99 protein-coding genes and 1 pseudogene (1 of these 100 running past the window's edge) are annotated in these 115,343 nt (G+C 67.6%); 58 read left to right on the forward strand and 42 right to left on the reverse strand.

Features of this window, described 5'->3' with window-relative positions:
* The 6 genes from HAV22_RS04645 to HAV22_RS04670 all read right to left on the reverse strand — a co-directional run.
* Window positions 1–416: the 5' end (the start) of a UxaA family hydrolase gene (locus tag HAV22_RS04645; protein ID WP_166856973.1), read on the reverse strand. It extends 814 nt beyond the left edge of the window; the window shows 416 of its 1,230 coding nt (coding positions 1–416); the start codon lies at window positions 414–416; the stop codon falls past the left edge of the window.
* The gene (locus tag HAV22_RS04650; RefSeq protein ID WP_166856975.1) at window positions 413–757 is read right to left on the reverse strand and encodes a UxaA family hydrolase; all 345 of its coding nucleotides are present in this window, start codon (window positions 755–757) and stop codon (window positions 413–415) included. Before HAV22_RS04650 ends, HAV22_RS04645 begins: the two co-directional genes overlap by 4 nt.
* Window positions 758–868: 111 nt before the next feature.
* Complete coding sequence (locus HAV22_RS04655; protein ID WP_166856978.1) at window positions 869–1,315, reverse strand: VOC family protein; 447 nt, start codon at window positions 1,313–1,315, stop codon at window positions 869–871.
* A 37-nt stretch (window positions 1,316–1,352) separates the two neighbouring features.
* The gene (locus HAV22_RS04660; protein WP_166856980.1) at window positions 1,353–2,069 is read right to left on the reverse strand and encodes a tetratricopeptide repeat protein; all 717 of its coding nucleotides are present in this window, start codon (window positions 2,067–2,069) and stop codon (window positions 1,353–1,355) included.
* 181 nt (window positions 2,070–2,250) lie between these two features.
* A complete protein-coding gene (locus tag HAV22_RS04665; protein WP_166856982.1) occupies window positions 2,251–2,856 on the reverse strand; it encodes a G protein-coupled receptor family protein in 606 nt (201 codons plus the stop codon).
* 844 nt (window positions 2,857–3,700) lie between these two features.
* Window positions 3,701–4,597, reverse strand: a complete 897-nt coding sequence (locus HAV22_RS04670; RefSeq protein ID WP_166856984.1) for a LysR substrate-binding domain-containing protein — start codon at window positions 4,595–4,597, stop codon at window positions 3,701–3,703.
* Between the two features lie 101 nt (window positions 4,598–4,698).
* Here HAV22_RS04670 and HAV22_RS04675 point away from each other — a divergent pair, with 101 nt between their 5' ends.
* Complete coding sequence (locus HAV22_RS04675; protein WP_166856987.1) at window positions 4,699–5,904, forward strand: MFS transporter; 1,206 nt, start codon at window positions 4,699–4,701, stop codon at window positions 5,902–5,904.
* Here the strand turns inward: HAV22_RS04675 and ilvB are convergent.
* Window positions 5,883–7,631: a biosynthetic-type acetolactate synthase large subunit gene (gene ilvB, locus HAV22_RS04680; protein ID WP_166856988.1), complete on the reverse strand. Its 1,749-nt coding sequence runs from the start codon at window positions 7,629–7,631 to the stop codon at window positions 5,883–5,885. The genes HAV22_RS04675 and ilvB overlap by 22 nt on opposite strands.
* 86 nt (window positions 7,632–7,717) lie before the next feature.
* Here ilvB and HAV22_RS04685 point away from each other — a divergent pair, with 86 nt between their 5' ends.
* On the forward strand, window positions 7,718–8,191 hold the full coding sequence (locus tag HAV22_RS04685) for an Lrp/AsnC family transcriptional regulator (protein ID WP_166856990.1): 474 nt from the start codon (window positions 7,718–7,720) through the stop codon (window positions 8,189–8,191).
* Between the two features lie 15 nt (window positions 8,192–8,206).
* Window positions 8,207–8,347, forward strand: a complete 141-nt coding sequence (locus HAV22_RS04690) for a lysozyme inhibitor LprI family protein (RefSeq protein ID WP_166856992.1) — start codon at window positions 8,207–8,209, stop codon at window positions 8,345–8,347.
* A gap of 107 nt (window positions 8,348–8,454) precedes the next feature.
* On the opposite strand, the gene HAV22_RS04695 is transcribed toward HAV22_RS04690, so the two are convergent.
* A complete protein-coding gene (locus tag HAV22_RS04695) occupies window positions 8,455–9,459 on the reverse strand; it encodes a sulfate ABC transporter substrate-binding protein (RefSeq protein WP_166856994.1) in 1,005 nt (334 codons plus the stop codon).
* A gap of 274 nt (window positions 9,460–9,733) precedes the next feature.
* On the opposite strand from HAV22_RS04695, the gene HAV22_RS04700 reads away from it, so the two are divergent.
* A complete protein-coding gene (locus HAV22_RS04700) occupies window positions 9,734–12,004 on the forward strand; it encodes a beta propeller repeat protein (RefSeq protein WP_166856996.1) in 2,271 nt (756 codons plus the stop codon).
* A gap of 49 nt (window positions 12,005–12,053) precedes the next feature.
* On the opposite strand, the gene hemN is transcribed toward HAV22_RS04700, so the two are convergent.
* Both hemN and HAV22_RS04710 read right to left on the reverse strand, forming a co-directional pair.
* Window positions 12,054–13,439, reverse strand: a complete 1,386-nt coding sequence (hemN, locus tag HAV22_RS04705; RefSeq protein WP_166856998.1) for an oxygen-independent coproporphyrinogen III oxidase — start codon at window positions 13,437–13,439, stop codon at window positions 12,054–12,056.
* 17 nt (window positions 13,440–13,456) lie between these two features.
* The gene (locus HAV22_RS04710; RefSeq protein WP_166857000.1) at window positions 13,457–14,644 is read right to left on the reverse strand and encodes an NnrS family protein; all 1,188 of its coding nucleotides are present in this window, start codon (window positions 14,642–14,644) and stop codon (window positions 13,457–13,459) included.
* A 242-nt stretch (window positions 14,645–14,886) separates the two neighbouring features.
* Here HAV22_RS04710 and HAV22_RS04715 point away from each other — a divergent pair, with 242 nt between their 5' ends.
* The 9 genes and pseudogenes from HAV22_RS04715 (at window position 14,887) to HAV22_RS04755 (ending at window position 25,282) form a co-directional block, all read left to right on the forward strand.
* A complete protein-coding gene (locus HAV22_RS04715) occupies window positions 14,887–17,190 on the forward strand; it encodes a nitric-oxide reductase large subunit (RefSeq protein ID WP_166857002.1) in 2,304 nt (767 codons plus the stop codon).
* Between the two features lie 58 nt (window positions 17,191–17,248).
* Window positions 17,249–17,443: pseudogene (locus HAV22_RS31480) on the forward strand (Rrf2 family transcriptional regulator); the annotation flags it as partial.
* A gap of 79 nt (window positions 17,444–17,522) precedes the next feature.
* Window positions 17,523–17,744 (forward strand): DUF2249 domain-containing protein, encoded by a 222-nt coding sequence (locus tag HAV22_RS04725; RefSeq protein ID WP_166857004.1) that lies wholly within the window; start codon window positions 17,523–17,525, stop codon window positions 17,742–17,744.
* 103 nt (window positions 17,745–17,847) lie between these two features.
* Entirely contained in the window at window positions 17,848–18,381 is a 534-nt protein-coding gene (locus tag HAV22_RS04730) for a hypothetical protein (protein ID WP_166857006.1), read from the forward strand.
* Window positions 18,382–18,390: 9 nt separating this feature from the next.
* Window positions 18,391–19,986 (forward strand): L,D-transpeptidase family protein, encoded by a 1,596-nt coding sequence (locus HAV22_RS04735; protein WP_166857008.1) that lies wholly within the window; start codon window positions 18,391–18,393, stop codon window positions 19,984–19,986.
* Between the two features lie 98 nt (window positions 19,987–20,084).
* The gene (locus HAV22_RS04740; protein ID WP_371869536.1) at window positions 20,085–21,890 is read left to right on the forward strand and encodes a PHA/PHB synthase family protein; all 1,806 of its coding nucleotides are present in this window, start codon (window positions 20,085–20,087) and stop codon (window positions 21,888–21,890) included.
* 42 nt (window positions 21,891–21,932) lie between these two features.
* Window positions 21,933–22,694: an enoyl-ACP reductase FabI gene (fabI, locus tag HAV22_RS04745; RefSeq protein WP_166857276.1), complete on the forward strand. Its 762-nt coding sequence runs from the start codon at window positions 21,933–21,935 to the stop codon at window positions 22,692–22,694.
* A gap of 3 nt (window positions 22,695–22,697) precedes the next feature.
* A complete protein-coding gene (locus HAV22_RS04750) occupies window positions 22,698–24,104 on the forward strand; it encodes a bifunctional enoyl-CoA hydratase/phosphate acetyltransferase (protein WP_166857010.1) in 1,407 nt (468 codons plus the stop codon).
* A complete protein-coding gene (locus HAV22_RS04755) occupies window positions 24,101–25,282 on the forward strand; it encodes an acetate/propionate family kinase (protein ID WP_166857012.1) in 1,182 nt (393 codons plus the stop codon). The genes HAV22_RS04750 and HAV22_RS04755 overlap by 4 nt, the downstream gene beginning before the upstream one ends.
* Here HAV22_RS04755 and HAV22_RS04760 read toward each other — a convergent pair.
* A complete protein-coding gene (locus HAV22_RS04760) occupies window positions 25,270–25,941 on the reverse strand; it encodes a Crp/Fnr family transcriptional regulator (protein ID WP_371869537.1) in 672 nt (223 codons plus the stop codon). The two genes, HAV22_RS04755 and HAV22_RS04760, sit on opposite strands and share 13 nt — an antisense overlap.
* 161 nt (window positions 25,942–26,102) lie before the next feature.
* On the opposite strand from HAV22_RS04760, the gene HAV22_RS04765 reads away from it, so the two are divergent.
* The 11 genes from HAV22_RS04765 (at window position 26,103) to HAV22_RS04815 (ending at window position 36,167) form a co-directional block, all read left to right on the forward strand.
* Entirely contained in the window at window positions 26,103–26,507 is a 405-nt protein-coding gene (locus tag HAV22_RS04765; RefSeq protein WP_166857016.1) for a ribonucleotide reductase subunit alpha, read from the forward strand.
* A gap of 65 nt (window positions 26,508–26,572) precedes the next feature.
* The gene (gene ubiU, locus HAV22_RS04770) at window positions 26,573–27,601 is read left to right on the forward strand and encodes a ubiquinone anaerobic biosynthesis protein UbiU (protein ID WP_166857018.1); all 1,029 of its coding nucleotides are present in this window, start codon (window positions 26,573–26,575) and stop codon (window positions 27,599–27,601) included.
* Between the two features lie 20 nt (window positions 27,602–27,621).
* Entirely contained in the window at window positions 27,622–28,512 is an 891-nt protein-coding gene (gene ubiV, locus HAV22_RS04775; protein WP_166857019.1) for a ubiquinone anaerobic biosynthesis protein UbiV, read from the forward strand.
* Window positions 28,513–28,525: 13 nt separating this feature from the next.
* Entirely contained in the window at window positions 28,526–28,969 is a 444-nt protein-coding gene (gene ubiT / locus HAV22_RS04780) for a ubiquinone anaerobic biosynthesis accessory factor UbiT (protein ID WP_371869538.1), read from the forward strand.
* A gap of 13 nt (window positions 28,970–28,982) precedes the next feature.
* Entirely contained in the window at window positions 28,983–29,381 is a 399-nt protein-coding gene (locus tag HAV22_RS04785) for a putative zinc-binding protein (protein WP_166857022.1), read from the forward strand.
* Window positions 29,382–29,408: 27 nt separating this feature from the next.
* Window positions 29,409–31,871: an adenosylcobalamin-dependent ribonucleoside-diphosphate reductase gene (locus tag HAV22_RS04790; RefSeq protein ID WP_166857024.1), complete on the forward strand. Its 2,463-nt coding sequence runs from the start codon at window positions 29,409–29,411 to the stop codon at window positions 31,869–31,871.
* A gap of 93 nt (window positions 31,872–31,964) precedes the next feature.
* A complete protein-coding gene (locus HAV22_RS04795) occupies window positions 31,965–32,222 on the forward strand; it encodes a hypothetical protein (protein ID WP_166857026.1) in 258 nt (85 codons plus the stop codon).
* Window positions 32,215–32,433, forward strand: coding sequence for a hypothetical protein (locus HAV22_RS04800; protein ID WP_166857028.1), 219 nt, complete (start codon window positions 32,215–32,217; stop codon window positions 32,431–32,433). The genes HAV22_RS04795 and HAV22_RS04800 overlap by 8 nt, the downstream gene beginning before the upstream one ends.
* Window positions 32,434–32,527: 94 nt before the next feature.
* Window positions 32,528–33,502 carry a GTP 3',8-cyclase MoaA gene (gene moaA / locus HAV22_RS04805; protein ID WP_166857030.1) on the forward strand — a complete coding sequence of 325 codons (975 nt, stop codon included), beginning with the start codon at window positions 32,528–32,530 and terminating at the stop codon, window positions 33,500–33,502.
* A gap of 1 nt (window position 33,503) precedes the next feature.
* Window positions 33,504–35,462 carry a type IV pili methyl-accepting chemotaxis transducer N-terminal domain-containing protein gene (locus HAV22_RS04810; protein WP_371869539.1) on the forward strand — a complete coding sequence of 653 codons (1,959 nt, stop codon included), beginning with the start codon at window positions 33,504–33,506 and terminating at the stop codon, window positions 35,460–35,462.
* Between the two features lie 18 nt (window positions 35,463–35,480).
* A complete protein-coding gene (locus tag HAV22_RS04815) occupies window positions 35,481–36,167 on the forward strand; it encodes a response regulator (RefSeq protein ID WP_166857032.1) in 687 nt (228 codons plus the stop codon).
* An 89-nt stretch (window positions 36,168–36,256) separates the two neighbouring features.
* On the opposite strand, the gene HAV22_RS04820 is transcribed toward HAV22_RS04815, so the two are convergent.
* Window positions 36,257–38,584, reverse strand: coding sequence for a response regulator (locus tag HAV22_RS04820; protein WP_166857034.1), 2,328 nt, complete (start codon window positions 38,582–38,584; stop codon window positions 36,257–36,259).
* A gap of 193 nt (window positions 38,585–38,777) precedes the next feature.
* Here HAV22_RS04820 and HAV22_RS04825 point away from each other — a divergent pair, with 193 nt between their 5' ends.
* The 9 genes from HAV22_RS04825 (at window position 38,778) to HAV22_RS04865 (ending at window position 50,839) form a co-directional block, all read left to right on the forward strand.
* Window positions 38,778–40,046 (forward strand): MFS transporter, encoded by a 1,269-nt coding sequence (locus tag HAV22_RS04825; RefSeq protein WP_166857036.1) that lies wholly within the window; start codon window positions 38,778–38,780, stop codon window positions 40,044–40,046.
* A 28-nt stretch (window positions 40,047–40,074) separates the two neighbouring features.
* The gene (locus tag HAV22_RS04830; protein WP_166857038.1) at window positions 40,075–41,439 is read left to right on the forward strand and encodes a NarK family nitrate/nitrite MFS transporter; all 1,365 of its coding nucleotides are present in this window, start codon (window positions 40,075–40,077) and stop codon (window positions 41,437–41,439) included.
* A gap of 147 nt (window positions 41,440–41,586) precedes the next feature.
* The gene (locus tag HAV22_RS04835) at window positions 41,587–45,396 is read left to right on the forward strand and encodes a nitrate reductase subunit alpha (RefSeq protein WP_166857040.1); all 3,810 of its coding nucleotides are present in this window, start codon (window positions 41,587–41,589) and stop codon (window positions 45,394–45,396) included.
* Window positions 45,397–45,415: 19 nt separating this feature from the next.
* Entirely contained in the window at window positions 45,416–46,972 is a 1,557-nt protein-coding gene (gene narH, locus HAV22_RS04840) for a nitrate reductase subunit beta (protein WP_166857042.1), read from the forward strand.
* 1 nt (window position 46,973) lies between these two features.
* On the forward strand, window positions 46,974–47,630 hold the full coding sequence (gene narJ / locus HAV22_RS04845; RefSeq protein ID WP_166857044.1) for a nitrate reductase molybdenum cofactor assembly chaperone: 657 nt from the start codon (window positions 46,974–46,976) through the stop codon (window positions 47,628–47,630).
* Window positions 47,631–47,640: 10 nt separating this feature from the next.
* Window positions 47,641–48,324, forward strand: a complete 684-nt coding sequence (gene narI / locus HAV22_RS04850; RefSeq protein WP_166857046.1) for a respiratory nitrate reductase subunit gamma — start codon at window positions 47,641–47,643, stop codon at window positions 48,322–48,324.
* Between the two features lie 9 nt (window positions 48,325–48,333).
* Window positions 48,334–49,080 (forward strand): peptidylprolyl isomerase, encoded by a 747-nt coding sequence (locus tag HAV22_RS04855; RefSeq protein ID WP_166857048.1) that lies wholly within the window; start codon window positions 48,334–48,336, stop codon window positions 49,078–49,080.
* Between the two features lie 329 nt (window positions 49,081–49,409).
* Window positions 49,410–50,246 (forward strand): universal stress protein, encoded by an 837-nt coding sequence (locus HAV22_RS04860; protein ID WP_166857051.1) that lies wholly within the window; start codon window positions 49,410–49,412, stop codon window positions 50,244–50,246.
* Between the two features lie 23 nt (window positions 50,247–50,269).
* The gene (locus tag HAV22_RS04865; RefSeq protein WP_166857053.1) at window positions 50,270–50,839 is read left to right on the forward strand and encodes a hypothetical protein; all 570 of its coding nucleotides are present in this window, start codon (window positions 50,270–50,272) and stop codon (window positions 50,837–50,839) included.
* A gap of 15 nt (window positions 50,840–50,854) precedes the next feature.
* Here HAV22_RS04865 and HAV22_RS04870 read toward each other — a convergent pair whose 3' ends face one another.
* Window positions 50,855–51,619: an anti-sigma factor family protein gene (locus tag HAV22_RS04870; RefSeq protein WP_308789193.1), complete on the reverse strand. Its 765-nt coding sequence runs from the start codon at window positions 51,617–51,619 to the stop codon at window positions 50,855–50,857.
* The gene (locus HAV22_RS04875) at window positions 51,616–52,152 is read right to left on the reverse strand and encodes a sigma-70 family RNA polymerase sigma factor (protein ID WP_166857055.1); all 537 of its coding nucleotides are present in this window, start codon (window positions 52,150–52,152) and stop codon (window positions 51,616–51,618) included. The genes HAV22_RS04870 and HAV22_RS04875 overlap by 4 nt, the downstream gene beginning before the upstream one ends.
* A 152-nt stretch (window positions 52,153–52,304) precedes the next feature.
* Here HAV22_RS04875 and HAV22_RS04880 point away from each other — a divergent pair, with 152 nt between their 5' ends.
* Together HAV22_RS04880 and HAV22_RS04885 are read left to right on the forward strand one after the other, a co-directional pair.
* On the forward strand, window positions 52,305–53,198 hold the full coding sequence (locus HAV22_RS04880; protein ID WP_166857057.1) for a metallophosphoesterase family protein: 894 nt from the start codon (window positions 52,305–52,307) through the stop codon (window positions 53,196–53,198).
* Window positions 53,195–53,554 (forward strand): cupredoxin domain-containing protein, encoded by a 360-nt coding sequence (locus tag HAV22_RS04885; protein ID WP_166857059.1) that lies wholly within the window; start codon window positions 53,195–53,197, stop codon window positions 53,552–53,554. Before HAV22_RS04880 ends, HAV22_RS04885 begins: the two co-directional genes overlap by 4 nt.
* 25 nt (window positions 53,555–53,579) lie before the next feature.
* On the opposite strand, the gene HAV22_RS04890 is transcribed toward HAV22_RS04885, so the two are convergent.
* The gene (locus HAV22_RS04890; protein WP_208296057.1) at window positions 53,580–54,980 is read right to left on the reverse strand and encodes an aminotransferase-like domain-containing protein; all 1,401 of its coding nucleotides are present in this window, start codon (window positions 54,978–54,980) and stop codon (window positions 53,580–53,582) included.
* 134 nt (window positions 54,981–55,114) lie between these two features.
* Here HAV22_RS04890 and HAV22_RS04895 point away from each other — a divergent pair, with 134 nt between their 5' ends.
* Window positions 55,115–55,351, forward strand: coding sequence for a hypothetical protein (locus HAV22_RS04895; protein ID WP_166857061.1), 237 nt, complete (start codon window positions 55,115–55,117; stop codon window positions 55,349–55,351).
* A 32-nt stretch (window positions 55,352–55,383) separates the two neighbouring features.
* Here HAV22_RS04895 and HAV22_RS04900 read toward each other — a convergent pair whose 3' ends face one another.
* The 11 genes from HAV22_RS04900 to HAV22_RS04950 form a co-directional block, all read right to left on the reverse strand.
* Window positions 55,384–56,703, reverse strand: a complete 1,320-nt coding sequence (locus HAV22_RS04900) for a sugar porter family MFS transporter (RefSeq protein WP_166857063.1) — start codon at window positions 56,701–56,703, stop codon at window positions 55,384–55,386.
* Window positions 56,700–58,334, reverse strand: coding sequence for a glycoside hydrolase family 32 protein (locus HAV22_RS04905; protein WP_166857065.1), 1,635 nt, complete (start codon window positions 58,332–58,334; stop codon window positions 56,700–56,702). Before HAV22_RS04905 ends, HAV22_RS04900 begins: the two co-directional genes overlap by 4 nt.
* An 89-nt stretch (window positions 58,335–58,423) precedes the next feature.
* Window positions 58,424–61,276, reverse strand: a complete 2,853-nt coding sequence (locus HAV22_RS04910; protein ID WP_166857067.1) for a TonB-dependent receptor — start codon at window positions 61,274–61,276, stop codon at window positions 58,424–58,426.
* Window positions 61,277–61,382: 106 nt separating this feature from the next.
* On the reverse strand, window positions 61,383–62,342 hold the full coding sequence (locus tag HAV22_RS04915) for a carbohydrate kinase family protein (RefSeq protein ID WP_166857069.1): 960 nt from the start codon (window positions 62,340–62,342) through the stop codon (window positions 61,383–61,385).
* Window positions 62,339–63,430, reverse strand: a complete 1,092-nt coding sequence (locus HAV22_RS04920; protein ID WP_166857071.1) for an ABC transporter ATP-binding protein — start codon at window positions 63,428–63,430, stop codon at window positions 62,339–62,341. The genes HAV22_RS04915 and HAV22_RS04920 overlap by 4 nt, the downstream gene beginning before the upstream one ends.
* Before the next feature lie 15 nt (window positions 63,431–63,445).
* Complete coding sequence (locus HAV22_RS04925) at window positions 63,446–65,797, reverse strand: GH32 C-terminal domain-containing protein (protein WP_166857073.1); 2,352 nt, start codon at window positions 65,795–65,797, stop codon at window positions 63,446–63,448.
* Window positions 65,798–65,859: 62 nt separating this feature from the next.
* On the reverse strand, window positions 65,860–66,837 hold the full coding sequence (locus tag HAV22_RS04930) for a family 43 glycosylhydrolase (protein ID WP_166857076.1): 978 nt from the start codon (window positions 66,835–66,837) through the stop codon (window positions 65,860–65,862).
* Between the two features lie 14 nt (window positions 66,838–66,851).
* Window positions 66,852–67,724, reverse strand: coding sequence for a carbohydrate ABC transporter permease (locus HAV22_RS04935; RefSeq protein WP_166857078.1), 873 nt, complete (start codon window positions 67,722–67,724; stop codon window positions 66,852–66,854).
* Complete coding sequence (locus tag HAV22_RS04940; RefSeq protein ID WP_166857080.1) at window positions 67,721–68,791, reverse strand: carbohydrate ABC transporter permease; 1,071 nt, start codon at window positions 68,789–68,791, stop codon at window positions 67,721–67,723. The genes HAV22_RS04935 and HAV22_RS04940 overlap by 4 nt, the downstream gene beginning before the upstream one ends.
* Window positions 68,788–70,056, reverse strand: a complete 1,269-nt coding sequence (locus HAV22_RS04945) for an extracellular solute-binding protein (RefSeq protein ID WP_166857082.1) — start codon at window positions 70,054–70,056, stop codon at window positions 68,788–68,790. The genes HAV22_RS04940 and HAV22_RS04945 overlap by 4 nt, the downstream gene beginning before the upstream one ends.
* Window positions 70,056–71,072 (reverse strand): LacI family DNA-binding transcriptional regulator, encoded by a 1,017-nt coding sequence (locus tag HAV22_RS04950; protein WP_166857084.1) that lies wholly within the window; start codon window positions 71,070–71,072, stop codon window positions 70,056–70,058. The genes HAV22_RS04945 and HAV22_RS04950 overlap by 1 nt, the downstream gene beginning before the upstream one ends.
* A 301-nt stretch (window positions 71,073–71,373) precedes the next feature.
* On the opposite strand from HAV22_RS04950, the gene HAV22_RS04955 reads away from it, so the two are divergent.
* Together HAV22_RS04955 and HAV22_RS04960 are read left to right on the forward strand one after the other, a co-directional pair.
* Entirely contained in the window at window positions 71,374–71,979 is a 606-nt protein-coding gene (locus HAV22_RS04955; RefSeq protein ID WP_166857086.1) for a cytochrome b, read from the forward strand.
* Between the two features lie 110 nt (window positions 71,980–72,089).
* Window positions 72,090–74,624, forward strand: a complete 2,535-nt coding sequence (locus tag HAV22_RS04960; RefSeq protein WP_166857088.1) for a cation-translocating P-type ATPase — start codon at window positions 72,090–72,092, stop codon at window positions 74,622–74,624.
* On the opposite strand, the gene HAV22_RS04965 is transcribed toward HAV22_RS04960, so the two are convergent.
* The 8 genes from HAV22_RS04965 to HAV22_RS05000 all read right to left on the reverse strand — a co-directional run bounded on the left by HAV22_RS04965 (window position 74,621) and on the right by HAV22_RS05000 (window position 83,826).
* Window positions 74,621–77,296, reverse strand: coding sequence for a bifunctional acetate--CoA ligase family protein/GNAT family N-acetyltransferase (locus HAV22_RS04965; RefSeq protein WP_166857091.1), 2,676 nt, complete (start codon window positions 77,294–77,296; stop codon window positions 74,621–74,623). The genes HAV22_RS04960 and HAV22_RS04965 overlap by 4 nt on opposite strands.
* A 31-nt stretch (window positions 77,297–77,327) precedes the next feature.
* Window positions 77,328–78,365, reverse strand: a complete 1,038-nt coding sequence (locus HAV22_RS04970) for a zinc-dependent alcohol dehydrogenase family protein (RefSeq protein WP_166857093.1) — start codon at window positions 78,363–78,365, stop codon at window positions 77,328–77,330.
* 11 nt (window positions 78,366–78,376) lie between these two features.
* A complete protein-coding gene (locus tag HAV22_RS04975; protein WP_166857095.1) occupies window positions 78,377–78,817 on the reverse strand; it encodes an Hsp20/alpha crystallin family protein in 441 nt (146 codons plus the stop codon).
* Window positions 78,818–78,897: 80 nt separating this feature from the next.
* Window positions 78,898–79,674, reverse strand: a complete 777-nt coding sequence (locus HAV22_RS04980; RefSeq protein WP_166857098.1) for a helix-turn-helix domain-containing protein — start codon at window positions 79,672–79,674, stop codon at window positions 78,898–78,900.
* A gap of 143 nt (window positions 79,675–79,817) precedes the next feature.
* Window positions 79,818–80,459: a response regulator gene (locus HAV22_RS04985; protein ID WP_166857100.1), complete on the reverse strand. Its 642-nt coding sequence runs from the start codon at window positions 80,457–80,459 to the stop codon at window positions 79,818–79,820.
* A complete protein-coding gene (locus tag HAV22_RS04990) occupies window positions 80,449–81,933 on the reverse strand; it encodes a response regulator (protein ID WP_166857102.1) in 1,485 nt (494 codons plus the stop codon). Before HAV22_RS04990 ends, HAV22_RS04985 begins: the two co-directional genes overlap by 11 nt.
* A 1-nt stretch (window position 81,934) precedes the next feature.
* Entirely contained in the window at window positions 81,935–82,345 is a 411-nt protein-coding gene (locus HAV22_RS04995) for a response regulator (protein WP_166857104.1), read from the reverse strand.
* Window positions 82,342–83,826, reverse strand: a complete 1,485-nt coding sequence (locus HAV22_RS05000) for a sensor histidine kinase (protein WP_166857106.1) — start codon at window positions 83,824–83,826, stop codon at window positions 82,342–82,344. The genes HAV22_RS04995 and HAV22_RS05000 overlap by 4 nt, the downstream gene beginning before the upstream one ends.
* A 140-nt stretch (window positions 83,827–83,966) precedes the next feature.
* On the opposite strand from HAV22_RS05000, the gene HAV22_RS05005 reads away from it, so the two are divergent.
* Window positions 83,967–84,875 (forward strand): universal stress protein, encoded by a 909-nt coding sequence (locus HAV22_RS05005; protein ID WP_371869542.1) that lies wholly within the window; start codon window positions 83,967–83,969, stop codon window positions 84,873–84,875.
* A gap of 50 nt (window positions 84,876–84,925) precedes the next feature.
* Here HAV22_RS05005 and HAV22_RS05010 read toward each other — a convergent pair whose 3' ends face one another.
* Genes HAV22_RS05010 through HAV22_RS05020 form a run of 3 tightly spaced genes read right to left on the reverse strand, consistent with a single transcriptional unit; the run spans window position 84,926 to window position 89,821 of the window.
* Window positions 84,926–86,050, reverse strand: a complete 1,125-nt coding sequence (locus HAV22_RS05010) for an ABC transporter permease (protein WP_166857108.1) — start codon at window positions 86,048–86,050, stop codon at window positions 84,926–84,928.
* Between the two features lies 1 nt (window position 86,051).
* Window positions 86,052–88,766: a ribosome-associated ATPase/putative transporter RbbA gene (gene rbbA, locus HAV22_RS05015; protein WP_166857110.1), complete on the reverse strand. Its 2,715-nt coding sequence runs from the start codon at window positions 88,764–88,766 to the stop codon at window positions 86,052–86,054.
* Window positions 88,763–89,821 carry an HlyD family secretion protein gene (locus HAV22_RS05020; RefSeq protein ID WP_166857288.1) on the reverse strand — a complete coding sequence of 353 codons (1,059 nt, stop codon included), beginning with the start codon at window positions 89,819–89,821 and terminating at the stop codon, window positions 88,763–88,765. The genes rbbA and HAV22_RS05020 overlap by 4 nt, the downstream gene beginning before the upstream one ends.
* A 255-nt stretch (window positions 89,822–90,076) precedes the next feature.
* Between HAV22_RS05020 and HAV22_RS05025 the strand changes: the two genes are divergently transcribed.
* The 7 genes from HAV22_RS05025 (at window position 90,077) to HAV22_RS05055 (ending at window position 97,162) form a co-directional block, all read left to right on the forward strand.
* Window positions 90,077–90,799: a lipid-binding SYLF domain-containing protein gene (locus HAV22_RS05025; RefSeq protein WP_166857112.1), complete on the forward strand. Its 723-nt coding sequence runs from the start codon at window positions 90,077–90,079 to the stop codon at window positions 90,797–90,799.
* Window positions 90,800–90,828: 29 nt separating this feature from the next.
* The gene (locus HAV22_RS05030) at window positions 90,829–91,665 is read left to right on the forward strand and encodes a universal stress protein (RefSeq protein ID WP_166857113.1); all 837 of its coding nucleotides are present in this window, start codon (window positions 90,829–90,831) and stop codon (window positions 91,663–91,665) included.
* Window positions 91,666–91,698: 33 nt separating this feature from the next.
* Window positions 91,699–92,532 carry a universal stress protein gene (locus tag HAV22_RS05035; RefSeq protein ID WP_166857115.1) on the forward strand — a complete coding sequence of 278 codons (834 nt, stop codon included), beginning with the start codon at window positions 91,699–91,701 and terminating at the stop codon, window positions 92,530–92,532.
* A 103-nt stretch (window positions 92,533–92,635) separates the two neighbouring features.
* Entirely contained in the window at window positions 92,636–95,095 is a 2,460-nt protein-coding gene (gene ppsA / locus HAV22_RS05040) for a phosphoenolpyruvate synthase (protein WP_229421070.1), read from the forward strand.
* Window positions 95,096–95,106: 11 nt separating this feature from the next.
* Complete coding sequence (locus HAV22_RS05045) at window positions 95,107–96,240, forward strand: 6-phosphofructokinase (protein WP_166857117.1); 1,134 nt, start codon at window positions 95,107–95,109, stop codon at window positions 96,238–96,240.
* A 33-nt stretch (window positions 96,241–96,273) separates the two neighbouring features.
* Window positions 96,274–96,426 carry a hypothetical protein gene (locus HAV22_RS05050; RefSeq protein ID WP_166857119.1) on the forward strand — a complete coding sequence of 51 codons (153 nt, stop codon included), beginning with the start codon at window positions 96,274–96,276 and terminating at the stop codon, window positions 96,424–96,426.
* A gap of 46 nt (window positions 96,427–96,472) precedes the next feature.
* Window positions 96,473–97,162 (forward strand): VIT1/CCC1 transporter family protein, encoded by a 690-nt coding sequence (locus HAV22_RS05055; protein ID WP_166857121.1) that lies wholly within the window; start codon window positions 96,473–96,475, stop codon window positions 97,160–97,162.
* A 75-nt stretch (window positions 97,163–97,237) separates the two neighbouring features.
* Here the strand turns inward: HAV22_RS05055 and HAV22_RS05060 are convergent, their stop codons facing one another.
* On the reverse strand, window positions 97,238–97,789 hold the full coding sequence (locus HAV22_RS05060; protein WP_166857123.1) for a cytochrome b: 552 nt from the start codon (window positions 97,787–97,789) through the stop codon (window positions 97,238–97,240).
* Between the two features lie 576 nt (window positions 97,790–98,365).
* Between HAV22_RS05060 and HAV22_RS05065 the strand changes: the two genes are divergently transcribed.
* Both HAV22_RS05065 and HAV22_RS05070 read left to right on the forward strand, forming a co-directional pair.
* Window positions 98,366–98,569 (forward strand): tetratricopeptide repeat protein, encoded by a 204-nt coding sequence (locus HAV22_RS05065; RefSeq protein ID WP_166857125.1) that lies wholly within the window; start codon window positions 98,366–98,368, stop codon window positions 98,567–98,569.
* Window positions 98,570–98,778: 209 nt separating this feature from the next.
* The gene (locus HAV22_RS05070; RefSeq protein WP_166857127.1) at window positions 98,779–99,075 is read left to right on the forward strand and encodes an acid-shock protein; all 297 of its coding nucleotides are present in this window, start codon (window positions 98,779–98,781) and stop codon (window positions 99,073–99,075) included.
* A gap of 3 nt (window positions 99,076–99,078) precedes the next feature.
* On the opposite strand, the gene HAV22_RS05075 is transcribed toward HAV22_RS05070, so the two are convergent.
* The gene (locus tag HAV22_RS05075) at window positions 99,079–99,864 is read right to left on the reverse strand and encodes a hypothetical protein (RefSeq protein WP_166857129.1); all 786 of its coding nucleotides are present in this window, start codon (window positions 99,862–99,864) and stop codon (window positions 99,079–99,081) included.
* A gap of 286 nt (window positions 99,865–100,150) precedes the next feature.
* On the opposite strand from HAV22_RS05075, the gene HAV22_RS05080 reads away from it, so the two are divergent.
* The 6 genes from HAV22_RS05080 (at window position 100,151) to HAV22_RS05105 (ending at window position 107,804) form a co-directional block, all read left to right on the forward strand.
* Entirely contained in the window at window positions 100,151–100,981 is an 831-nt protein-coding gene (locus HAV22_RS05080; RefSeq protein WP_166857131.1) for an alpha/beta hydrolase, read from the forward strand.
* Between the two features lie 29 nt (window positions 100,982–101,010).
* On the forward strand, window positions 101,011–101,250 hold the full coding sequence (locus HAV22_RS05085; RefSeq protein WP_166857133.1) for an acyl carrier protein: 240 nt from the start codon (window positions 101,011–101,013) through the stop codon (window positions 101,248–101,250).
* Complete coding sequence (locus HAV22_RS05090; protein WP_166857134.1) at window positions 101,247–102,455, forward strand: beta-ketoacyl-[acyl-carrier-protein] synthase family protein; 1,209 nt, start codon at window positions 101,247–101,249, stop codon at window positions 102,453–102,455. Before HAV22_RS05085 ends, HAV22_RS05090 begins: the two co-directional genes overlap by 4 nt.
* A 184-nt stretch (window positions 102,456–102,639) precedes the next feature.
* Window positions 102,640–103,959, forward strand: a complete 1,320-nt coding sequence (locus HAV22_RS05095) for a GNAT family N-acetyltransferase (protein ID WP_166857136.1) — start codon at window positions 102,640–102,642, stop codon at window positions 103,957–103,959.
* Window positions 103,960–104,232: 273 nt separating this feature from the next.
* Entirely contained in the window at window positions 104,233–107,082 is a 2,850-nt protein-coding gene (locus HAV22_RS05100) for a YjbH domain-containing protein (protein ID WP_166857138.1), read from the forward strand.
* Between the two features lie 152 nt (window positions 107,083–107,234).
* Window positions 107,235–107,804, forward strand: coding sequence for a DUF4337 domain-containing protein (locus HAV22_RS05105; protein ID WP_166857140.1), 570 nt, complete (start codon window positions 107,235–107,237; stop codon window positions 107,802–107,804).
* Window positions 107,805–107,882: 78 nt separating this feature from the next.
* On the opposite strand, the gene HAV22_RS05110 is transcribed toward HAV22_RS05105, so the two are convergent.
* From HAV22_RS05110 to HAV22_RS05120, 3 genes are all read right to left on the reverse strand, one after another.
* A complete protein-coding gene (locus tag HAV22_RS05110) occupies window positions 107,883–108,590 on the reverse strand; it encodes a hypothetical protein (RefSeq protein ID WP_166857142.1) in 708 nt (235 codons plus the stop codon).
* A 119-nt stretch (window positions 108,591–108,709) separates the two neighbouring features.
* Window positions 108,710–110,143, reverse strand: coding sequence for a sensor histidine kinase (locus HAV22_RS05115; RefSeq protein ID WP_166857145.1), 1,434 nt, complete (start codon window positions 110,141–110,143; stop codon window positions 108,710–108,712).
* Between the two features lies 1 nt (window position 110,144).
* Window positions 110,145–110,816: a response regulator gene (locus tag HAV22_RS05120; RefSeq protein WP_166857147.1), complete on the reverse strand. Its 672-nt coding sequence runs from the start codon at window positions 110,814–110,816 to the stop codon at window positions 110,145–110,147.
* A 168-nt stretch (window positions 110,817–110,984) separates the two neighbouring features.
* Here HAV22_RS05120 and HAV22_RS05125 point away from each other — a divergent pair, with 168 nt between their 5' ends.
* The 4 genes from HAV22_RS05125 (at window position 110,985) to HAV22_RS05140 (ending at window position 115,100) form a co-directional block, all read left to right on the forward strand.
* On the forward strand, window positions 110,985–112,373 hold the full coding sequence (locus tag HAV22_RS05125; protein WP_229421071.1) for a porin: 1,389 nt from the start codon (window positions 110,985–110,987) through the stop codon (window positions 112,371–112,373).
* An 82-nt stretch (window positions 112,374–112,455) separates the two neighbouring features.
* Window positions 112,456–113,451, forward strand: a complete 996-nt coding sequence (locus tag HAV22_RS05130) for an ABC transporter substrate-binding protein (protein ID WP_166857149.1) — start codon at window positions 112,456–112,458, stop codon at window positions 113,449–113,451.
* Window positions 113,451–114,224: an ABC transporter ATP-binding protein gene (locus tag HAV22_RS05135; RefSeq protein ID WP_166857151.1), complete on the forward strand. Its 774-nt coding sequence runs from the start codon at window positions 113,451–113,453 to the stop codon at window positions 114,222–114,224. The genes HAV22_RS05130 and HAV22_RS05135 overlap by 1 nt, the downstream gene beginning before the upstream one ends.
* A gap of 12 nt (window positions 114,225–114,236) precedes the next feature.
* Window positions 114,237–115,100 carry an ABC transporter permease gene (locus HAV22_RS05140; protein ID WP_166857154.1) on the forward strand — a complete coding sequence of 288 codons (864 nt, stop codon included), beginning with the start codon at window positions 114,237–114,239 and terminating at the stop codon, window positions 115,098–115,100.
* Window positions 115,101–115,343: the final 243 nt, after the last annotated feature.

Below are 115,343 nucleotides of genomic sequence, written 5' to 3' on the forward strand. Positions count from 1 at the left end.
GCCAGGTCTTCCACGGCCCACCGCACCCACTCGACGCCGCTGTTGACGCCGGAGCGCGTGCCGCCGACGTCCTGGATCGTGACCGTGTGGACGGGCCGGCCGCTGTCCGCGACGGCTTGCGCGAGGCCGCCCTTGTCGAAGCTCTCGCAGCCGAGCGACACGAGCAGTGCCGCGCCCACGTTCGGATGGGTCAGCACGCTGCGCATGATCTTGTCGGCGTATTCGTTCGGATAGCAGCCGGGGAAGCCGATCAGGTGCACTTCCTGGCCGGGAAACGCATTGACGATCAGGCGCGCGACGTGGTGTGCGCACTCGACGAGGTAGGCGACGACGACGACGTTGCGGATGCCCTTGCGTCCGTCCGCGCGCGGAAAGCCGGTCAGGGCGATGTTGGCGAGATCGGTGGAGGTGGTCATGGTGCTTTGCTTCCGATGAAGTGGTGGCCGTCCTGGTCGAGCGTATAGGTCGGGATGTAGTCGCTTTCCAGGTTGTGCGTGTGGATGTGCGCGCCGATGGCGATGGGCGCCGTCGCGGTGCCGATGATGGCGCCGTAGCGCAGGATTTTCTCGCCGGGCGCCAGGTCGCGGCGCGCGACCTTGTGGCCCATCCGGACGTCGCCCGGCAGGCTCACGGGGCGGTCGTCGATCGTGACGACGTCGCCGGCCTTGAGGTCGACACGCGCGATGAGGCAGTTATCCTCGCGCGACATGAGCAGCAGGTGGCCCACGTGGGCCTGCTCTGGGGTGGTGCTGGACATGACGATCCTTTGTTGATGACTTCAGTTCGCCATGAATTGTATTCTATAAATTCAAAACATACGACCATTTGCTTCGCTGCGGTGCAGCAAATCGCCGCTGCCTGCAACAGCTCAGGCGCCGTCCCCGAGCTCCTGGGCGAGCCCGAGCAGGATGCCTTCCGGGCCGCGGATATAGCAGAGCCGATACACGTTCGCATAGTCGACCACGCTGCCGACGAGTTCCATGCCGTGCGGGCGGAGGCGCCCGAGCGTGGCGTCGAGGTCGTCCACGGCGAACATCACGCGCAGGTAGCCGAGCGCGTTCACGGGCGCGCGGCGGTGGTCCGCAGCCACGGCCGGCGCGAGGAAGCGGGACAACTCGAGCCGGCCGTGGCCGTCCGGCGTGCGCATCACGGCGATCTCGACGCGCTGGCCCGGCAAACCGGTGATGCGGCCCGCCCACTCGCCCTCGATCGGCGCGCGGCCTTCCAGCGCGAGGCCGAGTTCCTTGAAAAACGCGATGGCGGCGTCGAGATCCTGGACGACGATGCCGACGTTGTCCAACCGTGTCACTGCCATGATGTCTCCTGTGTGTCGTGCCCGCCGCGTGGCGGAATCAAGGCTGCTTTTGCTGGCGCGACTGCACGTAACGCAACTCGTTCATCGCCTTCTTGTCGGCCGGGTCGAGCGCCAGGCACCGACGGTACATGGCCTCGGCCTCGTCCAGCTTGCCCAGTTCGACGAGCACGAATCCCTTGCCGCGCAGCGCCCTGCCCAGCTCCGCATTCTTGCGTTCCTTGTCCACGGACTCCTCTGCCACTGTAGCGGACGCGTCGAACGCTGCGAGGGCTTCGTTCCAATTCTTTTGGCGCGCATACAGCTCGGCAAGTTCGGAACGGTAATGCGCTTCCCGCGGCGCCAGGTGGACAGCGCGTTCCAGTGCCGCGCGTGCCTCGCCGGCGCGGCCCAGCTCGATGAGGGCGTAGCCGCGCAGGAAGTACGCATCGCACCATGCTGAACCATACACGCTTGTCGCGGTATTGTTCTTGGCCGCCTCGGCAAGATAGACGAGGGATTCGGCCGGGCTGCGGGCGCAGTAGGCGACGTCGGTCTTGTCCTTGCGCACCGCCTCGAAGTGCGCGATGACCTTGTCGATACCGTCGAGCGCTTCGGCCGGTTTGCCCTGCTGCAGCAGCTTGGCCGCGGCGTCCACGTGTTGCTGTTGTTCCGCTTCGTCGGCGCGAGTGGTCGTCACAGGTTGGGTGCCCGTGTCAGCAACGGACGGTATTGCCTGGCAGAGCAGCAGGCAGATGGCGAGCAGATGGTAGCGCAAATGGGTGTCCTCAGTTGTCGTGGTCGGCTGAAGCAGGCGTTCGGGATGATCGCGCAAGCCTACCGCAAATCAGGGTTCAAAAACATATCGAAATACCACATTACGGGATCGCCGCAAACCGTTCGGAAATACAGCCGGCTGTGCACCATCCGAGGTGAGCAGCGCCGAGCCGATGCGCCTTCTATGTCAACTCAGCCTTTTGGACAGTCGCGAAATATAGATAGGCGGCATAAGCGCCAACGAAATAGTAGCAAACGGCGTCCAGCATGCAATAAATCCACGAAAACAGTGCAATTGAAAAACCTGAGCCATCGATCGGTCTAAACAGGTGACTATGATAAACGAGACCTCCGCTCATGTTCATCGAATAGGGGCCCGGGCCACGAACGGCACCGATGTCGGACAGCACGACGTAAAGACAAAACATCGCCACGAAAAACATTGTCCTTCCAACTGCTGCCTGAGGTTTTTGACGCCGTAGGCTGCGGACCAGAACTTTAATGCTGTTTAATTGCCAAACCGGCCGCGCCACGCAAATACCTGCCAAATAAACAGGAACAAACAACCAATTGATGGCGTACAAGACTGCAAAAGTATGCGGCCGTGTGGAAATCTGATTGAAGAATCTTACTGCGGGCACCAACGCGCCCATCAGGCGCGCGATCAGGCCAAGCTCGCGACTGTCGGCTATCGACGATTCATCGAAAACGGTCGAAATTGCAAGCGAGAGTATAAGCGCTGCCAATGCACCGCACTTGAACGCGGCGCTTCCGGTTCTGAAGTTCATAATTTTTCTATTCGCGGAAGCACATTTTTCCACACATTGCTCGCTTAAATCATTACCATAACGTAACTTGTGCAATATCACTCGCAGGCCGATCCGCATGACGATAGTTATTGTTGACCATGCGTGCCCGCATAATCACCGATGACGATTTCATTAACTCGAAATCTCGCCGAAACTAACGCCCAACCATTATTCCATTATCCCGATCCACAATCTCCACTCAGCTTTGTCTGAGCACTGCATCTCTATCGGCGATTGTTTCGGATCCCGGTGAAGATCATGACACTCACTTCGCGCCGACTTTGGTAACACGGCACTCTCCGCCAACCTCATCCAGGTAAGACACGTTGCCGGCCGCCGCCAAGTTGGCGTTGATCGGGTCGCGACCCCGATGCAATATGCCGTCACGTCGGCGAGGTACGGAACATGGCTTTGTGTGATCTGATAGCGGACGAGCGCCTCCTGCACGCACACGGCGTCGTCGCCAGCGCCGTCGGCCGAGGCGGCCCCATCTTCAACAGGCACGGCAACGCCAGTGTCGTAACACGCCATGGAACGGGCCGACACGGTCTATGCATCACGCCACCCGGCGATCCGTGCGCATGTACCGTTGTCGAGCGTAAAACAGGTAAGTGAGGCCGCCGATTCCGATCGCCAGGTAGTAAGTGGCGGGATCGCCGCCACGCACGGCTTCGCACACCATTCGTGCCGACAGCAGTGCCCACGGCAGCGGCATGATGAACCGTGCGTTTCGTTCAAAAAATCCATAGTCAGCATTTCAGGAAAACGAGGCGCCACCATGGCATTCCGGCCGGCCGCAAATACTCACGCATTTCGACAATGACTACCGTTCCGCCGCCGCAGCTTCCGCCAGCGCGACGAACGCATCCACGAGCGGGCCGCCCCCTTCCGCGTGGCGCGCGAGCAGCATCGCCGTCGTCGCCTCCGGGTCGGCCAGCGGACGGTAGACGACGCCGTCCATGTGGATGCCTTCGAACGAGCTCGGCAGCAGCGAGATGCCGCAGCCGGCGGCGACGAGGCCGATGATCGTGGACGGCTCGCCCGCCTCCATCGCGATATCGGGCGTGAAGCCGGCGGCGCGGCACAGGTCGAAGATCTGGTGGTAGATGCCCGTGCCCGCATCCTTCGGGAACACGACGAACGCGTGGCCGGCCAGGTCTTTCACGGCGATCGACTTCTTGCGCGCCAGCGGCGACCCCGCCGGCAGCACGAGCCGCAGCGGGTCGCGGCGCAGCATCGTCAACGCCACCGAGCGCGGCAGCGGCATGGAGGCGGGGCGCACGAAGCCGACGTCCAGCTCGCGCGCCTCGATGCGCGTCAGCTGCGGCTGCGTGGCGATCTCGTGGAAGGTCAGCAGCACGTCGGGGTAGCGCTGGCGGTAGCGCCGCACGACTTTCGCGAACAGCGGCGTGAACGGCGTCGAGAACGTGAACCCCACGCGCAGCTCGCCCGCCTCGCCCAGGTGCGCGCGCCGGGCCGTTTCCTTCGCCTGGTCGGACAGCGCCAGCACGCGCCGCGCGTCCGCGAGGAACAGCCGGCCCGCTTCCGTCAGCAGCACCCGCCGCTTGTTGCGCTCGAACAGCCGGGCGCCGATCTCGTGTTCCAGCGCCCGGATCTGCTGGCTCAGCGGCGGCTGGCCGATGTGCAGCCGTTCCGCCGCGCGCGTAAAACTCAGTTCTTCCGCGACGGCCACGAAGTAACGCAAGTGTCTGAGTTCCATGTTATCTGTTTAAGCGATAAGTAACGCCACAAATATATATTGGACACATAGTTCGTGCAATCCTACGATGGGATCTCGCATGCTTCCACGGTCCCGCCGCCATGTCCCGCCTTCCCGCTGCCCCGCCCTCGTATCGCTGTACCAACCGCGCCCTGTTCTTCGGCGGTTTTTCCTGCTTCGCCCTGCTGTACAGCGTGCAGCCGCTGCTGCCGTTGCTGGCGCAGGAATTCGCGCTGACACCCGCGCAAAGCAGCCTGTCGCTGTCGCTGTCGACCGCGGCACTGGCCGTCTCGCTGCTGTTCTCGTCGGTGCTGTCCGACCGCCTCGGGCGCAAGAACATGATGGTCGCCGCGCTCGTCGTGTCCGGCCTGATGAGCGTGCTGTCGGCGTTCGCGCAGGACTACACGCAGCTGCTCGTCGCACGCACCTTGCTGGGCCTTGCCATGGGCGGCATGCCCGCCGTCGCGATGGCCTATTTGAGCGAGGAGATCGAGCCGGCCGCGCTCGGGGCGTCGATGGGGCTGTACATCAGCGGCAACGCGTTCGGCGGGATGGCCGGCCGGATGCTGGCGGCCGTCCTGTCCGATTTCTTCTCGTGGCGCGTCGCCGTGGGCGTGCTCGGCGTCATGGGCCTGCTGGGCGCCGCGGAATTCTGGCGCAGCCTGCCTGCGTCGCGGCGCTTCCGTCCGTCGTCCGGCGGTGTCGCGGCGATGCTGCACGGCCTGCGCCGCCACCTCGGCGACGACGGCCTGCCGTGGCTGTTCGCGCTGTCGTTCCTGTTGATGGGATGTTTCGTCAGCGCCTACAACTTCATCGGCTTCCGCCTGCTCGGCGCGCCGTTCGGGCTGCGCCAGAGCGTCGTCGGCGGTATCTCCGTGTTGTACCTGCTGGGCATCTTCAGCGCCGCATGGGCCGGCCGCCGCGCCGACCGCCTGGGCCGGCGCCACGTGTTGTGGACCGTGATGATGACCATGGTCGCGGGCCTGTTGCTGACGCTGTCCCACAACGTCGTCCTCATCGTCGCGGGCATGGCCGTCTACACGTTCGGCTTTTTCGCCTCGCACTCGATCGCCAGCAGCTGGGTGGGCCGGCGCGCCCGCACGCAGCAGGCGCTCGCGTCCGCGCTGTACCTGTGCTGCTACTACCTCGGCTCCAGCGTCGTCGGCTGGGCCAGCGGCATCCTGTGGGCGCACGGCGGCTGGGGCGGCGTCGTGGCGCTGCTGGGTGTCCTGCTCGGCGCCGCGATGCTGATCTCGCTGCGCCTGCGCACGTTGGCGCCCGTCCCTCAGGCGTGGTCGCCCGCCTGACGCGCGAACCAGCGGTCCTTCGCCAGCATGATCTCGTGGTGGCCGCGGCCCGCAGGAATCATCGGAAAACAGTTCTCGGCCTGCGCCACGACGACGTCGAGCAGGTACGGCCCCGGCGCCGCGAGGCACTCGTCCAGCGCCGCGTCCAGTTCCGCGGCGTGTGACACGCGCCGCCCCTGCCAGCCGAACGCGCGCGCCAGCGCGACGAAGTCCGGCAGCGCTTCCGGATAACTGTGGCTGTAGCGGCCGCCGTGGTGCAGCTCCTGCCACTGGCGCACCATGCCCATGCAGCCGTTGTTCGACAGGACGAGCTTGACGGGACAGCGGTGCTGCACCGCCGTCGACATCTCCTGGATGTTCATCATGACGGACGCGTCCCCCGACACGCACACGACCAGCGCCTCCGGATGCGCGACCTGCGCGCCGATCGCGGCCGGCAGGCCATAGCCCATCGTCCCCGCGCCGCCCGACGTCAGCCACCTGCGCGGACGCTCGAACGGCAGGTACTGCGCCGCCCACATCTGGTGCTGGCCGACGTCCGTCGCGACGATGGCATCGCGCCCGCGCACGCGCACGGCGAGCGCGCGCATCAGGTGTTGCGGCAGGATCGCGGGCGCCGCGTCCGGGACGTCGAGGCAGCGCACGGCGCGCCATGCGGCGATCCTGCGCCACCAGTCATCCGTCAGCGCCGGGTCGGCCGGCGTGGCGGCGACCGCGCGCAGCAGCTCCGCGAGGACGGTGCCGGCATCGCCGACGAGCGCAACGTCCGTCCGCACCACCTTGCCGATCGAGGCGGGATCGACGTCGACGTGCACGATGCGTGCTTGCGGACAGAAATGCGCGAGCTTGCCCGTCACGCGGTCGTCGAACCGGGCGCCCGCGCAGACGACGAGGTCCGCCTCGTGCATCGCGAGATTCGCTTCCAGCGTGCCGTGCATGCCCAGCATGCCGAGCCAGCGCGGGTCGGACGCGGGGAATGCGCCCAGGCCCATCAACGTGAGCGTGCACGGTGCGTCCTTCCAGCGGACGAGCGCCGTGAACGCGGCACAGGCGCCCTCGCCCGCGTTGACGAGACCTCCGCCGCCGTAGAACACGGGCCGGCGCGCCTGGCGGATCAGGTGCGCCGCCGCGTCGAGGGCGTCGGCCCGCACGCGCGGGCGCGCGGGCGTGGGCGGGAGCGGCGCGTGCGGCACCAGGTCGACCTCCTGCGCCTGGACGTCCTTCGGCACGTCGACGAGCACGGGCCCCGGGCGGCCGTCCAGCGCCGTGTGCACGGCGTGCCGGATCGTGTCGGCGATGGCGTCCGCGCTGCGGACCTGCGCGTTCCACTTCGTCACGGTGCGCGAGATCCCGAGCGCGTCGCATTCCTGAAATGCGTTCGTGCCGATGGCGCTCGTCGCGACCTGCCCACTGACGCACAGCACGGGAATCGAGTCGCTCAGCGCATCGAGCAGGCCGGACGTCGTGTTGGCGATGCCGGGCCCGGACGTGACGAACACGACGCCCAGCCGCCCCGTCGAACGGGCATAGCCCTGGGCGGCGTGGACGGCGGCCTGCTCGTGCCGGACGAGGATGTGGCGGATGCGGCCGTCCAGCGCCAGCGCGTCGTACAGCGGCAGGACGGCGCCGCCCGGATAGCCGAAGACGGTGTCCACGCCGCAGCGCACGAGGGTATCGAGCAGCAGGCGGGCGCCGGTCATCCGCTGGTCGTTCGGGTATGTTTTCATGCCCGAAATGTTATCGGGTAAGGACGTGAAAGTGCTTCCTGTTTTCCGCTAGAATGGCCCGATCACCTGAAAATTTTTAGCTCACGATGGAAGAATCAAGAAAATCTTTCGATGCAGTCGATTTGCGCATCCTGTCCATCCTGCTGAAGGACTCGCGCACGCCGCTGCACGACATCAGCCGCGCGATCAATCTGTCGACGACGTCGTGCTGGAACCGGATCAAGCGGATGACCGACTGCGGCGTGCTGGAGAGCTACACCGTGAAGCTCGACCTCGCGCAGCTGGGCTACAACGACACGGTGATCGTCCAGGTCACGCTCGACAGCCACAGCGAGCAGACGTTGTACGAATTCGGCCGCGCGCTCGAATCCATCCCCGAAGTGCTGGAAGCCCTCCTCATTTCGGGCGACTACGATTACTTCCTGCGGCTCGCCGTGAAGGACACGCGCGACTACGAGCGGCTGCTCAGGGAACGGCTGTACACGATCCCGGGCATCCGCCACAGCAAATCCAGCTTCGTGCTGCGCACGCTGAAGAAGGTCGACACGCCGCTGACATAAGGCGCGCAGCGATCGATGACCCGGTGTGCCGAATACCATTTCATCGAACGGGACCTGGACAAGCTCGTCGCCGCGCAGCGAGCCTGGATCGCTTTTCGCGATCGCGACTGCGACTTCGCGGCGTCCGACGTCGAGGGCGGCAGCATGCACCGATGATGGTATCGATCTGCAAGCAGGAGATGACGGAGGACCGCATCGGCGAGTTGAAGCATTACGCACGAGCGTGCGCGGGACCTGTCCTCCGTGCCACGCCCGCTGACGGCTTATTTGCCCGGCTGGTACAGCTGGTCGAACGTGCCGCCATCGGCGAAGTGCGTCTTCTGCGCCTTCGTCCAGCCGCCGAACACGTCGTTGATCGTGAACAGGCTCACTTTCGGGAACTGCGCCGCGTATTTTTGTGCGACCTGCGCATTGATCGGGCGGTAGAAGTTCTTGGCGATGATGTCCTGGCCTTCGTCCGTGTACAGGAGCTGCAGGTAGGCTTCCGCCACCTTGCGCGTGCCGCGCTTGTCGACCACCTTGTCGACAATGGCCACGGGCGGCTCGGCCAGGATGCTCTGCCTCGGCGCGACGATCTCGAATTTATTAGGCCCCAGTTCCTTGATGGCGAGGATCGCTTCGTTTTCCCATGCGATCAGCACGTCGCCGATGCCGCGCTCGACGAAGGTCGTCGTTGCGCCGCGGGCGCCGGAATCGAGGACGGGCACGTTCTTGAATAACTTCGCCACGTAGTCGCGCGCCTTCGCTTCGCTGCCACCCGGCTGTTTCAACGCATTGCCCCAGGCGGCCAGATAGTTCCAGCGCGCGCCGCCCGACGTCTTCGGGTTCGGCGTGATGACTTGCACGCCCGGCTTGATCAGGTCGTTCCAGTCATGGATGCCTTTCGGGTTGCCCTTGCGGACGAGGAACACGATCGTGGAGTTGTACGGCGAGCTGTTGTGCTGCAGGCGCTTCTGCCAATCCTTGGCGATCAGGCCGCGCTCGGCGATCTCGTCGATGTCCCACGCGAGGGCCAAGGTCACGACGTCGGCCTGCAGGCCGTCGATCACGGAGCGCGCCTGCTTGCCCGAGCCGCCGTGCGACGCCTTGAACGTGACGTTGTCGCCCGTCTGCGCCTTCCACTTCGCCGCGAACGCCTTGCCCACGTCCTGGTACAGCTCGCGCGTGGGGTCGTACGACACGTTCAACAGGGTGACGTCGGCCGCATGCACGGTCGGGGCAACGAGGGCGATGGCGAGGGCGGCCTGGATCAGTTTTTTTACCAGCATGTGTTTCTCTCTTCAGGGTTCGGAAGCCACAGCGTAAGCACGGCGGCGCGGAATGCGAACGAATACTTTCGGTCTTGCTTATCCGGTTTCTTCATATCGACGCGACGACGTCGTCACGGGATTTCCCGCCCCGCCTGATGGATTTCGTGATGGAAGAGCGATAGGAGGCGGGCGCACAATCGTCCGCGGTGACTTTTCGATAGATTCGCAACCGAAGTCATTACCGGCACAGAGACGCCGGGACACTCCCTCATCTGACGAAAGCGAGAACAATATGAAACCGCTTGCATCCACGGGCATGACGATGGCCCTGCTGGCGGCGTTCGGCACGGCATACGTGCCCGCCGCTTCGGCCGCCCCGAGCTATACCTGGAATAACGTGAAGATCGGCGGCTCGGGCTATGTCGACGGCATGCTCGCCCATCCCGGCCAGAAGGGCCTGTTCTACGCCAAGACGGACGTCGGCGGCGCCTACCGCTACGACGCCACGACGAGCACGTGGATCGCCTTGAACGACTGGCTGCCGCCTTCCCTCGGCTACGCGATGGGCGTGGACACGATCGCCATCGATCCGAACGACGCGAGCAAGTTCTACATGATCGGCGGCGGCGGGTACGGCGACGGCAGCCAGAAGGGCATCTTCATGGCCTCGAGCAACCAGGGCCGCACGTTCTCCACGCTGGCGCTGCCATTTTCGACGGGCGGCAACGAATACGGGCGCCAGGTCGGCGAGCGCCTGCAGGTCGATCCGAACAACGGCAACATCCTGTTCTACGGCACCGGCAACTCGACCGCGAATGCGTCGACCAACGGCATCTGGAAAAGCACGGACGGCGGCCAGCACTGGAACCGCCTGCCCAATTTCAACGTCCTCACGAGCGACGGCACGGGCGCCGGCGTCGCCTTCATCGCCTTCCACAAGGGCTCGGGCACGAGCGGCAACGCGACGCCGATCCTGTACGCCGGCGTGAACACGCAGACGGCCGCGAATGCGCGCAACATCATCTACAAGAGCAGCGACGGCGGCAACTCGTGGACGCCGCTGTGGACCTCCGCGGGGGCCGGCCAATTCCCCCAGCGCGGCCAGATCGGCCCGGACGGCTACCTCTACGTGACGTTCTCGCGCGCGGCCACGTGGGAAGGCAATAACTACGGGCCCGGCGGCCTCGTCGACGGCGAGGTCTGGAAGATCAACGTGACGAGCGGCCAGGACCAGTGGACCAACGTCACGCCGCCCGGCGCGGCCAGTCCCAAGCCGTACGGCTTCGCGGGCCTGTCCGTCGATCCGTGGCGTCCGGGCTGGCTGACGGTGAATACCATCGACTGGTACGCGTGGAACGGGCAACAGATCGAGACGATGTACCGGTCGACGGACGGCGGCGCCACCTGGACCGACATCCTGCCGCACGCCAGCTTCGACACGAGCGCGGCGCCGTGGAACGCCACGAACGGCCCGGTCACCGACTTCGGCAACTGGGGCGGCTCGCTGCTCGATCCGTACGACGTCAACCACGCCTTCGTCAGCTTCGGCGGCGGCATCTGGGAGACGAAGAACCTCACGGCGGCCAGCACCACCTGGGCGTATGGCGAGAACGGCGTCGAGGAAACGGCCATCCTCGACCTGAAATCGCCCGTGCCCAACGTGTGGAACGCCTACCCGGTGCTGAGCGGCGCCGGCGACATCTGCGGCTTCGTGCATTACGACGTCAAGACGGCGCCGCCCAACACGTTCACGGGGCCGGCCTGCAAGGACACCGACTCGCTCGACTATGCGCGCACGGACTCGCGGCTCGTGGTCCGCGTCGGCAACGGCGGCAGCTCGTCGCTCGGCGCCGTGTCGACCAACGGCGGCTACAGCTGGAACGCGTTCGGCAGCAACGGCCCGTCCACGCAGGGTGGCGGCTATGTCGCGATGTCGACGGACACGAGCACGAACCCCGCCACGACCTCGATCATCTGGTCGACATGGGACGCGCCGACGGTGCGCTCGACGGACATGGGCAACTCGTGGCAGCAGATCGGGATCCCGAAATCCGCGCTGATCACGGCCGACGGCGCCGACCCGACGGTGTTCTACGCGTACGACCGCCAGCCGGGCATCCTCTACCTCAGCAACACGCGGGGTGCCACCTGGTGGGCCGCGAACTCCAGCACCAGCACGAACGGCATCCCGACGTGGTCCGACAAGCTGGTCACGCCCGTCGGCGTCGCGGGCGACGTGTGGCTCGTGAACTGGCAAGGCCTGTACCACAACCGCGACTGGGGCCGCGGTGCCTGGACCAAGCTTGCCAACGTGAGCGCAGCGAAAGGACTGGGCTTCGGCAAGGCGGCGGCCGGCGCCACGTATCCGGCCATGTACCTGTCCGGCACCGTCGGCGGCGTGCAAGGCATCTTCCGCTCCACCGACATGGGCGCGAACTGGGTCCGCATCGACGACGCCCAGCACCAGTACGGCGCCTCGTCCGTGATCACGGGCGATCCGAAGGTCTTCGGCACGGTCTACATCGGCGCGCGCGGGCTGGTGGTCGGCACGTCGACCGAATGATGCCGGCGACGTGCCGCGCGGGCCCGGTAGCGCCGCGCGGCACGTCGCCTCACACCGTGCGCGAGTACTGCATCCGCTGCAGCGGCACGGCCGGCGGCTTGCCGAAGTAATCGTCGAACACCATGCACACATTGCGGATCAGGAGGCGCCCTTTCGGGCTGACCTCGATGCGCTCGGGCGTCAGCGCGAGCAGGCCGTCCCGTTCGACTTCGGCCAGCTTCGCCAGCTCCGGCGCAAGAACGGCTGCCGCGTCCACGTGCCAGCGTGCCGACAGCGCGCGCAGGTCGAGCGCAAAGTCGCACATCAGGCGCTGGATCACGTCGCGGCGCAGCAGGTCGTCGGCGGACAGCACGAGCCCGCGCGCGACGGGCAGCTCGCCACGGTCGATGCGCGCATAGTACGGCTCGAGCGACTTCTCGTTCTGCGCGTAAGTGCCGTTCACGGCGCTGATCGCGGAGACGCCGCACGCAACCATGTCCACTTCCGCATGCGTCGAATAGCCCTGAAAATTGCGGTGCAACGTGCCGTCGCGCTGCGCGCGCGCGAGTTCGTCGTCCGGCTTGGAGAAATGGTCCATGCCGATGTACACATAGCCCGCGGCGCACAGGCGCTCGATGCACAGGCCGAGCATGGCGAGCTTCGTCGCGCCGTCCGGCAGGTCCTCGTCGCGGATCAGCTTCTGCGACTTGAACAGCTGCGGCATGTGCGCATAGTTGTAGACGGAGATGCGGTCCGGCGACGCGGCGATCACCTTGTCGAGCGTGGCCGACATCGTGTGAACGTTCTGCAGCGGCAGGCCGTAGATCAGGTCGATGCTGATGGAGCGGAAGCCCGCGTCGCGCGCGGCGGCGATCGCATCGCGCGTCAGCGCTTCCGGCTGGATGCGGTTGACGGCGCGCTGCACGTCCTCGTCGAAGTCCTGCACGCCGAGCGACAGCCGGTTGAAGCCCTGGCGCCGCAAGGTGCGGATGCGCTGGCCATCGACCGTGCGCGGATCGATCTCGATGGAGAATTCGCCCGTGTCCTCGGGCGCGAATGCGAAGCGGCTGCGCAGATGGCCCAGCAGGTCGCCCATCTGCGCATCGTCGAGGTAGGTGGGCGTGCCGCCGCCGAAGTGCAGCTGCTCGACGAGCGCGTCGTCCGCGAACAGCCCGGCCTGCATGTCGATCTCGCGCATCAGGTAGCCGAGGTATTTCACGGCCTTCGCGCGGTCGTGCGTGATGATCTTGTTGCAGGCGCAGTAGTAGCACAGCGACCCGCAGAACGGGATGTGCACGTACAGCGACAGCGGCTTGCCCGGCCGCGCGGCCGCCGCGAGGTCGGCGGCGCCGAAGGCTGGCGTGAAGCGGTCGGCCGTCGGGTACGACGTGTAGCGGGGCCCGCGCTGGCTCATGCGGGCGATCAGTTCGGGATCGAATTCGACGGTGGGATGCATGGTGGTTTCTTTGCGGTTCAGCCTTCGCGCCCGTCCGGACGGGCGGCAGACAGATAAGGCACGTACACGGCGAGGTAGGCCAGGAAGGCGGCGCTCCAGCACGTGGTGGCGAGGACGAGGGACACCGCGCGCCACGACGGCAGCACGGCGGCCGCGAAACGGAACACGACGGCCAGTTGCACGAGCACGAACATCAGGCACTCGCCGCGGCCGGCCTTCAGCGGACGGCCCGTGTGGCCCAGCGCCGTGCGGGTGATCATGCCGATGATCAGGCCGGCCAGCGCGCCGACGGTCAGCACGTGCAGCGCCGCGCTGCCGGAGACGACGCCGTACTGCGCCAGCGCCAGCAGCACGAAGCCGAGCGGGATCCAGCAATACGACAGGTGCAGGATCCACAGCAGCGGATTGCGCCACGTGCGCCACGGCTGCCAGCCGATCAGGCGCGCGGCCTGGCCGACGCCGGCGAACAGCGCGAGGCTCGCGGTGAGCGGCGCCGGCAGGCCGGCCGTCCAGGCAAGGCCCGCGAGCACGGTCAGGATCAGCGCCCACTTGTCGCGGCGCGCATCCTGCACGGGCTGCGCGCCCGGCACCGCGTTGCGGGTGAACATGGGGATCACGCGGCCGCCGATGACGATCTCGATCACGACGATCAACATGATGGCCGCGTGCACGGGCGTCAACGGGTCGAGCGAGGCCCAGTGCAGCGTGGCCGCGTGGTAGCACACGTTCGCGAGCGTCAGCAGACCAAGCAGACCCACGAGGAACATGTTGCGCATGTTGCCCGACAGCTTGAACACGCGGTACAGCGGATAGGCGGCGATCGGCAGGAAGACCACGTCGACGGCCGCCCCGATGGCCGGCGGCGCCGCGACCATCGCGATCCGGCCCGCGACCCAGACGGCGGCAATGGCGGCCAGCGCGCGGCCGCGCGGGGTCCACAGCTTCGTCCAGTTGTAGCCGGCCGTGTACAGGAAGCCGACGACGACGGCCAGCGCGAAACCGAACACCATCTCGTGCATGTGCCAGAACACGTCGATGCGCGCGGGCAGCGGCCACCCGGCCTGCGCGGCGACCCACGCGGGCACGGACACCGCGGCGAACGCGGCGGCCAGCAGGTAGAACGGCCGGAATCCGAGCGCGAACAGGGCGCGGCCGCCGCCCGGGCCCGGGGTCGGACGGGCTTCTTCGATGGTCATGAGGGCCATGCCGGCTCCTTGAATGAAGTGGTATCTCCGTTGCATGTTAGGCGTCGCCCACGCACGCGACAATCGGCCAAAGTGACTAGGCAACGCGGCAGATCGACCGTACCTGCGGGCTTTCCTAAACTGGGTCAGGCTTTTCGAATTTAAGCTGCATACCATATGCAACTAATACCGGAAAGCCTCCACAATGCGGTCCAGGCGCTTCACGGCGTCACCGTTCAACCACCACTGAAGGAACACAAGCCATGCACGCGACACGCAGACTCTGGACCTGGCTGGCGATCATCTGTGTACTCTCCTTTGCCACGCTCTTGTTCGTGGGCCGGGAAATCTACCTGAAGGCGCCGCCGATCCCCACCGTCAAGAACACGAGCGGCACCGTCCTCTATACCAAAGACCAGGTCACGCTCGGCCAGCAGGCCTGGCTGTCCGCCGGCGGCCAGCAGCTGGGCACCGTCTGGGGCCACGGCAGCTACGTCGCCCCGGACTGGTCGGCCGACTGGCTGCACCGCGAGGCGCTCGCCCTGCAGGACCGGTTTTCCCTGCGCGACTACGGCCAGCCGTATGCGCAACTCGACGCCGGCCAGCGAGGCCGCATCGACGCCCTCGTCAAGGAAGAACTGCGCCGCAACACCTATGACGCCGCCACCAATACGCTCGTCGTGTCGGGCGACCGCGCCGCCGCGATCCGCGCCGTCGCCGCACACTACGCGGGCCTGTTCGGCAACGATCCGAAGCTGGACAAGCTGCGCGAACAATACGCGATGGCGAACGGCTCGCTGCCGGACGCCGACCAGCGTGCCGCGCTGACCGGCTTCTTCTTCTGGTCCGCCTGGGCCGCCGCCACCGACCGTCCGGGCGAACCGGGCCTGTCATACACGAGCAACTGGCCGCACGAGCCGCTGGTCGGCAATACGCCCACCGCGGGCGCCGGCATCTGGTCGATCGCCAGCATCATCCTCATGATCGGCGCCATCGCCGGCATGGTGCTGTTCCACTCGGCCCAGCCCGAAGAAGGCGACCCGCAGCCGCCGAAGGACGACCCGCTGTTCAAGCTGAAGGCTACGCCGTCGATGAAGGCCACGCGCAAGTATTTCGCCGTCGTCGTCGCGCTGATCCTCGCGCAAGTGGGCATGGGCGTCATCACGGCGCACTACTCGGTCGAAGGCCACAGCTTCTTCGGCATCCCGCTCGGTGACATCCTGCCGTTCACGATCAGCCGCACCATCCATACGCAGTTCGCCGTGCTGTGGATCGCCACCGCGTGGCTCGCCACGGGCCTGTACATCGCCCCCGCCATCTCGGGCCACGAGCCGCGCTTCCAGGCGCTCGGTGTGAACGTGCTGTTCTACGCGCTGCTGTTCATCGTCGCCGGTTCTACCGTGTGCGGCTGGCTCGGCACCTTGCAGCACCGCGGCGTCGACTTCGCCTTCTGGCTCGGCAACCAGGGCCTCGAATTCACGAGCATGGGCCGCATCTGGCAATACCTGCTGTTCGTCGGCCTGCTGTTCTGGGCCTTCCTGCTGGGCCGCGGCCTGTGGCCCGCCTTGAGGAAGCCGTCGGAAAGCCGTGGCCTGGTCGCGATGGTGTTCCTGGCTGCCGTCTGCATCGGCGGGTTCTACGCCACGTCGCTGACCTGGGGCCAGCACACGCACTACTCGATGGTCGAGTACTGGAGATGGTGGCTCGTGCACCTGTGGGTCGAAGGCTTCTTCGAAGTGTTCGCCACCGCCGTCATCGCGCTGCTGTTCACCCGCCTGGGCCTGATCCGCGCCGCCACCGCCAACACGGCCATCGTCCTCGAGACCATCGTGTTCCTGTTCGGCGGCATCCTGGGCACCTTGCACCACCTGTACTTCACGGGCACCCCGACGGCCGTGATCGCGATCGGCGCCATGTTCTCCGCATTGGAAGTCGTGCCGCTGTCGATGATCGGCATCGAGGCCTACCGCAACTACCGGCGCACGAAGGCCGCGCCGTGGGTCGCGAGCTACCGCTGGGCGATCCTGTGCTTCATCGCCGTCGGCTTCTGGAACACGGTGGGCGCCGGCCTGCTGGGCTTCTCGATCAACACCCCGATCGCGCTGTATTACATGCAGGGCCTGAACATGACGGCGGCCCACGGCCACGCCGCCCTGTTCGGCGTGTACGGCATGCTGGGCATCGGCCTGATGCTGTTCTGCCTGCGCGGCCTGACGGACTGCCTCGCCTGGTCCGACGCCCTGCTGAAGCCGATGTTCTGGCTGCTGAACATCGGCCTCGCGATGATGGTGTTCATGGCCCTCGTCCCGGCCGGCATCTACCAGGCCTGGGCCAGTGTCTCGCGCGGCATGTGGTTCGCCCGCTCGCCGGAAGTGATCCACTCCGCGTTCATGGAGAACATGGTGTGGCTGCGCGTGCCGGGCGACATCGTGTTCGCGCTGGGCACCCTGTGCCTCGCCCTGTTCGTGCTGCGCGTGCTGCGCCGGCCAGCCCGTCCCGTCGAGGTGCCGATCGAGATCGGCGGCCGCCTCGCCGCCAAGGCCGCCCGTCCCACCACGAAGGCCTGAACCCGCGGGCGCCGCCGCCACACGGCGCGGCGCCCGACGCATTTGGATCGGAGCGATCATGCGTCTCACCGAACACACCGATTACGCGCTGCGCCTCCTCATGTACCTGGGGAGTAACGGCGGGCGCCTCGCCACGACGGGCGAAGTCGCCTCCGTGCACGGCATGTCGCACCACCACCTGACGAAGGTCGTCAACGAGCTGGGACATGCCGGCTTCGTCGAGACCGTGCGGGGCCGCAGCGGCGGCATCCGCCTGGCGCGCTGTGCCGCGCCATCGCCTGCTTCCTCGAATCGCTCGACGGCATCGCGCTGTCGTCACTCATCACACCATCATGAACGACCCTCCCCTGCTCGACGTGCGCGCACTCCCCGCACCGGAACCGATGGAACGCGTGCTGGAGGCGCTCGACCACCTGCCCGACGGCGCCGAACTGTCGGTACTGCTGGCGCGCGAACCGCATCCGCTGTACGGCATCCTGGCACGCATGGGCTATCGCTGGCGCTCGGCGTGGCAGGACGACGGCTGCCTCGTCGCCATCGCACGGGACACCTGATGCGGCGCGCGCTCGACTACGCGCACATGCCCCCGCCCCGCCTGCCGCTGGGCTTCCTCGTCGTCGCGCCGTGGTTCGGCGTCGCGGCCGGCCTGCTGGCCGCGTGGCACGGCGGCGCCGTTTTCGGTTCGCGCTGGAACCCGGCCACGCTGGCCGTCGTCCACCTCGTCACGATCGGCTTTCTCACGATGACGATGGCGGGTCGCTGCTGCAGATCCTGCCCGCCGTCGCGGGCCTGCCGCTGCGCTGCCCGCCGCGCCAGGCCGTTTGGACCTGTCCGCTGCTGGGCGCCGGCGGCGCGCTGCTGGCCGTGGGCTTCCTGTCCGGCCGGCCGCTGCTCTTCGCACTCGCTTGGGTCGTGCTCACGGGCTCGTTCGCGCTGCTGCTCGCCTGCCTCATCCCCACACTGGGCCGGCGCGCGGCGGCCATCCCCGCCGTCGCGCACATCGTCGGGGGCATGCGGGGCGCCGTCGCCGTGCTGGCGGTCGGCATCGCGGCCGGGCTCGCGCTGGCGGGCTGGCTCGCCGGCGGCCCGGCCGTTCCCGTTGCGCCGCGCGTCGACAGCCATGCGGCGCTCGGATTCGCCGACTGGGTGGCGCTGCCCGTGCTGCGCCACCCCCATGCATTGAGGATTTGACTTGCATCAATGACGCCACGGGGACCGGCCGCCTATCTTGCGTTCATGAACATCCTCGCCTCGCCGTCCCGCTGGATCTGCTGCGTCCTGCTCGCCTTCCTCCACGCTGTCGCGGTCGGCCAGACCGTACCGCGCAGCAGCCTCGACGCGCGCCTGCTGACGCCGCGGCTGTACGCCGGCGCGCCACCGCCGGCCTGGCTGGACGATGGCGCCGCACGGGCGCGCACGGCCGTGCGCCTGCTGCGCGACGCGCCGCTGCACGGCCTCGACCCGGCCCGCTACGACACGGAAGGCCTCGCGCGCCGGCTCGACGATGTCACGGATGCCGTCGACGCGCTGGCGCTCGAACGCGACCTCAGCACGGCCATGCTGCAATATCTGTCCGACCTGCGCTTCGGCCGTGTGGCGTCCGGCTACCGGCCGACGGCCGACGTCGCAGAATTCGATCCCGTGGAACAGTTGCGCGCGGCGCTCGTAAGCGGGCGCCTCGCGCAAGCCGTCGACGCGGCGGCGCCGCCGATCGCGATGGTCAAACGTGTCGAAGCCACGCTGGCGCGGTATCGCGCACTCGCGGACGCATATCCCACGTGGCAGCCGCTGCCGCCGCCGGCGCCGCGCACGAGCGCAGGCGCGCGCTATGCGGGCGCGGCGCTGCTGCGCGAACGCCTGCGGCTGTTGGGCGACCTCGATGCCGCCGCGCCCGCCGGTGCCGGCGACGTCTACACGCCCGAACTCGCGGCGGCTGTACGGCGCTTCCAGGCACGCCATGGGCTCGAGGAAGACGGCGTGCCGGGCGCCGCGACGCTGGCAGCCCTCGCCGTGCCCCCGGCGCACCGCGTGACGCAGCTGGAGCTGACCTTGGAACGCCTGCGCTGGCTGCCACGGCCGCCGCGCGGCCGCGTCGTCGTCGTGGACGTGCCCGCGTACCGGCTGTGGGCGTTCGACGTGGACGAGGCGGGCGGGCCGCTGCTCGAGATGCGCGTCATCGTCGGCGCGGCCGCGCGCACGCCGACGCCGCTGTTCATCGGCCAGATGCGCCGCGTCGAGTTCAACCCCTTCTGGAACGTCCCGCGCAGCATCGAGCGGGGCGAGATCATCCCGAAGCTGGCGCGCGATCCCGGCTACCTGGCAAAGAACGACATGGAACTCGTGGGGCCGTCCGGACAAGCGATGGCCGATGCGCCCGGCGCCGCGCTCGCGGCCTTGCGCGCGGGCACGGCGCGCGTGCGGCAACGGCCGGGGGCGCTTAATGCGCTCGGCGCCGTCAAGTTTTCGATGCCGAACCCGATGAACATCTACCTGCACTCGACATCGGCACAACAGTTGTTCGGCCGGTCGCGGCGCGACCTGAGCCACGGCTGCATCCGCGTCGAACACCCTGCCGCGCTGGCGCAATTCGTGCTGGCCGACCCCGCCCGCTGGGACGCCGACGCCATCGCCGCCGCCATGCGGCCGGGTCGCACGCTCGTCGTGCCGCTGCGCGAGCCGGTGCCCGTCGTGCTGTTCTACGCGACGGCGCTCACGGATCGCGAAGGGCGCGCCCTGTTCGCCGAAGACATCTACGGACTCGACGAACAGCTGACTCAGGCGTTGCGCGCCGATTGACAAGCGGCCCGCGGCGGCCGCATGCTTGTCCATGCCATATTCGAGGATTTTGACTTACATCAACGATCTTGCATCGGCCGAGCCGGTAAGGTAGGCATATGGACAAGCTCAAGCAGAATCTCACCGACACCCTCGCCGCCGGCCGGCCCCCCGTGCCCGCCGCGCCGTGCCCTCCAACCTGCCCCGACATCGAACCACCGACCGTGACCGACCGCATGCTGCATGCGGCGCTCGGGCGCATGACGTACGGCATCTCGCCCGCCGCGCTGGCGCTCGCGTGGACCGACTGGACGCTGCACCTCGCGCAGTCGCCCGGCAAATGGGCCAGGCTCAGCGAAAAAGCGCTGCGCAAGGCCGGACGCTTCGGCGAGTACGCGGCGCGCGCAGCCGGCGGCGACACGCAGCCGTGCATCGCGCCGCTGCCGCAGGACCGACGCTTCAGCGGTGACGCGTGGCAGCGCTGGCCGTTCAACGTCATCCACCAGGGCTTCCTGCTGAACCAGCAGTGGTGGCACAACGTGACGACCGGCATCGGCGGCGTCTCGCCGCACCACGAACAGGTCGTGTCGTTCGTCGCGCGCCAGTTGCTGGACGTGGTCTCGCCCGTGAACTTCGTCGCGACGAACCCGGACGTGCTGCAAGCCACCGTCGAACAGGGCGGCATGAACTTCGTACGCGGTGCGGCCCACCTCGCGGACGACGGGTGGCGCATGCTGACGGAGCGCCCGCCGGCCGGCGCCGATAATTTCATTCCCGGGCGCCAGGTCGCCGTCACGCCGGGCCGCGTCGTGCTGCGCAACCGGCTGATGGAACTGATCCAGTACGCGCCCGCGACGCCGGACGTGCACGCGGAGCCCGTGCTGATCGTGCCCGCGTGGATCATGAAGTACTACATCCTCGACCTGTCGCCGCAGAACTCGCTCGTGAACCACCTCGTCGGCCGGGGCCACACCGTCTTCATGATCTCGTGGCACAACCCCGGCGAGGACGACCGCGACCTCGGCATGGACGACTACCTGCGCCTGGGCGTGCTGGCGGCGCTGGACGCCTTAGGTGCCATCGTGCCCGACCAGCGGATCCATGCCGCGGGCTACTGCCTGGGCGGGACCCTGCTCGCGATCGCGGCCGCCTACCTCGCGCGCCGGCGCGACGAGCGACTCCGCTCGCTGACGCTCCTCGCCGCGCAGACGGACTTCACGGAAGCGGGCGAACTGTCGCTGTTCATCGACGACAGTGAACTGGACTACCTGGAAGACATCATGTGGCACCAGGGCTACCTGCAGACGCGCCAGATGGCGGGCGCGTTCCAGCTGCTGCGCTCCAACGACCTCGTATGGTCGCGCATCGTCAACGACTACCTGCTCGGCCAGCGCCAGCCGTTGACCGACCTGATGGCGTGGAACGCGGACGCGACCCGAATGCCGTACCGGATGCACAGCGAATACCTGCGCCGGCTGTTCCTGAAGAACGACCTGTTCGAAGGCCGCTACCGCGTCGACGACCGCCCCGTCGTGCTGGCGGACATCCGCGTCCCGATGTTCGTCGTGGCCACCGAGGCGGACCACGTGGCGCCGTGGAAGTCCGTCTACAAGATCAACCTCGTCGCCGGTGCCGACGTCACGTTCGTCCTGACGAGCGGCGGCCACAACGCGGGCATCGTCAGCGAACCGGGCCACCGCGGCCGCCGCTTCCGCATCGCGCGCCGCACCAACGGCGACCCCTACCTGGCGCCGGACGACTGGGTCGCCGCGACACCGGCATGCGACGGATCGTGGTGGCAAGCGTGGGCCGACTGGCTCGCCGTCGCAAGCAGCGGCCGCACGGCGCCGCCATCGCTCGGCGCACCGGGCCAAGGTTACGCACCGCTGGACGCGGCGCCCGGCCGCTACGTGCTGGAACGCTGATCCGCATTGCATTCACCGGAGATTCTCATGCAGAACGCACTCATCGACCTGCGCGGCAAGCGCGGTCTCATCCTCGGCGTCGCCAATGAACGGAGCATCGCCTACGGTTGCGCGCGCGTCATGGCCGCCTGCGGCGCCGAACTGGCCGTCACCTACCTGGACGCCGACGCCGAACCTCATGTGCGCCCGCTCGCGGAAGCGCTGCGCTGCGCGCTCGTCCTGCCGTGCGACGTGCGGGAGCCGGGCCAGCTCGAGGCCGTGTTCGACACGGTGGGCAGGACGTGGGGCGGCATCGACTTCGTCCTTCACGCGATCGCGTACGCGCCGAAGAACGACCTGCACGGCCGCGTCACCGACTGCTCCGCGGCCGGTTTCGGCCTCGCGATGGACGTGTCGTGCCACTCGTTCATCCGCTGCGCGAAGCTCGCCGAGCCCTTGATGCCGCACGGCGGCTGCCTGCTGACGTTCACGTTCTACGGCGCCGAGAAGGTCGTCCCGCACTACAACCTGATGGGCCCCGTGAAGGCCGCGCTGGAAGCGTCCGTGCGCGTGCTGGCGGCGGAACTGGGCAGCCGCCGCATCCGCGTGAACGCCGTGTCGCCGGGGCCGCTGGCCACGCGCGCCGCGTCCGGCCTCGCCCACTTCGACGATCTGCTGGGCGACGCGTGGTCGCGTGCGCCGGAACACATGCTGGCCCGTATCGACGACGTGGGCAGCGTGGCAGCCTTCCTCGTCAGCGATGGCGCGCGACTCGTGACGGGCAACGTCGAATTCGTCGACGCCGGCTACCACGTGATGGGCTGACCGATGGATACGATAGCAAACCGCACGTTCGACGAACTCAAGGTCGGCGACAGCGCCAGCCTCGCGCGCACGCTCACGCGCGTCGACATCGAGCTGTTCGCCGTCATGTCCGGTGACGTGAACCCGGCCCATCTGGACGACGAATACGCGCGCAGCGACATGTTCCACAAGGTGATCGCGCACGGCATGTGGAGCGGCGCGCTGATCTCCACGGTGCTCGGCACCCAGCTGCCCGGCCCCGGCACGATCTACCTCGGCCAGTCGCTTCGCTTCCTGAAGCCGGTGGGCCTGGGCGACACCGTCACCGTCACCTTGACGGTCGCCCGGCTCGACCCGGAAATGCACCGCGTCACGCTCGACTGCACGGTGACGAACCAGGACGGCCAACAGGTCGCGACTGGCACGGCGGACGTCATCGCTCCCGCCGAAAAGGTCGCGCGGCCCCGCGTCGCGCTGCCCGGGGTGCGCCTGCGCGAAAAGGGTGGCCGCTACCGCGCGCTGCTGCAGGCCGCGACGGACGCCCCGCGCGTGCGCACGGCCGTCGTGCATCCGGTCGACACGGTGTCGCTGCTGGGCGCCGTCGAAGCGGCACGGGAAGGCCTGATCGAGCCCGTGCTCGTCGGGCCGGAAGCGAAGATCCGGCAAGCCGCCGCGCAGGCGAACATCGACCTGACCCCGTACCGCATCGTGCCGACGGAACACAGCCACGCGGCGGCCGACGCCGCGGTGGCGCTGGCGCGCACGGGCGGCGTGCGCGCCATCATGAAAGGCGCGCTGCACACGGACGAATTGATGCACGCCGTCGTCGCGCAGGACACGGGCCTGCGCACGGGCCGCCGCATCAGCCACGTGTTCGCGATGGACGTGCCCACGTATCCACGTCCCTTGTTCATCACGGACGCCGCAATCAACGTGTACCCGACGCTCGAGGACAAGCGCGACATCGTGCAGAACGCGGTCGACCTCGCGCATGCGCTCGGGCTGGCGGCGCCGCGCGTCGCGATCCTGTCCGCGCTCGAAACCGTGTCCCCGAAGATCGCGTCCACGATCGAAGCGGCCGCGCTGTGCAAGATGGCGGAGCGGGGCCAGATCGAGGGCGCCATCGTCGACGGACCGATGGCCTTCGACCTCGCCGTGTCGGCGGAAGCGGCGCAGACGAAAGGTTTCGCGTCGCCCGTCGCCGGGCAGGCCGACATCCTCGTCGTGCCGGACCTCGAAGCAGGCAATATGCTCGCGAAGCAGCTGGAATATCTCGCGGAAGCGCAGGTCGCGGGCATCGTGCTCGGCGCGCGCGTGCCCATCATCCTCACGAGCCGCGCCGACGGCCCGCTGGCCCGCCTCGCCTCGTGCGCGCTGGCGGCCCTCCTCGTGCGCAAGAGCGGCGCGCCGGCCGTGATCGGATCGCCATGAGCCGCGGTTTCGCCTGTTTCAATGCCGGTTCGTCCAGCATCAAGTTCGCCGTCTACGAAGACCGGGGCACCGACCTCGTGGCGACGGGCCGCGGCGAGATCGATTGCGGCGGCGCCAGTCCGCGGCTGCGCGCGTGGGCGCCGGACGGCACGCTGGTCCAGGACACGGCGCTGCCCGCGCACGCGGACCACGGTGTCCAGCTGGGCGCGGCCGTCGAATGGATCGAGAGCCACCTCGCGCCCGCGCGCCTGGCGGCGATCGGCCACCGCGTCGTCCACGGTGGCAACGCGCACGCGGGCCCCGCGCTCGTGACGCCCGCGCTGCTGGACGAACTCACGGCGCTGGCCCCGCTGGCGCCGCTGCACCAGCCGCACAACCTGGACGCGATCGCCGCGATGGCGCACCTGCATCCGAACCTGCCGCAAGTCGCGTGCTTCGACACGGCGTTCCACCTCGCCAATCCGCGCGTCGCCCGGCTGTATGCGCTGCCCCGTGCCCTTGCCGACGAAGGCTTGCTGCGCTACGGCTTTCACGGGCTGTCGTACCGGCACATCGCCGACGTGCTGCCCGCGCTGGAGCCGCGCGCCCGCGGGCGCGTCGTCGTCGCCCACCTGGGCAGCGGCGCAAGCATGTGCGCGATGGTCGACGGCCGCAGCGTCGCCACGTCGATGGGGTTCTCCGCCCTCGACGGCCTGCCGATGGCCACGCGCTGCGGCAGCATCGACCCCGGCCTCGTGCTGCGTCTGCTGCGCACGAAGCAGCTGGATGCGGACGCGCTGGAACACATGCTGTACCGCGACAGCGGCCTGCTGGGCCTCTCGGGGATCAGCGGCGACATGCGCGCGCTGCTGGCCAGCGACGCGTCGTCCGCGCGCGAGGCCGTCGACGTGTTCGTGTACCGCATCGCGCGCGAACTGGGTTCGCTGGCTGCTGCCGCCGGCGGGCTGGACGTGCTCGTGTTCACGGGCGGGATCGGCGAACACGCGGCCGAGATCCGCGCGCGCGTCTGCGCACAGGCCGCGTGGCTGGGCGTGCGCATCGACGCAGACGAGAATGCGGCGGGCGGCCCGCGCCTGCACACGGCCGACAGCACCGTCGCCGTGTGGGCGCTGCCGGCCGACGAGGAATGCGTGATCGCGCGCGAGACGCTGGCCGTCGTCGACCGCTATCCTTCGTAGGCGCGCAGCGCGGCCGCGTCGACGATCTCGATCTCGCGCCCGGCCACGCGCACGAGTTCGCGCCGGGCCAGATCATGCAGCACGCGCGAAAAATATTCCGGCGTGATGTTCAGGCGCGACGCGACGAGTCGCTTGCTGACGGGCAGCCGCACCGTCGCGCCGGATACGGGCGCATCCTTCAGCAGGTAGTCGACGACCCGCTGGCCACCCGTGTGCAAGGTGTACGACTCCACGTCCGCCACGAGGCCGTGCAGGCGCCGGCTCATCCCCGCGAGCATGCGGCGGGCAAAAGCGGGACTGCGTTCCAGTTCGGCGAGGATCGCATCCTTGCCGACGTGGAGCAGCAGGCAGTCTTCCAGCGCCGTCGCCGTCACGAAGTACGGTTTTCCCATGAACATGACAGCCTCGCCGAACGTCTTTCCCGGCCCCAGGATCTCGATGACTTTCTCCTGGCCCTGCGCCGATACGAACGCCAGCTTCACCTGGCCGTACAGGATGGTGTGGAAGCCGAGGCAAGCGTCGCCGCGCCGGACGATGTGACGGCCGCGCTCCACGTGGCGTTCCACCGCGGCCGCGCCGACGGCGCGCAATTCGTCGTCGCCGAGATCGGAAAACAGCGGCAGGCGGCGCAGGAAGGTGCAGGGGTCGATGGCGGGCACAGGGCGCTCCGGTGGCGGATGGGGGAATACCCTTATTGTCGCAAGGGCCGTCCGCGCAGGCGATACGCCGGAATGACTAGGCCGCGTACGCCGTCGTGCCGACTGCCGCGCGTGCATCCCTTGCCTACAATCGGCACATCCCCCATTGTCACGGACCGACCATGCGACTCGCCGACTTTACCGACTTCCTCGCCGCCGCGCGCGCCCAGCCCGAGGCGCAGCGCCTGCTTTTCGTGTTCGCCGTCGCGGAACTGCCGCAGGCGCACACACCGGGCCAGGCCCGGCGCTTCGAGGAAGGGAGCGGCGGCGCACTGGCGCCCGTCATGTGCGTCGACAAGGGGCTCGACGAACTGGCCGATTTTGCCGCGCTGGCCGAAGAATCGCGCGCGACGGGCCGGCCGTGGGACATGGTCTTCGTCGCCGCGCTGGCGGGAGCGCACGGCGCGGCGCCGCAGCCGGCCGGCATCGAACGCGGCCTCAAGATGATGATCGACGCCGTGCACCGCGGCGCCATCGAGCGCTTCCTCGCGTTCGACACGCAGGGCGACTCCGTGCGATTTGCTTGAACGGGTTTAAGGCGGCGCGGTCGCCCGCTCTCTAAGCTGGCCGGGTTACCGTTCGCATCCCAGCCATGACCTCCACTTCCGCTCCCGCCTCACCTCCCCTCGAACTCGTCTGTCCCGCCGGCAGCCTGCCGGCCCTCAAGGCCGCCGTCGACAATGGCGCCGACTGCGTCTACCTCGGCTTTCGCGACGCGACCAATGCCCGCAACTTCGCGGGCCTGAATTTCGGCGAAGACGCCATCCTCGAAGGCATCCGCTATGCCCATGCGCGCCGGCGCAAGGTCTTCCTTGCGCTGAACACCTATCCGCGGCCCGGTGCGGACGACCCATGGCGGCGCGCCCTCGACCGTGCCGCCACGCACGGCATCGATGCCGTCATCCTCGCCGACCCCGGCCTGATGGAGTACGCGGCGCGCGTGCACCCGGCGCTGCGCCTGCACCTGTCCGTGCAGGGCTCGGCCACCAACGTCGACGCCATCGCGTTCTACCACCGCCACTTCGGCATCGCGCGCGCCGTGCTGCCGCGCGTGCTGTCGCTGGCGCAGGTCGAGCAGGTCATCGAGAACACTCCCGTCGAGATCGAAGTGTTCGGCTTCGGCAGCCTGTGCGTGATGGCGGAAGGACGCTGCCAGCTGTCGTCGTACGCGACGGGCGAGTCGCCGAACACGCACGGCGTGTGTTCGCCGGCGAAGGCCGTGCGCTGGCAGCGCACGCCGCGCGCACTGGAGGCGCGGCTGTACGACGTGCTGATCGACCGCTACGAAGACGGCGAGCAGGCCGGCTATCCCACGTTGTGCAAGGGCCGCTTCGTCGTCGACGGCGAAACGTATTACGCCATCGAGGAACCGGCGAGCCTGAACACGCTCGAGATCCTGCCGAAGCTCCTCGCGGCGGGCGCCCGCGCCGTCAAGGTCGAGGACCGCCAGCGCAGCCCGGCGTACGTGGCCCAGGTCACGCGCGTGTGGCGCGCCGCCATCGACAGCTGCCTTGCGGAGCGCCAGCGCTACACCGTCAGGCGCGACTGGATGGCCCTGCTCGACAGCGTGGCCGAGGGCAGCCAGCACACGCTCGGCGCCTACCACCGCCCCTGGAAATGACATCGTACCGAAAGACCACCATGAAGATTGCCCTCGGGCCCCTGCAATACTACTGGCCGCGCGACACGGTGTTCGCGTTCTACGACGCGATGGCCGCTACCCCCGTCGACATCGTCTACCTCGGCGAGACCGTGTGCTCGCGCCGCCACGAGCTGCGCCAGTCCGACTGGCTCGCGCTCGCCGAGCGCCTGGCCGCCGCCGGCAAGGAGGTCGTGCTGTCGACCCGGGTGCTGATCGAGTCCGGTCCGGACTTGTCCGTGCTGCGCCGCATCGCGGGCAACGGGCGCTACCTCGTGGAGGCGAACGACATGGGCGCGGTGCACTGCGTCGACGGCCGTCCGTTCGTCGCCGGCCCGCACCTGAACGTGTACAACCCCGCCACGCTCGCCATCCTCGCGCGCGCAGGCGCCATGCGCTGGGTCATGCCGCTGGAGATGTCGGCCGCCGCCCTCGCCGCGATGCACGCGGCGCTGCCGCCCGGCCTCGTGGAGACCGAGGTGTTCGCGTACGGCCGCCTGCCGCTGGCGTTTTCCGCGCGCTGCTTCACGGCCCGCCAGCGCAACCTGCCAAAGGACGACTGCCGCTTCAGCTGCCTCGATCATCCGGACGGCCTGCTGCTCGAGACGCAGGACAAGCGCCCGTTCCTCGTGCTGAACGGCATCCAGACGCAGTCGGCGAAAGTCTGCAACCTCGTGGACGAGCTACCCGCCATGCGCGACATGGGCGTGGCCGTCGCGCGCCTCAGCCCCCAGGCGTCGAACATGGCGGACATCGTCGGCATCGTGCACGACGTGCTGGCAGGGACGCTGCCGGGACCCGCCGCGCGCCGGCGCATGGAAGCGCTGCAGCCGGCCGAGGCCTGCAACGGCTTCTGGCATGGCCGCCCCGGGCTCGACGATGCCGCTGCGTGAAGGGAGCACCGCCGTGAAAGACATCCCTCCCTTCCGCGTGCCGGCACCGGTGCGCCACGTCCTGTCGCTGCTGCCCGGCCGGCCCGGCGCCTGGCTGTTCGCCGCCGGCCTGAACACCGTACTCGCGCCGCACCTCGACGCGGACGCGCGCCATGCGCTGGAGGGCCGGCGCCTGCGCCTGGCGGTCACCGACGCCGGCATCGCGTTCGACGCCGCCTGGCGCGGCCGCGCGTTCATCGCCGCCCACGCGCCCGGCGCACCGGACCTCGTGATCGCGGCCACGTTGTACGACCTGGGCCGCCTCGCCGCGCGCAAGGAAGATCCGGACACGCTGTTTTTCAGCCGCCGCCTCGTCATGGAAGGCGAGACGGAGCTGGGCCTGCTCATCAAGAATACGCTGGACGCCATCGACGGCGCCCTGTTCGACCGGCCGCGCCCGCGCAGCCGCACCTGCTGAAAGGAGGCCCGCCATGGGCAAGGACCGATCCGTCTTCCCCCTCGTGTATTCGTGCTCCGGCTGTTCCAGCGCGGCGCAGATGGCCAATCACATCGCGCTCGAACTGGACCGGCGCGGGGCCGCCGAGATGTCGTGCATCGCCGGCGTCGGGGGCGACGTGCCGTCACTCGTCAAGCTGGCGACATCGGGCCGGCCCGTCGTCGCCGTGGACGGCTGTCCGCTCGCATGCGCGCGCAACTGCCTCGCGCGGCACGGCGTCGTGCCCGACCAGCACTGGCAGCTCGCCGAGCACGGCGTGCGCAAGCGCTACCACATGCAGTTCGATCCGGACCAGGCCGAGGCCCTCACGCAGCAAGTGGCCGAGGCAGTGGCCACGCTCGCGCCGGAGCGCACCGGCCTTCGACCAGTTTAGTAAAACCCGACAACCAACGAGACAACGATGAACGCAAACGACACCCTGTTTTCCACGCCGATGCAACCGCAGGAGGTATCGGTCGACGTACTGTCCGAAAAATACGCCAAGGGCGACGAGACGACGGTCGCGCACGTTCGCGCACGCGTGGCCCGCGCGCTGGCCGCCCACGAAACCGACGCGCTGCGCCTCGAGATGGAACAGCGCTTCCTGTGGGCGCAGGATCACGGCTTCGTGCCGGCCGGCCGCATCAACTCCGCAGCGGGCCTCGGCATGAAAGCCACGCTGATGAACTGCTTCGTGCAACCGGTCGGCGACGCGATCAGCGGGCGCGATGGCGCCGTCCCCGGCATCTACGGCGCCGTGGCCGAAAGCGCCGAGACCATGCGCCGCGGCGGCGGCGTCGGCTACGACTTCAGCGCCATCCGCCCCGCCGGCAGCCTCGTGAAGGGTACGCAGTCGCGCGCGTCCGGCCCCGTGTCGTACATGGCCGTGTTCGACGCGTCGTGCCGCACCGTCGAATCGGCCGGCGCCCGCCGCGGCGCGCAGATGGGCGTGCTCCGGATCGACCATCCGGACATCGAGGCGTTCGTCGCGGCCAAGGACAACGGCGCCTTCAGCAATTTCAACCTGTCCGTCGGCGTCACGGACGCGTTCATGCGCGCCGTGCTGGACGACGGGCCGTTCGACCTCGTGCACGGGGCCGAGCCGGGGCCGGGCGCGCACGCGGACAGCGCCTGGCCCCGCCCGGACGGCACCTGGGTCTACCGCACGGTGCGCGCACGCGACCTGTGGGACGAGGTGATCCGTTCCACGTACGACCACGCGGAGCCGGGCGTGCTGTTCCTCGACCGCATCAACGGCGAGAACAACCTGCATTACGCCGAGACGCTCGCGGCCACCAACCCCTGCGGCGAACAGCCACTGCCGCCGTACGGCTGCTGCGACCTCGGTTCGCTGGACCTGACGCGCTTCGTGCGCCGGCCGTTCACGCCGGAGGCCAGCTTCGACTTCGACACGATGCGCGAAGTGGCCGCCATCGGCGTGCGCATGCTCGACCTGGCGCTGGACGCGACCGAATGGCCGCTGCCGCAGCAGGCCGAGGAAGGCCGCAACAAGCGCCGCATCGGCCTGGGGTTCCTGGGCCTGGGCAGCGCCCTTGTGATGCTGGGCCTGCGCTACGACGCCGACGAAGGGCGCGCGTTTGCGGCCGACGTGGCGCGCGAGCTGCGCGACGCCGCGTACGGCGCGTCGGTCGAGCTGGCGCGCGAAAAAGGCGCGTTCCCGCTGTTCGACGCGCAGCGCTACCTGGACGGCGCGTTCGCGCGCCGCCTGCCCGACGGGCTGCGCGAACGCATCGCCCTGTACGGCATCCGCAACTCGCACCTGCTGTCGATCGCACCGACGGGCACGATCGCGCTGGCGTTCGCGGACAACGCGTCGAACGGCATCGAGCCCGCGTTTTCGTGGACATACCAGCGCAAGAAGCGCATGCCCGACGACAGCACGCACACGTACGAGGTCGCGGACCATGCGTGGCGCCTGTACCGGCACCTGGGCCACGACGCCGACGCGGAGGCCCTGCCGCCCCACTTCGTCACGGCGCTGGAAATGGCCGCGCACGACCACCTGCGCATGATGGCGGCCGTCCAGCCCTATGTGGATGGCGCCATTTCGAAGACGGTGAACGTCCCCGCCGACTATCCGTACGCGGATTTCAAGGATCTGTACACGGACGCGTGGTTCGCCGGCCTCAAGGGCCTGGCGACGTACCGCCCGAACGACGTCACGGGCAGCGTCCTGAGCGTGGCAAGAGCGCCGGCGGCCGAGGAAGCGGACGACGACGATGACGACCCGCTGCGCAAGCGCTTCGAAAGCCGCCCGCCGGGAGAACTGGAATCGGTCACGTCGAAAGTCGAGTACATGACGCAGGAAGGCAAGAAAACCGTGTACCTGACGATCAGCTTCATGCGCGTGGAGGGCCGGCTGCGCGGCCGCGCCGTCGCGATCGAGCGGCCGTTCGAGTTCTTCATGCCCGCCAACCAACGCAGCGAGGGCCAGCAATGGATCACGTCGACGATGCGCCTTCTGTCGCTGGCGGCGCGGGCCGGCGGCTCCGTCGCGAAGGCGCTGGCGGACATGCGCGCCGTCGTGTGGGAGAAAGGCCCCGTGCGCTGCGGCCACCTGACGCGCGCGGACGGCGTGCAGGTCCCCGTCTACCACGACTCCGAAGTGGCCGCGATCGCGTACATGCTGCAGCAGATACTGATCAAGCGAGGGTTCCTGGAAGCCTATGGCAACCAAGTGCCCGTCGAGCGCCTCGACCGCCTGCTCGCGCTGCGCGGGACTGCGCACGCACTGCCGGACGTCCCGGCGCCCGCGCCCGCCGGAACGGCCGCCAAGTGCCCGGAGTGCGGGGCGCGCGAACTGCACAAGGTCGACGGCTGCACGCGCTGCACGGCATGCCACTACCTGGGCGGCTGCGCATGACGTCGTAAAACCTGAAACCGGTTCAAGGACAGGCCGCCGCGCGCGGCCTAATCTGGCGGCGTACCGACCAACGACACATCGCAAAGGAGCATCATGCAACACGAATTCGAGTTTTCGGCACCCCTCGCCTTCGCCGACGTCGAACGCCTCACGAGCGCCCTGTGCAGCGTGCCCGGCGTGCGCGGCGTCGACCTCACGCCCGGCGGGCACCAGATGCACGTGGAATTCGACGAAGCCGCCACGTCGACGCATGCCATCGCGGCCGCCATGGCGGCCGCCGGCTACGCTGAGGCCCGTGCGGAGCGCGCGGAGCGTTCGGGCGGCTGCTGCGGCGGGTGCTGCGGTGGCTGACACCCTCGACGCCGGCCGCGAGGTGCGGCGTCATGCCCGGCTCGCCGCCGTCATGACCGCGCCGATGGCCCTGATGCCCGCCGTGCTGGCCTGGCAGGAATGGGCGGCAGGCGACCGGCTCGCCACGTGGGCCGGCGCGGGCGTCGCCGCGCTGGCCATGGCCGGTGCCGTCGCCGGCATCGATGCGCTGATGCGCCGGCACGGCGCCTAGTCCGAAAGAACTACCCGGCGTCCTCCGTCATGCCGACTGTCAGGGTGCCCTCCGCCCCCTACAATCGGAACCAATCACTTAACGGAGAACCGTGATGTTGCGCGACCGCTACGGCCGAACGATCGAATACCTCCGCCTGTCCGTGACCGATCGCTGCGACCTGCGTTGCACGTATTGCATGCCGACGGGCTTCAAGGGCTTCGAAGAGCCGGCCGACTGGCTCACCTTTGACGAGATCGAGCGCCTGCTGCGCGCGTTCGCCCGCCTGGGCACGCGCCGCATCCGCCTCACCGGGGGCGAACCGCTGCTGCGGCGCCACGTGACCGACCTCGCGGGCCGCATCGCCGCCATCGACGGCGTCGCCGACCTGTCGCTGTCCACGAATGCCACGCAACTGCGCCGCCATGCGGCCGCGCTGCGCGCCGCCGGCGTCGCCCGCATCAACGTCAGCCTCGACACGCTGGACCGCGCCTGCATGCACGCCATCACGGGCCGCGACAGCCACGCGGCCGTCATGGACGGCATCATGGCCGCCAGGGACGCGGGGCTCGATCCCATCAAGCTCAATATGGTGGCGATGCGCGGCGTGAACGACGGCGAGATCGACCGCATGGCCGACTTCTGCATCGAGCACGGCTTCGTGCTGCGCCTGATCGAAGTGATGCCCATGGGCGCCACGGGCCGCAACTCGGCCTACCTGGACCTGGGGCCCGTGCAGGCACGCCTGCGCGAGCGGTTCGACCTCGTGCCGCAAGCGCTGGAACTGGGCGGCGGTCCCGCGCGCTACCTCGCCACGCGCGACGGCAAGAGCAGCATCGGCTTCATCACGCCGCTGTCCCAGCATTTCTGCGCCACGTGCAACCGCGTGCGCCTGTCCGTCGACGGCACGCTGTACCTGTGCCTCGGGCAGGAAGAGAAATTCGAATTCCGGCCGCTGCTGCGCGGCGGCGCGAGCGACGCCGAACTGGAAGCGGCGATCCGCCACGCCATCGAACTCAAGCCGCACAAGCACGACTTCACGGCGCAGCCGGAAAAGATCGTCCGATTCATGTCGCAGACGGGAGGCTGAGGTGGGTAACGCCGCCACCCCGGACTACCCGCCGATCCCCGGCCACCTGCGCCTGTCGACCCGGATCGCGGGCGCGCTCGTCGGCTTCCTGCTGCTGGCGCTGACCGCGATCGGCACGACGCTGTGGCTGTCGTGGCAGTTGGAAGGGTCGGCCGCGGCCATCAACGAGACCGGCAGCGTGCGCAAGCAGGAATACCGGCTCGCGATGCTGCTCGGCCGCGACCCCGGCGCGCCCGGCGGCAGGTATGCCCGCGATGCACGCGCCCAGATCGCGGCGATCGATACGACGCTGGCCCTGATCGCGCGCGGCGACCCGCAGCGTCCCCTCGGACTGCCGCCGACGTCGACCATCCGCACGAGCTTCGACCTGGCCACCTTGCGCTGGCAGCGCGAACTGCGGCCGCTCGCGCTGCAGGTCTTGCAGGCTCGCGGCGACGAGCGCCTGCCGCCACTGCGCCAATTCCTGGCCGGCGTCGACGACTACGTGGGCCAGATCGACACGATCGTCGGGCTCATCGAACGCGACAACGAAGTGCGCACGTTCTGGCTGCGCGCGTCGCAGCTGGCGCTGATGGCCCTCGCGATGGGAGGCACGGTGGTCCTCGTGTACCTGATGTTCAGCCTCATCGTCGACCCCGTCGAGCGGCTGCACGCGGGCATGCGCAGCATGGCCGACACGGATTTCGGCGTCCGGCTGGACGTCGCGAGCCGCGACGAGTTCGGCCAGCTCGCGACGGGCTTCAATCACATGGCCGACCGCCTGGAACAGGTCTACGGCAGCCTGGAAGACAAGGTGCGCGAGAAGACGGCCGCGCTGGAAGACCAGAACCGCGAACTGGCACTGCTGTACGACGGTGCCGCCTTCCTGCAGGTGCGCCAGACGCTGGAACCGATGTGCGAGGGCTTCATCGAACGCATCATGCGCTACTTCGGCGCCGACGGCGCCTCGGTGCGGCTGATCGAGCCCAGCAACGACAAGGTGCACCTCGTCGTCCACGTGGGCCTGTCCGAGGAGATGGTCCGGGCGGAGCGCTGCATGCCCGTCGGCGATTGCGTGTGCGGCGAGGCCGCGCAAGGCCGCCACCCCGTCGTCCGCCTGCTGCGCGCCATGCCGCACGCGGCGCCGTCGCGCTGCGCGCAGGCGGGGTTCGCCACCGTGTCGGTATTCCAGATCTTCGCGCAAGAACAGCACCTCGGCGTGTTCAGCCTGCATTTCCGTGCCGAGAAGAGTTTTAACGATCGGGAAGCCGCGCTGCTGGAAACGCTGGGCCGGCTGCTGGGCACGGGCATCGAGAACATGCGGCTGGCGGCGCGCGAGCGCGAGATGGCGATTTCGGAAGAGCGCAATATGGTGGCGCGCGGGCTGCACGACAGCATCGCGCAAGGCCTGAACTTCCTGAACCTGCAGGTGCAGATGCTGGAAAAATCGCTGCAGGACGGCGACAGGCAGGAAGCGGCCGGGATCGTGCCGATGCTGCGCGCGGGCGTGCAGGAAAGCTACGAGGACGTCCGCGAGCTGTTGCAGAATTTCCGCAGCCGGCTGGAAGAGGATGATCTCAACAGCGCGCTGCGCAAGGCCGTGCGCAAGTTCCGCGCGCAGACGGGCGTCGACGCGAGCTTCGCCGCCGACGGCAGCGGCGGTCCTCCGTTTCCGCGCGAGGACCAGCTGCAGATCCTGTTCATCGTGCAGGAAGCGCTGTCGAACATCCGCAAGCACGCGCAGGCCGGCAAGGTGCTCGTCCGCGTTCGGGACGGCCAAGACTTTTCCCTATCGATCAGCGATAATGGCGTCGGGTTCGATTGCGCCGCCGTGCCGGCCGCGGGCGACAGCCACGTGGGGCTGCACATCATGCGCGAACGGGCCCGGCACATCAACGCCGACCTGGCCATCGATTCCGGGCGCGGCACCGGCACCACCGTCCGCCTGCACGTGCCGAGCGCGCAGCGGCGGGCAGCCTGACATCGATTGGAGTATTGGATGGACGACCCCCGCGAGCCGATCAGCGTGCTGCTGGTCGACGACCACACGTTGTTCCGCAGCGGCGTACGCTCGCTGCTGCAGCGCAATCCTCGTTTCGCCGTCGTCGGCGAAGCGTCGGACGGCATCGACGGCGTGAAACGGGCAATGCAACTGAAGCCGGACGTGATCCTGCTCGACCTGCACATGCCCGGTATGACGGGCGTCGAAACGCTCGAACTGATCCTGCAGGGCTGGCCCGAGGCGGCCGTCATCATGCTGACCGTGTCGGAGGAAGGCGACGACCTGGCCAACGCGCTGCATGCCGGCGCGCGCGGCTACCTGATCAAGAACATCGACGCCGACTACCTGCAGCGCGCCATCGAGCGCGCGGCCGCCGGTGAATCCGTGCTGGCCGAATCGATGGCCGCCAAGCTCGTGGCCCAGTTGCAGAAGCAGCGCGAGCCGAAGGCGCCGGCGCCGCCGTCCGACCTCGACAAGCTGACGCCGCGCGAGCGCGAGATCCTTGCCTGCCTCGCGCGCGGCGAAAGCAACAAGCTGATCGCCCGCGTGCTCGACCTGGCCGAGAGCACGGTCAAGATCCACGTGCAGAACATCCTCAAGAAGCTGGGTCTGTCCAGCCGGGTGCAGGCGGCCGTGTTCGCGGTCGAGCAGGGGCTCGGCAGCAATCCGGATCGGCAGGCATGAGTTGACCGTTACCGCGTAGGGTGGACTCCCCGGGCCCGCGCGGACGTTCGCGGACCGCAGGCGTCACGCGTGGGCCCGGGATGCCCACCCTACCGCAGCGCCAATAACGCGTCCTTTGCCTCTTCGTACGCGGCGGTGAGCAGCGCCAGCTGCTCCTGCGCATCCTCGAAATTCTCCGACTTCCCCATCAACTCCAGATTCGTGCACGGCACCCGCATCCGGTTCGCCCCGATGAAGTCGATGCTGGACAACAAGTAGTGCGCCGTCGCCGCCAGCAGCTGGCCGTCGCGCTCGCGCACTGCGTGCGCCAGCTTGTGCAGCAGCTGCGGCACCTCGCCCACGAACGCGTTGGCCACCTCCTCCAGCAGTGAGGCGCCGTCGTCGTCGATCGCCCGCAACTGGCCGATGCGGCCCGCGTCCAGCACCCCATCCCCGCGCCGGCGCGCGGCCACGTGCGCGTGCGCGGTCGCCAGCGCACGCTCCAGCACGTCCATCTCGATCGGCTTCGGCACGTAGTCGTTCATGCCCGCGTCCAGGCAGCGTTCGCGGTCGCCCGGCATGGCGTTCGCCGTCATCGCGATGATGTACGGGGCGTTCGCGCCGCCGAAGCGCGCACGCAGGCGGCGCGTCGCTTCCAGGCCGTCCATGTCCGGCATCTGCATGTCCATCAGGATCACCGGGTAGTCCTGGCGCTCGAGCGCCGCGACGGCTTCCACGCCGTTGCCGACGACGTCCGCGCGGTACCCCAGGTGGCGCAGCAGCTGGCGGATGACCTTCTGGTTGATCGTGTTGTCCTCGGCGACGAGGATCGCGGCGTCGGCATCGGCCGGCGCGGCGCGGGGTGCGGGACGCGCGGGCCGGGCCGCCGCCTGGCGCTCGCCCAGCACCTGCTGCAACGCTTCCAGCAGGGCCGCCGGCTTGATCGGCTTGCTCAGCCACGCGGAGAATTCGCGCACCGCCTCGCCATCGGCTCCGTGAGGGCGCTGGCCGACGGACGTCAGCAGCACGAGCGGCAACGTGGCCCGGTCGCGGTGCTTGCGCAGTTCGGAAGCGAGACGCGCACCGTCCATGTCGGGCATCTGCATGTCGAGCACGGCGACGTCGAACGGGTGCCCGTCGCGCACGAGGTCCAGCGCCTCGATGGCGGATGCCGCGGCCAGCGGCTGCATGCCCCATGACAGCGCCTGCTTCATCAGGATGCGGCGGTTCGTCGCATTGTCGTCGACGATCAGGATGCGCCGCCCGCGCACGGTGGCCGCGCGGTCGCGCAGCACGTGCTCGGCCAGCTGGTCGTCGAACGCGTCGGCGACGATGGCCGCACTGAACGTGGAGCCCCGTCCAGGCTCGCTGTCGACCGTGAGCCCGCCGCCCATCATCTCCGCCAGCCGCCGGCTGATCGTCAGGCCCAGGCCCGTGCCGCCGTATTTACGCGTGGTCGACGGGTCGACCTGCGTGAACGACTGGAAGATGTCGGCGAGGCGGTGCGGCGGGATGCCGATGCCCGTGTCGCGCACGGCGAACACGAGCCGGTGGCCGCCTTCCGCGCGGGGAATGCCCGACACCGTGACGACGACCTCGCCATGGTGCGTGAACTTGATGGCGTTCGACAGCAGGTTCACGAGGATCTGGCGCAGCCGCGTCGCATCGGCCAGGATCGTCGCGGGCACGCCGGGCTCGATCATGTACGCGAGGTCGAGCTTCTTCTCGCTCGCGCTCGGCGCCAGCAGGTCCAGCGCCTCCTCGACGCAACGGCGCACCTCGAACGCGTGGCGTTCCAGGTCGAGCCGCCCCACTTCCAGCTTCGAATAATCGAGCAGGTCGTTGATGATGGACAGCAGCGCCTCGCTGCTGGAGCGGATCGTCTCCGTGTGGTCGCGCTGCTCGTCGTCGATGTCCGTGTGGAGCAGGAGGCTCGTCATGCCGATGACCGCGTTCAGCGGCGTGCGGATCTCGTGGCTCATGTTCGCCAGGAACATGCTCTTCGCCTGCATTGCCGCTTCCGCGCGGTCGCGCGCCAGTTCCAGCTCGCGCTCGTAGGCTTTGCGCTCGGAGATGTCCTGCAGGATCGCCGTGAGGATCACGCGGCCGCCGGCCGCCGATTTCGAGATCGTCGCTTCGGCCGGGAATTCGCTGCCGTCCTTGCGCACGGCGTGGATCGTGCCCCGCTCGCCCATCCGCCGCGCCGTACGCGCCCCGTGCTGGAACCCGGCGACGCGTTCAGCGTGGCCCGGGCGGAAGCGTTCCGGCATCAGCATCGCGAGGTCCTGCCCGATCACTTCGTACGCCGTCCAGCCGAACACGCGCTCCGCGCCCTTGTTGAACAGGATGATGCGCTGCGCCTCGTCCGTGCAGATGACGGCGTTCTCCGCGATGTCGATGATGTTGCTGAGTTGTTCCGCGCTGAGGGCGTACGTCATGGTCGGTTCCGTACTGCTGATCGATAGGCGACATCGTACACGGTTGCGCCCGCGCGGTGGAGCGTTCCTACGCCTTTGTGACTAGCGGGACTAGGCCGCTTGCCCATCCGTCCATCCACCTCCGGCCAATGGTCGGGCGCGGCCGCGCCCCGTACGCTTCAGGCATCGATAGTGCGATTTCAAGGAGAACAATATGAGCACCGATAGACGTCCCATCGCGGTCCTCGCCAGCAGCACGTTCGCATTCACGATCTGCTTCGCGATCTGGATGATGTTCGCCGTGCTGGGCATTCCCATCAAGTCGAAGCTGGGCCTGAACGAAACGGAGTTCGGCCTGCTCGTCGCCACGCCCGTGCTGAGCGGCGCCCTCGTGCGCGTCCCGCTCGGCATCTGGACGGACCGCTACGGCGGCCGCATCGTATTCTTCACGCTGATGCTGGCCTGTGCGCTGCCGATCTGGCTGATCAGCTACGCCACGCAGTACTGGCACTTCCTCGTGCTCGGGCTGTTCGTCGGCCTGGCCGGCGGCTCCTTTTCCGTCGGCACGCCGTACGTCGCGCGCTGGTTCGGCAAGGACCGCCGCGGCCTCGCGATGGGCATCTTCGGCGCCGGCAATTCCGGCTCCGCGCTGACCAAGTTCGCGGCCCCCGCCATCATCGCGGCCCTCGGCTGGCAAGGCCTGCCGAAAGTCTATGCCGTCGCGATGGTCGTCACCGCCCTGCTGTTCTGGTTCGGCACCTATTCCGACCCGTCGCACAAGTCCGCGTCCGGAGAGAGCTTCGCGGCGCAGATGCGCGTGTTGAAGGATCCGCGCGTGTGGCGCTACTGCCAGTACTACTCCGTCGTGTTCGGCGGCTACGTGGCGCTGGCGCTGTGGATGACGAAATACTACGTGGGCGAATACGGCTTCGGCCTGAAGGAAGCGGCGCTGATGGCCGCGTGCTTCTCGCTGCCGGGCGGCGTGCTGCGCGCGCTGGGCGGATGGATCTCCGACAAATTCGGGGCCTACAAGGTCACGTGGTCCGTGATGTGGGTTTGCTGGGTGTGCTTCTTCATCCTGTCGTACCCGCAGACGACGATGAGCGTCGCGACCGTCAAGGGCCCCATGGACCTGCACATCGGCCTCGGCCCCGTCGTCTTCACGCTGCTGCTGTTCGTCGTCGGCGTCGCCATGGCGATCGGCAAGGCCTCAGTGTTCCGCTTCATCGCCGACGATTACAGCGACAACATCGGCGCCGTCTCGGGTGTCGTCGGCCTGGCCGGGGGCCTCGGAGGCTTCATCCTGCCGATCATGTTCGGCGCGATCGTCGACCTGACCGGCATCCGTTCCAGCTCCTTCATGCTGCTGTACGGGACCGTGTGCGTCTCGCTCGTCTGGATGCATTTCTCGTTCAAGCCGCAAACCACATCGCCTGTCGCCGCACCGCAGCCGTCTGCGAAACCATTGCTCAAGGCCGCCTGATCCAAATCGATAATCAAAGGAGAACATCGTGAGCCGTTATCTCATCTCGACCTGGGAACCCGAGGTTCCCGCCTTCTGGCACAGTCGCGGCAAACCCACCGCCACCCGTAACCTCTGGATCTCGATCCCCGCGCTGATGCTGGCGTTCGCGATCTGGATGGTGTGGAGCGTCGTCGTCGTCAACCTGCCGTCGATCGGCTTCAAGTACAGCACGAACCAGCTGTTCTGGCTCGCCGCCGTGCCGGGCCTGTCCGGTGCGACCCTACGCATCTTCTATTCGTTCATGGTGCCGATCTTCGGCGGCCGCAAATGGACGGCGATCTCCACCGCGTCGCTGCTGATTCCCGCGCTGGGCATCGGCTTCGCCGTACAGGATCCGAACACCAGCTATCCCACGATGCTCGTGCTGTCGCTGCTGTGCGGCTTCGGCGGCGGCAACTTCGCGTCGTCGATGGCGAACATCAGCTTCTTCTACCCGAAGGCGATGAAAGGCTACGCCCTCGGCATGAACGCGGGCCTGGGCAATCTCGGCGTCTCCGCCGTGCAGTTCGTCGTCCCGCTCGTGATCACGTTCGCCCTGTTCGGCGGCGAGCCGCAGGCCTGGACCAAGGCCGGCCACACGAAGCAGATGTGGCTGCAGAACGCGGGCTTCGTGTGGGTCCCGTTCATCGTCGTCAGCACCTTGGCCGCCTGGTTCGGCATGAACGACCTCGCATCGGCGAAGGCGTCGTTCGCCGAGCAGGCCGTGATCTTCAAGCGCAAGCACAATTGGCTCATGTGCTGGTTGTACGTCGGCACGTTCGGCTCGTTCATCGGCTACTCGGCCGCCTTCCCCCTGCTGACCAGCACCCTGTTCCCGCAAGTGAACCCGCTGCAGTACGCGTTCGTCGGTCCCCTCGTCAGCGCCCTCGCCCGCGTGGGCGGCGGTTATGTGTCCGACAAGCTGGGCGGCGCCCGCGTCACCCTATGGACGTTCGTCGCGATGATTGGCGCCGTTCTCGGTGTGCTGCACTTCCTCCATGCCGGCAGCTTCGCGGGCTTCTTCGGCATGTTCCTGATCCTGTTCGCCTGCACCGGCGTGGGTAACGCCTCGACGTTCCGCATGATCCCCGTGATCTTCCTGACCCTGCACCAGCGCGCCGCGCAAGGCCAGTCGGAAGGCGCACAAGCGCAGGCCGTCGCCAGCGCCAACAAGGAAGCGGCAGCAGTCCTCGGCTTCACGTCCGCGATCGCCGCGTACGGCGCCTTCTTCATCCCGAAGAGCTACGGCACCTCGATCGCCCTGACGGGCAGCGCCGACGCCGCCCTGTGGTGCTTCATCGGCTTCTACGTCACCTGCATCGCCGTCACGTGGTGGTTCTACGCCCGCAAGCGTGCCGAGATCACCTGCTGACTAGTCCGAAAGGAGTAGCCCGGCTACTCCGTAATCGGGGCCGGCACCGCCTTCCAGCGAATGTTCAATAGCGGGGCCGGCCCCTAGACTGAACACAGCTGCACACCGAACATCAAGAGCGCGCCGCGGCGCGCCGTTGGAGAAACCATGAGTCACTTTTTGGACCGCCTGAAATTTTTCGGCAAAACGGGCGAGACGTTTTCGAACGGCCACGGTGCCGTCGTCAACGAAGACCGCACCTGGGAAAAGGCCTACCGCCAGCGCTGGCAGCACGACAAGATCGTGCGCTCGACGCACGGCGTGAACTGCACGGGCTCGTGCAGCTGGAAGGTCTACGTCAAGAACGGCCTGATCACCTGGGAAACCCAGCAGACCGACTACCCGCGCACCCGTCCGGACTTGCCGAACCATGAACCCCGCGGCTGCCCGCGCGGCGCAAGCTACTCGTGGTACGTCTACTCGGCGCAGCGGGTCAAGCACCCGATGGTGCGCGGCCGCCTGATGCAGCTGTGGCGTGAAGCCCGCGCCACGCGCGACCCCGTCGCCGCCTGGGAATACATCACGAACGATCCGCAGAAGGCAGCCAGCTACAAGTCGGTGCGCGGCCAGGGCGGCTTCGTGCGCGCCAGGTGGGACGAGGTCAACGAGATCATCGCCGCCGCCAACGCCTACACGATCGGCAAATACGGCCCGGACCGCATCATCGGCTTCTCGCCGATCCCCGCCATGTCGATGGTCAGCTATGCGGCCGGTACGCGCTACCTGAGCCTCATCGGCGGCGTCGCCATGAGCTTCTACGACTGGTACTGCGACCTGCCGCCATCGAGCCCGCAAGTGTGGGGCGAGCAGACGGACGTGCCGGAATCGGCCGACTGGTACAACTCGACTTACCTGATGGTCTGGGGCTCGAACGTCCCGATGACGCGCACCCCGGACGCCCACTTCTACACGGAAGTGCGCTACAAGGGCACGAAGACCGTGGCCGTGTCGTCCGACTTCGGCGAGATGGCGAAGTTCGGCGACATCTGGCTCGCGCCCAAGCAAGGCACGGACGCCGCCCTCGCGATGGCGATGGGCCACGTGATCCTGAAGGAATTCCACGCGACCGGCAAATCCGCGTACTTCCGCGACTACGCCAAGCAGTACACGGACTTCCCGATGCTCGTGCTGCTGAAGGAACGCGACGGCACCCTCGTCCCCGACTACTTCCTGCGTGCGTCGCACCTCGCGAACCACCTCGACGAAACGAACAACCCGGAATGGAAGACCCTCGTCATCGACCAGGCGACCGGCAAGATCGTCGCGCCGAGCGGCTCCATCGGCTTCCGGTGGGGAGAAAGCGGCAAGTGGAACCTCGAGCAGAAGGAAGGCGCGACGGGCAACCCGATCGACCCGCAACTGTCGCTGCTGGACGACCACGACCGCATCGTCCCCGTCGGCTTCCCCTACTTCGGCGGCAAGGACGCGGACGACCTCCTGCTGCGTAACGTGCCCGTCAGATCCATCACGCTGGCCGATGGCACCGCCGCGCTCGTCACCACCGTGTACGACCTGTCGATGGCGAACTACGGCGTCGACCGCGGCCTGTGCCCGAACGCGGCGAAGAGCTATGACGACGACGTGCCGTACACCCCGGCATGGCAAGTGAAACACACCGGTGTGAAGGCGGCCGACGTCGTGACCGTCGCGCGCGAATTCGCCGACAACGCGGACCGCACGCGCGGCAAGTCGATGGTGATCGTCGGCGCGGCACTGAACCACTGGTACCACATGGACATGACGTACCGGGGCATCATCAACATCCTCATGATGTGCGGCTGCATCGGCCAGAGCGGCGGCGGCTGGGCCCACTACGTCGGGCAGGAAAAGCTGCGCCCGCAGACCGGCTGGACCCCGCTCGCGTTCGCGCTGGACTGGAACCGCCCGATGCGCCAGATGAACTCGACGTCGTTCTTCTACGCCCACACGAGCCAGTGGCGCCACGAGAAGCTGCACACGTCCGAGATCCTGTGCCCGACGGCGGATGGCAAGCTGGAAGAGATGGCGCTGATCGACTTCAACGCGAAGGCCGAGCGCATGGGTTGGCTGCCGTCCGCGCCGCAGCTCGAGACGAATCCGCTGGAGGTCGTCCGTGCCGCCGAAGCGGCCGGCCTGGACCCGGCCAAGTACGCGGTCGAGCAGATCAAGGCCGGCAAGCTGAATTTCTCGTGCGACGACCCGGACAATCCCGCGAACTTCCCGCGCAATATGTTCGTGTGGCGCTCCAACATCCTGGGCAGTTCGGGCAAGGGCCACGAATACTTCCTGAAATACCTGCTGGGCACGCAGAACGCGCTGATGAGCGATGAAGACGACTGCATCAAGCCGCGCGACATCAAGGTGCGCCCGGCCGCCGAGGGCAAGCTCGATCTGCTCGTCGTGCTGGACTTCCGCATGTCGACCACGTGCCTGTACGGCGACATCGTGCTGCCGACGGCCACGTGGTACGAGAAGGATGACTTGAACACGTCCGACATGCACCCGTTCATCCACCCGCTGTCGGAAGCCGTGCAGCCGCTGTGGGAAGCCAAGTCGGACTGGGAAATCTACAAGGGCCTCGCTGCCAAGTTCTCCGAGATCGGCGGCGCCCACCTGGGCACCCGCAAGGACCTGATCCTCACGCCGCTGCTGCACGATACCCCGGGCGAACTCGGTCAGCCGTTCGACCCGAAGGACTGGCGCGCGGGCGAATGCGAGCCGATTCCCGGCAAGACGATGCCGTCGATGACGGTCGTGGAGCGCGACTTCCGCCAGATCCACAAGAAGTACACGTCGATCGGCCCCCTGCTGGAAAAAGCGGGCAATGGCGGCAAGGGCATCGGCTGGGAAACGAAGCATGAAGTCGACGTGCTGCGCGGCCTGAATCGCACCGTGCTGGAAGAAGGCGTGTCGCAGGGCCAGCCGCGCCTCGACACGGCGATCGACGCCGCGGAGATGATTCTCACGCTGGCGCCGGAAACGAACGGTCACGTGGCGGTGAAAGCGTGGGATGCGCTGTCGAAGATCACGGGACGCGACCATACGCACCTGGCGATCCCGCGCGAGCACGACAGCATCCGCTTCCGCGACGTGCAAGCGCAGCCGAGGAAGATCATTTCGTCGCCCACGTGGTCGGGCCTCGAGAGCGAGGAAGTCAGCTACAACGCCGGCTACACGAACGTGCATGAAATGATCCCGTGGCGCACCCTGACGGGCCGCCAGCAGTTCTACCAGGACCACGTATGGATGCGCGACTTCGGCGAAGGCCTCTGTGTGTACAAGGCCGCGATCAACACGAAGACGACGGAAGCGATCATGAACCGCCGTCCGAACGGCAACAAGGAACTGGCGCTGAACTGGATCACGCCGCACCAGAAATGGGGCATCCACTCCACGTACTCCGACAACCTGCGCATGCTCACCCTGTCGCGCGGCGGCCCGCACGTGTGGCTCTCCGAGATCGACGCGAAGGCCGCCGGCATCGAGGACAACGACTGGATCGAGGTATTCAACGTGAACGGCACGCTGACGGCACGCGCGGTGGTGAGCCAGCGCGTGCCGGAAGGCATGACCCTGATGTACCACGCCCAGGAGAAGATCGTGAACGTGCCGGGCGCGGAAATGTCGAAGAAGCGCGGCGGCATCCACAACTCGGTGACCCGCGCCGTGACGAAGCCCACGCACATGATCGGCGGGTACGCCCAGCTGTCGTACGGCTTCAATTACTACGGCACGGTCGGTTCGAACCGCGACGAATTCGTCGTCGTGCGCAAGATGCGCGACGTGAACTGGATGGAAGGCGCCCGCGACGAATCGCGTCCGAACGGCGACCGGCAGCCGGCGCGCCCTGCCCCGACGAAGGCCGCCGGAGCGCCGACACGCGAGACGGAAGAACGCGAACCTGCGCTGGCAAGAGTCGCCACCCCGAAGGGTGCTTGAGAGAACAACGAGGTCAAACATGAAAATCAGAGCACAGATCGGCATGGTGCTGAACCTGGACAAATGCATCGGCTGCCATACCTGTTCGGTGACGTGCAAGAACGTGTGGACGAGCCGCGACGGCGTGGAATACGCGTGGTTCAACAACGTCGAGACGAAGCCCGGCATCGGCTACCCGAAGGAATGGGAAAACCAGGACAAGTGGAACGGCGGCTGGAAACGCAAGGCGGACGGCAAGATCGAACCGCGCCAGGGCAGCCGTTTGAAGATCCTGGCAAACATCTTCGCCAACCCGAACCTGCCGCAGATCGACGAGTACTACGAGCCGTTCACGTACGACTACGAGCGCCTGCAGAACGCGCCGCTGTCCGAGACACCGCCGACGGCCCGCCCCGTCTCCGTCCTCACGGGCAAGAAGATGGACAAGATCGAATGGGGCCCGAACTGGGAGGACGACCTGGGCGGCGAATTCGCCAAGCGCAGCAAGGACAAACTGTTCGACAACGTGCAGAAGGAGATGTACTCGACGTTCGAGAAAACCTTCATGATGTACCTGCCGCGCCTGTGCGAGCACTGCCTGAACCCGACCTGCGTCGCGTCGTGCCCGTCCGGTTCCGTGTACAAGCGCGAGGACGACGGCATCGTGCTGATCGACCAGGACAAGTGCCGCGGCTGGCGCATGTGCATCTCCGGCTGCCCGTACAAGAAGATCTACTACAACTGGTCTTCCGGAAAAGCAGAGAAGTGCACGTTCTGCTACCCGCGCATCGAGGCCGGCCAGCCGACCGTGTGCTCGGAAACCTGCGTGGGCCGCATCCGCTACCTGGGCGTGCTGCTGTACGACGCCGACAAGATCGAAGCCGCCGCCTCGGTCGCCGACGAACAGGACCTGTACGAGGCGCAGCTCGGCCTGTTCCTCGATCCGCACGACCCGGAAGTGATCGCGGAAGCACGGCGCCAGGGCATCCCGGACGCGTGGCTCGAATCCGCGAAGCGCTCGCCCGTGTACAAGATGGCCGTCGAATGGAAGATCGCCTTCCCGCTGCACCCGGAATACCGGACACTCCCGATGGTCTGGTACATCCCGCCGCTGTCGCCGATCCAGGCCGCGGCGGAGAGCGGCAAGATGGGCATGAACGGCATCCTGCCGGACACGCAGAGCCTGCGCATCCCCGTGCGCTACCTGGCGAACCTGCTCACGGCGGGCAAGGAAGCGCCGGTCGTGCACGCGCTGGACCGCATGCTCGCAATGCGCGCGTACATGCGTGGCAAGTCGGTCGACAGGACTGAGAACCTGACGGTGCTGAAGCAGGTCGGCCTCACGAAGGCCGTCGTGGAAGACATGTACCACATCATGGCCATCGCGAACTACGAAGACCGCTTCGTCATCCCCAACAGCCACAAGGAGATGGCCGAGGACAGCTTCAACGAGAAGGGTTCGTGCGGCTTCTCGTTCGGGAACGGCTGCTCGGACGGCACGAGCGATGCCTCCCTGTTCGGCAAGAAGAAGCAAGGGTCGACGATCTTCGTCTCGATGCCGAAGTCGCGCAAGAAGCAAGAAACGGAAGGAGCTTGAGATGATCCACTACCGCATCCTGTCCACCCTGCTGCTGTATCCGGAGGGCGACCTCGTCGCCGCTCTCCCCGAGCTGGAAGCGGGCCTGATTCCCCAGATGCGCGTCCGCGTGGCGCCGCTGCTGATCCACCTGGCCGAGAACGACCTGATCACCTTGCAGCAGGAATACGTGCAGACGTTCGACCGCACGCCGTCGCACTCGCTGCATTTGTTCGAGCACATCCACGGCGAATCGCGCGGCCGCGGCCAGGCCATGGTCGACCTGATGGAAGAGTACAAGAAACACGGCCTGCAGATGCAGGGGGACGAGCTGCCGGACTTCGTGCCGCTGTTCCTCGAGTTCCTGTCGCAGCTGGACGATGAGGTGGAAGCCGGACGCCTGCTGGGCGACGCCGTCCACGTGCTGGCCCACATCGGCCGCAAACTGGCCGCGAACGGCAGTCCGTATGCCTGCGTGTTCACGGTGCTGGAAGCGTTGTCGCCGGTGGCGGCCGAGGAATTGTCCGAGCCGCCGATCAAGGACATGGACGAGGCGCTGGAAACGTTCGGGCCCGGCGCCGACGGCGTCGAGCCGCTGCTCAAGGCGCAGGCGCCCGGCCTGCAGCCGATCAATTTTTACCCGCGCGGCACGCGGCCCGCCACCGTCGCAACGCACTGAAGGAGACAGCATGAACTACGTGAACCAATTCCTGTTCGGGATCTACCCGTACATCGCGCTCGCGATCTTCCTGCTCGGGAGCCTGATCCGCTTCGACCGCGAGCAATACACCTGGCGCTCCGAGTCCACGCAAGTGCTGCACACGGGCCAGCTGCGCCTGGGCAGCATCCTGTTCCACATCGGGATCATCGGTCTGCTCGGCGGCCACGCCGTCGGCCTGCTGACGCCCGTGTGGGTGTGGGACGCGCTCGGTGTCACGCACGGCGCCAAGCAGCTGTTCGCGATGGCCGCCGGCGGGGTGATGGGCACCTTGTGCCTCGCCGGCATCCTGCTGCTGCTCGCGCGCCGCCTCGGCAACACCCGCCTGCGCACGGCAACGACGTTCAAGGACAAGATCGTGCTGCTGTGGATCCTGGGCACCCTGCTGGTGGGCCTGTCCTCGATCTTCGTGTCGGCGGGTCACCTCGACGGCCACGTGATGGTCCTGTTGATGACGTGGGCCCAGCACATCGTGACCTTCCGCGGCGACGCCGCCGGCTTCATCCTCGACGCGCCGCTCGTGTTCAAGCTGCACCTGTTCATGGGGATGTCGCTGTTCGTCATCTTCCCGTTCACCCGCCTCGTCCACATCTGGAGCGGTTTCGGAGCCGTCACCTACCTGGGACGCGCTTTCCAGCTGGTCCGCCCGCGCTAAGGAGCCATCATGGGACTCGCCGTCAACGGCGTCGACATCGACGACCGCCAGATCGAACAGGAACTGGCTCACCACCAAAGCGCCGCCAACCCCATGAAGCAGGCCGTGCACGAAGTCGTGCTGCGCACGGTGCTGCGGCAGGAGGCGGACCGCCTCGGCATCGAGGGTAGCGACGACGATGCGCGCATCGAGGCACTGCTGACGCAGGAGGTCAGCGTCCCGGAAGCCGACGAGGCGGCCTGCCTCGCGTACTACCGCAACCATCCGGACAAGTTCACGCGCGGCGCGATGGTCGAGGCGCGCCACATCCTGTTCCAGGTGACGCCGACCGTGCCGCTGGACCTCGTGCGCGAGACGGCGGACGGCATCCTCGCGGCGCTGCAGGCCGCGCCGGAGCGCTTCGGCGAGCTGGCGGCGCAGTATTCGAACTGCCCGTCCAGCGCGGTGGGCGGAAGCCTCGGGCAGCTGAACCGGGGCGACTGCGTGCCGGAATTCGACGACGTGCTGTTCCGCCTCGGCGAGAACGAGTTCGCGCCGCGCCCCATCGAGACGCGCTTCGGCCTGCACATCGTGCAAGTGCTGCGCCGCCTGGATGGTTCGCTGCTGCCGTTCGAGCTGGTGAAACCGCAGATCGCGGCGTGGCTCGCCTCGGCCGCGCTGCAGCGGGGCATCCATCAATACCTGCAGATCCTCGTGGGACGCGCCCGCATCGAAGGCGTCGTGCTCGACGGAGCTGCGTCGCCCCTCGTGCAGTAAGCCCGTCAGGGCCGGCGCGCCGGATCCGTGTGCGACATCGACACCGTGTGCGCCGGGCAGATTGCCGCCGGGCGCCGCCACACGCGACGAGCCCCGCCATCACGTAGCCGAACGTGACGTGCACGCGCCGCCAATGGTCGTCCTCGGCGGTGAGACAGGTGCCCGCGAAACTCAGCACCATCGGTCCGTCGAACATTCGCGAGAGACGCCAATAACTCAGGTATTTTTGATCTGCATCAACCGGGCTGCGGACATCGGCGCAGGACAGGCATACAGTGACATCGAAGGCGTTATCCGCCATCGATCAACATGCCTGAAAGGACCAGACCATGTACAAGACCATCGTCGTCCACGTCGACGGCAGCCCCCTCCAGCATGCCCGCCTGCGCGCCGCGGCCCGGCTCGCCGAGGATCACGGCGCGCACGTCATCGGCAGCGCCACGACCGGCACGTCGTGGCGCGCATTCGCCGTGCTGGCGGGCAATATGGGGGCACCGGCCATGCCGGCCGCCGATTTCCAGGCCCTGCGCGATGCTGCCAGCGCCTGTCTCGACGCGTTCGCCGTCGACGCGGGCCGCCTGGGCCTGCCTTCCGTCGAACTGCGCCTCGTCGAAGACGAACCCCGCTACGCGCTGCTGCTGCAGTCGCGCTACGCCGACCTGACGGTGCTCAGCCAGGACCCGGGCGCCGGCATAGACGCGCCCGTGCGCGGCCTGCCGGAACAGGTCGCGCTGCACGGCGCGCGGCCCGTGCTCGTCGTGCCCGAAGCCTACGCCGGTGCGCCCATTCCCGGCACCGCCGTGATCGGCTGGGACGGCAGCATGCAGGCCATCCGCGCGATCGGCGGCGCCATGCCCCTGCTGCAGCGCGCGGCGAGCGTCAAGCTCGTGCTGGTCAATCCCGACACGCTGTCCGAACTGCACGGCGAGGAACCCGGAGCGGACATGGCACTGTACCTGGCGCGCCACGGCGTGCAGGTCGACGTCGTCGTCGAGCGTACCCGCGCGACCCATGGCGACGCCCTGCTGTCGCTGGCGCGCACGACGGGCGCCGGCCTGCTGGTGACGGGCGCCTACGGGCACAGCCGCTACCGCGAGTGGGTCCTGGGCGGCGTGACCCGCGAACTGCTGGAGCGCACGCCGATTCCCCTGCTGCTCGCGCACTGACGGCCGGGCCGCCCAGGAGCGTCGTGCTGGCGGTCGGCGGCGTCGCCACGCGAACCGGCGTCATGTCCGGCGTGACTTGGGTGTTTTTGATCGCCATCAAGGATTTCCGCGCGGCATACGCGGACACTGGCCTGCAACGACAACGTCCCGAGGGCACCATGACGTCATCCGCGCACCAACGCCACGCCCAGCCTGCCTCGGCGGTGCCGGGGCGCATTCGCCGGACACTCGCCAGCCGCCTCAGGCATCTTGCCGGCAGCGGCGACCGCGAATTCACACGCGCATTTCCCGCCCTGGTGATGGCCGTCGACGTCGTTTTCCAGCGCGAGGAATTCATCCTGGAGCGCTTCCGCTATCCCCGCCTGCCGGAAAGGTGCGCCGAGAACGCCGTCATCCTGTGGGCGCTGCGGCAGGTCGCGCCGCTCGTCGAACAAGGCTGCATCGAGGCGGGCCGGCAAGCGGTGGCGGCCCTGGACGGCATCCTGCTGATGCAGCGCCTGGGGAATGCGCTGGCCGTCGTGCGGCTGCGCTGGCGGCCGGTGCGGTCCGGCCGGCGGCAACGCGCCGCCGGCGGCGCGCGACACCAGTTGTGAGCGCATTACGCCGGCTTACCGTTGCACGGTTTGGGCGCGCACGGCCTCGACGAACTGCGCCAGATCGCTCCCGGCCACGTCCGAGACTGCCGCGTAATTCATCGTCCCATCGCTCCACCGCACGAGGCGATAGCCCTGCGCCTGCGCCGCCGCGGGTGCCGCCGGCCTGCCGGCGCCGGGCCAGACGTACAAGTTGATCGGATGCCGATTGCGGCGATAGACGAGGACCGCGACATTGCGCCCGTCCAGGTAATCGAGGCGCCCACCCACCAGCGGAAACCCCTGCCGCGCCGTGTCGATCACGGGCGGCGCGAAGTCCAGCTTACCCAGGAACCACGGCTTCACGGTATGCTGGTCGGTCGATGCGACGTCCGCCAGATGGTCGACCTGCAGCGAACGCACGTGGTTCGCCACCAGTTCCCCCGTCAGGGCCTGGCCGGCCGACGGCGCGCGCATCGCGCTGACGCCCCACCCCAGCGCCAGCGACGCCGCGAGCGCCGTCATCGCGCGCGGCCACCAGACCTGCCACACGGCCCGGCGGGCACGGGGCGGCTGCCCATCCGGCAAGGAGGCGAGGATGCGCGTGCGCAGCGCGGCGGGCGCATCGACGTACGCGGATCCCGCGCGAACACGGTCGCTGACGGCGTGCTGCGCAGCGATCTCGCGGCGGCACGCGTCGCACGCGCGCAGGTGGCGCTCCACCGCGAGCGCGTCGACGATGCCGAGTTCCCGGTCGACATAGGCGGGCAACAGTTGCCGAATCTCGTCGTGATCCATCATGCCCCCTCCGCGCCCAGGCGCTGCGCCAGCAGCTTGCGGCCGCGTCCCAGCCGCGACATCACCGTGCCGATCGGAATATCGACGATGGCCGCGATCTCCTTGTACGACAATTCCTCCAGGTCGCGCAGCACGACCACTTCGCGGAATTCCAGCGGCAGCGCCGCGAGGGCCGCGTGCACGATCCGGTCGCAATCCTTGTGCATCAGCAGCGCTTCCGGACTCTCGTGCACGCGGTCCGGCTGGGCATCGCCGCCGTCGACGCTGTGCAGCGCCTCGTCGAACTCGGTCTTCGGCCGCGCTCCGTCCGCGCGGCACCCCGTGTAAAACGTGTTGCGCACGATGCACAGCAGCCATACGCGCCCGTCCCCGCCGCGAAACCCGGCAAAAAAACGGAATGCCCGCAGCATGGCCTCCTGCACGAGGTCCTGCGCGTCCGGACGGTTGCGCGTCAACCAGCAGGCGAGGTTGAACGCCGAGTTCAGGTGGGGCAGGATCACTTCTCGAAATCGCTCTTCCGGCGTCGGCACGGCCATACCCATCCTTCCGGTTTCCATTCCGTAGAGACTGCGGCAGCCCCGATTTTATTCCCGATCCGCGGAAGTTTATCCCGACGAGGGAATAAACGACGGGCCGCCGCGGTATACACGCCAACGATCGCGTGATCGTGACACATGGAGGCGGGATCATGAAGCAGACTATCGACAGGCGCACTTTCCTCGGCCTTGCCGGACTGGCCGGCGTGGCATGCGCATCGGGCCTCGCGGGCTGCGCGAGCGTACCGGGCACGAACCCGGACTTTTATTTCGTCCAGCTCTCCGACGCCCACTGGGGCTTCGAGGGGCCGCCGAACCCGGACGCACGGGGCACCCTGCCGAAGGCGGTGGCGGCCGTGAACGCGCTCGAGCCGCCGCCCGATTTCATCGTCTTCACGGGCGACCTCACGCACACGACGGACGACCCGGCCGAGCGGCGCCGGCGGATGGGCGAATTCAAGACCATCGTGGCCGGCCTGCGCGTGCGGGACGTCCGTTTCATGCCGGGCGAACACGACGCGTCGCTCGACCACGGCGCGGCGTTCCAGGAATTCTTCGGCAGCACGCACTACACCTTCGACCACAAGGGCGTGCATTTCATCGTGCTGGACAACGTATCGGACCCCGCGGGGAAGATCGGCGACGCGCAGCTCGCGTGGCTCGCCGCGGACCTCGCCAAGACCGCCCCCGCGCGCCCGATCGTCGTGTTCACCCACCGTCCGCTGTTCGACCTGTATCCGCAATGGGATTGGGCGACGCGCGATGGCGCGGCGGCAGTCGACCTCTTGATGCCGCATCCGCACGTCACGGTCTTCTACGGCCACATCCACCAGGAAAACCACCATATGACGGGCCATATCGCGCACCACGCGGCGCGCTCGTTGATCTTTCCGCTGCCCGCGCCGGGATCGCAACCGAAGCGCACGCCCGTCCCGTGGGACGACGCGCATCCGTACCGGGGCCTCGGCTACCGCGAGGTCGAGGCGCGGCATCGCGGCGAGGACTATGCGCTGCAGGAACTGCCCGTCACGCGAGGTGCATCATGACCCCCGACGTACGCAGGCGCCTGCTCCTCGTCGCCGCGGCGGCCGGCGCCTGCGGCATGCTGGCGCCGGCGCTGGCGACGCCGCCCCGCGTCATCCAGGTGCGCGCCCGGCGCTTCGTGTTCGAACCCGCCACCATCCACGTCGCGCGCGGCGAAGCCGTCGTCTTCGAGTTCACGTCGCTGGACGTCCCCATGGGCTTCAACCTGCCGGACTTCGGCGTACGCAGCGACATCATGCCCGGCGCGACGTCGCGGCTTCCGCTCACGCCCGACAAGAGCGGCCAGTTCGCGTTCAGTTGCGACATCTTCTGCGGCTCGGGGCACGAAACGATGAGCGGTGTGCTGGTCGTCAGCTGAATGTCCGATCGGCGCCGCAAGGCGGTCAGACGACAGCGGCACTGAACGACTCGGGCCGTCCCGCAAGCAGCTGAGACAGCCGTTGCAGCCCTGCCCGCAAGCCGCCACGGTCCTTGATGCTGCCCAAGGAAATCCGGATCGCATTCACGGATCCGGCGCCGGTCGCGAAGGCCTCCGCCGGCGTGACCGCGATGCCTTCGCCCTCGGCCGCACGCGCCAGTTGCGCAGACGTCCAATACGCCGGCAGCTCGATCCATACATGCAGGCCGTCGCCGGCGCCGCCGTACCGCCCCGCCAGGATGTCGCGCGCCATCCGGTGACGCAGGCGCGCCTCCTTGCGTACGCCCTCCAGCAATCCGTCGGCGGAACCGTCGAGGATCCACTGCGTGGCAAGTGCCGCCGTCAAAGGTGCGACCATCAGCGCGAATGACCTGAGCGCGGCCAGGAAACGCTCGCGTTCGTGCAAGTCGCGCACGAGCACGAACGCGACGCGCAGGCCGGGCGTCAGGCATTTCGACAAGGTCGAGACGTAGACCACCCGTTCCGGGGCAAACGTGGCAATCGGTGGTGGTGGCGCTTCGGCGAGGAGCCAGTAGGGATCGTCCTCGACGATGCGCACGTTGCAGCGCCGCGCGATGCCGGCGAGCTCCTTGCGCCGGCGTTCCGGCATGGTGACGGTGGTCGGATTCTGCAACGTCGGATTGAGATAGACCAGCCCGGGCTTGTGCCGCCGGCACGCTTCCTCGAGCATGTCCGGCACCATCCCGTGCTTGTCCGCTGCCACCGCAATGACGTGCCGGCCGAACTGCGTGGCCGCGGCACGCAGGCCGGGATACGTCACCGGCTCCGCCAGGATGACGTCGCCCGGCTGCGTCAGCGCGAGAATCGATGCGGCGATCGCCGCCTGCGCCCCCGGACAGACAACGACCTGCCGAGCGTCCAGTTGCCCATACATCGGTGCGAGCCATCGGGCGCCGGCCTTGCGGTCGGCGTCGCTGCCTCCGCCCAGGTGGTAAGTCATCAGCAAGTCATTGTCCGCCCCCATCAGGACTTGCGACAAACCTTGTTGCAACATGTCGTCGAAGTCCACGCCGTCCGGCGGTGGCGGCGTGTTCATGCTCAGGTCCAGGACCGACGTGAACTCGACTTTCGGCGCCGCGACATACGTCCCCCGGGCGCCGCGGCCTTCCAGCAGGTTGCGGCGCCTGGCCTCGTCGTAGGCGCGCGTGACCGTCGTCAGGTCGACGTCCAGCTGCGCCGCCAACTGGCGCTGCGGCGGCAGACGGTCCCCCGGTTTCAGCAATCCTTCCACCACCGCCGCCTGCAACGCATCCGCAATCTGCAGGAAGCGTGGCCCGCGGTGCGCGGCCAGTCGGGGCAACCACAGCGGCAGATGTTCATCTTGTATGGTTTTGAACTGGGACATTTTGTCTCGATGTATGGAAATTGCTTCTGGGTAGAATGCCTCAGAACGTGCAGCAACACCATCCTCGCATGGCAGCCAGCCGGTGGGCCGCACGATCGTCAATGTCGAGTCATCACCTGGAAATACGCACAAACATGGACTGGTTTCCCATCGTCTTCGGTACGTTCAAGGGTCTCGTGCTGGTCACGGGTATGTTCTTCGCCGTCAAATGGCATTACGACCAAGGAAAGAAGGGCAAGGTACGGGAGATGCGCGCGGTGCTGCGCGCGGCCGGTATGGTGACGGCAGTGTTCATGCTTGCGCTCGTCGGCCTGGTGTTCGTCACCTTCGCGCTGGGCAGAACGCTCGGCATGGACTTGTCGTTCTCCTGATTCGCCCGGCATCCCGTGCGCGGCAAGGCGGGCTACCCCGCCGTCCCCGCCGCCTCCGCGCCGATGTCGATATCCTCCAGCCGCGTGCCTTTCGTCTCGACGAAGTAGCGCGACACGACGAACAGCTGCGCGAGCATCGCCAGCGCGAACAGGACGAACGGCAGTCCGGTCGAATGCGCGGCCATCGTCGGGAACACGCCGGCGACGATGGCGTCCATCAGCCAATGCGTCGACGCACCCAGGCTCTGGCCGCGCGCCCTCACCTCGGTCGGGAATATCTCGGCGATGTACACCCAGATCACGGCGCCCTGCGAGAACGCGAACGCCGCGATGAACAGGATCAGGGCCCACAGGAGCATGTCCCGGTGCGTGCCGCTCCACTGGATCCAGGCCGTCGCCGCCAGCGCGACGACCATCCCGACCGACCCCACCATCAGCAGCGTCTTGCGTCCCACGCGGTCGATGACGGTCAGCGCCAGCAGCGTGAACGCCAGGTTCGTCGCGCCGATCATCACCGATTGCAGGTCGGCCGACATCTTGCCGAAACCGGCGGCGGCGAAGATGTCGTTCGCGTAGTAGAGAATCGCGTTGATGCCCGACAGCTGGTTGAACGCCGCGATCGCGAACGCCAGCAGCATCGGCTTGCGGTAGCGGCGCCACGACAGCGTCGAACCGGCGGCCATGTGGCCGCGCGCGTAGCTGGCCAGTTCGCCGGCGACGTCGGCGGCGCCGATGTCGCGCAGTACCTGCTCCGCCTCGCCCGCCCTGCCCTTGGCCGCCAGCCAGCGGGGGCTGTTGGGAATGACGAACAACAGGCCGAACAACAGCAGCGACGGCAGCCCCGCCACGCCGAACTTCCAGCGCCATTCGTCGGGGCCCAGTGCCGCCAGGCCCACGAGGTAATTGCTCAGGTACGCGACGAGGATGCCGAGCACGATGTTGAACTGGAACGCACCGACCAGCATGCCGCGCCGGCGGGCGGGTGCGATCTCCGCCAAGTAGATCGGCGCCAGCACCGACGACGCGCCGATGGCGATCCCGCCCAGCACCCTGGCGGCGATCAACACCGCAAGGGTGGGCGCGAACAGGCAGCCCAGCGCCGACACCACGTACAGCGCGGCGATGGCGCGCAGGCAGTTACGCGCGCCGAAGCGGTCTCCCGGCCGCCCCGCGAACAGGGCACCCAGCAAGGTGCCCCACAGCGCGCTCGACACCGTCATGCCGAGGCCTCCGGGATCGAGCTGGAATGCCTGCGTGAGTCCTTGCGTCGTACCGGCGATGACCGCCGTGTCGAACCCGAACAACAATCCCGCCAGGCCACCGACCAGCGTTCCTTTGACAAGCGTATTCATTGCACATCCTTCCAGATCGAATTCAAGGACCAGACGTCGAGGTCACGCACGGCGGCGTCGCCGTCCACGCCGAACAGGCTGACCGCGGCCGGCCCCGGTGGCGGAAACACCTGATCGGTCAGCACCGTGTCGCCCGCGCCGGCGAACACCGTCACCGAGCCGCGGTCGACGAGGATACGCAGCGGCAGCTCCGCGTCACGCAGGACGACGGGCGCCGCATGCCGGGCCGCGAACTGTGGATGAAAACGCGCATCGCCCGCATGCGTGCGGTCCACGTACACGGCGCGCTGCGCGGCGTCGTAGCCGATCTCGGTGTACGCCGACGTGCCGGCCGTCCCCAGGCGGATGCCGGAGCGGGCCGCGGTGCCCGGCTGCAGGCGCATCCGCACTTCCAGCGGCGCGTTCGCGGCGCCGTTCAGCGACACGGCCTGCACGCCCGGCGCGATGGCGCGCGCCGGTACACTGTACAGCAGGCCGCTGCGCAGTGCCTGTACTTGCGCGAGCGGCTGCTGCACGAGCTTGACCTGGCCGTCCAGGGTGCGCAGGCCCAGTTCGCGCGGCAGCGACTGGGCGCTGCGCCACGGGGCCGTCGGTACGGTGCCCGCGTACTGCCAGTTGTTCATCCAGCCCACCAGCAGGCGGCGGTTGCCCGGCGCATCGTTGTACGTCACGCCGGCGTAGAAGTCGGCGCCGTAGTCGAGCCATCGGACGTCGTCGGACGCGACGTTGCGGTCGCGGGTGAAGGTCTTGCCGTCGAAGTCGCCGACGAAGTACTGCATGCCCGATCCGCCGGCCGGCCCGCCGGGATTGATGCTGACGATGAGGACCCACCGGCGGCGCGCGGGGTCGCCGTCGACGGGGAGCTCGACGAGGTCGGGACATTCCCACACGCCGCCGGCCGCGCCGGCCGGGCCGAATTCGCCCGTCCACTCCCAGTGGATCAGGTCGCGCGAGCTGTAGAACAGGGCCTTGTGCTGCTGCGCCACCACGGTCGCCAATACCCACTTGTGTTCCGGCTCGTACCAGAACACCTTCGGATCGCGGAACTCGCGGTACTCGGCCGCGTAGGGCCCCGGCGGTGCCGGAATCACGGGGTTGCCGGCGTACTGCGTCCATGTGCGGCCGCGATCGAGGCTGACCGCGAGCGACTGCGCCTGCGTCCCCGCGCGAATCTGCTGGCCGTTCAGCGTGCGCGCCTGCGGGAACACGGCCGTGTACATGGCGACCATGGCCGGATTGCCCGGCTGGCCGAAGCCGCTGGTATTCGCATGGTCGACGACCGCGCTGCCGGAAAAGAACATCTGGGTGATCTCGCCCCTGGCGTCCTTTTCGACCGGCAGCGCGAGGGGCAGCTCGGTCCAGTGCAGCAGGTCGGCACTGACCGCGTGGCCCCAGGACATGTCGCCCCAGGTGTCCTTGTTCGGATTGTATTGGTAGAACAGGTGGTATTCGCCGTCGTGGTACACGAGGCCGTTCGGGTCGTTCATCCAGTTGCGCTGCGGAGAAAACGACAGCTGTGGACGAAAGGGTTCGTCATGGACCGGCGCGGGGTCGTGCGGCCCGCTGGCACAACCGGCGGACAGCAGCGCCGCGCCGATGGTCAGGAGAGGTAGTCGGGATATCAAAGCCACGGAAGTTTCCTTGTTGTTGTCGGAGATGGGCAGGCGCACGCCGGCCGGGCCGGCGGCCTGCCCAGGTTCGTCGTCGGTTGATCGGCGCGTCAGAAGCGGTACGTGAGGCTGGCGCGGATCGTGCGGCCGAACAGCGGTCGCGCGACACCCCGGTTGCGGCTACCATCCGGCGACAGCAGATCGAGGAACAGAGGATCGCCTTCCGTGAACGACAGCTGGTTCGTCAGGTTGGCCACGTGGAGCTGGGCCATCCAGCGGGACGAGATCTGGTACTGCGCGCCCGCGTTGATGATGTGGTACGCGGGCAGCAAGGTCACGTTGGTATCGGTGGCCTCCGAGAAGCGGTCGCCCACGTACTGGTATTGCCCGTACACGGTCAGCGGAATGCCCGTCGCCGCCAGCAGGTCGTACGAAGGCTGGACGTTGGCCATGATCTTCGCGAGGCGGCGTGGACGGCGGCCGTCTTCGCTGACCTGCACGTAGTGGTAGCCCGTGATCACGCCCTGCGCGTCCTTGTCTTCCTGCGTGAACTGGTAGCGCGCGCCTTCGATCTTCGGGTTCTGCGCCACGATGCTGCCCTTCAGCTCCAGGCCGTCGATCATATGCGGACGGAAGGTCAGCTCGATCTCGGTGCCGACGTTGCGCACGCCGCGCTTGTACAACTGGGCCACGTCGGGGCACGAGTTGATCTGCGTGACCCCGCCCACCGTGGAACACGCGGACGACTGGATGTCCTTGTACACGTTCACGGCGCCGCGCGGCGAGAACTTGTTGAAGAACAGGGCGACGGACGCGCCGAACTCGCGGGTCAGATAGCGCACGCCCGTTTCGTACTGCCGGATGTGCTCGACGGCGCTGAGCTCGACGGGCTTGCCGTTGACCACCACGGCAGCCGCCGTGCTCAGGTTGTTGAGGTCCTCGAGGCTCGGCAGGCGGAACGAGTACGAGGCCAGCGCGTACACGGCGAGCGGCCGGCTGAAGCTGTAGTTGCCGCCCAGCGACCAGCCGATGCCGTGGTACGTCTTGTTCAGCAGGTTCGGCTGGCCGGGGAACAGGATCTCGTTGTCCGCGGCGGTATCCTGGGTCGAGCCCACCGCCACGCCGGCCGGCGTGACGTCGGTCGAAACGTTGCGGTCGCGGCGGTTGACGTTCGCGCGCACGTCCTGCCAGCGCACGCCGCCATCGATCTTCAGCTTGCCCTGCAGCGTTTCCCAGTGGTCGAGCAGGTAGGCCGCGTGGCCGTCGGCCTTGATGTCGCTGACGAAGCCGAACCAGCCGGGCAGGATCGCGGCGCCCGTCGTCAGCGACGGGCCCACCTGGTTGCCGGCCGCATCGACCACCGTCAGGTCGGCCAGGCGCGAGCGCGCTGCCGTCTCCGACACGAGCAGGCTGGCCTGGAAATTCGGATCGTACGTATAACGGCTGCGGTACACGCCGAACGTGAGATCGTGCGTGCCCGCCGCCTTGAACGTCTGCTGGCCCTTCAGGTCGAGGATCGTGCTGGCCGCGTCCGTATTGGCGATGAACGGGATGAGGAAGTTCAGGTAGGACGTCGGCGCCACGCGCGTACCGTCGTTCAGGTAGGTGCCCGCGACGCCGACGCCCTTCGCATACTTGGCCACGAAGTCGGCGCGGCTGATGTTGGCGAAATCGGCGCAGGTGCCGCTCTTGAAGTAGCCGATCAGCTTGGCGTTGCCGAGGTTGCAGCTGAGCGCCGCGGCGTGTGCCGGCGAAATCACGTCGTTCTGGAAGCGCGCGTTCAGGAACGTCGAAGCCAGCGCCGTGTCGTTCCCCGTAAACACGGCGTTGAAGCCGCTGCTGCCGCCCGTGTGGCGCAGGCCGGCCGTCAGCTTCAGGCCCGAATCGAACTCGTGACCCAGCTTCAGCGTGAACATCTTGAAGTCCGGATGGATGCCGTCCGCCTGGTCGATGGTGCGGGTGCCGTATTCGCCGATCATGTTGAAGCGGCGGTTGTAGGGCGACGCCGTCGTCCCGTGCGCGAAGTCGATGCCCAGCGGTTCGATGGAGTCCTGATTGAGCACGGTCGGGTGGTCCGGCGTGCCGGTCCGGGCGAGACGCGGCACGGAGATCGGGAGGTTCTGGTAGAACGCGGTCCGGTCGTTGATGGCGAGGGCGTCGACGCGCGCCGTCGTCCTGCGGTCGTCGCTCGTGTAGACGAGGTTGCCGCGGATCTGGCCGCCGCGGTCCGCCGTGTAGCCCGTATCGCGGATCCCCTTGCTCCTGCGGTAATAGCCGCCGACGGCGCCGGTCAGGTTGCGGCTCAAGGGGCCCGACACGAAGGCGTCCTGGCGCAGGAAGCCGTAATCCGCGTACTCGACCTTGTAACCGCCTTCGAGATGGTCGCCGCCGGTGCGGGTGATGTGGTTGATGGTCGCACCGAGGCCGTTCGAATACAGGATGCCGCCCGGGCCACCCTTCACGGCCTCCACGCTTTCCGTCATCAGGTCGTCGCGCACGAACACGTCGTTGTTCAGGAACGGCGCTTCCGGTTCCTCGTACGCCGGCAGGCCGTCGATCAGCTGCGGCGCGAAGCGGAAGCCGCCGACCACGGGCAGCCCGCGCACCGTGATGTTGTTGCTGGCCTCGCCGGCCGTGCTGCCCTCCGCATAGATGCCCGGCAGGTTGCCCAGCAGGTCGGCGGTACTCATCGGCGCCAGGCGCTGGATGTCGTCGGCGCTCAGCGTGTTGATCGAGAACGTCGCGTTTTTCTTCGTGGTCGTCCGGGTCACGCCCGTCACGATGACGACGTTGTTCGGCTCGTCGGCCTTGGATGCGGATTGCGTGGCCTGCGTGGCTTGCGTGCCGGCCGGCGGCTGGTCCGGCGCGGCGCCGGCCTGCTGCTGGGCGAACGCGAGGGCGGGTGCCAGCGCGATGACGAGGGCGGCCGAGCGGCCGATATAGGGGGTGAGCGAGTAGCGCATAGGTAATCTCCTGTTTGATATTGACTTCTTTGACTTCGTTTTTCCAGCTGCCCGTCTCGTGAACGGGATGTCCATCGTTGTCATTCCTTGTAAAAAATTAGACGGATCAAGGTTGCGGCATGTCCAGCGCCTCGGCGTCGGCCAGCTCGCTCGTGTAAGGCAGGTCCGCGCCGCGGCGCGAACACGTGATGGCGGCGGCGCGCGCGGCGAACCGCAACGCCTCCACCAGTTCGTCCTGCACGAGGCCTTCCACGGCGCGCCGCGTGAGCTTGCCGGCGCGCTGCAGCCACGCCAGCAGGCCGGCCTGGAACGTGTCGCCCGCACCCACCGTGTCGACGACCGTGACGGGGACGGCCGGCACTTCCACCGCCAGCTGCGACCGCGTGACCGCGACGACGCCCCGCTCGCCCCAGGTCACGACGACGAGCGCCACGCCCGCTTCCAGCGACTCGGCGATGAACGTGTCGACGCGCATGTCCGGATACAGCGCGTGGATGTCTTCCTCGCTGACCTTCAGCACGTCGGCGCGGCGCTGCATCCAGCGCACGGAATCGCGCCACGCCTCAATGTCGGGCGCGATCGTCAGGCGCACGTTCGGGTCGTAGACGATCAGGCTGCGGCCGCGCTGCCGCTCGACGAGCGCACGCAGGCTGGACGCGACGGGCTCGACGACCATGCAGTACGAGCCCACGTGGATGGCCTGCGCGTCGGCGGGCACGCGCGCGAGGTCCGCGATGCTGACCGCGCGCTCCGCCGTGCCGCTGCCATAGAACGTGTAGACCGGTACGCCGCGGTCGTCGACGCCGACCATCACGAGCGCCGTCGGCGCGTCGGGACGCGGCGCCGCGGCCAGGTCCACGCCCTCGGCCGCCAGGGCTGCGTGCAGCCTGCGCCCGAACATGTCGCGCGACAGGCCGCCGAAGAACGACGCCTTCCCGCCCAGCCGTGCCAGCCCGGTCGCCAGGTTGAACGGCGAACCGCCCTGGCACGCGGACAGGTCGACGGACGCCGCCCGCTCGCCCGCCGCGAACACATCGAACAACGCTTCACCACACACGACGATCATGCTTCCTCCATCACACTGTTGATTGATTTGTTTTCCAGCCGCGCACCATCGGTGCCGAAGACGTGGATCGCGTCGGCCACCGGGGCGACGGCCCAGGCGCTGCCCGGCGCCGGCGGCGCGTCCTTGGTCGAGACGACGAGCGCCCGCGCCAATCCGGGCACGTCGAGATGGACATGCGATTCCGCGCCGAGCCGCTCGACGAGGGCGACGGTGCCGCGGATCGGGCCACCGCCATCCGGCACGAGGTGCTCGGGACGCAGGCCGACGATCACCTTGCCGACGGCGGCGGCGCCGTTCCAGGCCAGCGCCACGTCGCCCAGCGCCAGCCTGCCTTGCGCGTCGACGGTGCCCTCGACGAGATTCATCTTCGGCATGCCGATGAAACCGGCGACGAACACGTTGGCGGGCCGCTCGTACAACGCCATCGGCGTGCCGATCTGCTGCACGCCGGTCGGTCCCAGCACGACGATGCGGTCGGCCAGGGTCATCGCCTCGACCTGGTCGTGGGTCACGTACACCATCGTCGCGGCCAGTTGCTTGTGCAGGCGCGCGATCTCGACACGCATGTCGGCCCGCAGCGCCGCATCCAGGTTCGACAGGGGTTCGTCGAACAGGAAGGCGCGCGGCTTGCGCACGATGGCGCGGCCGATCGCCACGCGCTGGCGCTGCCCGCCCGACAACTGCGGCGGCTTGCGCTCGAGCAGGTGCTCGAGCTGGAGCATCCGCGCAACCGTGCGCACGGACGCGTCGATGTCCTTTTTCGGCACGCGCGCCAGGCGCAACCCGAAGGCGATGTTTTCGAAGACGCTCATGTGCGCGTACAGCGCGTAGCTCTGGAACACCATCGCCAGCCCGCGCCGCGCCGGCGGCGTCTCGTTGACTCGCGCGCCGTCGATGCGGATCTCGCCGGCGCTGATCTCTTCCAGTCCCGCGATCATGCGCAACACCGTCGATTTGCCGCAGCCCGACGGCCCGACCAGCACGACGAACTCGCCGTCCGCGATCGAGAACGAGATGTTCTCCAGTATCCGGTTGTCGCTCTTGCCCGCATAAGTCTTGCCCACACCGGCCAACGTGATCGATGCCATCGCGCGCCCTCCCCGTCACCGTTGCGCCGGCACGACCGGCTTGCCGTCCAGCGCGCCCATGCGCCATACGCGCAGCCGCACGACACGGTCCGCTGGCGCCGCGATCAGGCCAAGGCCCGTCGCGTCCGGCCGCGAGGGATACATGCGGCTCGTGATGCTTTTGCGGTCGTTGAGATAGGCCTCGACCATCGAGCGGTCCAGGAAGACGCGCAGGCGCAGGTGCTCGCCGCGCAGGTCGAACGGGCCGCCCTGCACGCCGTGCGAACGCGCACCGGCGTCGAGGGTCGTGTGCGTACGGTCGACCTCGAAGCGCCGGCGCGCGGCGTCGACGACGAGGTCCGTGTGCTCGGCGTCGTCCGGCGTCCTGCGTACGACCAGCCCCCGGCGCGCCCCGCTGCCGGAAGCCGGCGCGAGTTCCAGCTCCACTTCCAGCAGGTCGCCTTCGATCCCGGCCAGCCGGGCCGCGGCGGCGGCGGGCGTCGCGTCGGCCACGTCCAGCAACAGCTGCTGGCGCAGGCGCTCGACCTCGTCGATGGGGGCCAGGCGCAAGTCGTCGTCCGGACCGATCGCGAGCGTCACCGGCAGGCCGGCATTGTGGGCCCAGCCGCTGGCCCAGTCATCCTGCGCGCTGCGTTCGCCCTGCGCGATCGAGAAGACGATGGTGCGCCCGGTGCGCGGATCGACGAAGCCGCTGGGCCCGGAAAAATGGTGATCGCCCAGGTCGAACACGCGCGGAGCGTCGCTGTCCGGCGTGAAGCGTGCCGTGGCGCTGTCGAACACGCCGATCCAGTAATACACCTGCGCCTTCACGTCCGTCAGGAACACGTGGCGCGGACGGCCGTCGCTACCCTTCCCGATCGGCAGCAGCACGGGCAGTTCGAAGGTGCTCTCGAAGCCGGGATGGCGCTGCGCGTCGAGCGTGAACAACGGGCCGCGGTAACGCCAGTGGACGAGATCGGACGATTCGTGGACGAACGCGACGCCACTGCCGCCCGGCACCCGCGACCCGACGAGCTCGAACCAGCGGTCGCCGGCATCGTCGCGGAATACGAACGGATCGCGGAAGTCGCGCGTGTGGCCGGGGCCGGGCGGCGGCTCGGTCACCGGCAGCGGGTACGGCGTCCAGCGCCGCAGGTCCGGATCGGCGGGATCGAACGGCCGTGCGAGGCCCACGCGTTCGGGGCTGGGCGCCTTGTCGTTCCCGGCTGTGAAGAACAGCAGCGGCGTGCCGTCCTTCGCATGCGTGGCACTGCCGGACCAGATGCCGTCCGGCGCCAGCGTGCCGTCTTCCGGCGCCAGCGCGATGGGCAGCTCGCGCCAATGCACCATGTCCGGGCTGACCCAATGTCCCCAATGGATCTGGTGCCAGAAGGGGCCGAACGGATTCTTCTGGAAGAACAGGTGGTAGCGGCCGTCCTGGTAGAACGGCGCATGCGGTTCGTTCATCCAGCCGGAATCCGGCAGCGCGTGGTACTGCGGGCGATGGCGATCGCCGGCAAACGTGGCGCGGGCGATCGTGACGTCGGCCTGCGTCAGCGCCGGCGCCTTGCCGCCGTGCGCCGCCAGGTCGGCGCGCACGCGGCGGGCGATGCCCTCGCCCGTCGCGGCACCGGCGTCGACGCGGACCTCGTCCATCAGGCCGAGGAAGGTATTCAGCTGGAACACGCCGGCCACGAGGCGCGGCTGCGAATAGCGGCCGATCGTCAACGCCTGCGGGGGCAACGAGAACACGCCCGACGCCGGACCGGTGCCGTTCGCCACCTGCTCGCCGTTCAGGTACAGCCGGACCACGCGTCCGCGCGGATCGTACGTGGCCGCCACGTGCGACCACGCGTCCTTCGGCAGCTTGCGGTCGCTGACGCGCAGGTCGAACACGGCGTCGCCGAACCCCAGCTTGATGCCCCAGGTGCCGAAGCGGTACATGCCGAACGCGAAGCCGGACTTCGTCGCCTCGTCGAACTGGCTCAGGAAGGCGGAGTACTGGCCGCCGTCGCCCCATTCGAACGCGTGCGGCGCCACCCATGCACTCAGGGTCCAGCCGGCGCCGGCCTGCGCATCCGTCAGCCCAGGGGCCGTGATGTCCGTCGAATACCCGTCGAACAGCAGGCAGCCGCCGCGGATGCAGGCGGTGGGCGGACGCCACAGCGGGTCGGAATCCGGTTTGAAACGCGCATGGTCGAAGACGAAGTGGACGGGGTCATGGCGGCCCGAGACCGCCTCCGTGGCCTGGCTGCCGCGCTGCTCGTCGAGCGTCCAGGCGGCGATGTCGGTGCCCGCCGCGGCGTGGCCCGCCACGAGCAGCGCCAGCATCAAGGCGGGGGGCGCACTGCGCCGGCAGCGCCGGCTTGTCTGGTTGAAGCGAATCACGGTGTCTCCTTGTCGTTGTCGTCGGTCCGGTCTTCGCGCCGGCTTGTCGATGTCCATCGTTGTCATCCAGGGGTCGAAAATTCGTCGAGACGGTATCGGCCATGTTCGAACCGCAGCGGGATCGGGTCGCTGATCTGGCCGACGAAGCGGCCGTCCGGTCCCGTGTCGAGGAAGGCCATCAGGCAGTCCTGTCCCGTCAGCGGGTCGTGCAGGATCTTGCCCGCGTAGCGCTTGCAGGGCACCGCGCCGTCGAGGAAGCCTTCGGCCGGCTGCCATGGCCCCAGCGGGTGGTCGGCCACGAGGTAGTGCGTGCCGGAGACGCCGCCGTCCTGGCTGGCGCGCTGGGCGTCGGACCAGTGGTCACGCACATTGCAGAACGTGCAGAACCACTGGCCATCGCGCTCGAACACCTGCGGCACTTCGAGCTGGCCGTAATGGCCGCCGCCGTACACGGGCGCGGTCGCCTCCCAGTGGACGAGGTCGGACGAGACGGCGTGGCCGATCACGCCCCGCTCGTACCTGGGGCCGTCGTTGCGGCGCGCGGTGAAAAACATGTGGTACACGCCGTCGATCGGGTCGGGCAGAACCCACGGATCGCGCAGGGCGCGGTCGTGCCAGCGCCCTGCCGCATGCTCCTCGTAGAACCGTTCGTCGAGGTCGAGCGCGAGGCCGTCGCCGACGCGGGTCCACGGACCGTCGATGCTGTCCGACGTCGCGTGGCCGATGCGCTGGCGCAGGCCGTTCTCGGCGCGGCACGTGCCGGTGTAGAACAGGTGATAGGCGCCTTCGGCATGGATCACGGAACCGGTCCATGTCGTGAAATCGTCCCACGCGCCCGGCGCGGCCGGGCCGAACACGGTGCCCCGGTAATCCCACTGTCTCAGGTCGCGCGAGACGGCATGGCCGATGGAGACGTTCCAGTGGCGCAGGTCCGGATCGCCGATGGCGCGGTCGGCCTGCAGCATGAACAGGTGCTGCTCGCCGCCTTCCGCGAAGTGCCAGAAGTCCCAGATGTATTTGTCGTCGAGTTTGAGTGTCATGATGATGATTCGATTCAGCCCTTGATGCCGGCACCCGCCACCGAGGCGACGAACTGGCGTTGGAATGCGAGGAAGACGACCAGCACGGGCAGCGTGACCACGGACGCGTAGGCCATGATCTGGCCCCAGGAATTGGAGCGCCCGAAGAACTGCTGGATGCCCGGCTGCACGGGGCGCGCCGCTGCGCCCTGCACGACCATGATCGGCCACAGGTACTGGTTCCATGCGGCGATGAACAGCACGATCGCGGCAGTCGCGATCACCGGCCGGCTGTTGGGCAGGATGATCCGGAAAAACAGGGTCCACGGTCCGGCGCCATCCATCTTCGCCGCTTCGTCCAGTTCGCGCGGGATGTCGCGGAAAAACTGGTAGAACAGGAAGACGCAGAAAGCGTTGGCAAGGAACGGGATGATCTGCACGTGCAGGCTGTTGAACCAGCCGATATGCCACGTCAGCGCGCCCTGCTCCAGGCCCGGCCACGGCAGCCGCGCCACCAGCGACAGCAGTGGAATCGCGATGACTTCGAACGGGATGATCATCAGTGCGACCACGACGGCCAGCACCGCCCTGCGGCCGCGCCAGCGCATGCGGCTCAGGGAAAACGCGAGCATGCTGTTGACCAGCACACCGCCCGCGACGACGAACGCCGCGATGATGGTCGAATTGAGCAGGAACAGCGGCAAATTGCTGCGCTCGAAGATGGCCGTGTAATTGGCCATCGACCATCCCGCATCGGGAATGAACGCGGACCAGCTCGTGAGGTTGGCGAAGATGGCATCGTCGCGCTTGAACGACGAGGCGAACATGAACAGCAGCGGCGCCGCGAACACGATGCCGAGCAGGCACATGGCGGCGAACAGCAGCAGCGTGCGGATCGATGGTTTCATTCGTGTCCGCCTTTCGCGACGAGGACGTGCTGCAGCACGGAGACGAGCAGCACGATGCCGAAGAAGACCATGGCGATCGTCGACCCGTAGCCGATGTCCTGCTGGCGGAAGCCCGTGCGCACCGCGTGATAGACGACGGTCGTCGTCGAGTCGAGCGGCCCGCCCTGTGTCATCACGTCGACCTGGGTGAACAGGCCGAACGCCAGCAGCAAGGTGGACACGATCACGAACACGATCGTGTTGCGCAGCCCCGGCAAGGTCACGTGCACGAACCGTTGCCACGCGTTCGCGCCCATCAGGGTCGCCGCCTCGTACAATTCCGGCGAGATCGACTGCAGGCCGGCCAGGAACACGAGCATCTGGAATCCCGCGCCCTGCCAGGCCGACATGACGGCGATCGCGGGCAGCGCGTAACGGCTTTCGCCCAGCCAGTCCGGTCCGACGTTCGGATCGCCCGTGACGGCGCGCAGCAGCTCGTTGATCATGCCCCGGTCCGTGTTCAGCATGAACGACCAGACGATGGATGCCACGACCATCGACGTGACGACGGGCGCGAAATAGACGGTGCGGAAGAAGATGCGTCCCGCGCTGCGCTGGTTGACCAGCAGCGCGAGGCCGAGCGCGCCGCCGCATTGCAGCGGCAATACCAGCAGCGCGAACAGGAAGGTGTTGATGAGGGAACGGTAGAACAACGGATCCGTCGCCGCCAGAACGACCCGGCGTTCGCCGAGCTGGAACTGCCACGCCGGCCGGTAATCGGCAAGGCCCGGGCGCGCGCGGCGCGTCTGGCGCCATGTGGGAAAGCGCACGCCGTCCTCGTCGCGCAGCGTCGCGCCGGCCGCATCGCGCAGCGGCTCGACGGCGACGACTTTCAGCGCCAGCAGGCGCGCGTAATTTTCCAGGCCGACGTACCGTGTCGGCTCCGGCGACACGAGCCGGTGGTTGGTGAACGTGACGGCGGCCGCGAGCAGCAGCGGCAGCAGGATGAAGACGCCGAACAGCAGCAACGCCGGACCGGCGAAGCCGGCGATCGCCAACGGATGGTCGCGGCCGAGTATCGTCTTCATTGGCTTGCCACCGCTTTCGGCCGGGTGTATCCGTAGCCGTCGTTGCGGGCGATATCGTGTTCGATCGTCTCGACCGCCTCGTCCATCGCCTCGGCCGCATCCTTGCCGGCCCGCAGATCGGCCATGGCTTTTTCGAACGCGGCCGAGATGGCCGGATAGGCCGGCGTCGCGGGCCGCGGCGTCGCATAGCGGGCCGCGAAGTCGAAGTAGACGCGCCAGTCGCCGCCCGACCGGTAGTGCGCCGTGAGCGCCGCGGCGTTCGCGGTGACCGGGACCAGGCCGGTCAGGCGCGAGAATTCGGCCATCTCCTTGGCGGACAACACGTGCGTGAGAAACGCCGCGGCGCCCGCGGGATAAGGGCAGCTGCTCGATATCGCCCATTGCCAGGATGCCGCGCCGACCCGCGGCCCATGGCCGAAATCGGGCGGCGGCATCACGACGAGATCGTCGCCGAAACGGTCGCTGTACTCGCGCGCCTTCCACGACCCCGTGTACTGGATCAGCGAACGCCCCTGCTCGAAGCTCTTCTCGTCGGCGGGGTTCCGTTCGGCGAGGCGGTCCTTGAACAGGCGACCGTAGTAGCGGGCGACACCGACGGCCGCATCGCTGTTGAGCACACCGTCGACGCGCAGGTAGTTGCCGCGGTCGATGAGGTCCGTCCCGGCACTCTCGAGCCAGGGCGAAAACGCATAGCTGAACCACTCGCCGGTCGCCTTGCCGTTCAGGTCGAGCGGATAACGGTAACGGCCGGAACGCTTGACCCTGGCCAGGATGTCGTAGAGTTCGCGCGCCGAGTATGGCTGTTCGATGGTCGCGACGCGCACGCCTTCGGCCTTCAGTGCCGAGCGGCGCGCGAACAGCGCCAGCACGACGTCGAACTGGCCCACGCTGTACAGGCGTCCCTGGTACGTGCCGCGCCCGCCCGGCAGCAACGGTTCGACCACCGACGCCGGCAACAGGCGATCGAGCGGCCGGATATTGCCGGCCCAGGCGAAGTTTGGCACGGCCGGCTGGTCGATCGTCATCACGCACGGCAGATGACCGACGAGGGAGGCCGCCGTGATCGATTCCGTGTACGTGCCTTGCGGGATCGTCTCCACGACGACCTTCCATCGATCCTGGGCGCGGTTGAACCGGTCGACCATGTTCCGGCTCGCGACCATTTCGGCGTCGCCCGTGTCGTGGCGCCACATCGTGATCTCGACGGGCGCTGCCAGCGCGCGCGACGCCAGCATGGCGACGATCGGAAGCAGCGCCCGTTTCATCACTTGCCCACCTTGCGCGGCGGCGTCACGGTGCCGCGCAGGACAGCGCAGCACGGCACGCGCAGGACGGTCGCGTCCCGGTCGGCACCGAGCGCGCGCCGCGCGGCGATCGCGCCGATCTCGCGGTACGGCAGGGTGACGGTCGTCAGGCCGGGATCCGATGCTTCCGACAGCAGGCGGAAATCGTCGAAGCCGACGACGGAAATATCTTCGGGCACGCGAATGCCGCGCCGCTGCAGGGTGAAGATGACGCGGATCGCCATCTTGTCGTTACCGCACAGGATGGCGGTGGGACGCTCGTCCGTCGCGAACAGGCGGTCCAGGCGGTCCTTGAGGTGCGTGAACTCGTCCTCGTCGGGCGTCGTGCCGTGCAGCAGCCACGCTTCGTTCGGCTGCACGCCGTAATCCCGCATCGCATGACGGAAGCCCTGCATGCGCAGCGTGGTCGCCACCATGCCGTCGGTGAGTTGCAGGAACGCGATCTTGCGGTGGCCGGCCCGCAGCACGGCCTCCACCGCCGCGTAACCGCCGCCTTCGTCGTCCGGCACGACTTGCGCGAACCGGGGCGTCTCCTCGAAGCAGTTGGCCAGCACGGCCGGCGTCTGGCCCAGCGTCTCGTTCACGGTCACGACGCGGTGGAACGTGGTGGCGAAGATGATGGCTTCGACGCGGCGCGTACGCATGTCCGCCACGAGACGGCTCGCGACCTGCGGCTGCCCCCCCGTCTCGCCGATGATGAGCATCTTGCCCAGGTCCTCGCAGACCGACTGGATGCCCTTGATGATCTCGGACGAATCCGGCGTCGTGGTCAGCCTGTCCGCGATGACCGCCACGAGGTCGGTCGGCCGCCCGCGCAGCATGCGGGCCGCCGCGGACGGGGCAAAGTCGAGCGCCTGCATGGCCTGCTCGATCCGTTTGCGGGTCTTTTCCGACACGCTGCTCGCATCGTTCAGCACGCGCGACACGGTCTTGATCGATACGCCGGCTTTTTCGGCGACATCGTGAATGGTCGACACCTCGTCTCCTTGGCCTGGGGCCTTCCAGTCGGGTTCAATCCGGTCCGGCGCGAGGTGCCGTCGCGAGTTGTCCAACGTTGTCATTGATCGAGATGCTATCGGCTTTTTGTGCGGAGGTCAACAACCAGGCTTGATCCGGATAGATACGGCGGTTCTCTTTTGACACAGGGTGAGCTTGCCGGCTGGACCAGCGTAAATCATCCGTTTTTGATCCAAGTCATTCAGTAATGAGCCACTTGGCGCGTATCTTTGTGCAGCATCATTTGCGACTTCGTACCATTTTCCTGTTGTGGAGATACCAATGACCACCGACTCGACCTGGACCTTGAAGCGGCGAGCCCACGTCACCGCAGGCGGCGACCGCGCGACCTACGACACGTTCTCGATCGCCCTGCACTGGCTGACCGCGGTGCTCGTATTGCTGCAGTTTGTGCTCGCGGCAACGTGGGAATGGTTCGGGCGTCCGACGGAACGGCTGATGGTCGTCGCCCACATGTCGTTCGGCATCGTTCTGGCCGCCGTGATCGTGGTCCGCGTCGCCTGGCGCCTGGTGCCGGGCCGCCGGACGCCCGCTGCCGTTTCCGGCTGGGCCGGCATGGCAGCGAGGACGGTCCATGTCCTGCTCTACTGCATGCTCGCTGCGGAGGCGGTGCTCGGTTTCGTATTGCGCTGGGCGGGCAACGAATCGATGAGCTTTTTCGGACTGTTGATCCCGCCGCCGTTCGCCCCCTTCTCCAAACCGGCGCTACACTTGGTGGAGGAGCTGCACGAGCTGAACGGCTGGGCCATCGTCATTCTCGCCGCGGGCCACGCCGCCGCCGCGCTCTACCATCACTACGTATTGCGCGATCCGGTGCTGTCGCGGATGCTGCCGTCGGGTCGCAGGCACCTGTTTCCAGACGGCTGACGACAGGACGGCTCCGCCGTCTTCCGCTCAATCCTCGACACCCGCCCCGCACGGCGGCTCACCGCGGCATTCTGGATGCGTTGCATGCCGACCGTTATCGGAAGAAGGAAATGAACGAGAACGATGCCACACTGGACCGCCGCGATGCCGCGACACGACACCGCCACGACGGCCTTTCCGCCGCCGAGGCCGCACACAGGCTCGCCGCCGACGGTCCCAACGCCCTGCCCGACCGCACGCGGCGTGGCTGGCACGTGATCCTCGGCGACGCGGCGCGCGAGCCAATGTTCCTGCTGCTGGTCGGCGCCGCGCTGCTCTACCTGCCGCTGGGGGAACCGCGCGAGAGCGCCTTCCTGTTGCTGATGGTCGTGCTCATGCTGGGCATGACGCTGTATCAGGAAGGACGGACGGAACGCGCATTGCAGGCACTGCGCGACCTGAGCGCCCCCACCGCCACGGTCGTGCGCGACGGCCGCAGATGGCAGGTGCCCGCCGCCGATGTCGTGCGCGGCGACGTTGTCGTGCTGACGGAAGGCGACCGCGTGCCGGCCGACGCCGTCGTCGTCGAGACGAGCGGCCTGCTGGCGGACGAGTCGTTGCTGACGGGCGAGTCCGTCCCCGTCGCCAAGCGGGCGGGCCTTCCCACCGCACCGCCCGTCCAGCCGGGCGGCGCCGATCTGCCATGGGTATTCGCAGGCACCCTGGTCGTGCAGGGAGACGCCCTGGCCCAGGTGGCCGCCACGGGCGCGCGCAGCGAGCTCGGACGCATCGGCGCGGCGCTCGGCGCGATCCGTCCGCCGTCCGGCCGCCTGCAGCACGACACCCACACGCTCGCGCGCCGCATGGCCGTGCTGGGCCTGGCGGTGAGCGTCCTGCTCGTGCTGCTGCTCGGCTGGCGCTCCGGCGACTGGCTGCAGGCATTGCTGGCCGGCGTGGCCCTGTCGATGTCCGTGCTGCCGGCCGAGTTTCCGGTCATCCTCACCGTGTTCCCCGCGATCGGCGCGTGGCGCCTGGCGCGCGACCGCGTACTGACGCGGCGCCTGGCCGCCATCGAAGTGCTCGGCTCGACGTCGGTGCTGTGCGTCGACAAGACCGGCACCCTGACGGAAAACCGCATGGCACTGCGCCGGCTGTGGCATGCGGGCGCCGGACACGACATGGTAGCGGGCGCGCCGCTGGCGCCGGCGCTGCGCGAACTGCTGGACGTCGCCGTGCGCGCGAGCCGTCCGCAATCGCACGACCCGATAGAGGAAGCGCTGCGGCAGGCGCAGGCGGCACAGGCGGCGGTGCCGGCACACGAGCCGGGGCACATGGTGCGCGAATATGGCCTGACGGCGAACCGGCCGGCGATGATCCGGATCTGGAGCGACGGCGATGTGTCCTTTGCCGCCGCCAAGGGCGCGCCGGAGACCATCGCCGCCCTGTGCCCCGAGAATCAGCGTACGCTGGCGCACGCGGCCGCGGCGGACATGGCCCGCGCCGGGTTGCGGGTCCTCGCCGTGGCCGAGGCCCGCGGCATCGCACCGCCCTGGCCGGACGACCCTGCGACGCTGCACTACAACCTGCTGGGCCTGGTGGCGCTGGCCGACCCGCTGCGCGCCGACATCCCCGACGCGGTGGCCGAATGCCGGCGCGCCGGCGTCAGGGTGCTGATGGTAACGGGCGACCATCCCGAGACGGCGGCCGCCATCGCGCGCCAGGCCGGCCTGGCCGACAGCGCCATCGTGACGGGCCCGGACATCGCGCGCCTCGACACGGAGCGGCTCGCCACCCGGCTCGAAGGCGTCAGCGTATGCGCGCGCATCCTGCCGGGCCAGAAGCTGGCCATCGTGCAGGCCCTGCAGCACCGCGGCGCCGTCGTGGCGATGACCGGGGATGGTGTCAACGACGCGCCGGCGCTGCGCGCCGCCGACGTCGGCGTGGCGATGGGACGGCGCGGCACCGACGTGGCGCGCGAGGCGGCCGAGTTGACGCTGCTCGACGACCGCTTTCCGTCGCTGGTGCTGGCGCTGCGCGCGGGCCGCCGCATCTTCAGCAACATGCGCAAGTCGATGCGCTACGTCGCCGCGGCCCACGTCCCGATCACCGTGCTGGCCCTGCTGCCGCCGCTGCTCGGCTGGCCGGTGCTGCTGTATCCGCCGCACATCGTATTCCTCGAACTGGTGATCGACCCGGCCTGTTCGCTGGCGTTCGAGAACGAGCCGGAAGAGCCGGACCTGATGCGCCGCCCGCCACGTCCGCCCGACGAATCCGTGCTGGACCGGCGCGCATTGCTGGCGGCGCTGCTGCGCGGGCTATGGGCGGCGGCGCTGCTGGCCGCGTGCTATGGCTGGGCGCTCGCCCGGCTGCCCGTCCGCCAGGCCGCGGCGACGGCATTCGCCGCGCTGATCCTGTGCAATCTCGGACTGCTGCTGAGCCATCGCCAGCGCGGTCTCCTGGCCGCGCTGCGGACCGTGAACGCCGTGTTCGTCGCCATCGCGGCCGGCGCGCTGGGCCTGCTGGCGGCGGCATTGTGGTGGCCGCCCCTTGCCGAGCTGTTCCGCTTCGCGCCACCGCCAGGCCGGTGGCTCGCGCTGGCCTTGCTGACCGCCGTCGCGATGCTCCTGGGCCTGCAGGCCACGCGTGCCGCCGGCCCGGGACGCTAGCCGTCCAACGCCAGCACCATCTCGACGTTGCCGTCGACGGCCGGCAGCAACTGGAATCCGCAGGCGCGCGCCAGCTGGTGCATCCCGACATTGTCGGCCAGGGCCACGCCGACGACGCGCTCGAGGTGGCGCGCACGGCAATAGTCGAGCAAGCGGCCCATCAGCAGGCGGCCCAGCCCGCGGCCATGCAGGTCGGACCGCACGATAATGGCGAACTCGCCCACGATCCCGTCCGGATCGATGGCGACGCGCACCACGCCCAGCGTCTCGGCCGTGCCGTCGGGGCCGGGCCGGGTGGCGATGAACGCCATTTCGCGCGCATAGTCGATCTGCGTGAAGCGCGCCAGCTGGGCCGGCGACAGCGCGCGCACGGTGCCGAACATGCGGAAATGGATGTCCTGCGGACTCAAGGCGGCGAAGAACGCCTCGTGGGCCGGTGCGTCTTCCGGGCGGATCGGCCGCACCAGCAGCGGGCCGAGCACGCTGTCCACGCGGCGTTCCAGGTCGTCGGGATACGGCAGGATGGCCAGCCGCGCGAGCGGGTCCTGGCCGGCGGGCGCCGGCGCGAGGCGCATCCGCGCATCCAGCGCGACGACGCCGGACGCGTCCGCCAGCAGCGGGTTGATGTCCAGTTCCGCTAGCTCGGGCACGTCGGCCGCGAGCTGCCCCACGCGCACCAGCACGTCGCAGAGCGCGTCGACGTCGGCGCGTGGATGGTCGCGGAAGCCCGCCAGCAGCCGTGCGGCCCGCGTCCGGCCCACGAGGTCGGCCGCGAGCACGCGGTTCAGCGGCGGCAGGGCGACGGCCTGGTCGGCCGTCACCTCGACCGCCACGCCGCCCTGGCCGAACAGCACGACCGGTCCGAACACGGGGTCGGTGGCGATGCCGACGATCAGTTCGTGCGCGCGCGGACGACGCGCCATGGCCTGCACCGTGAAGCCGGCCACGCGGGCGTGCGGGAGCGCGGCGCGCACGCGCGCGCGCATCGCGTCCTGCGCCTGCGCCAGCGCGGCGGCGTCCGCGAGGTCGAGCACGACGCCGCCGACGTCCGTCTTGTGCACGATGTCCGGCGACAGGATCTTGAGCGCGACCGGGTAACCGATCCGGCACGCGGCGGCCAGGGCACCATCGAGGTCGCGCGCCGTCTCCGTCCGTACGACGGGGATGCCGTAGGCGGCGAGGATCGCCTTGGCGTCGGCCTCGCCGACCGCCGTCGTACCCGCTTCCAGCAACCCGGCGACGCGCGCCCGCGCCGCGGCCCGGTCCGGTGCGGCCAGCGCGCCGGCCTGCGGTACCTGCATCAACGTCTTCTGGTTGCGCGCGTAGTCGACCAGTTGCAGGAAGCCGCGTACGGCCTCCTCCGGCGTGTCGAACACGGGCACGCCCGCATCGAGGCACAGGCCGCGCGCCTGGGCGACGCTCGCCCCGCCCAGCCAGCAGCACAGGACCGGCCGCTCCGCCGCGCGCAGCAGCGGCAGCAAGGCGCGGGCGATATCCGCGCTGGGCACGATGGCCGTCGGCGCATGGATCAGCAGGGCGGCGTCGGCACCCGGCTCGTCGAGCAGTGCCCGCAACGCCATGACATAGCGTTCGACGGGCGCGTCGCCGATGACGTCGACCGGATTGCCGTGCGACCAGGTGGCGGGAAGATGATCGGACAGGTGGGCCAGCGTGGCCGGCGCCAGTTGCGCGAGCGTGCCGCCGCCCGCGACCAGCGCATCCGTCGCCATCACGCCCGGGCCGCCGCCATTGGTCAGGATCGCGAGACGCGGCCCGGCCGGCCGGCGCGCCTGCGCGAGGATCGCGACGGCGTCGAACAGTTCGCCCGTCGAATACACGCGCAGCATGCCGGCGCGGCGCAGCGCGGCGTCGTAGACGATGTCCGAACCGGCGAGCGCGCCCGTATGGCTGAACGCCGCGTGCGCCGCCTCGGCCACCCTGCCCGCCTTGACGATCACCGTGGGCTTCGCGCGCGCCGCCCCGCGCGCCGCCGACATGAACTTGCGCGCCTGGCGCACGCTCTCGGCGTACAGCAGGATGGCGTCCGTGCCGGGGTCGCCGGCGAGATAGTCGAGCAAGTCGCCGAAGTCGACGTCGCTGCCGTCGCCCAGCGAGACGAAGCAGGAAAAGCCGATCCTGCGCGTGCGCGCCCAGTCCAGCACGGCCGTGACGAGCGCGCCCGACTGGGCGACGAACGCCAGGCGCCCGGGCAGCGCGGCCACCGGCGCGAAGCTGGCGTTCAGTCCGCGCCCCGGCACCAGCAGGCCCACGCAGTTCGGGCCGAGGATGCGCAGCAGGTGCGGCCTGGCCGCGTCCAGCATCGCCTGGCGCAGCGTGCCGCCGCCGGGCGCCTGCGCGTCGAGCCCGGCGCTCAGGACGACGGCCGCCTTGCAGCCGCGCTCGCCCAGCGTGGCGATGATGTCCGGCACGGTGGCGGCCGGCGTGCAGATCACGGCCAGTCCCGGCGCCCGCGGGAGGTCGGCCACGTCGCGAAAGACGGGCAGGCCGCCGAGTGCCCCGTACTTCGGGTTGACGGGCCAGACCGGACCGGAGAATCCCCCGCCGGCGACGTTGGCCAGTACCGTGGCGCCGACGCTGCCGGGACGCGCCGACGCGCCGACGACGGCGACCGAATCCGGCGCGAAGACATGGTTCAGGTACCGCATGCTCATGTTGCCTCTCCCGCGCCACGGCGCGTCGCCGTCACGCCACCTCGATGACGACTTTCATCGCATGGGTATCGGCCGCGCGCCCGAACGTGTCGTAGGCGCGGTCCATGTCCTCGAAGCGGAACCGGTGGGTGATGAGCGTCGCCGCCTCGAGCTTGCGCGACAGCACGGCCCGGAGCAGTTGTGGCGTCGTCACGGTGTCGACCAGGCGCGTGGTGATCGTGATGTTGTGCGACCAGAGCCGCTCCAGGTGGAGGTCGACCTTCGTGCCGTGCACGCCGATGTTCGCGATCGTGCCCCCCGGCGCCACCAGGTCCTCGCACAGTTCGAAGCTGGCCGGGACGCCGACCGCCTCGATGACGACGTCCGCGCCGCGCCCGCCGGTGAGGCCCTTCACCAGGCCGGCCGTGTCGGCGTCCGGGGTCATCACATGGGTGGCACCGAAGCACTGTGCGATCTCGAGGCGATGGCGATCCGGATCGATGACGACCACGAGCGCGGGCGTGAAGAACTGCGCCGTCAGCAGCGCAGCCAGCCCGATCGGCCCGGACCCGACGATGGCGACGCTGCAACCCGGCTGGACCTTGCCGTTGAGCACGCCGCACTCGAACCCGGTCGGCAGGATGTCGCTGAGCATGGTCAGGGCATCCTCGTCGGCGCCGTCCGGAATGTGGTGCAGGCTGAAATCCGCGTGCGGAATCCGCACGTACTCGGCCTGGGTGCCGTCGATGCGGTTGCCGAGGACCCAGCCACCGTCGAGGCAGTGCGAGTACATCCCCTTGCGGCAATATTCGCACCGGCCGCAGGACGTGATGCACGAGATCAGCACCGGGTCGCCCGGGCTGAAACCACGCACCGCGCTGCCGACCTCCTCGATCGTGCCGACACCCTCGTGGCCGAGAATCGTGCCCGGCAGACACGTCGGCACGTCGCCCTTCAGGATGTGCAGGTCGGTGCCGCAGATCGTGGTCCGCCGCAGGCGCACGATGGCGTCATCCGGTTGCCGGATGGCGGGCATCGGGCGCTCTTCCAGCCGCCGCGCGCCTGGTCCGTGGTAGACGAGGGCTCGCATGATGGGTCTCCTCAATGGATGTCGAGCCGGTGCATGCCGGCGCCCGCTTTTTTCGGCAGGGTCAGCTTGAGGACGCCGTGCTCGTAGCGCGCTTCCGCCTTCGCGTCGTCCACCGGGTTCGGCAGCGTGAACGCCCGGTACTGCTGGCCCCAATGACGTTCGCTGTGCACGGTGTTGCCGCGCTTTTTCTCCGTATCCTGCTTGCGCTCGGCGGAAATCACGACGCGGTTGCCGTCGATCTCGACCTTGATGTCGTCCTTCTCGACGCCGGGGATATCGGCACGGATATCGTATTCCTGCTCGGTTTCGTCGATGTCGAGCCGGATGGCGGGGACGTCCGAGCGCCACTGGCCCGGCTGGCGGAACGCACGCAGCATGTCCTCGACATTGCGGACGGGATCGAACGACATCAGGTCGGTGAACGGTTCGAACGGTTTCAGATGGTGAGACATGATGACTCTCCCTATATGGATTGCCGGGCGATGACATGGACGGCCTGCGCGGCGCCGGCGGGAGGCGCAGGCCGCGGCCGCTAGGCCTCGACGGCTTCATGCATGCCGCCCGCAATGGCTTCCAGGCGGCGCATGTCCAGAATCTCGAGTTCGCGGCGCTCCAGATGGATCAGCCCCTGATCGCGGAAGCGGGCCAGGAGGCGGCTGACGGTTTCCAGCTGCAGGCCCAGGTAGCGCGCCATGTCGTCGCGCGACATGCGCAGCTGAAAACGGCGCGGCGAAAAGCCGCGCATGGCGTAGCGGGCCGACAAGTTCAGCAGCAGGCTGGCCATGCGCTCGTCCGCGCGCAGGATGCCCAGGAAGCGGATCGCGGACTGGTCGCGCAGGATCTCCTGGCTCATCATGCGGTGGAAATGCGCCATCACCTGCGGAAGCTCGGCCATCAGGGCCTGCAGGCGTGCGTAGGGCACTTCGCACACTTCGCTGTCTTCCAGCGCGATGGCGGTGCTCGCATGCTCGCCGTTGCCGATCGCATCCATGCCCATCAGATCGCCGGCCATCTGGAATCCGGTGATGTAGCGCTCGCCTCGATGATCGTCGCGGCACGTCATGAAATGGCCGAAGCGCAACGCGTACAGGTTGGCGAACGGCTGGCCGGCACGGAACAGGACGTCGCCGCGCGCGAGCCTGCGCCGACATCCGATCACGCTTTCCAGCCTTGCCAGGTCGCGGTCGCCCAGCCCCAGGGGCAGGCACAACGTACGGTAGGCGCACCGCCCGCATTTGGCACCGTTCGCCGCGGCGCCGCGCCCGTCCGGCTCAGCCGCCGGGACGATCCGGTAGGTCTGCACAGTCATCGTCTGCTCCTTGCATGTCGTTGCCACCCATGCAAGCAGTATCGGACGGCGCCGCAATATCCGGCAGCGCGCATGCCGTCAAGTTCGGGTCAATTCGCCTTGACGCCGGACGTAGGGGATCCACTACGCCGCCCCGCCGTCCTTCAGATCAGGCCGTGTTCGAGCGCATACCGGGTCAGCTCGGCATTGCTCGACATGCCCATCTTGTCCAGGATGCGCGACCGGTACGTGGTGACGGTGTTCGGACTCAGATGCAGGCGTTCGCCGATCTGGACCAGCGGTTCCCCGCGCGCGATCGCCTTGAAGACTTCCAGCTCGCGGTTGGACAGCGCATCGTGCCCGGCGGCGGTACCGTCGCCGCTGACGAGCGCGGCCAGTTTCTCGACCAGGGACGGGCTGACGTACTTGCGGCCCGCCGCGGCGCGGCGGACGGCGTCGACCAGCACCGGCGTCGGCACGTCCTTGGTGAGATATCCCGCGGCGCCCTGCTTCAGCGCGCGCACCGCATAGATGTCTTCCGCGTACGTACTCAGGATCAGCACTGCCATGTCCGGACGCAGGCTGCGAAGCTGGCGCAGCAGGTCCAGTCCGCTCGTGTCCGGCATCGAGATGTCGAGCAGGGCCACGTCGAACGTCGCGTGGCGCACCAGGTCGAGCGCCTGGTGCGCATCGGCGGCCTCGCCCGCCACCGCGATGTCGCCTGCCGTGCCGAGCATGAGGCGCACCCCGTTGCGGGCGATGGCATGGTCGTCGACGAGAAGGACGCGGACTGGTTCAGGCGGCATGGCGCGCCTCGATCGGCACGCGGAGCGCGGCGACGGTGCCGCCGCCCGCGCGCCGCGTGATCGTCAGTTCGCCGCCGAGGCTGCGCGAACGTTCCCGCATGCCCACGATGCCCCAGCAGGCGTCCGGCGCCGGCCCCGCCGTCTCCGGCATGCCATGGCCGTCGTCCTCGATCGCGACCGACAGCCACCCGTCGACGAGGCCCACGCGCAGCCAGGCCTCGCGGGCCCGGGCGTGTCGCTGGATGTTCGTCAGCGCTTCCTGGACGATCCGGAACAGCATGATGCTGCGGTCCGGATCGAGGGCAAGGGCCGCGGCGCCGGGATCGATGTCGCAATGGCAGGCGAGGCCGGCACGCCTGGCGACCTGTGCCGTGTACCACTCGAGCGCGGTCCAGATGCCGAGCTGGTCGAGCACGCTCGGGCGCAGGTCGGCGATCACCCGCCGGACCGTGTCGATGGCTTCCTGGGCCAGGCCGGCCGTCTCCGCCAGCAACGGATCCGGGTCGCGGCCCGCCTGCGCGGCGCGCTCCCCGATCACCGAGACGTACGCCTTGATCCCGGTGAGCAGGCCGCCCAGCTCGTCATGCACTTCGCGCGCGATCCGCTGGCGCTCGTCCTCCCTGATCTTTTCCTGGTACGCCGCCAGGCGCCGCAGCTCGTCACGGGCCTGGGTCAGCTCCAGTTCGGTGAGCTTGCTGGCGGTGATGTCGATCAGCGTGCCCTGCATGAACAGCGGCCGCCCCGACTCGTCGTGCACGACGTCGGCCTGGTCGCGGAACCAGAGCACGTCACCCGTGCGCGTCCGCAGCCGGTATTCGAGGCGCAGCGGCAGTCCGCCCTCGCGGCAGCGCCGCACATCGGCGAGCACACCCTCCTTCTCTTGCGGGAGCATCCGGTCGGCATACAGTCCGGGGTCGCCCAGCCACTCCTCCGGCGTGTACCCCAGCATGCCGATCTGCGGACTGACGTAGTGCAGCCGGTCGGTTCCTCCCGGGGCCACGATATAGCTGATCGCCTGGGTCTGTTCGACGAGGGTGCGAAACCTCGCTTCGGCCCGGCGTTTCTCTTTCAACAGGCGCTGCTCGCGCTGCAGGCGTTCGATCGCCGCCGGCACCAGCTCGAGGTAACGCCCTTCCGCATCCTTGACGAGATAGTCGCGGGCGCCGCGCCGCATCGCCTCCATGGCGACGGCCGCGCTGTCGGCGCCGGTGAGCATCAGCACCGGGATCGCGCGCACCGCGGCCTCCGGATCCGCGCCGAGGCGTGCGAGGAAGTCGAGTCCCGTCAGGTCCGGCAACCGGTAGTCGAGCAGGATGCAGTCCGGCCGGCATTCGCGCGCGAGATGGAGTCCGTGCTCCCCGTCCTCCGCCTCGATCAGCCGGAACGGCCCGGCCGACGTGTCGCCCAGCCGCCGCCGGCATGCCATGCGATCGACGACATCGTCCTCGACGATCAGGACAAGAATGGTGTTCATGTCATGCCTGCCCGCCGATGGTCCGGTACGCGTCGATGGAGCGCATCACCTCGACGAACCGGCGGTAATCCAGCGACTTCGCCATGTAGCCGGCAATGCCGAGGTCGAAGCTGCGCACCTTGTCCGCCATCTCCTCGGACGTGGTCAGCACCACCATCGGGATCCGGCGCAGGCGCTCGTCGCACTTCACGTGCTCCAGGAACTCGATGCCGTTCATGACCGGCATGTTCAGGTCGAGCAGCACGAGACAGGGCGGCTCGGCCGCGTCGCGCAGCCAGGCGAGGCCCTGCTCGCCGTTCTCGCACACAACGAGGGGATTGTCGACATGGATTTCCTTCAGGGCGCGCCGGGTGGCCAGCACGTCGACCTGGTCGTCCTCGATCAACAAGATCGGTCGGACGGACGATGTCATGGCCGCACCATCCGCGCGCCAAGATGCGCCTTCGGGATGCTGAAGTAAAAGGTGCTGCCCTCGCCCGGCACCGAGTCGACCCACACCTGCCCGCCCAGCAGGTCGACGATCTTGCGCACGAGCGCAAGGCCGACGCCGGTGCTCTCGACGCGGTCACGCGGCGCCAGCGTCTGGAACAGCTGGAAGATGCGGTCGTAGTGGCGCCGCTCGATGCCGGGGCCGTTGTCGGCCACGGCGAAGCACCAGCTCTCGCCTTCGTCGGCGCAGCTCACGTCGATCCGCCCGGCGGGCTTGTCCATGTACTTGATCGCGTTCGAGATGAGATTGTGGAACACCTGGCGGATCCGCGTCGGCTCGGTCCACAGCACCGGCAGACCGGGCGCGACCGTCACCACGATCGACGGCGGCGGCGCCAGCAGGTCGACGACCTCCGCCACCGCCGCGTTCAGGTCGACCATGCGCAACGTGCCGCCCTCGCGTCCCAGGCGCGAATACTGGAGGATGCCGTCGATCAGGTTCCCCATCCGGTGCACGCGACTGATCAACAGGCGCATGTGCTCGCGGCCTTCGTCGTCGAAACAACCGGCGTAGTCCGTCGCGACCCAGTCCGCCAGCGCGCCGATCGCGCGCAGCGGCGCCTTCAGGTCGTGCGACACCACGTAGGCAAAATTGCTCAATTCCTCGTTCGCGGCGCGCAGGCCCTGCAGCAGCGCCGCGGCTTGCCGCTCGCTTTCCTTGCGCGCCGTGATATCGCGCACGAGCCCGGTGAACATGCGCGCGTCGCCGATGCGCATCTCGGTCACGGCCAGCTCCATCGGGAACACGGTGCCGTCCTTGCGCAAGCCGTGCACTTCGCGGCCGCTGCCGATGATCCGCCGTTCTCCCGTCCTCAGGTAATGGCGCAGGTAACCGTCGTGGCGGTCGCGGTCCGGCGACGGCATCAGGACCGATACGTTGCGCCCGGACAGTTCCGCTTCCGCAAAGCCGAACATGCGTTCGGCCGCGGGGTTGACCCGTTCGATGAGCCCTCGCTCGTCGATCGTGATGATGCCGTCGGCCGCTGTCTCGAACACCGCCCGCATGCGCGCTTCGCTGTCGCGCAACGCCTGTTCGGCACTGGCCCGGGCGCACACGTCGTGCACGGTGGCCAGTGTCAGCACCGTGCCGTCGGCCTCGAGCGGCGTCAGGCTTACCTCCACCGGGAACGTCCTGCCGGCGCAATCGACCGCGGTGAAGCGCCCGCTGCCCATCGCGCGTGCACTGTCGCCGTGACGGCGCAGCAGCGCATGCCGGCCGCGCGCTTCCGGTGGGACCAGGATCTCGACCGGTTCGCCGATCAAGTCGTCGGGGGCCCAACCGAACAGCGCCGCCAGCGGACGGTTGGCCTGGACGATGATGCCGGCGCCGTCGCATACGAGCATCGGATCGCGCGCGGCGGACAACAGCCAGTCCAGACCGGTGGGGACGAATTCTGAATCCATGATTACGCCGTCAATACATGAACTCGACCATGATAAGCCGACTTTCGGCCGATATCAAAGCAGTTGCGGATATTCAGGTGCTACGCAGAAAAAATCATTACTTTTTGATCTCCATCAAATGCATGCCTGACGGCGACATCGTGGGGCGATACAGTGAAACCGACAGCTTCACCCGCCAATGTCCTCGTCCCGGAAAGGAACGCGCCATGTACAAGACCATCGTAGTTCACATCGACGGCAGCCACCAGCAGGACAGCAGGCTGCGAGCTGCCGCCCGGCTCGCCATGGACCACGACGCCCATCTCGTCGGCGCCGGCATGACGGGCATGTCCTGGCGCGACTTCGCGCTGCTGACCGGATCGATGGGCGCGCCAGTGATGCCCGGCGCGGATTTCCAGGGCATGCGCGACGCGGTCAGTGTCCGTCTCGAAAAGTTCGCGGACGATGCCCACCGCTTCGGGGTCGCCTCGCTCGAGTCGCGCCTCGTGGAAGACGAGCCCGGCTACGCACTGCTGATGCAGTCGCGCTATGCCGACCTTACCGTACTCAGCCGGGATAACGAACCCGACCCGGCGCTGCCGGTGCGCGCCCGTGCCCTGCCCGAACACGTCGCGCTGCGTGGCGCGCGGCCCGTGCTGGTCGTCCCGGACACCTACCGCGGCGAGCCCATCGCAAACACGGCCGTGGTCGGCTGGGACGGCAGCATGCAGGCCATCCGCGCCATCGAGGGCGCGCTGCCGCTGCTGCAGCGCGCCGAAAGCGTCGAGCTCGCGCTGATCAACCCCGACGAACTGTCGGAACTGCATGGCGAGGAGCCCGGCGCCGACATGGCGCTCTACCTGGCGCGCCAGGGCGTGCAGGTGGACGTCATCGTCGAGCGCACGCGGTCCACCACGGGCGACGCCCTGATGGCGCTGGCCCGCACCTGCGGCGCCGGATTGCTGGTCGTGGGTGCCTACGGCCACAGCCGCTACCGCGAGTGGGCCCTGGGCGGGGTGACGCGCGAAGTCCTCGCGCGCGCGCCCGTGCCGTTGCTCCTCGCACACTGAACGGACGTGCGCACGGTGCGCCGGCGCCGGGTCGACCGTACGGCGTCGCATCAGCGACGCATCGCCGCGCCGAACCGGGCGAGCGAGACGCCGAACAGGACGGCGCCGATCAGCAGCAGCGCCAGCATCCGCGGCCATACCACGTCGAGGCCCGCGCCCCGGAACAGGATGGCCTGGCTCAATTCGACGTAGTGCGTGGTCGGCGCCGCGAGCATCGCGTCGCGCAGCAGCCACGGAATGCTTTCGCGCGGCGTGTCGGCGCCCGACAGCATCTGCAGCGGCAACAGGACCAGAACGACGAGGATCCCGAACTGCGGCATGCCGCGCGCCAGCGTCGCCAGCAGGATCCCCAGCGACGTCACGGCGAACAGATGCGCCACCGTACCGGCCAGGAACAGCGCGACGGATCCGCCGAGCTGCACGCCCAGCAGGCCACGCACGACCCCCAGCAGGGCGACCAGCGTCGCCGCCAGCACGACGCTGCCCATCGACCAGAGCTTGGCGAGCATGATCTCGAGCGGGGTGACCGGCATCACGAGCAGGTGCTCGACGGTGCCGTGCTCGCGCTCGCGGATCAGCGCCGCGCCTGTGAGGATCACCGACAGCATCGTGACGTTGTTGACGAGTTCCGCGACGCCGCCGAACCACGACGGCGCCAGCGCCGGATTGAACCGCGCCCGCACCGACAGGTCGACCAGCGCGGCCGCAGCGCCGCCGCCGCGGTGGAGGAACCTGTCGATTTCCCCGAGCGCGATCTGCTGGACGTAGGTGCTGCCGGAAAAGGCCTGGCTCATGCGGGTCGCGTCCACGTTCAGCTGCAGCACGGCGGAGCGTTGCGCCAGGACGCGGCGCTGGAAGCCGGCGGGAATCACGAGGACGAACGTGGCGCGGCCGCGGTCCAGCCGGGCGTCCGCCTGTTCCAGCGAGATCGGCTCGGGCGGCAGGAATTGCGGCGGCGCGAAGGCGGCGCGAATGCGCTGGGACAACTGGGATTCGTCCTCGTCGACGACCGCCAGCGCGGCGCGCGTCAGCGTTTCCGGCTGGGCCGTCGCGGCGATGTACACGGCCGCCGTGAAGGTGTACAGGATCAGCAGCAGCATGACCGGGTCGCGCCGGAGGCTCCACCATTCCTTGATGCCCAGGTGCCAAATCTTGCGTAGCGAGACGGCGGCCATGTTAGCGCTCCTGCTTCGGCAGCGCGGCGATCGCGAGGCCCAGGATGGCCGGGACCGCCACCACGAGCGCCAGGAAGTCGGGCGCGAGTTCGGCAAAGCCGAGCGCCTTGGCAAACACGCCGCGGCTGATCGTCAGCATGTGCGAGGCCGGATACGCTTCCCCGATCGCGCGCCCGACGCCTTCCAGCGCCACCACGGGATCGATGAGACCGGCGAACTGGATGGCCGGCACGATGGTGCCGATCATCGTGAAGAGCAGCGCCGCGATCTGGCTGCGGGTGAAGCTGGACGCCAGCAGGCCGATGCCGGTCGAGCAGATGGCGTACAGCAGGGCTGCCACCGCCAGCGCCGGCGCGCTGCCCTTGAGCGGCACCTGGAACACGGTCACCGCCATCAGGCACATCAGCACGAAGTTCGCCATCGCCAGCACGACGTACGGCGCCTGCTTCCCGAGCAGGAATTCGCTGCGCCCGACCGGCGTCACGTACAGGTTGACGATCGACCCCATCTCTTTTTCGCGCACGACGGCCAGTGCCGCCTGCATCGCCGGCAGCATCAGCATGAGCAGCGCCATGATGCCCGGCACCATCGCCGGCAGGCTGCGCACGTCGGGGTTGTAGCGGAACCGCGTCTCGACGGTCGCGGCCGGCGCCGCGGCCGCGCCCGCAGCCACGGCGCGGCTGCGCAGCCACTCCCCGTGCATGCCTTGCAGGTACGCCTGCACGGTTTCCGCCCGCACGGGCATCGCGCCGTCGATCCACGCGCCGACCTGCACCGGCCTCCCGTGCGCGGCGGCGCGCGCGAAGCCGGGCGGGATCTCGACGGCCAGCGCCAGTTCGCCGGCGCGCATCCTGGCATCCATGTCCGCGTAGTCCGCCAGCGCGGGACGTTCGACGAAATAGCGCGAGCCAGCCAGGTTGAGCGCGTAGTCGCGGCTGAGGGCCGTCTGGTCGCGGTCGAGCACCGCGAAGCGCAGGTTGTCGACGTCCATGTTGAGGCCATAACCGATCACGACCATCAGCAACAGGGAACCGCACAGCGCGAGGACGGAACGCGCCGGGTCGCGGCGCAGTTCCAGCGCTTCGCGCCAGGCATAGCCGGCCGCGCGCCGCAGCCAGCCGCCATGCGCGGCCGCGCCCGCCGCGGGCAGCGGCGGCAGCGGGCGATCGGCGTCCGGCGCGGCCGCGCGCAGCCAGCCGATGAACGCGTCCTCCAGGGTGGCGGCGCCCCGTGCGCCGCGCAGCCCGGCCGGGGTGCCGCTGGCCAGCACGCGGCCGGCGTGCATCAGCGCCACGCGGTCGCAGCGCTCGGCCTCGTTCATGAAATGCGTCGAGATGAAGATCGTCACGCCGTCGCCACGCGCCAGTGCCAGCAGCGCTTCCCAGAACTGGTCGCGCGCGATCGGATCGACACCCGACGTGGGTTCGTCCAGGATGAGGAGTTCCGGCTGGTGGACCAGGGCCACGGCAAGCGACAGGCGCTGGCGGGCTCCCGGCGGGAGGTGGCCCGGCAAGGCGTCGAGCATCGTCTCCAGGCCGAAGCGCGCCGCCAGGGCGGTGCAGCGCGCCTCGAGCGAGGATTCGGGCAGGTCGAACAGACGCCCGTGCAGCAGCAGGTTCTGGCGCACGGTCAGTTCCTGGTAGAGCGAGAATCCCTGCGACATGTACCCGACCCGGCGCCGCGCCTGCGCGCCGCCTTCGCCCGCCGGCCGGCCGAACAGCGTCGCCGTGCCGCCGCTGGGCGGCAGCAGTCCGGTCAGCATCTTCATCGTGGTCGTCTTGCCGCAGCCGTTGGAGCCGATGAAGCCGAAGATCTCGCCGCGCGCGATGCGAAAGCTGACGTCCTGCACTGCGGCGAAGTCGCCGAAACGGCGCGACAGGCCGTCGGCCTCGATCACGGTCTCGTTCTCCGCGACCGGTTCGCGCGGCCGCGTCCGCAGCGGGCGGTAACCTGCGCGCCGTGCCGGCGGCAACAAGGCGACGAACGCCTGCTCGTAGCTGGCGCTCCCGCTCTCTGCCAGCAGAGCGGCCGGCGTGCCGCTTGCCAGGACGCGGCCGGCGTCCAGCGCAACCAGCCAGTCGAACCGGCGCGCCTCGTCCATGTAAGCCGTCGCGACGACGACGCTCATGCCGGGCCGGGCCTGCCGTATGGCGGCGATCAGCGTCCAGAACTGGTTGCGCGCCAGCGGATCGACGCCGGTCGTGGGCTCGTCCAGGATCAGCAGGTCGGGATCGTGCACCAGTGCGCAGCACAGCCCGAGCTTTTGCTTCATGCCGCCCGACAACTGGCCGGCGGGCCGGTCGATGAACGGCAGCAAGCCCGTGCTGGCCGCCAGCATGTCGATGCGTGCGCGCCGCTCGCCCGGACCGAGCCCGAACAGGCGCGCGAAGAACTGCAGGTTTTCCCCGACGGTCAGGCTCGGGTACAGGTTGCGTCCCAGCCCCTGCGGCATGTAGGCGATGCGCGGACAGACGGCGGCGCGGAACCGGGCGGCGGACATGTCGCCGCCCAGCACCTCCACCCTTCCCTCGGCGGCCTTGCGGGCGCCGGCGACGACGGCGAGCAGGCTCGACTTGCCGACGCCATCCGGTCCGATCAGCGCCGTCATCTGTCCGGCGGGCAGGCTGAGCGCGACGCGCTCGAGGGCGCGTACGGCGCCGTAGCGCACGGACACGCCCTCCAGGCGCGCGACGGGCGCGGCACCCGGGTCCGTCACGGCGTGCCCCGCAGCGCCAGTTCGGCGGGCCACGGACGGGCCGGGTCGATGCGGATCCAGGCCACGCCCGGCACCCCGGCCTTGACCTGCTCCGGATAGCGTTCGAGCAGCCGCCGGTCGACTTGCGCCTTCACCCTGAACATCAGCTTCTGCCGTTCACTGGCGGTCTCGACCGATTTCGGCGTGAACTGGGCGCTGCTGGCCACATAGCTGACCGCGGCAGGCACCACGAAGCCCGGCGCCGTGTCGAGCACGAGCCGCACTTCGGTGCCGAGCGCAATACGCCCCGCGGCGGCCTCGGGCATGAAGAAGGTCATGTACACGTCCTTCAGGTCGATCATGTTCAGCACCTTGCCGCCCGCCGGCAGCACTTCGCCCGGCTCCGCGACGCGGTACTGCACCCGGCCGGCGCGCGGCGCCACGAGCACCTCGTCGCGTAAATCGGCGTCGATCGTCGCGGTGGCGGCCGTAGCGGCCTGGACGGCGGAACGGCTCTGCACGACGACGGCTTGCGCGGCCGCGACGGCCGCGCGGGCGGCCTCGACCTGGGCAGCGGCCGCCACCAGCGTCGCGCGCGCGCCGTCCACGCGGGCGCGATCGTCGTCGAGTTCCTGCAACGCGGCCGCACCCGCCTGCGCCAGCACCGTCGACCGGGCCAGCCGCCGCCGCGCCGCGTCCAGGTCGCTGTCCCGTTGCACCCGGATCGCCTCGGCCGCCGCCAGGTCGCTGCGCCGCATCGCGAGCTGCGCCTGCGCGCCCGCCACGGCATCGCGCGCCTGCTGCTCGCGCGCCAGCGCCTCGCTCCTCTGCGCACGCAGCGTGCCGGCATCCATGCGCGCCAGCACCTGGCCGGCCCGCACCGGATCGCCCTCCGCGACCAGCACGTCGGCCAGCCTTCCCGGCAGCTTGCTGGCGACGTCGATCTCGACGGCTTCGATCCTGCCGTTTCCGCTGACGAACCCGGGTCCGGGGCCCTGCTGCCGCGTCACCCGCCAGGCATGGACGGCACCGACGGCCAGCGCCAGCAGGACCACGCCCACGGCCAGGCGCTTCATGGCTCTGTTGTTCGCCGCCTTGGCGGCGAGCGGCTCGCGGCGCGTTTCCAGCGTGTCCATGGCAGGTGTTCGATCGTGTCAACCCGGCTCACTATAGGGGCCCGGCGACCGCGCACGGTATGACCCAAATCAAATTCAGCCGCCTGGCCTCGTCTTCATTGCCTTCATATCGGTTTTTGACCTAAATCATACCTAAGACCCAATGCGCAAGACTACGATTGATCCAACACAAATCGATGACCGAGGGAGCAAGCCATGAACAAACGACATATCCGTGTCCTGCAAGGGCTCTGCGCGGCGCTGCTGGCCGGTCCCCTCCTCGCGCCGGCACAGGACAAGCCCGCCGCGCCGGCGGATACCACGTCATCGGCCGAGCGCCACAACGCGACGGCCGAACGGCACGTCATGCAGGCCGTCGACGTCGTGCACCGGATGGAACTGGACGCCGGCATCCGCCCCCTGCTCGCGCGCTCGAAGGGGGTGTTCATCGTGCCGGCCTACACGCGGGCGGCCATCGGCATCGGCGCGGAAGGCGGTGCGGGACTCCTGCTGCTGCACGACGCGGAAGGCCGCTGGTCCGGTCCGGTGTTCTACAACACGGGCGGCGTGAGCCTCGGGCTGCAAGTGGGCGCGCAAGGCGGCATGCTCGCCTTCGTCCTCAACAACCAGAAGGCCGTCGACGCGTTCCTGAAGAAGACCAGCGTCTCGCTGAACGCGAAAGCCGGGTTGACGATCGTGAACTGGAACAGGATGGTCCAGGGAGCGGCCGGCGCGGGCGACGTCGTCGCCTGGTCCAACAGCCGGGGGGTGTTCGGCGACGCCGCCACGATCGAACTGAGCGGCGTACGCTACAGCCAGAACCTGAACGACGCCTACTACCACCGCACCCTGTCGGCGAGCGACATCATCGCCGGCAAGACGGGCAATTCGCAGGCCGGCCTGCTCGTGCAGACACTGGCGAGCGCGACGCAGCCATGACGCACCGGCAGCACATCGAGGAGCTCAGCATGGATTACAAGACCATTCTGGTCCACGTCGACGACACGCCGGAGATGCCGGACCGCGTCGCCTTCGCCGCCCGGCTCGCGAACGACAAGGGCGCGCACCTGGTCGGCATGACGCAGACGGGCATCTCCCGCTTCATCCGCGAGACGACCCTGCCCGGGGTGGAACTGGGCGACCTCGCGCCGCTGTTCGCGAACCTGCGCGACGCGGCCGGCCAGCGCGCCGCCCATTTCGACACCCTCGCGCAGCAGGCCGGCGTCGCCTCGTTCTCGCACCGCGTCGACGACGAGGGGCCCGGCCTCGCGCTTGCCTTGCGGGCCCTGTACGCCGACCTCGTGGTCGTCGGCGGGACCGCGCACGACGCGCCCGGCGTATCCGGCATTGCCGGCATTCCCGAATATGTCGCGCTGAACTCGCCCAGCCCCGTGCTCGTGCTGCCCCGGCAACGGGCATGCCCGCAAGCACCCCAGCGCGTCATGGTGGCCTGGAACGCCAGCCCGGAGGCGGCACGCGCCGCCCGCCTCGCGCTGCCGTTGCTCGTGCGCGCCAAACAGGTCGAGCTCGCCGTGTTCGACGAGGAGAGCTCGAGCGTACGCACGCCCGAAGACGCGGCGGACATGGCGCAATTCCTGGCCCGGCACGGCGTCGCCGTCGAGATATGCCGCCATCATCCGCGCGGCGCGGTCGGGAACGCCCTGCTGGTCCGGGCCGAGGACCTCAAGATCGACCTGCTCGTCATGGGTTGCTACGGACACTCGCGCTATCGCGAGATCCTGCTCGGCGGCGTCAGCCGCACCGTGCTGCGGCGCCTGTCGATGCCGGTCCTCCTGGCGCACTGAGCGCCCCAACCGATGTCCACGGAGCGCGCTGCCATGTTCAAGACGATCCTCGTACACGTCGACCTGTCCGTACACGCGCCGGCACGCATGCGCTACGCGGCGGCCCTGGCCCGCGCAACCGGCGCCGACCTCGTCGGCGCCGCGATGTTCGGCGTATCGCGTGCCGTCTTTCCGAACGGCTACCGCCAGGAACCCGGCAGCCTGAGCGCGAGCTGTTTCCAGCACCGCGCAGACCAGGCGCGGCACGCGCTCGCACGCTTCGAGGAGATCGCCGCCGAGATGCAGGTGGTGCACGAGGAACGCTTCATATGCGACCAGGCCGACGATGGCCTGGGCCGGATGGCGCGCTTCGCCGACCTGGTCGTCATCAGCCAGGACGACCCGACGGAATCGCTGCCTGACCTCTCCGTCCGCCTGCCGGAATCCGTGATCCTGAACTGCGCTCGGCCCGTGATCGTCGTGCCCCGCACCGATCCGGCGCCCTGGCACGGCGGGAAAGTGCTGGTGGCGTGGGACGGCAGCAAGGAAGCGTCGTTCGCACTCAGCGCGTCCCTGCCCCTGCTGCGGCGCGCGTCGGAAGTCATCCTGGCCGCCCTCGTCGACGGCGCGCCCGCCGAGGACGCATTCCGCGCCTCGCAGGCCGATCTGAAGCGGTTCCTCATCCGCCATCGCGTCGCGCCGCGCATACTGGTCCGCACGACGCGGCGCGACCCCGGCCATGACCTGCTGACGCTCGCCGACGAGGCCGACTGCCGGCTGCTCGTGATGGGCTGCTTCGGACATGGCCGCTTCCGCGAGCTGTGCCTGGGCGGCGCGAGCCGGACCGTCCTGGCGGACGCCCGCATGCCCGTGCTGTTCGCACACTGACTTCGCCGGCCGGCGCCCGTCACGTCCAGCCGAGCTGGTTGTCGACGACGGCCAGGCAATGCCCTCCACATCGAGGTATCGGCCAGACGCTGCGTTTGCTAACATGAATACGCATGCATTCGTCACGGAGGTGGACCCCATGGGCACGCCGGAAGCATTCATCCGTTGGTTCTCCGAGCTCGGCATCGGCGACGTACCGTCGGTCGGTGGCAAGAACGCGTCGCTCGGCGAGATGGTGCGGGAACTCGGCGGCCGCGGCGTGCGCGTGCCGAATGGGTTCGCCGTCACCGCGGCCGCCTACCGCGCCACGCTCGACCGCGCGGACGCCTGGCCACGCCTGCACGCGGTGCTCGACGGCCTCGACCCGGGCGACGTCGCGGACCTTGCCCACCGTGCCGCGCAGGCCCGCGGGATCGTCTACGGCTGCACGCTGCCGCCCGAACTCGAGGACGGCATCCTGCAGGCCTGGCACCGGCTGCGCGACGAGTACGGGGACGGCCTGACGGTCGCGGTACGCAGCTCCGCGACGGCCGAGGACCTGCCTGACGCCAGTTTCGCCGGCCAGCACGAATCCTTCCTGCACATCGACGAGGCAGGACTCGTGGACAGCGTGCGCCGCTGCTTCGCCAGCCTGTTCACCGACCGCGCGCTCGTCTACCGCAGCGCGAACGGCTTTGACCACTTCAAGGTCTACCTGTCGGTGGGCGTCATGAAGATGGTCCGTTCGGACCTCGCGAGCGCCGGCGTCATGTTCACGCTCGACACCGACACCGGCTTTCGCGACGTCGTGTTCCTGACCGGCGCCTACGGCCTGGGCGAGAACATCGTGCAGGGCGCGGTCGACCCGGACGAGTTCTACGTGTTCAAGCCGCTGCTGCGCGCGGGCCGGCGCACCGTATTGCGGCGCACCCTCGGCGGCAAGGAAGTCCGGATGGTGTACGCGCCGGCCGGCGTCTCCCCGGTCACGCGCAACGAGCCGACCGGCGCGGCGGAACAGGCCCGCTTCTGCCTCGACGACGACGCCGTGCTCGAGCTCGCCGACGCCGCGCTGCGCATCGAGGATCATTATTCCGCGCGCGCCGGGCGCCCGGTGCCGATGGACATCGAATGGGCGCGCGACGGCATCGATGGCAAGCTCTATATCGTCCAGGCCCGGCCCGAGACGGTCGCCTCGCGCAAGACCGGCACCGAAGTCGACGAGTATCGCCTGGAGGCAAAGGGGCCGCTGCTGGCTGCCGGCCGCGCGGTGGGCACCAGGGTCGCGTCCGGCAAGGCCCGCGTGATCGCCGACGTGGGCGCGCTCGGCCAGTTCCAGCCGGGCGAGATCCTCGTCGCGGCCACCACCATGCCCGACTGGGGCACCGTCATGAAGACGGCCGCCGCCGTCGTGACGGACCGGGGCGGACGCACCTGCCATGCCGCCATCGTGGCGCGCGAGATCGGCGTGCCGGCCCTCGTCGGCTGCGGCGACGCGACGACGGCCATCCGCACCGGCGACGACGTGACGGTCTCCTGCGCGGAAGGCGAAACGGGTCACGTGTACGCCGGCCGCCTGCCGTTCCGCCACACCGCCACCGACCTCGCCGCGCTGCCCATGCCGCGCACGCGGATCATGGTCAACATCGGCAATCCGGACACGGCCTTCCGCACACGTTTCCTGCCGAACGACGGCGTCGGCCTCGCGCGCATGGAATTCATCGTCGCCGAGCACATCCGCATCCACCCGATGGCGCTCGTCCATCCCGAGCGGATCGCCGATCCGGCGGCGCGCGCAGGCATCGAACGGCTCACCCGCAACGCGCCGTCGCCGGCGGACTATTTCGTGCGCGAGCTGTCCGAGGGCGTTGGCACGATCGCGGCGGCGTTCTGGCCGAAGCCGGTCATCGTGCGCATGTCGGACTTCAAGACCAACGAGTACGCGAGCCTGCTGGGCGGCGCCGTCTTCGAACCGCTCGAGGCCAACCCGATGCTGGGCTTCCGCGGCGCCGCCCGCTACACGCATCCCGCGTATGCGGAGGGCTTCGCGCTCGAATGCCGCGCCATGAAGCGCGTGCGCGACGAGATGGGCCTCGCGAACCTGCGCCTGATGATCCCGTTCTGCCGCCGCGTCGAGGAAGCGGAAGCCGTGCTGCGGTCGATGGCCGAGCACGAGCTGGAGCGGGGAAAAGACGGGCTCGAGATCTACGTCATGTGCGAGATACCCAACAACGTCATCCGCATCGACGACTTCGCGCGCCTGTTCGACGGCTTCTCGATCGGCTCGAACGACCTGACCCAGCTGGTGCTAGGCGTCGACCGCGATTCCGACATCGTCGCCTTCGACTTCGACGAACGCGACCCCGGCGTGCTGGAAATGCTGCGCCAGGCCATCGCCGGCGCCCGGCGCAACGGGCGCCACGTCGGCATCTGCGGCCAGGCGCCGTCGGACTATCCGGACGTGGCGCGCTACCTCGTCGAACAGGGCATCGATTCGATCAGCCTGAACCCGGATTCGGTGGTGGCGACCGTCCGCAGGCTCGTCGAGGTCGAGCGCGAGCTCGGCATCGCGCCGCGCGGGCAATAGGCGCGCACGCCATGGAAGCGCACATCCGGCGCATCGCACTCGTCACCGGCGGCGGCGACGCGCCGGGACTGAATGCGGCGATCCGCGCGGTCGTGCTGGCGGCAAGCCGCCTCGGCTGGGAATGCCACGGTATCCGCGACGGCTTCAACGGCCTGCTCGCACCGGCGCAATGCCTGGACGAGCCTGTCATGGCGCTCACGGTCCAGTCCGTGCACGGCATCGGCCATCTCGGCGGCACGATCCTCGGCAGCACCAACCGCGGCAACCCCATGCGCTATCCGGTGCGCCAGGACGACGGCACCGTGTCCGAACGGGACCGCGGCGGCGAACTGGTCGACCTGTTCCGCCAGCGTGGCCTCGACGCCCTCGTGATGATCGGCGGCGACGGCTCGATGGCGATCGCGGACGGGCTGCACCGGCGGGGCCTGCGCGTGGTCGGCGTGCCCAAGACCATCGACAACGACCTCGACCGCACGCAGCAGACATTCGGTTTCGACTCGGCGGTCGCGTTCGCCACCGAATGCGTCGACCGCCTGCACACCACGGCCGACAGCCAGCACCGGATCCTGGTCGTCGAGACGATGGGCCGCTACGCCGGCTGGATCGCGCTGCACGCGGGCATGGCCGGCGGCGCGCATGCGATCCTCCTGCCGGAGATTCCCTTCGATATCGACGTCGTCGCCGACGCGGTACGCCGGCGCGACGCGCTCGGCTGGCGTCATTCGATCGTCGTCGCGGCCGAGGGCGCGCACCCGCTGGACAGTGGCCGCGTCGTGCTGGAAGCCGCCGGCACCGGCCGCGCCGAGCGCCTAGGCGGCATCGGCGCCTGGGTCGAGGCCCGGCTGGCGGCGGCGACGGGCAAGGACTGCCGCAGCGTCGTGCTGGGCCACCTGCTGCGTGGCGGCCCGCCTTCCGCATTCGACCGGATCGTCGCCGCGCGCTTCGGCGCGGCTGCCGTGCGGACGCTGGCCGCGGGCGAATCGGGGGTCATGGTGACCCTCGCCGGCCAGGCCATCGCCACCGTGCCGCTGGCGGAAGTCGCCGGCCGCACCCGGCACGTGCCGCTCGACTGCGATACCGTGCGCACCGCACGCGAACTCGGCATCTGCCTCGGCGACCGCGCCCCGGCAGGCGCGGGCCGCTGATGGACGGGTCCGGCCCGAACCTGGCGCCGTCGCATGCCTCCGCGGCGTCGCGCGACCCGGGGCCGCGCGCCATCGTGGCAATCGTACCTGCTTGGCCTGCCGGTATTCCCGGCGCTGATCGGGATGGTGGCGCGGCTGGGCGATCTCGAACGGTTCGCCGACCTGATCCGCCGTGTCGAGCTGTAGAGCGAGTTTCAGTCACCACGGATTTCCTGATGAGTGAGCACCCGAATTGAAACACAGGGAAATTCATAAGGTCGAGCATCTTGGATGGCTGCGTGCCGCCGTCCTCGGCGCGAACGACGGCATCATTTCCACCTCCAGCTTACTGGTTGGAATCGCTGCGGCCCATGCCTCCCATAGCAATATGCTGCTGACCGGATTTGCCGGCCTGGTCGCCGGCAGCATGTCCATGGCGACCGGCGAGTATGTGTCCGTATCCTCGCAGGCCGACACGGAAAACGCGGCACTGAAGCAGGAACAGGCCGAGCTCGCCCATGACCGTGATGCGGAGCACCGCGAACTGGCCGGCATCTACGTAAGGCGTGGGCTGGATCGTTCCCTGGCGCAAGAGGTTGCCACGCAGTTGATGGCGCACGACGCCCTCGGCACGCATGCCCGCGATGAACTCGGCATTTCCGAAGCCACCCAAGCGCGTCCCCTTCAGGCGGCGCTTGCCTCGGCGTTGAGTTTCGCGGCCGGTGCCGCGATGCCGTTGACGATCACCGCCGTCACGCGGGCGGACATGCTCATCGGCGTCCTGGTGGCGGCCACGCTGGCCGGTCTCGCCGCGCTGGGAGCGCTGGCTGCGAAAACCGGCGGCGCACCGGCGCTTCCGGCCGCGCTACGCGTTACGTGTTGGAGCGCGCTGGCGATGGGCGCGACCGTTGCGATCGGCAGCGCTTTCAATGTGGGCGCCTGAGCTTCCGCTCATGCGTGGCCATGTGGCGCCGACAGGCTGCCCTTGTCGAAGGGCGCGCGGCCATGGCGCTCCATCCTAGCGTCCCATCGCCGGCAGCATGCGGCGCAAGGTACCGTCACGACGCACGACATGGTGAAACAGTGCCGCCACGACGTGCAGGCCAACCAGCCACAACAATATCCACATCGCCGTGGCGTGGATGTCCCCCGCCGTGTTGGCCCAGTGCGCCCCAGGGGCGGCGATTGCCGGCAGTGTGACGATGCCAAACGGGGTGACAGGCAAGCTGTGCGCGGAAGCAGACGCCCATCCAAGCGGCGGCCCGACCAGGAGAATCAGGTAGAACACCCGATGCGTCGTCCTGGCCAGAAACCTTTCCCAAGCCGGTGCATCGTGCGCCTCCAGAGCAACCGGATGCATCAGGCGGTGCACGAAACGTATCGCCATCACGATGAGCACCAGGACGCCGAACGAAAAGTGCAGGCTGATCACCGTACTCATGGGCGTGTTGCGCCCGATATGCGGCAGCAAGAATGCCGTCACGAACTGCACTACCAAAAGCAGGACGATCAGCCAGTGCAGGCCTTTCGCCACGGGTGAATAGGAATGCGACGTCGGCTTGGCATGCATGTATATCCCTTTCTGAAAACGAAATGATCACTATCGCGAACGGTCCGCCTGCAGGACAGGTGGCATGTCGACGCACGCACTTGGCAGGCAAAGCGCTCCCGACCGCCGGATATGTGCTGCGGCGCGCGTCCTGCGCGGTTTGCGGTACACGGTGAAGTCGTCCATTCCGGGTAACGGCACATCGAGCAGAACGGCACTCCAGTCCCCGGCGAGGGCACGGTGCGACCCGGTCACGCCATCCGCCGCATGTTCCGGATCATAGCCTGTCGCCACGGGTTGGTCGTAGAGATTGGCGGCGATGGCGTTCCCGTCCTCGATGCTCAGAATCCGCATGCGCAACGAGTCTGACGGTTCCGGGATGCGACATTATGCGCCTTCAACGTGCCCGCGCGGCCGCGTCGGCGTCCGGCGGCAATCCCACGCTGGTGCCTGCGTACGCCCGGGTCGCGGCTCCCTTTGGAGATGGTCCGCCCAAACAGTCTCGCCCGATCCACATACCGTTCCAGGACTCTTGTTGAAGTGAAATTCTGACGCCAGAGAGACAAAAGCCCGCCGCTTTCGGAGCCAGCGGGTCTCATGAATGTCGAAGGTTTCTCTCTAACAATTGTCCTGCCGGAGGCGGTGACCCTCGGCGAACTGGAGGCGAAAACCGGACAGACGGAAAATGCGGTGAAAACTTATCGCCGCGCGCTCGAACTCGATCCCGACAACGCCGTTGCGGCCTGCTATCTGAAGGAGCATGCAGTCGTCTGTCTGCGCCTTGACCAATTCGCCCAATAAGGCAATCGACACGCGCGTCGGATTCCTCACCGCTCGCAAGGCCCAATGTTTGGCTCGTATTGCTCCGCTGGCAAGTGGGCGTTTCGATAGGCGTAATTAGTCGTAGGGCTGAACGAGCCTTCGGTACTTTGACGGTCAACGATGCGTGGGCGGCGCCCGTTGTGGCAGAGAGCGACCCGCTCGTATGCTGCCACTAACTGGAGACTTTCATGAAATCAACGATCCAAATTGCTGTTGCCGCGATGCTGATGGTGTCGAGCGCTACATTTGCCGCTGGTCAAACTACCGCGCCAGCAACGTCGACATCGGTACCGGCCGCCACTTCGACCGCGCCGATGGCTGATACCAAGGCGGACCTGAAGGCCGAGAAAAAGCAAATTCGCGCCGAGAAGAAAGCCGCGCTCGCAGAATGCAAAAAGTTGAAGGGCGCAGATAAGAAGGCCTGCAAGAAAGAAGCCAAAGCAAAGGAAGCGACCGCAATGGCGGACCTGAAAGCTAAGAAATAATTTCTAGAGATATTGATGCCTGCGATTCCTCGTCGCAGGCTTCTTCACGCGCCGGTTCCTGGTTACCTTGACAGGAGGTGGCATTCCCTTGATTCGACGGACGCTTCCGTTCGACGCATGAATTCCACCAGTCGAGTCGATAGATGCCAGCCGCATGCTAAGGCGCGTTCGAACGCCTGAGTGTCGGCGCCCGGCATGACATTCGTGCCGGATTTTCATAACAGTCGAATTGGACAACGTCGGGAACGACACGAGGAGGGCGACGTTCGAATCGTTGGCCGCCGCGCCGCCGTGCTCCGCATCCTTTTTCGCGGACTTCGAGTAGATCACGCCGGCATTCGGCTGGACCATGATGTCCGGCGTCCTGCCCTTGGCAGGGTCGCCGAAGCGCCCGTCTGCTGCCAGGTCGATCACCCCACTGCCCGCATCCGTGCCAGAGCAAATGCCCGGATTCGACTGACCGGCAACGATGATCTTCGACGTCGGATCAACGGCAGGACAACCAACGTTTGCCTCGAGCGCGGCAATGGCAGCAGCGCGTGCCGCGTCACTGCGGTCGTTCAGCCAGATGAAACCGACATCGTCTTCCGTGAATCCTTGTAACCACCACCGTTCGCATCGAGCGCTTTTTTGAGCAACGCTCAGGGTCTGGTAATTCGTACCGAACAATGTCGGGACCGGAATCTTGTTGCTCCTGAGCGAACCACCTGCCGCGGCACTGACCACGCCGGTCGAGTCGAGCCCATCGATCTGGTTCAGGATGATCTGCGTGTGGTAATGATCGAACACCTTGCTCCGGGTCGGCGTGCTCGTAAAATCGTAGCCTGCCGCGCTCGCGAGGCCCCGTGCAGTATTGAAATCGGAATTGCGTAATCCTGTAACCACCAAGTATTTTCAACGGCGCGCAGCCGCCGCAAAGAAGCTGGACCGTAGTGTTATCTGCCCCGTCGCGCCGTCACATTACCGAGATGTAATGATAAAGAATGGGCGTACTCATTTCATGAACGATGTGATCTGCGATACTGTACTGACAACTGTTGGCACGTCGCCAACCCTGTATCGCCTAGCCATGTAGATGAGAGCTCCGCCCAATCCTTCGCTTGCGAACATTTTGCTGTTTCACGGTTTGCTGTCGTCACCGCAAGAGTTCGGGCTGATCGCGCATTCCCTGCGCAGCAAAGGTCTGTCGTACGAAGCGGCGACGGTCCCTGGATACACGCTCGGCAGCGTATTTGCGCCGGATTGGCGGCGCTGGCGTGCTGCAGGCATTGACGTAATCAATAGCAAAGGCCCCGCCAACGCACGGGTGATACTCGGCGGACTGTGTATGGGTGGCGTACTGGCCGCCGCGCTGGCGCTCCAGGCGCCCGAGCGGATCGCGGGACTGGTGCTGATGTCCCCCAGCTTCGACTTCGATGGGTGGGGCATGTCGCCCATTCGTCACCTTCGCCACATCGGGTATTGGAGTGGCCTGGACCGTTATTTCTCGGTCGCCGAGCGTGAACCGTACGGCGTGAAGAACGCCCGGATCCGCGAGTGGATTGCTCGCGAACTCCATGAAAGAAAACACTCGGCGGCGGGTCCCGCGCGCGTACCGCTACGCGCATTGCGCGAGGCCGAACGCATGATGAAAGACGTCAGGGCGCGCTTGCACGAGCTGAGCTGTCCCATCTTGATGATCCATGCGCGTGAAGATGAAATCACCAGCCTCGGCAGCGTCAGGCGGCTCTTTGACGCGTTACCACAGGTCGACAAAGAACTGGTCGTCCTGGAAAACAGTTATCACATGATCACGATTGATAATGAGCGTCAGCAGATCCCTGTCCTGCTCGACCGCTTTTGCCGACGTGTCTCGGCCAACGCCGGCGCTGCCATGCAGGATGCGCCCGCGTTCGCCCATGTCTGACATGTCCACTTAACCGTTACTAATTCATTATGAGCACGATAGAACAACTCACACAGCTGCTTCACGACAAATTCGATATCGACAAGTCATCGCTTCAGCCCGACCTTCCGCTGCCTGAATACGGACTGGACTCCCTGGCATTGGCGGAACTCCTGTTCACGATCGAAGAAGAGTTCGATATCAAGTTTCCCGACCGGCCGGAGAACATCAACACACTGAGGGAACTGTCGACGGCCATCGACGACCTGCGGTTGTCCCAACAGGCATGAAGCGCAGGGTCGCGGTCACCGGTATCGGACTGGTCTCGCCACATGGCGATGCTCCGCTCGGCGTGTTCGACGATTTGCTTGCAGGTCGCTCGGCGGTCACGCTTGGCGATGACGGGGACGCGCCAGCGGCCGCCGTGGCACGTGCACCGTTCGACGCGACTCGCTGGTTTACGCGGCTGCAGCTCGCCGGCGTGGACCGGGTCAGCCAGATCGCCGTCGCTGCCGCGCAGATGGCCCGCGACGACGCGGGCATCGCCACGCTGGATGCCGGGACTGGCGTGTACGTCGGCACCGGTATGGGCGGCGCCATGGCAGTCGAAGAGTCATTCCGCAGCCACTACGCATCGGGACGCGTGCCCCCGTTGTCGGTGCCCGCCTTCATGCCGAACGCACCGGCAGCACACGTGGCGATGCGCGAAAAGCTGCACGGTCCGGTGTACACCTACTCCATCGCCTGCGCGTCGTCGGCCGTGGCGCTCGCCGAAGCGGCCAAGGCGGTCGCTTATGGCGAGGTTGATTGCGCCCTCGCCGGCGGGACCGAAGCATTGCTGGTACCGGGAGCGATACGAGCCTGGCACGCGCTGCAAACCTTGGCGCGGGTCGACGACGAACCGTGGAGGGCGTGCCGTCCCTTCAGCACTGACCGGACTGGCCTCGTCCTGGGCGAAGGAGCCGCCTTCGTGGTGCTCGAGCCCTATGACGCCGCACTTTCCAGAGGCGCGCGGATCTATGCGGAATTTGCGGGCAGCGGCGTGTCGTGCGATGCGACCCATCTCACCAAACCCGACGTCACCGGCCAGGTGCGCGCCATCACGGCCGCTTTGCGCAACAGCGCGTTGAATCCGAGCGACATCGGCTACTGCAATGCGCACGGCACCGCGACACGCATCGGCGACGTGGTCGAATGCAAGGCACTCGAAAGCGTATGGGGAGACGCGATCGGCAACCTGGCGGTGAGCTCGACGAAGTCCATGCATGGCCACCTGCTGGGTGCGGCGGGTGCGCTCGAATCGATCGTCACCATATTGGCGCTATACCGCGGCGCCATACCGCCCAACATGCATTGCGATGAGCAGGACATCGAATGCAATGTCGCGCTCGTGCGCGACCCGGGCCATGGGGCGCCGGCACTCCGGGCCGCGATCAGCAATTCGTTCGCGTTCGGTGGAACCAACACGACCCTCGTTTTCAAGCGTGCAACGTAGCGCAGCACCGCGTCACGATTTGCTGCGGCGCCAATCGCGGCCATTGGTGAGCGTCTTCCTGTTTTACGCTCGCACTCGTCGATCTTCGCGTCTCGAGATTACATTTTTGCAAGCTTCAAATATCCCCTAGACTCGTCAATATACTATCGGCCTTCCAGTTGACAGCGCAATTGCGAAGGTATCGATGAACATCATGAAGCCCGCCCCGACGGGGAATTCCACCCGTGATCGCGGGCGTTTGACACCGCGGCCTACGCGTGCGATGCCCCTTGCATTCCCCAAGGGGGCCGCCGAAACCGCCTGGTCAAAGACCGGGCATGCAACCGTTCACGTTGGCACGACGCGGAACACGGATCGGTACGAACTGAACGTCGCGACTGCTTATTACGACCGTCCGGATATCCTGGATGCGTGGTATCGGATGCTTGGCGAGGCGACGGGCCCTGAAACCTTGTACCAATCTCCTCAATTCTTCAACTACCTGGTCGACATGGATAGCGGGCAGGAAGCGAGCTATGAACTGTTCGTCATCCGCCGCCGCACCGATTACGCTATCGTCGGATTCGTTCCGGTCCGCACGCTCGGCTGCGATCTCGACTTCCGATTCGGTTCGGTATCGCTGTTCAAACGGACGATGCGTACTTGTCAGATCCTGGGCAGCGTGCCACTGCTGGACCCGACGGAGCAAGGGCTTGTCGAATTCGTCGTGGCGCAACTTCTCGCACGTTATGCGAACTGCGACGCGCTGTACATGCAAGCCGTGCCGGAAGAAATAGGTGTCGGGCTGCCACGCTGCGCTGGCGTCTCCACCCATGTCCTGAATGGATGGCGTCCATGCCATACGCAGCCCCTGCCCGATAGCGTCGAGGCCTATCTGCAAAAATTCAACGCCAAGAAGCGCTACAACCTGTCGCGCCAGATCCGCCTGTTGACGGAAGCAGCCGGTCCGCTGCAAGTACGACGTATCGAGCAGCCCGGCCAGGTCGCGTCCCTCCTCGACGCCACGATCGCCATCACCGGTTCCCTGAGCGGTGCACGTGATGCCGAACAGGTGCGTCTGAAGAACCTTGCTCGTCACGGTCTCCTGCTGTCGTATGTGATCCGCTGCGGCGACGAAGACGTTGCCGTCGTGCTCGGGTCACGCTCATCAAGCGTCTGGCACGTCCACAAAATTGCCTGCAAACATAAGTACCTGCCCTTATCGGTGGGCATGAGCGCGGTCCACCTCGCGGTGATGGACGTGCTCGCCAATGCCCCCCTCCAGCTGATCGACTACGGCTACGGTACGCCGAATGCCGAATTCCGCTCGACTCACGTCTTGAGGTCACGCGGCCATGTTCTCCTGCACCGCACGCGCAGCTTGTCGACGCTGCTGCTGAAGGTACACGGCAAGTGCGACGCGCTGAACGAAGCCATGATTCGCCATACCAAGGCCGCAAAAAAATGGTACGCGAAACGCAAGCAGGCGTCGCCGCAGGCTCTCAAGGCGCGGCGAACCGCCTGACCGCCGGTTGACGTCACCGTGATGGCCGCGGTGCGCGGCCATTTTCTCGCGCGTTCATCGAACAAGCCGACGTTTTCGATCGGACTAGGGTGCATCAAAACACGGCACATGACCAAATCGTAACTTCCTCTTAGGTAATTCCACTTTAGGATGCTGCACTGCGATGTGTCGACCGGTTTTCGTGCCCTGGCAGTGCGCGCCCGTCCCGCTGACTTCAGACCCACCTGAACGGCCTGAAACACCTTTCAACAGCCTTGATATTTTTGAGTACAGATGCCCGAGCGTTCCTCCCGATTGCCTGTCAAGTTGTCCTTGTACGGTTTACTCATCCTTGACGTTGTCAACGCCTATGCGGCAACGCCGACGATTCAAGGGCAATCGGGCTACATCAACATGCCCAGCGCCTGGGTCGAGGCCGACGGCACGACGAGCCTCGGCATCGGCCACGACCAACCCTACACCCCGGTCTGGCTATCCGCGACCCTCCTGCCCTTCCTGCAAATGGTAGCGCGATACGAAAGCATCAGCGGTATTCCAGGTTTCACGAACGTCAGCGGTGCTTACGGAAGTAAGTATGGACGCTACAAGGACAAGCAGGTCGGACTGAAACTGCGCGTGTTCGACGAGACAGACAGTCTGCCTGCACTCTCGTTCGGCTCGAACGACATTCAAGGAACCCGACTGTTCAAGGGAGAATACCTGGTCGCATCGAAGAGCTTCGGTACCGCTCACAACGTGGAGGCCAGCGTCGGGTATGGGCGCACACGCCCCAGCGGATTGTTTGCCGGGATGCGCTGGGCCCCCATCGCGACGCCTGGATGGGCCGTCGTCGCCGAATACGATGCGACCGACTATCAGCGTGATTTTCGTGCCACCGAGACCGGCGCCGACAAGCGCCGGAAGGGTCCGGCAGTCGGCCTCGAATATCGTTGGGGATGGCTTGGGGCCCAGGTCGCGCGCCAGCGTGACCACTTCAGTTTCAATACCTATCTGAGCATTCCCTTCGCCGAGCGCGAATTCGTCCCGAAACTGTACGAGCCGGCGCCGTTCAATCCGAAAGATGCGCCGGCCCGGGTGTCGGTCGATGAGTGGAAGAACGATGGCACGCATGGCACGGCGCTGGTGCAAGCGCTCGTCAAACAGGACTTCAGAAACGTCCGCGTCGGGCTGGACGCCACGACGCTCAGACTGGTCCTCACCAATAACCGCATCTCGAACATGGGCCGTGCGGTGGGGCGCGCCGTGCGCACAGCGCTCGCATTCGCCCCGCAAGGCACGGAGAAAATCGAGGTCACTTATACCAAGCTCGAGCAACCGATCGCGACCTATGAATTCCGTGATCTTCAACGCTTGAGCGATTACCTGACAGGGCTGGCCGACCGCAACGCGTTCCTGCAAACGGTCGACGTGCGCTATGCCCAGCCGTCGGACAGGATTGGCGACGACCTGGGGCTGCTCGCTGCCGTACGTGACCAGGAAGAGGGACTGTCCATGCAGCTGGGACGCGAAGGCAGCCTCGTGCAGGTCGCGTCCGAAGACAAGGAAGCGAACCGCTTCAAGCTGGTTCCCAAGATGTCGTTCTTCTTCAACGACCCCAGCGGATTTTTACGCTACGAATTCTGGGGCGATGCCGTCTACGACCGGCGGCTGGCCGAAGGTCTGTACCTGAACAGCGATATGAAATTGACGGTCCTCCAGGACGTCACCGCCGTCACGCAGCCATCGAACAGTCTCCTGCCCCATGTGCGCACGGACATCGCCGACTATAAGCGCGCCGGCCGCGTCAAACTGAACCGCCTGCTGCTCAACAAGTACGCGATGCTGGACGAGCGGGTGTACGCGCGCATCTCCGCTGGTCTGTACGAAGAGATGTTCCGCGGTGCCGGCGGCCAGGTGTTGTACCTGCCGAAGGACAGCCGTTGGGCCACCGATCTGACCGCCGACGCCCTCCAGCAGCGGGGCTTCAAAGGCTGGTTCGACAAGCGCGACTACCAGACCGTCAGCGCCCTCGCCGCCATCCATTACAAGCTGCCCTACGATGTGACGGCGACGGCGCGCGTCGGACGCTTCCTCGCCAAGGACGATGGCGTCAGGCTCGAGTTCAAACGTCGTTTCCCGTCCGGTGTCGAGATAGGCGCGTGGTATTCGCGGACCAACGGCAAGGACATCACGAATCCCGGTACGCCGGACAAACCGTACAACGACAAGGGCGTGTTCCTGTCGGTACCGCTGAACATCATGCTGCCGGCCGACAGTCAGAACGCGGCAAGTGTCGCATTGTCGCCGTGGACGCGCGACGTCGGGCAGATGGTGGCGAGTCCTGGCGACCTGTACGACATGATGGAGCAGCCGCGCCGTGACATGACGGCGTACGACGGCCTCGGGAACTTTGCCGAACGTCGCGACGAGCAGAACCTCCCTGCCGTGAATCCGCCCGTACGTCCGATGACCAATCCGTGGCCCGAATTCCGCTGGCGCCTGGAGCAGTCGGTGTCCACGACGCCAACGTTGCCCCAGTCGGTCAAGGGTACGATGCTGGGCGCGGGCGCCATTCTCGCAAGCGCGTTGCTGGACAAGCCAGTCGACCATTTCATGAAGCGGCACGCGAATTCCTCATTCATGCGCGACTGGAGCAAGTTGGGCAAAGCCTCCCCCGTCGCATTCGCGGGCGCCGCCGGCGCCGCGCTGCTGTTCGGCGACGCCCGAGCGGAAAACGCTGGCATCGTCGCACTGGAGTCCATGGCTGCGGCGGGTGCGATCTCGATTGCAACGAAGCGCGTGGTCGGTCGCGCGCGCCCCGACGAGGAGCTCGGGCCGCTGAGCAAGACACGTAACCGCGCCGATGCGTCCTTCCCCTCGAACCACAGCACGCTGGCCTTCGCAGCGATCACGCCGTTGGCGCAGGAATACAATGCCCCATGGCTCTACGGCGTGGCCGCGATCGGTACGCTGGGCCGGACTGCAGACCGCCAGCACTGGGTGTCGGACGTCGTCGCCGGAGGAGTCCTCGGCTATGCAGTGGGCAGCTGGTTGTGGCGGGCGCAGAGCCAGGACAGGCGCTCCAGCTTCGCCGTGAGTCCTGGGCCAAGGTCGATCGAGATGGCCTGGCGCGGCAGCTATTGAGTCACGCGTGTCGCCGACATTACGACTTGGCAATGATTACATGAACGTCATTCAGGTGCGGCCGTTCGCGCATATCATGCGCTGGTACCGGGCACCGGACATGCGAGCAACGCTCCGTGGCTGGGTTGGCCGCCCCGCCCGAAGGAACCCGAATGGATGACGATTTCGAAATCGAAGGCCCACACAACCACGCCGTTGAACATGCGGTCGAACAGCGCGACCCGCTGGCCCAGCGTATTGCCCTGATGACAGCGGTACTCTCGACCGTCGGCGCAATCGTCAACTATGCAAGCGGAAACGCGCAGACAGAAGCCCTGGTCCTGAAAAACCAGAGCATCCTCCTGCAGACCCGAGCCAGCGATCAATGGGCGTACTACCAATCGAAATCGACCAAGTCCCACATTGCCAACGGCCTGGCGGCGCTCGCGACGGATCCGACGGTGCGCCAGCGCTTCATCGATGAGCGCGATCTCGAGAACAAGCAGCGTCTCGAGGTGCAGGGCGAGGCAAGACGGCTCGAGGGGGAATCGCAGCGCCTGGCGCGCGAGTCGGACGCGAAACTGCACCCGCACGAGCGTCTCGCTCTGGCACTGGGCTTTCTCCAGATCGGCATCGCACTGGCCGCGATCACCGTTCTGACGCGGCGCCGGTGGCTATTGTGGGGCGCCGCCGGCGCCGCGCTGGTCGGCATCGGCGCGGCGATTTCGGCGATCCTCCCGTAACGCGGCCTCTGCTCCCATTCGCTGGTGCTCCGGTTCCAGAAGACCTGCCGCACTGCGGGGATCGCAGCGGGTCGGGCGCTATGACAGGATGTTGACTGCCCGCGCGGCCACGAGGCCGACAGTGAGCAAGGACGCAAACGACTCCACCATGAACAACAGCTTGGCGCGCACACTCAGCGGCAGGGTATCGGTCGGCGAAAACGCCGTCGCATTCGTGAACGACACGAATACATAATCGAAAAAGCCGGGCGTCCACGCCTCGTGCCCGGGGCAATCCGCGTTCATTTGAGGGAACATCAAATCGGCGATCGGTTGTTTGATGAAGTCGCGCGCCGCCGGACCGCCACGGTCCATGTTCCAGAACCACAACGCAAATACGACAATGTTCGTCAGCCATATATTCAATGCGTCGATGAGAAGGCTTTGCCCGGTGGTTCCTTTGGCACCGTAAAGAAGTGCCTTCAGTACGCCGAACAGGGCCTGAAAATTGATGAGCGTGATCACCATCGTCAGTACGATTGCAGCCTGACGAATCTTGCGGCGCCGATGATGAATCAAGGTCCAGTGGTGCGAGGTTGTCGCGCGCAACATCTGGGTATGCGTCCAAGCGGTAGCGACCGACAGCGGCACCAGCAAAGCCAATTCGACCACTGACGCGAACCACCATGGGAAGGCCGTCAGATCATTGATGAGGAACGCATTGAGCGCCGCCGTGACAACGATCGCAGCGCGTGCGATCCATATCTCGCGCATATGGCGTCTCACGACAAGTTCATCGTTAGACATAAAAGGTATCAACTCCACGATATGAATGTGTGCTCTTCTCTCCCAGGCACCGCTCCCCACAGCACCACGCATCACCGAGATGCCGATCGCTGGCAAGTGAATGCTGTGCGGCGACAGGCTCAGGAAGGTTCGCGCAAATCCTGCCGACCCGGCGTTCGTACTTCACTTGTCATTCCAGCGACCGCCAATGGCAGCCTGACGTCGACCTGCAATCCTCTACCCTGCTCTCCCGCCCCCATCCTGATCTCTCCCTTCAGCGAATCGCAGATCTCCTTGACGATCGACAGCCCCAACCCGAAGCTGTTCGGCTTGCCCGGATCGGCACGGTAGAAGCGCTCGAATACGCGATCCCGATGCGCAGCCGCGATACCGGGGCCGGTATCGACGATGCGCAGCAGTGCGCAATTGCCGGCGCGTTGAATGCGCACGCTGACCGAGCCTGGCCCCTCCATGTGCTTGATCGCATTGTCGATCAGGTTGAACGTGATCTCGCGCAGTAGATGAGGCGCCGCCGCCAGGACCAGGCCGTCGTCGGACGCGTCCAGGCCCAGTTCGACATCGTAGCGCTGCGCCAGCGGCGCAAGCTCCTCGATCACCGAGGTGACAGTTTCGCTCAGCACGGTGGACGGCGGAGGCTGCTCGGGATGGGCATGTTGGCGGCCTTGTTCGATGCTGGCCAGGATCAACAGTTGATTGATGACTTTCGTCCCTTGCACCGTCGTGTTCTGCATCGCGGCCAACAGCGCCTTCTGCTCCGGCCCCACGCGCTCGTCGCGCATGCCGTAGTTCAGCTGAGAAGTGAGGATGGCGAACGACGTGCGCAGGTGATGCGCCGTGCTCGCCACGAAACGCTCGTAGGCGGACAACGTCTGGTCCAATCGCACGACGTAGCCGTTCAGCGCGCCGATCACCGGCAGCAACTCGCGCGGCACGGCGGCCGCGTCCAGTTGTTCGAGCGAGCCCGGCTGGCGACGGCCGACGCGTTCACTGAACTGCATCAATGGGCGCAACGTCCAGCGCAACGCGACGACAAGTGCAACCAGTACCAGCGCGAGCAGGACCAAATGCTCGCGAGCGGTCATCAGGAAAAGCCGCTTGCGCAGCGCGGCGTGGCCGCGCATGGTCTGCGCCACCTCGACCGTGATATGCCCGCCGTCCCGCAGATCCTGGCCGTAAGCGACGACGCGCACCGGATCGCCACGCACACGGCTCTTGAAATAGCTCTCCTGCTCGCCCAGGCCAAGCGACGGCGGCGGCGTCAGCGCAGCGTCGCCGTCGATCAGCCGGCCATCGGACCTGCGCACGGCATAGAACACACGGTCCTGATTTTCATCGGCGAACAGTTCGAATGCGGCCGGCGGCGCGCCGTTGCTGGCGCCGCCATCCGCCGCCATCTGCTCGGCGATGATCCGTGCCGATCCCCGCAACAGTTGGCGCTGCACTTCGGTCGCCACACGGTCGGCGCTGCGATAGGTGACGACAAGGTCGATTGCCGAACATACGAGCATCGGCAGGAACACCCATGTCGCCAGGCGTGATTTCAGACTGTGCATCTCAAGGCTCGACCGCGCTCAACATGTAGCCGAGTCCGCGCAACGTGATGATGGCGACGCCGCTGTCTTCCAGTTTCTTGCGCAGGCGGACGATGTAGACCTCGAGCGCCTTGGGCGTGACCATGTCGTTCAGGATGACCAGGCTGTCGGCCAGGTCGTGCTTGGAGACCGTCTTGCCGACCTTGCGCAGCAGGGCCTCGAGCACCGCGTGCTCACGCGGGGTCAACTGCAGTATCCGGTCCCGGACGCGGAAGATCTTGGAGTTGCTGTCGTAATGCAGGTTACCGCAACTGACCGTCGGGTTCGCGTTGCCGCTGGCGCGCCGCAACAACGAGCGCAGCCGCGCTTCCAGTTCCTGGATGTCGAACGGCTTCGCGAGATAGTCATCGGCCCCCAGGTTCAGATGCTCGACGATGTCCTGCAGCGAATCCTGGGCACTGATGATCAGGACCGGCACGCCGTTGTTCTGGCTACGCAGCCGCCGCAGTAACATCTGCCCGCTCAGCAGCGGCAGGGTCAGGTCGAGCAGGATCGCATCGTACGTCTGCGTGCGCAGTAAATGATCCGCCTCTTCACCGCTGAATGCCTGTTCGACGGCATAGCCCGACTGGTTCAGGAGCCGGGTCAGCCAGGCCGACAGGTCGCGATTGTCTTCCGTGAGTAAAAGTTTCATCGCGTTAATCATGTCCTGTGCGCCCGCGTTCAGCAAGCCCTGCGAATTAATTTTTGGATAGAAAATTTATTGTAGGCATTTAGTAGGGTTGCCATTCCTATAGTGAGCTCGGTACGCCTGAAGCAGCAGGCTACAGCCCCCTCACCTATAAAAACGATGGAGACCCGTATGAAAAAGCTGATGGCAATCGCCGTTCTCGGCACGCTGGGCGCAGCGGCGCAGGCGCAGACCCAGTCCGTGCAAGAGTTGCAGGACGCGCTGCTGAAAGCGCAACAGGCGGCCGCCGATGCGCAACTCGCAGCAAAGCAAGCGCAACAGGCATTGGCCCAAGTGCAGCAGGCCATGGCCGCGCGCCCATCCCAGGCCGCCGCCGACAACGGCGCTGCGGGCCGCACGACCGCTGCGACGGATCCCGCGACCGCAGGCGCCGATACCGGCCACCAGGTCGACCCTCTGGGCGCGAGCTCGGTGGGTTCGGGCGGCCTCGTCTACCGCCACGGTGGTGACGTCGTGCGCCTGTACGGGCTCATCGATCTGAGCATGAGCCGCAAGACCAATGCCGACGCCGCCGGCCATACCCAGAACGACATGTCGGTGGCCTGGTTCAGCGGCAACCGCTGGGGCCTCGAAGGCGAGCACTTGCTGCCGAATACGGATGGCCTGAAGGCGATCTTCAAGCTCGAGAGCGAATACGAACTCCCCACCGGCAATATGGATACCCCAGGCGTCCTGTTCAACCGCGATGCGTGGCTGGGCCTGGAAAGCCCCACGCTGGGCAAGCTGACCTTTGGCCGCCAGAACACGCTCGCACGTGAATTCTCGAAGATCTACGGCGACGCCTACGGCAGCGCCGGCGTGACCTACGACGAAGGCGGCTACACCAACAACAATAACTTCAAGCAGTTCATCTTCTACTCCGGCAGCGCCACTGGTACGCGCTACGACAAGGGCATCGTGTGGAAGAAGAGCTACGGCAAGCTAATGGCGGGCCTGGGTTACCAGGTCGGGGGCGAACCGGGCAACAACCGCGAGGGCACGACCAAGTCGGTCGCCCTCGCCTACAACGGCGGCGACGTGAACGTGTCCGGCTTCTACAACACCGCCGTGGTCAACGACTTTACGCACACGTCGTACTCGGTCGGCGGTAACTACAAGATCGGCATGGTGCGCGTGAATGCCGGCTATGTCCACTACACGGCGGAACAACCGGCGTCCCTCGGCGATCGCCACGACAACGCGTACACGATCTCCACGAAGTTCACGCCGGGCGGCCACTTCGATTACGAACTGGGCTGGCAGACGATGAATGCCACCAACGCGGCAGTGAACGGCGGCGGCTTCGTGCTGAACGCCTATGCCGACGCGTCGGCTGCCAAAGCCACCGCAACCGGCAAGCGCCAAACGGTGTACGGCTCGGTCTTCTATCACTTCGACAAGCGTACCGAACTGTACCTGGCGTCCGACTACCTCAGCACGGATGGCAGCTACAAGGCCGCGCAGGCGCACGGCGCCGACTCCCAGTTCGAACTTGCCACGGGCCTGCGCTTCCGTTTCTGAGCGGACGGCAGTAATGTAGATGAGCCGGGGACGTCGCATCGGGCGCCACCCCGGCCACGACAATAACCACCAAGGAGACAACATGACCGTTCCATACAAAACCCTGGCTGCCGTCGCGTTCGCATCGCTCGCCGGGCAGGCTTCCGCCGCCGAGAAAATCACCATCATGGTGGGCGGCATGGAAAAGCAGATCTACCTGCCCGCCAAGCTGGCGGAGCAGCTCGGCTACCTGAAGGAGACGGGGCTGGACATCGAACTGCTGAGCGAGCCGGCCGGCGTCAATGCCGAGACCGAAATGCTGTCCGGCGCGGCCCAGTGCGTCGTCGGATTCTACGACCACACGATCGACCTCCAGGCGCGCGGCAAGATGGTGGAATCGGTGGTGCAGTTCAGCCAGGCCCCCGGCGAAGTGATCCTCGTGTCGAAAGCGGCGTCCGCAGCCATCAAGTCGCCGGCCGACTTCAAGGGCAAGACGCTGGGTGTGACGGGCCTCGGGTCGTCGACCAACTTCCTGACGCAGTACCTGGCCGCGCGTGCCGGCGTCAAGTACAGCGAATTCACGACGTTGCCGGTGGGCGCAGGCTCGACGTTCATCGCCGCCATGGGACAAGGGAAGATCGATGCGGGCATGACCACCGAACCGACGATCGCGCGCCTCACTTCGACGAATGCGGCGAGGGTGCTGGTCGACCTGCGCAGCATCAAGAGCACCGTGGCGGCGCTGGGCGGTCCATATCCTGCCGCGTCGTTGTACATGCAGACGTCGTGGGTCAACAGCCACAAGGCGGAGGTGCAGAAGATCGCAACCGCCTTCGTCAAGACCCTTCGCTACATCAATACCCATAGCGCCAAGGAGATCGCGGAGAAGCTGCCGCCCGAGTATTACGCCGGTAACAAGCAGCTCTACATCGATGCGCTCGACTCGGGCAAACAGATGTTCACTCCCGACGGCGTCATGCCGCCGGAAGGCCCGGCCACCGTGCTGAAGGTTCTGGCCACGTTCGACAAGGCCGTCGAGGGCAAGACGATCAACCTGTCCGGCACCTATACGACGGAATTCGTGAAGGCAGCCAGGTAATGATGAGCCCTGCAATCGAACTGAGTAACGTCAGCCGTAAATTCATCAGTCCGAAGGGCAAGGTCACGCTTGCCCTGCGTGACTTCAGCCTGCAAGTGAGAGAGGGCGAGTTCTGCGCCATCGTCGGTCCGACCGGCTGCGGCAAGTCGACGACACTCGGCATGATTACCGGATTGAACCCGCCCTCGTCCGGTTCGGTGAAGGTGTTCGGCAAGCCGGTCAGCGGCGTCGACCCGAAGATCGGATTCGTCTTTCAAGCCGACGCCGTCTTCCCGTGGAAAAGCGTGCTCGATAACGTGGCCTGCGGGCCGATCTTCCGCGGCCTCGATCCGAGCGCGGCACGCGACAAGGCCGCCGACTGGGTGCGGCGAGTCGGCCTTGCCGGCTTCGAACACCATTATCCACATCAACTGTCGGGCGGCATGCGCAAGCGGGTCGCGCTGGCACAGACCTTTATCAACGAACCCGCCATTCTCCTGATGGACGAGCCGTTTTCCGCCCTGGACGTGCAAACGCGCGCGATGATGCAGGAAGAGCTTCTTGGCCTGTGGTCCGAGCGCAAAGCCTCGGTCGTCTTCGTGACGCATGACATCGACGAGGCGATCACATTGGCCGACCGGGTGGTCGTGCTCACGAAAGGGCCGGGTTCCGTCAAAAGTGTCTATGACATTCCGCTGCCCCGTCCACGTGCGACGGAAGCGCGTTACACCCCCGAGTTCATCGACCTGTCCCGGCAGATCTGGGCCGATCTCAAGGCAGAAGTCAGCATTTAACAGGCGCACATCATGAACACGACAACATCGACAATGACGCCCGCTATCGCCAGCACGGAAGAACGTCTCGCGTTACGGCGCGCACAAAACTACCGGAGGCTGGTGATCGGGCTGCGGACTGGCCTCGCGCTGGCCGCGATCGCGGCTTGGGAAATCGCCGTCCGCATCGGATGGCTCGACCCTTTCTTTTTCTCGCAGCCGAGCGCGATCTACCAGCAACTGGCCACTTGGCTGACCGAAGGGACAGGACAAGGGCCGCTGTGGAGTGAACTGCTCGTCACGATGGAAGAAACGGCACTCGGCTTCGTGATAGGCAGCGTGCTCGGCATCCTCTGCGGCATTGCCCTCGGGCGCAACAAGCTGGCGGCAGACGTCTTCAGCATCTACATCAAAGTGGCCAACGCGATACCGCGCGTCGTGCTCGGCTCCATTTTCATCATCATGTTCGGCCTCGGCATGGGTTCGAAGGTGGCACTGGCCGTCGTGATGGTGTTCTTCGTCGTGTTTGGGAACGCCTTCCAGGGTGTACGCGAAGCGGACCGCAACATGATCGCCAACGCCTACATCCTGGGGGCCAACGCGCGTCAGGTCACTGCCTCGGTCGTCCTCCCCTCGGCGCTCAGTTGGATTCTCGCCAGCCTTCACGTCAGCTTCGGATTCGCACTGGTCGGCGCCGTGGTCGGCGAATTTCTCGGCGCCCGCCACGGCATCGGCCTGTTGATTTCGACGGCGCAGGGAACGTTCAACGCCGCCGGCGTGTTCGCGGCGATGATCGTCCTCGCGGTCGTGGCTCTCGGGGCGGAATATCTGCTGACCGCTGTCGAGAACAAGCTGCTGAAGTGGAAGCCGCCTCAGTTCGTTGAAATGGGCATGTAGCGGGCTACTCGCGGTCGGACTAACGAGGCGCGGCACGAACAAGGCCGGCCTTTGCGGCGACGGCGCCACAGCGGCGTTCGTCGCCTTTCGTCGCCAACATGACGGCGAGCTTATAACGGTCGCACAAGCCCATGGGCGAGCTGCCCATAACGTAACGCAAGCGTCGGCAACACCAAGGGGCTCACGTGCACCAATCGACGCATCACGCTGGGTCACACGGCTGCAACTGGTTGGCTTGGACAG

The sequence above is a fragment of the Telluria antibiotica genome (assembly GCF_011682055.1).
Taxonomy (GTDB): Bacteria; Pseudomonadota; Gammaproteobacteria; order Burkholderiales; family Burkholderiaceae_D; genus Telluria; species Telluria antibiotica.

What these genes read in the sequence shown, in the direction of transcription:
- HAV22_RS04650 (WP_166856975.1), bottom strand. Translation starts at nt 757, where the DNA reads ATGTCCAGCACCACCCCAGAGCAGGCCCACGTGGGCCACCTGCTGCTC.
- HAV22_RS04655 (WP_166856978.1), bottom strand. Translation starts at nt 1,315, where the DNA reads ATGGCAGTGACACGGTTGGACAACGTCGGCATCGTCGTCCAGGATCTC.
- HAV22_RS04665 (WP_166856982.1), bottom strand. Translation starts at nt 2,856, where the DNA reads ATGAACTTCAGAACCGGAAGCGCCGCGTTCAAGTGCGGTGCATTGGCA.
- HAV22_RS04670 (WP_166856984.1), bottom strand. Translation starts at nt 4,597, where the DNA reads ATGGAACTCAGACACTTGCGTTACTTCGTGGCCGTCGCGGAAGAACTG.
- HAV22_RS04675 (WP_166856987.1), top strand. Translation starts at nt 4,699, where the DNA reads ATGTCCCGCCTTCCCGCTGCCCCGCCCTCGTATCGCTGTACCAACCGC.
- ilvB (WP_166856988.1), bottom strand. Translation starts at nt 7,631, where the DNA reads ATGAAAACATACCCGAACGACCAGCGGATGACCGGCGCCCGCCTGCTG.
- HAV22_RS04685 (WP_166856990.1), top strand. Translation starts at nt 7,718, where the DNA reads ATGGAAGAATCAAGAAAATCTTTCGATGCAGTCGATTTGCGCATCCTG.
- HAV22_RS04690 (WP_166856992.1), top strand. Translation starts at nt 8,207, where the DNA reads ATGACCCGGTGTGCCGAATACCATTTCATCGAACGGGACCTGGACAAG.
- HAV22_RS04695 (WP_166856994.1), bottom strand. Translation starts at nt 9,459, where the DNA reads ATGCTGGTAAAAAAACTGATCCAGGCCGCCCTCGCCATCGCCCTCGTT.
- HAV22_RS04700 (WP_166856996.1), top strand. Translation starts at nt 9,734, where the DNA reads ATGAAACCGCTTGCATCCACGGGCATGACGATGGCCCTGCTGGCGGCG.
- hemN (WP_166856998.1), bottom strand. Translation starts at nt 13,439, where the DNA reads ATGCATCCCACCGTCGAATTCGATCCCGAACTGATCGCCCGCATGAGC.
- HAV22_RS04710 (WP_166857000.1), bottom strand. Translation starts at nt 14,644, where the DNA reads ATGGCCCTCATGACCATCGAAGAAGCCCGTCCGACCCCGGGCCCGGGC.
- HAV22_RS04715 (WP_166857002.1), top strand. Translation starts at nt 14,887, where the DNA reads ATGCACGCGACACGCAGACTCTGGACCTGGCTGGCGATCATCTGTGTA.
- HAV22_RS04725 (WP_166857004.1), top strand. Translation starts at nt 17,523, where the DNA reads ATGAACGACCCTCCCCTGCTCGACGTGCGCGCACTCCCCGCACCGGAA.
- HAV22_RS04735 (WP_166857008.1), top strand. Translation starts at nt 18,391, where the DNA reads ATGACGCCACGGGGACCGGCCGCCTATCTTGCGTTCATGAACATCCTC.
- HAV22_RS04740 (WP_371869536.1), top strand. Translation starts at nt 20,085, where the DNA reads ATGGACAAGCTCAAGCAGAATCTCACCGACACCCTCGCCGCCGGCCGG.
- HAV22_RS04750 (WP_166857010.1), top strand. Translation starts at nt 22,698, where the DNA reads ATGGATACGATAGCAAACCGCACGTTCGACGAACTCAAGGTCGGCGAC.
- HAV22_RS04755 (WP_166857012.1), top strand. Translation starts at nt 24,101, where the DNA reads ATGAGCCGCGGTTTCGCCTGTTTCAATGCCGGTTCGTCCAGCATCAAG.
- HAV22_RS04765 (WP_166857016.1), top strand. Translation starts at nt 26,103, where the DNA reads ATGCGACTCGCCGACTTTACCGACTTCCTCGCCGCCGCGCGCGCCCAG.
- ubiU (WP_166857018.1), top strand. Translation starts at nt 26,573, where the DNA reads ATGACCTCCACTTCCGCTCCCGCCTCACCTCCCCTCGAACTCGTCTGT.
- ubiV (WP_166857019.1), top strand. Translation starts at nt 27,622, where the DNA reads ATGAAGATTGCCCTCGGGCCCCTGCAATACTACTGGCCGCGCGACACG.
- HAV22_RS04785 (WP_166857022.1), top strand. Translation starts at nt 28,983, where the DNA reads ATGGGCAAGGACCGATCCGTCTTCCCCCTCGTGTATTCGTGCTCCGGC.
- HAV22_RS04790 (WP_166857024.1), top strand. Translation starts at nt 29,409, where the DNA reads ATGAACGCAAACGACACCCTGTTTTCCACGCCGATGCAACCGCAGGAG.
- HAV22_RS04795 (WP_166857026.1), top strand. Translation starts at nt 31,965, where the DNA reads ATGCAACACGAATTCGAGTTTTCGGCACCCCTCGCCTTCGCCGACGTC.
- moaA (WP_166857030.1), top strand. Translation starts at nt 32,528, where the DNA reads ATGTTGCGCGACCGCTACGGCCGAACGATCGAATACCTCCGCCTGTCC.
- HAV22_RS04815 (WP_166857032.1), top strand. Translation starts at nt 35,481, where the DNA reads ATGGACGACCCCCGCGAGCCGATCAGCGTGCTGCTGGTCGACGACCAC.
- HAV22_RS04820 (WP_166857034.1), bottom strand. Translation starts at nt 38,584, where the DNA reads ATGACGTACGCCCTCAGCGCGGAACAACTCAGCAACATCATCGACATC.
- HAV22_RS04825 (WP_166857036.1), top strand. Translation starts at nt 38,778, where the DNA reads ATGAGCACCGATAGACGTCCCATCGCGGTCCTCGCCAGCAGCACGTTC.
- HAV22_RS04835 (WP_166857040.1), top strand. Translation starts at nt 41,587, where the DNA reads ATGAGTCACTTTTTGGACCGCCTGAAATTTTTCGGCAAAACGGGCGAG.
- narH (WP_166857042.1), top strand. Translation starts at nt 45,416, where the DNA reads ATGAAAATCAGAGCACAGATCGGCATGGTGCTGAACCTGGACAAATGC.
- narJ (WP_166857044.1), top strand. Translation starts at nt 46,974, where the DNA reads ATGATCCACTACCGCATCCTGTCCACCCTGCTGCTGTATCCGGAGGGC.
- narI (WP_166857046.1), top strand. Translation starts at nt 47,641, where the DNA reads ATGAACTACGTGAACCAATTCCTGTTCGGGATCTACCCGTACATCGCG.
- HAV22_RS04855 (WP_166857048.1), top strand. Translation starts at nt 48,334, where the DNA reads ATGGGACTCGCCGTCAACGGCGTCGACATCGACGACCGCCAGATCGAA.
- HAV22_RS04860 (WP_166857051.1), top strand. Translation starts at nt 49,410, where the DNA reads ATGTACAAGACCATCGTCGTCCACGTCGACGGCAGCCCCCTCCAGCAT.
- HAV22_RS04870 (WP_308789193.1), bottom strand. Translation starts at nt 51,619, where the DNA reads ATGATGGATCACGACGAGATTCGGCAACTGTTGCCCGCCTATGTCGAC.
- HAV22_RS04875 (WP_166857055.1), bottom strand. Translation starts at nt 52,152, where the DNA reads ATGGCCGTGCCGACGCCGGAAGAGCGATTTCGAGAAGTGATCCTGCCC.
- HAV22_RS04880 (WP_166857057.1), top strand. Translation starts at nt 52,305, where the DNA reads ATGAAGCAGACTATCGACAGGCGCACTTTCCTCGGCCTTGCCGGACTG.
- HAV22_RS04885 (WP_166857059.1), top strand. Translation starts at nt 53,195, where the DNA reads ATGACCCCCGACGTACGCAGGCGCCTGCTCCTCGTCGCCGCGGCGGCC.
- HAV22_RS04890 (WP_208296057.1), bottom strand. Translation starts at nt 54,980, where the DNA reads ATGTCCCAGTTCAAAACCATACAAGATGAACATCTGCCGCTGTGGTTG.
- HAV22_RS04895 (WP_166857061.1), top strand. Translation starts at nt 55,115, where the DNA reads ATGGACTGGTTTCCCATCGTCTTCGGTACGTTCAAGGGTCTCGTGCTG.
- HAV22_RS04900 (WP_166857063.1), bottom strand. Translation starts at nt 56,703, where the DNA reads ATGAATACGCTTGTCAAAGGAACGCTGGTCGGTGGCCTGGCGGGATTG.
- HAV22_RS04910 (WP_166857067.1), bottom strand. Translation starts at nt 61,276, where the DNA reads ATGCGCTACTCGCTCACCCCCTATATCGGCCGCTCGGCCGCCCTCGTC.
- HAV22_RS04915 (WP_166857069.1), bottom strand. Translation starts at nt 62,342, where the DNA reads ATGATCGTCGTGTGTGGTGAAGCGTTGTTCGATGTGTTCGCGGCGGGC.
- HAV22_RS04920 (WP_166857071.1), bottom strand. Translation starts at nt 63,430, where the DNA reads ATGGCATCGATCACGTTGGCCGGTGTGGGCAAGACTTATGCGGGCAAG.
- HAV22_RS04930 (WP_166857076.1), bottom strand. Translation starts at nt 66,837, where the DNA reads ATGACACTCAAACTCGACGACAAATACATCTGGGACTTCTGGCACTTC.
- HAV22_RS04935 (WP_166857078.1), bottom strand. Translation starts at nt 67,724, where the DNA reads ATGAAACCATCGATCCGCACGCTGCTGCTGTTCGCCGCCATGTGCCTG.
- HAV22_RS04940 (WP_166857080.1), bottom strand. Translation starts at nt 68,791, where the DNA reads ATGAAGACGATACTCGGCCGCGACCATCCGTTGGCGATCGCCGGCTTC.
- HAV22_RS04945 (WP_166857082.1), bottom strand. Translation starts at nt 70,056, where the DNA reads ATGAAACGGGCGCTGCTTCCGATCGTCGCCATGCTGGCGTCGCGCGCG.
- HAV22_RS04955 (WP_166857086.1), top strand. Translation starts at nt 71,374, where the DNA reads ATGACCACCGACTCGACCTGGACCTTGAAGCGGCGAGCCCACGTCACC.
- HAV22_RS04960 (WP_166857088.1), top strand. Translation starts at nt 72,090, where the DNA reads ATGAACGAGAACGATGCCACACTGGACCGCCGCGATGCCGCGACACGA.
- HAV22_RS04965 (WP_166857091.1), bottom strand. Translation starts at nt 77,296, where the DNA reads ATGAGCATGCGGTACCTGAACCATGTCTTCGCGCCGGATTCGGTCGCC.
- HAV22_RS04970 (WP_166857093.1), bottom strand. Translation starts at nt 78,365, where the DNA reads ATGCGAGCCCTCGTCTACCACGGACCAGGCGCGCGGCGGCTGGAAGAG.
- HAV22_RS04975 (WP_166857095.1), bottom strand. Translation starts at nt 78,817, where the DNA reads ATGTCTCACCATCTGAAACCGTTCGAACCGTTCACCGACCTGATGTCG.
- HAV22_RS04980 (WP_166857098.1), bottom strand. Translation starts at nt 79,674, where the DNA reads ATGACTGTGCAGACCTACCGGATCGTCCCGGCGGCTGAGCCGGACGGG.
- HAV22_RS04985 (WP_166857100.1), bottom strand. Translation starts at nt 80,459, where the DNA reads ATGCCGCCTGAACCAGTCCGCGTCCTTCTCGTCGACGACCATGCCATC.
- HAV22_RS04990 (WP_166857102.1), bottom strand. Translation starts at nt 81,933, where the DNA reads ATGAACACCATTCTTGTCCTGATCGTCGAGGACGATGTCGTCGATCGC.
- HAV22_RS04995 (WP_166857104.1), bottom strand. Translation starts at nt 82,345, where the DNA reads ATGACATCGTCCGTCCGACCGATCTTGTTGATCGAGGACGACCAGGTC.
- HAV22_RS05000 (WP_166857106.1), bottom strand. Translation starts at nt 83,826, where the DNA reads ATGGATTCAGAATTCGTCCCCACCGGTCTGGACTGGCTGTTGTCCGCC.
- HAV22_RS05010 (WP_166857108.1), bottom strand. Translation starts at nt 86,050, where the DNA reads ATGGCCGCCGTCTCGCTACGCAAGATTTGGCACCTGGGCATCAAGGAA.
- HAV22_RS05020 (WP_166857288.1), bottom strand. Translation starts at nt 89,821, where the DNA reads ATGAAGCGCCTGGCCGTGGGCGTGGTCCTGCTGGCGCTGGCCGTCGGT.
- HAV22_RS05025 (WP_166857112.1), top strand. Translation starts at nt 90,077, where the DNA reads ATGAACAAACGACATATCCGTGTCCTGCAAGGGCTCTGCGCGGCGCTG.
- HAV22_RS05030 (WP_166857113.1), top strand. Translation starts at nt 90,829, where the DNA reads ATGGATTACAAGACCATTCTGGTCCACGTCGACGACACGCCGGAGATG.
- HAV22_RS05035 (WP_166857115.1), top strand. Translation starts at nt 91,699, where the DNA reads ATGTTCAAGACGATCCTCGTACACGTCGACCTGTCCGTACACGCGCCG.
- ppsA (WP_229421070.1), top strand. Translation starts at nt 92,636, where the DNA reads ATGAATACGCATGCATTCGTCACGGAGGTGGACCCCATGGGCACGCCG.
- HAV22_RS05045 (WP_166857117.1), top strand. Translation starts at nt 95,107, where the DNA reads ATGGAAGCGCACATCCGGCGCATCGCACTCGTCACCGGCGGCGGCGAC.
- HAV22_RS05050 (WP_166857119.1), top strand. Translation starts at nt 96,274, where the DNA reads ATGCCTCCGCGGCGTCGCGCGACCCGGGGCCGCGCGCCATCGTGGCAA.
- HAV22_RS05060 (WP_166857123.1), bottom strand. Translation starts at nt 97,789, where the DNA reads ATGCATGCCAAGCCGACGTCGCATTCCTATTCACCCGTGGCGAAAGGC.
- HAV22_RS05065 (WP_166857125.1), top strand. Translation starts at nt 98,366, where the DNA reads ATGAATGTCGAAGGTTTCTCTCTAACAATTGTCCTGCCGGAGGCGGTG.
- HAV22_RS05070 (WP_166857127.1), top strand. Translation starts at nt 98,779, where the DNA reads ATGAAATCAACGATCCAAATTGCTGTTGCCGCGATGCTGATGGTGTCG.
- HAV22_RS05080 (WP_166857131.1), top strand. Translation starts at nt 100,151, where the DNA reads ATGAGAGCTCCGCCCAATCCTTCGCTTGCGAACATTTTGCTGTTTCAC.
- HAV22_RS05085 (WP_166857133.1), top strand. Translation starts at nt 101,011, where the DNA reads ATGAGCACGATAGAACAACTCACACAGCTGCTTCACGACAAATTCGAT.
- HAV22_RS05090 (WP_166857134.1), top strand. Translation starts at nt 101,247, where the DNA reads ATGAAGCGCAGGGTCGCGGTCACCGGTATCGGACTGGTCTCGCCACAT.
- HAV22_RS05095 (WP_166857136.1), top strand. Translation starts at nt 102,640, where the DNA reads ATGAACATCATGAAGCCCGCCCCGACGGGGAATTCCACCCGTGATCGC.
- HAV22_RS05100 (WP_166857138.1), top strand. Translation starts at nt 104,233, where the DNA reads ATGCCCGAGCGTTCCTCCCGATTGCCTGTCAAGTTGTCCTTGTACGGT.
- HAV22_RS05105 (WP_166857140.1), top strand. Translation starts at nt 107,235, where the DNA reads ATGGATGACGATTTCGAAATCGAAGGCCCACACAACCACGCCGTTGAA.
- HAV22_RS05110 (WP_166857142.1), bottom strand. Translation starts at nt 108,590, where the DNA reads ATGTCTAACGATGAACTTGTCGTGAGACGCCATATGCGCGAGATATGG.
- HAV22_RS05115 (WP_166857145.1), bottom strand. Translation starts at nt 110,143, where the DNA reads ATGCACAGTCTGAAATCACGCCTGGCGACATGGGTGTTCCTGCCGATG.
- HAV22_RS05120 (WP_166857147.1), bottom strand. Translation starts at nt 110,816, where the DNA reads ATGAAACTTTTACTCACGGAAGACAATCGCGACCTGTCGGCCTGGCTG.
- HAV22_RS05125 (WP_229421071.1), top strand. Translation starts at nt 110,985, where the DNA reads ATGAAAAAGCTGATGGCAATCGCCGTTCTCGGCACGCTGGGCGCAGCG.
- HAV22_RS05130 (WP_166857149.1), top strand. Translation starts at nt 112,456, where the DNA reads ATGACCGTTCCATACAAAACCCTGGCTGCCGTCGCGTTCGCATCGCTC.
- HAV22_RS05135 (WP_166857151.1), top strand. Translation starts at nt 113,451, where the DNA reads ATGATGAGCCCTGCAATCGAACTGAGTAACGTCAGCCGTAAATTCATC.
- HAV22_RS05140 (WP_166857154.1), top strand. Translation starts at nt 114,237, where the DNA reads ATGAACACGACAACATCGACAATGACGCCCGCTATCGCCAGCACGGAA.